The sequence below is a fragment of the Paenarthrobacter sp. AB444 genome (assembly GCF_028736865.1).
Classification (GTDB): Bacteria; Actinomycetota; Actinomycetes; order Actinomycetales; family Micrococcaceae; genus Arthrobacter; species Arthrobacter nicotinovorans_B.
The window spans coordinates 1-115,343 of sequence record NZ_JAQZBY010000008.1; the positions used below are offsets into that span (position 1 = coordinate 1).

Annotated in this window: 109 protein-coding genes, 1 tRNA gene, 2 pseudogenes and 1 riboswitch (1 of these 113 running past the window's edge); of the genes and pseudogenes, 62 read left to right on the top strand and 50 right to left on the bottom strand. The window is 63.6% G+C overall.

The genetic code is table 11. The features are described from left to right. Positions 1–120, top strand: a pseudogene (locus PQ627_RS11150) (IS110 family transposase); the annotation flags it as partial. A 76-nt stretch (positions 121–196) separates the two neighbouring features. Here PQ627_RS11150 and PQ627_RS11155 read toward each other — a convergent pair. From PQ627_RS11155 to PQ627_RS11165, 3 genes are read right to left on the bottom strand one after another with little or no spacing between them, the layout of a single operon-like run. After that, the gene (locus PQ627_RS11155) at positions 197–1,549 is read right to left on the bottom strand and encodes an MFS transporter (protein ID WP_274260981.1); all 1,353 of its coding nucleotides are present in this window, start codon (positions 1,547–1,549) and stop codon (positions 197–199) included. 40 nt (positions 1,550–1,589) lie between these two features. After that, positions 1,590–2,540 (bottom strand): N-acetylmuramic acid 6-phosphate etherase, encoded by a 951-nt coding sequence (gene murQ, locus PQ627_RS11160; protein WP_274260983.1) that lies wholly within the window; start codon positions 2,538–2,540, stop codon positions 1,590–1,592. Continuing rightward, a complete protein-coding gene (locus tag PQ627_RS11165; protein WP_274260985.1) occupies positions 2,515–3,462 on the bottom strand; it encodes an N-acetylglucosamine kinase in 948 nt (315 codons plus the stop codon). Before PQ627_RS11165 ends, murQ begins: the two co-directional genes overlap by 26 nt. Positions 3,463–3,698: 236 nt before the next feature. Between PQ627_RS11165 and PQ627_RS11170 the strand changes: the two genes are divergently transcribed. Continuing rightward, positions 3,699–4,628 (top strand): endonuclease domain-containing protein, encoded by a 930-nt coding sequence (locus PQ627_RS11170; protein WP_274260988.1) that lies wholly within the window; start codon positions 3,699–3,701, stop codon positions 4,626–4,628. Between the two features lie 207 nt (positions 4,629–4,835). Then, a complete protein-coding gene (purH, locus tag PQ627_RS11175; RefSeq protein ID WP_274260989.1) occupies positions 4,836–6,506 on the top strand; it encodes a bifunctional phosphoribosylaminoimidazolecarboxamide formyltransferase/IMP cyclohydrolase in 1,671 nt (556 codons plus the stop codon). Positions 6,507–6,583: 77 nt separating this feature from the next. Here purH and PQ627_RS11180 read toward each other — a convergent pair whose 3' ends face one another. Then, positions 6,584–7,585, bottom strand: coding sequence for a trypsin-like serine peptidase (locus tag PQ627_RS11180; protein WP_274260990.1), 1,002 nt, complete (start codon positions 7,583–7,585; stop codon positions 6,584–6,586). A 319-nt stretch (positions 7,586–7,904) separates the two neighbouring features. Here PQ627_RS11180 and PQ627_RS11185 point away from each other — a divergent pair, with 319 nt between their 5' ends. Next, positions 7,905–10,124: an NADP-dependent isocitrate dehydrogenase gene (locus tag PQ627_RS11185; protein WP_274260992.1), complete on the top strand. Its 2,220-nt coding sequence runs from the start codon at positions 7,905–7,907 to the stop codon at positions 10,122–10,124. 70 nt (positions 10,125–10,194) lie between these two features. Here the strand turns inward: PQ627_RS11185 and PQ627_RS11190 are convergent, their stop codons facing one another. The 5 genes from PQ627_RS11190 to PQ627_RS11210 form a co-directional block, all read right to left on the bottom strand. After that, positions 10,195–11,304 (bottom strand): FAD-dependent oxidoreductase, encoded by a 1,110-nt coding sequence (locus tag PQ627_RS11190; protein ID WP_274261276.1) that lies wholly within the window; start codon positions 11,302–11,304, stop codon positions 10,195–10,197. 140 nt (positions 11,305–11,444) lie between these two features. Beyond that, positions 11,445–12,299: a phosphonate ABC transporter, permease protein PhnE gene (phnE, locus tag PQ627_RS11195; RefSeq protein ID WP_274260994.1), complete on the bottom strand. Its 855-nt coding sequence runs from the start codon at positions 12,297–12,299 to the stop codon at positions 11,445–11,447. Beyond that, entirely contained in the window at positions 12,296–13,051 is a 756-nt protein-coding gene (locus tag PQ627_RS11200; RefSeq protein ID WP_274260996.1) for a phosphonate ABC transporter ATP-binding protein, read from the bottom strand. Before PQ627_RS11200 ends, phnE begins: the two co-directional genes overlap by 4 nt. Next, positions 13,051–13,968 carry a phosphate/phosphite/phosphonate ABC transporter substrate-binding protein gene (locus PQ627_RS11205; protein ID WP_274260998.1) on the bottom strand — a complete coding sequence of 306 codons (918 nt, stop codon included), beginning with the start codon at positions 13,966–13,968 and terminating at the stop codon, positions 13,051–13,053. Before PQ627_RS11205 ends, PQ627_RS11200 begins: the two co-directional genes overlap by 1 nt. Positions 13,969–13,992: 24 nt before the next feature. Continuing rightward, on the bottom strand, positions 13,993–15,198 hold the full coding sequence (locus PQ627_RS11210; RefSeq protein ID WP_274261000.1) for a TIGR03364 family FAD-dependent oxidoreductase: 1,206 nt from the start codon (positions 15,196–15,198) through the stop codon (positions 13,993–13,995). Positions 15,199–15,362: 164 nt separating this feature from the next. On the opposite strand from PQ627_RS11210, the gene PQ627_RS11215 reads away from it, so the two are divergent. Genes PQ627_RS11215 through PQ627_RS11225 form a run of 3 tightly spaced genes read left to right on the top strand, consistent with a single transcriptional unit; the run spans position 15,363 to position 17,350 of the window. Beyond that, positions 15,363–16,130: a GntR family transcriptional regulator gene (locus PQ627_RS11215; protein WP_274261002.1), complete on the top strand. Its 768-nt coding sequence runs from the start codon at positions 15,363–15,365 to the stop codon at positions 16,128–16,130. Then, positions 16,127–16,867, top strand: a complete 741-nt coding sequence (locus tag PQ627_RS11220) for a phosphonatase-like hydrolase (RefSeq protein WP_274261004.1) — start codon at positions 16,127–16,129, stop codon at positions 16,865–16,867. The genes PQ627_RS11215 and PQ627_RS11220 overlap by 4 nt, the downstream gene beginning before the upstream one ends. A 48-nt stretch (positions 16,868–16,915) precedes the next feature. Beyond that, a complete protein-coding gene (locus PQ627_RS11225) occupies positions 16,916–17,350 on the top strand; it encodes a DoxX family protein (protein WP_144662391.1) in 435 nt (144 codons plus the stop codon). Between the two features lie 21 nt (positions 17,351–17,371). Here PQ627_RS11225 and PQ627_RS11230 read toward each other — a convergent pair whose 3' ends face one another. Further along, a complete protein-coding gene (locus PQ627_RS11230) occupies positions 17,372–18,442 on the bottom strand; it encodes a Gfo/Idh/MocA family protein (protein WP_274261007.1) in 1,071 nt (356 codons plus the stop codon). A gap of 218 nt (positions 18,443–18,660) precedes the next feature. Here PQ627_RS11230 and PQ627_RS11235 point away from each other — a divergent pair, with 218 nt between their 5' ends. From PQ627_RS11235 to PQ627_RS11250, 4 genes are all read left to right on the top strand, one after another. Beyond that, entirely contained in the window at positions 18,661–18,900 is a 240-nt protein-coding gene (locus tag PQ627_RS11235) for a hypothetical protein (protein WP_274261008.1), read from the top strand. A 123-nt stretch (positions 18,901–19,023) separates the two neighbouring features. Continuing rightward, the gene (locus tag PQ627_RS11240; protein WP_274261010.1) at positions 19,024–20,124 is read left to right on the top strand and encodes a biotin/lipoyl-binding protein; all 1,101 of its coding nucleotides are present in this window, start codon (positions 19,024–19,026) and stop codon (positions 20,122–20,124) included. Positions 20,125–20,126: 2 nt separating this feature from the next. After that, positions 20,127–20,891 (top strand): ABC transporter ATP-binding protein, encoded by a 765-nt coding sequence (locus PQ627_RS11245; RefSeq protein WP_274261012.1) that lies wholly within the window; start codon positions 20,127–20,129, stop codon positions 20,889–20,891. Further along, entirely contained in the window at positions 20,888–22,069 is a 1,182-nt protein-coding gene (locus PQ627_RS11250) for an ABC transporter permease (RefSeq protein ID WP_274261014.1), read from the top strand. The genes PQ627_RS11245 and PQ627_RS11250 overlap by 4 nt, the downstream gene beginning before the upstream one ends. Here PQ627_RS11250 and PQ627_RS11255 read toward each other — a convergent pair. From PQ627_RS11255 to PQ627_RS11280, 6 genes are all read right to left on the bottom strand, one after another. Further along, positions 22,047–22,739 carry an ABC transporter ATP-binding protein gene (locus PQ627_RS11255; RefSeq protein WP_274261016.1) on the bottom strand — a complete coding sequence of 231 codons (693 nt, stop codon included), beginning with the start codon at positions 22,737–22,739 and terminating at the stop codon, positions 22,047–22,049. The two genes, PQ627_RS11250 and PQ627_RS11255, sit on opposite strands and share 23 nt — an antisense overlap. Before the next feature lie 2 nt (positions 22,740–22,741). Then, on the bottom strand, positions 22,742–24,181 hold the full coding sequence (locus tag PQ627_RS11260; RefSeq protein ID WP_274261018.1) for an ABC transporter permease: 1,440 nt from the start codon (positions 24,179–24,181) through the stop codon (positions 22,742–22,744). Between the two features lie 180 nt (positions 24,182–24,361). Continuing rightward, positions 24,362–25,462, bottom strand: coding sequence for a substrate-binding domain-containing protein (locus tag PQ627_RS11265; RefSeq protein ID WP_262277753.1), 1,101 nt, complete (start codon positions 25,460–25,462; stop codon positions 24,362–24,364). Between the two features lie 70 nt (positions 25,463–25,532). Next, positions 25,533–26,804 (bottom strand): multiple monosaccharide ABC transporter permease, encoded by a 1,272-nt coding sequence (gene mmsB / locus PQ627_RS11270; RefSeq protein WP_274261023.1) that lies wholly within the window; start codon positions 26,802–26,804, stop codon positions 25,533–25,535. Positions 26,805–26,849: 45 nt separating this feature from the next. Continuing rightward, positions 26,850–28,406: a multiple monosaccharide ABC transporter ATP-binding protein gene (gene mmsA / locus PQ627_RS11275; RefSeq protein WP_144662381.1), complete on the bottom strand. Its 1,557-nt coding sequence runs from the start codon at positions 28,404–28,406 to the stop codon at positions 26,850–26,852. A 130-nt stretch (positions 28,407–28,536) separates the two neighbouring features. Next, complete coding sequence (locus PQ627_RS11280) at positions 28,537–29,727, bottom strand: ROK family transcriptional regulator (RefSeq protein ID WP_144662380.1); 1,191 nt, start codon at positions 29,725–29,727, stop codon at positions 28,537–28,539. A gap of 304 nt (positions 29,728–30,031) precedes the next feature. Between PQ627_RS11280 and PQ627_RS11285 the strand changes: the two genes are divergently transcribed. After that, positions 30,032–30,871 (top strand): carbon-nitrogen hydrolase family protein, encoded by an 840-nt coding sequence (locus tag PQ627_RS11285; RefSeq protein WP_274261027.1) that lies wholly within the window; start codon positions 30,032–30,034, stop codon positions 30,869–30,871. Here PQ627_RS11285 and PQ627_RS11290 read toward each other — a convergent pair. From PQ627_RS11290 to alr, 3 genes are all read right to left on the bottom strand, one after another. After that, positions 30,868–31,146: a hypothetical protein gene (locus PQ627_RS11290; protein WP_274261029.1), complete on the bottom strand. Its 279-nt coding sequence runs from the start codon at positions 31,144–31,146 to the stop codon at positions 30,868–30,870. The genes PQ627_RS11285 and PQ627_RS11290 overlap by 4 nt on opposite strands. A gap of 165 nt (positions 31,147–31,311) precedes the next feature. Then, complete coding sequence (locus PQ627_RS11295) at positions 31,312–32,919, bottom strand: PucR family transcriptional regulator (protein WP_274261031.1); 1,608 nt, start codon at positions 32,917–32,919, stop codon at positions 31,312–31,314. After that, the gene (alr, locus tag PQ627_RS11300) at positions 32,909–34,141 is read right to left on the bottom strand and encodes an alanine racemase (protein WP_274261033.1); all 1,233 of its coding nucleotides are present in this window, start codon (positions 34,139–34,141) and stop codon (positions 32,909–32,911) included. The genes PQ627_RS11295 and alr overlap by 11 nt, the downstream gene beginning before the upstream one ends. Positions 34,142–34,251: 110 nt before the next feature. On the opposite strand from alr, the gene PQ627_RS11305 reads away from it, so the two are divergent. Both PQ627_RS11305 and PQ627_RS11310 read left to right on the top strand, forming a co-directional pair. Further along, entirely contained in the window at positions 34,252–35,766 is a 1,515-nt protein-coding gene (locus PQ627_RS11305) for an amino acid permease (protein ID WP_400420946.1), read from the top strand. Next, positions 35,763–37,472: a flavin monoamine oxidase family protein gene (locus PQ627_RS11310; RefSeq protein WP_274261036.1), complete on the top strand. Its 1,710-nt coding sequence runs from the start codon at positions 35,763–35,765 to the stop codon at positions 37,470–37,472. Before PQ627_RS11305 ends, PQ627_RS11310 begins: the two co-directional genes overlap by 4 nt. 75 nt (positions 37,473–37,547) lie before the next feature. On the opposite strand, the gene PQ627_RS11315 is transcribed toward PQ627_RS11310, so the two are convergent. After that, positions 37,548–38,069, bottom strand: coding sequence for a gamma carbonic anhydrase family protein (locus PQ627_RS11315; protein WP_274261038.1), 522 nt, complete (start codon positions 38,067–38,069; stop codon positions 37,548–37,550). A gap of 89 nt (positions 38,070–38,158) precedes the next feature. Beyond that, entirely contained in the window at positions 38,159–39,010 is an 852-nt protein-coding gene (purU, locus tag PQ627_RS11320) for a formyltetrahydrofolate deformylase (RefSeq protein WP_274261040.1), read from the bottom strand. A 35-nt stretch (positions 39,011–39,045) separates the two neighbouring features. Then, positions 39,046–39,131: riboswitch (ZMP/ZTP riboswitch) on the top strand. Between the two features lie 116 nt (positions 39,132–39,247). Between purU and glyA the strand changes: the two genes are divergently transcribed. Both glyA and PQ627_RS11330 read left to right on the top strand, forming a co-directional pair. After that, positions 39,248–40,543 (top strand): serine hydroxymethyltransferase, encoded by a 1,296-nt coding sequence (gene glyA, locus PQ627_RS11325; protein WP_274261042.1) that lies wholly within the window; start codon positions 39,248–39,250, stop codon positions 40,541–40,543. A gap of 134 nt (positions 40,544–40,677) precedes the next feature. Beyond that, positions 40,678–41,571, top strand: a complete 894-nt coding sequence (locus tag PQ627_RS11330; protein WP_274261043.1) for a bifunctional methylenetetrahydrofolate dehydrogenase/methenyltetrahydrofolate cyclohydrolase — start codon at positions 40,678–40,680, stop codon at positions 41,569–41,571. 82 nt (positions 41,572–41,653) lie between these two features. Here PQ627_RS11330 and aqpZ read toward each other — a convergent pair whose 3' ends face one another. Together aqpZ and PQ627_RS11340 are read right to left on the bottom strand one after the other, a co-directional pair. Next, entirely contained in the window at positions 41,654–42,433 is a 780-nt protein-coding gene (gene aqpZ / locus PQ627_RS11335; RefSeq protein WP_274261045.1) for an aquaporin Z, read from the bottom strand. A 47-nt stretch (positions 42,434–42,480) separates the two neighbouring features. Beyond that, complete coding sequence (locus PQ627_RS11340) at positions 42,481–42,690, bottom strand: antitoxin (RefSeq protein WP_274261047.1); 210 nt, start codon at positions 42,688–42,690, stop codon at positions 42,481–42,483. A 255-nt stretch (positions 42,691–42,945) separates the two neighbouring features. Here PQ627_RS11340 and PQ627_RS11345 point away from each other — a divergent pair, with 255 nt between their 5' ends. The 9 genes from PQ627_RS11345 (at position 42,946) to PQ627_RS11385 (ending at position 50,080) form a co-directional block, all read left to right on the top strand. After that, entirely contained in the window at positions 42,946–43,875 is a 930-nt protein-coding gene (locus PQ627_RS11345) for an ABC transporter ATP-binding protein (RefSeq protein WP_274261280.1), read from the top strand. A 7-nt stretch (positions 43,876–43,882) separates the two neighbouring features. Beyond that, a complete protein-coding gene (locus PQ627_RS11350) occupies positions 43,883–44,737 on the top strand; it encodes an ABC transporter permease (protein WP_274261049.1) in 855 nt (284 codons plus the stop codon). Then, a complete protein-coding gene (locus PQ627_RS11355) occupies positions 44,734–45,567 on the top strand; it encodes an ABC transporter permease (RefSeq protein WP_274261051.1) in 834 nt (277 codons plus the stop codon). The genes PQ627_RS11350 and PQ627_RS11355 overlap by 4 nt, the downstream gene beginning before the upstream one ends. A gap of 125 nt (positions 45,568–45,692) precedes the next feature. Next, the gene (locus PQ627_RS11360) at positions 45,693–46,259 is read left to right on the top strand and encodes a hypothetical protein (RefSeq protein WP_144662366.1); all 567 of its coding nucleotides are present in this window, start codon (positions 45,693–45,695) and stop codon (positions 46,257–46,259) included. Between the two features lie 10 nt (positions 46,260–46,269). Next, entirely contained in the window at positions 46,270–47,112 is an 843-nt protein-coding gene (locus tag PQ627_RS11365; RefSeq protein WP_144662365.1) for an exodeoxyribonuclease III, read from the top strand. A gap of 11 nt (positions 47,113–47,123) precedes the next feature. Further along, complete coding sequence (trpS, locus tag PQ627_RS11370; RefSeq protein ID WP_274261055.1) at positions 47,124–48,215, top strand: tryptophan--tRNA ligase; 1,092 nt, start codon at positions 47,124–47,126, stop codon at positions 48,213–48,215. Positions 48,216–48,219: 4 nt separating this feature from the next. Next, on the top strand, positions 48,220–48,897 hold the full coding sequence (locus PQ627_RS11375; RefSeq protein ID WP_274261057.1) for a 2'-5' RNA ligase family protein: 678 nt from the start codon (positions 48,220–48,222) through the stop codon (positions 48,895–48,897). Next, positions 48,824–49,909, top strand: a complete 1,086-nt coding sequence (locus PQ627_RS11380; RefSeq protein ID WP_274261059.1) for a YihY/virulence factor BrkB family protein — start codon at positions 48,824–48,826, stop codon at positions 49,907–49,909. Before PQ627_RS11375 ends, PQ627_RS11380 begins: the two co-directional genes overlap by 74 nt. Before the next feature lie 18 nt (positions 49,910–49,927). Further along, positions 49,928–50,080, top strand: a complete 153-nt coding sequence (locus PQ627_RS11385) for a hypothetical protein (protein ID WP_274261061.1) — start codon at positions 49,928–49,930, stop codon at positions 50,078–50,080. A 77-nt stretch (positions 50,081–50,157) separates the two neighbouring features. Here the strand turns inward: PQ627_RS11385 and PQ627_RS11390 are convergent, their stop codons facing one another. Then, entirely contained in the window at positions 50,158–52,338 is a 2,181-nt protein-coding gene (locus tag PQ627_RS11390) for a hypothetical protein (protein ID WP_443192757.1), read from the bottom strand. 105 nt (positions 52,339–52,443) lie between these two features. Next, positions 52,444–53,295 (bottom strand): annotated as a pseudogene (locus tag PQ627_RS20015) (glycoside hydrolase family 43 protein); the annotation flags it as partial. A gap of 67 nt (positions 53,296–53,362) precedes the next feature. Between PQ627_RS20015 and PQ627_RS11395 the strand changes: the two are divergent. Continuing rightward, positions 53,363–54,664: an ABC transporter substrate-binding protein gene (locus tag PQ627_RS11395; RefSeq protein ID WP_144662359.1), complete on the top strand. Its 1,302-nt coding sequence runs from the start codon at positions 53,363–53,365 to the stop codon at positions 54,662–54,664. Positions 54,665–54,745: 81 nt separating this feature from the next. On the opposite strand, the gene PQ627_RS11400 is transcribed toward PQ627_RS11395, so the two are convergent. From PQ627_RS11400 to sdhC, 5 genes are all read right to left on the bottom strand, one after another. Further along, a complete protein-coding gene (locus PQ627_RS11400; protein ID WP_274261066.1) occupies positions 54,746–55,522 on the bottom strand; it encodes an alpha/beta hydrolase in 777 nt (258 codons plus the stop codon). A gap of 114 nt (positions 55,523–55,636) precedes the next feature. Beyond that, positions 55,637–56,419 (bottom strand): succinate dehydrogenase iron-sulfur subunit, encoded by a 783-nt coding sequence (locus tag PQ627_RS11405; protein WP_144662357.1) that lies wholly within the window; start codon positions 56,417–56,419, stop codon positions 55,637–55,639. Next, positions 56,419–58,218: a succinate dehydrogenase flavoprotein subunit gene (sdhA, locus tag PQ627_RS11410; RefSeq protein WP_144662356.1), complete on the bottom strand. Its 1,800-nt coding sequence runs from the start codon at positions 58,216–58,218 to the stop codon at positions 56,419–56,421. Before sdhA ends, PQ627_RS11405 begins: the two co-directional genes overlap by 1 nt. Positions 58,219–58,318: 100 nt before the next feature. Further along, complete coding sequence (locus PQ627_RS11415; protein ID WP_274261068.1) at positions 58,319–58,780, bottom strand: succinate dehydrogenase hydrophobic membrane anchor subunit; 462 nt, start codon at positions 58,778–58,780, stop codon at positions 58,319–58,321. A gap of 3 nt (positions 58,781–58,783) precedes the next feature. After that, entirely contained in the window at positions 58,784–59,164 is a 381-nt protein-coding gene (gene sdhC, locus PQ627_RS11420) for a succinate dehydrogenase, cytochrome b556 subunit (protein ID WP_018777254.1), read from the bottom strand. A gap of 289 nt (positions 59,165–59,453) precedes the next feature. Between sdhC and PQ627_RS11425 the strand changes: the two genes are divergently transcribed. The 24 genes from PQ627_RS11425 (at position 59,454) to PQ627_RS11540 (ending at position 83,883) form a co-directional block, all read left to right on the top strand. After that, positions 59,454–60,551 carry a mannose-1-phosphate guanylyltransferase gene (locus PQ627_RS11425; RefSeq protein ID WP_373458752.1) on the top strand — a complete coding sequence of 366 codons (1,098 nt, stop codon included), beginning with the start codon at positions 59,454–59,456 and terminating at the stop codon, positions 60,549–60,551. A 108-nt stretch (positions 60,552–60,659) separates the two neighbouring features. Then, a complete protein-coding gene (locus PQ627_RS11430; RefSeq protein ID WP_144662353.1) occupies positions 60,660–61,865 on the top strand; it encodes an amidohydrolase in 1,206 nt (401 codons plus the stop codon). Between the two features lie 121 nt (positions 61,866–61,986). After that, positions 61,987–62,421: a MarR family winged helix-turn-helix transcriptional regulator gene (locus PQ627_RS11435; protein WP_274261080.1), complete on the top strand. Its 435-nt coding sequence runs from the start codon at positions 61,987–61,989 to the stop codon at positions 62,419–62,421. Between the two features lie 43 nt (positions 62,422–62,464). Further along, entirely contained in the window at positions 62,465–62,896 is a 432-nt protein-coding gene (locus PQ627_RS11440; protein ID WP_262277784.1) for an organic hydroperoxide resistance protein, read from the top strand. Further along, positions 62,893–63,915 (top strand): NADP-dependent oxidoreductase, encoded by a 1,023-nt coding sequence (locus PQ627_RS11445; protein WP_274261083.1) that lies wholly within the window; start codon positions 62,893–62,895, stop codon positions 63,913–63,915. The genes PQ627_RS11440 and PQ627_RS11445 overlap by 4 nt, the downstream gene beginning before the upstream one ends. A gap of 248 nt (positions 63,916–64,163) precedes the next feature. After that, entirely contained in the window at positions 64,164–65,270 is a 1,107-nt protein-coding gene (locus tag PQ627_RS11450; RefSeq protein WP_443192756.1) for a BMP family lipoprotein, read from the top strand. 133 nt (positions 65,271–65,403) lie between these two features. After that, a complete protein-coding gene (locus PQ627_RS11455) occupies positions 65,404–66,924 on the top strand; it encodes an ABC transporter ATP-binding protein (protein ID WP_274261085.1) in 1,521 nt (506 codons plus the stop codon). Next, positions 66,914–68,263 carry an ABC transporter permease gene (locus PQ627_RS11460; RefSeq protein ID WP_274261087.1) on the top strand — a complete coding sequence of 450 codons (1,350 nt, stop codon included), beginning with the start codon at positions 66,914–66,916 and terminating at the stop codon, positions 68,261–68,263. The genes PQ627_RS11455 and PQ627_RS11460 overlap by 11 nt, the downstream gene beginning before the upstream one ends. After that, complete coding sequence (locus tag PQ627_RS11465) at positions 68,260–69,549, top strand: ABC transporter permease (protein ID WP_274261089.1); 1,290 nt, start codon at positions 68,260–68,262, stop codon at positions 69,547–69,549. The genes PQ627_RS11460 and PQ627_RS11465 overlap by 4 nt, the downstream gene beginning before the upstream one ends. A 2-nt stretch (positions 69,550–69,551) precedes the next feature. Then, complete coding sequence (locus PQ627_RS11470; RefSeq protein ID WP_274261091.1) at positions 69,552–69,965, top strand: cytidine deaminase; 414 nt, start codon at positions 69,552–69,554, stop codon at positions 69,963–69,965. Further along, entirely contained in the window at positions 69,952–71,262 is a 1,311-nt protein-coding gene (locus PQ627_RS11475; RefSeq protein ID WP_144662345.1) for a thymidine phosphorylase, read from the top strand. Before PQ627_RS11470 ends, PQ627_RS11475 begins: the two co-directional genes overlap by 14 nt. Positions 71,263–71,348: 86 nt before the next feature. Continuing rightward, positions 71,349–71,999, top strand: a complete 651-nt coding sequence (locus PQ627_RS11480; protein ID WP_274261094.1) for a DedA family protein — start codon at positions 71,349–71,351, stop codon at positions 71,997–71,999. A gap of 192 nt (positions 72,000–72,191) precedes the next feature. After that, positions 72,192–72,875 (top strand): DedA family protein, encoded by a 684-nt coding sequence (locus PQ627_RS11485; RefSeq protein WP_274261283.1) that lies wholly within the window; start codon positions 72,192–72,194, stop codon positions 72,873–72,875. Positions 72,876–72,903: 28 nt separating this feature from the next. Further along, positions 72,904–74,046: an adenosine deaminase gene (locus tag PQ627_RS11490; protein WP_274261096.1), complete on the top strand. Its 1,143-nt coding sequence runs from the start codon at positions 72,904–72,906 to the stop codon at positions 74,044–74,046. Continuing rightward, complete coding sequence (locus tag PQ627_RS11495; RefSeq protein WP_274261098.1) at positions 74,024–74,701, top strand: MazG nucleotide pyrophosphohydrolase domain-containing protein; 678 nt, start codon at positions 74,024–74,026, stop codon at positions 74,699–74,701. Before PQ627_RS11490 ends, PQ627_RS11495 begins: the two co-directional genes overlap by 23 nt. Positions 74,702–74,817: 116 nt before the next feature. After that, entirely contained in the window at positions 74,818–76,098 is a 1,281-nt protein-coding gene (gene eno, locus PQ627_RS11500; protein WP_142939905.1) for a phosphopyruvate hydratase, read from the top strand. Between the two features lie 131 nt (positions 76,099–76,229). Further along, positions 76,230–76,946, top strand: coding sequence for an FtsB family cell division protein (locus tag PQ627_RS11505; protein ID WP_274261102.1), 717 nt, complete (start codon positions 76,230–76,232; stop codon positions 76,944–76,946). Positions 76,947–77,014: 68 nt separating this feature from the next. Beyond that, entirely contained in the window at positions 77,015–77,689 is a 675-nt protein-coding gene (locus tag PQ627_RS11510; RefSeq protein WP_274261104.1) for a DUF501 domain-containing protein, read from the top strand. Continuing rightward, positions 77,686–78,642, top strand: a complete 957-nt coding sequence (locus PQ627_RS11515) for a Ppx/GppA phosphatase family protein (protein ID WP_274261106.1) — start codon at positions 77,686–77,688, stop codon at positions 78,640–78,642. The genes PQ627_RS11510 and PQ627_RS11515 overlap by 4 nt, the downstream gene beginning before the upstream one ends. Continuing rightward, entirely contained in the window at positions 78,639–80,033 is a 1,395-nt protein-coding gene (locus tag PQ627_RS11520; RefSeq protein ID WP_274261108.1) for a S8 family serine peptidase, read from the top strand. Before PQ627_RS11515 ends, PQ627_RS11520 begins: the two co-directional genes overlap by 4 nt. Positions 80,034–80,067: 34 nt before the next feature. Beyond that, a complete protein-coding gene (locus PQ627_RS11525) occupies positions 80,068–81,522 on the top strand; it encodes an NAD(P)/FAD-dependent oxidoreductase (RefSeq protein ID WP_274261110.1) in 1,455 nt (484 codons plus the stop codon). Between the two features lie 108 nt (positions 81,523–81,630). Next, a complete protein-coding gene (locus PQ627_RS11530; RefSeq protein WP_274261112.1) occupies positions 81,631–82,206 on the top strand; it encodes a GNAT family N-acetyltransferase in 576 nt (191 codons plus the stop codon). 21 nt (positions 82,207–82,227) lie between these two features. Beyond that, positions 82,228–82,301 (top strand) — tRNA-Leu (locus PQ627_RS11535). A gap of 220 nt (positions 82,302–82,521) precedes the next feature. After that, on the top strand, positions 82,522–83,883 hold the full coding sequence (locus tag PQ627_RS11540) for an ABC transporter substrate-binding protein (RefSeq protein WP_144662335.1): 1,362 nt from the start codon (positions 82,522–82,524) through the stop codon (positions 83,881–83,883). A gap of 304 nt (positions 83,884–84,187) precedes the next feature. Here the strand turns inward: PQ627_RS11540 and PQ627_RS11545 are convergent, their stop codons facing one another. From PQ627_RS11545 to PQ627_RS11560, 4 genes are read right to left on the bottom strand one after another with little or no spacing between them, the layout of a single operon-like run. Further along, complete coding sequence (locus tag PQ627_RS11545; protein WP_144662334.1) at positions 84,188–84,958, bottom strand: ABC transporter ATP-binding protein; 771 nt, start codon at positions 84,956–84,958, stop codon at positions 84,188–84,190. Beyond that, on the bottom strand, positions 84,955–85,992 hold the full coding sequence (locus PQ627_RS11550; RefSeq protein ID WP_274261115.1) for an ABC transporter ATP-binding protein: 1,038 nt from the start codon (positions 85,990–85,992) through the stop codon (positions 84,955–84,957). Before PQ627_RS11550 ends, PQ627_RS11545 begins: the two co-directional genes overlap by 4 nt. Beyond that, the gene (locus PQ627_RS11555; RefSeq protein WP_144662332.1) at positions 85,989–86,957 is read right to left on the bottom strand and encodes a branched-chain amino acid ABC transporter permease; all 969 of its coding nucleotides are present in this window, start codon (positions 86,955–86,957) and stop codon (positions 85,989–85,991) included. Before PQ627_RS11555 ends, PQ627_RS11550 begins: the two co-directional genes overlap by 4 nt. A 9-nt stretch (positions 86,958–86,966) precedes the next feature. Further along, the gene (locus PQ627_RS11560) at positions 86,967–88,244 is read right to left on the bottom strand and encodes a branched-chain amino acid ABC transporter permease (protein ID WP_274261117.1); all 1,278 of its coding nucleotides are present in this window, start codon (positions 88,242–88,244) and stop codon (positions 86,967–86,969) included. A gap of 476 nt (positions 88,245–88,720) precedes the next feature. Here PQ627_RS11560 and PQ627_RS11565 point away from each other — a divergent pair, with 476 nt between their 5' ends. Then, positions 88,721–89,629 (top strand): Bax inhibitor-1/YccA family protein, encoded by a 909-nt coding sequence (locus PQ627_RS11565; protein WP_144662330.1) that lies wholly within the window; start codon positions 88,721–88,723, stop codon positions 89,627–89,629. Positions 89,630–89,688: 59 nt separating this feature from the next. On the opposite strand, the gene PQ627_RS11570 is transcribed toward PQ627_RS11565, so the two are convergent. The 3 genes from PQ627_RS11570 to galT are packed head-to-tail and all read right to left on the bottom strand — an operon-like array spanning position 89,689 to position 93,285. Beyond that, the gene (locus tag PQ627_RS11570; protein ID WP_274261120.1) at positions 89,689–90,927 is read right to left on the bottom strand and encodes an acetyl-CoA C-acetyltransferase; all 1,239 of its coding nucleotides are present in this window, start codon (positions 90,925–90,927) and stop codon (positions 89,689–89,691) included. Between the two features lie 52 nt (positions 90,928–90,979). Beyond that, a complete protein-coding gene (gene galK, locus PQ627_RS11575) occupies positions 90,980–92,140 on the bottom strand; it encodes a galactokinase (protein WP_144662328.1) in 1,161 nt (386 codons plus the stop codon). Then, a complete protein-coding gene (gene galT / locus PQ627_RS11580; protein ID WP_274261122.1) occupies positions 92,137–93,285 on the bottom strand; it encodes a galactose-1-phosphate uridylyltransferase in 1,149 nt (382 codons plus the stop codon). Before galT ends, galK begins: the two co-directional genes overlap by 4 nt. A gap of 122 nt (positions 93,286–93,407) precedes the next feature. Here galT and PQ627_RS11585 point away from each other — a divergent pair, with 122 nt between their 5' ends. From PQ627_RS11585 to PQ627_RS11600, 4 genes are read left to right on the top strand one after another with little or no spacing between them, the layout of a single operon-like run. After that, positions 93,408–94,358: an aldose 1-epimerase family protein gene (locus PQ627_RS11585; protein ID WP_274261124.1), complete on the top strand. Its 951-nt coding sequence runs from the start codon at positions 93,408–93,410 to the stop codon at positions 94,356–94,358. A 60-nt stretch (positions 94,359–94,418) separates the two neighbouring features. Further along, complete coding sequence (locus PQ627_RS11590) at positions 94,419–95,699, top strand: AI-2E family transporter (protein WP_144662325.1); 1,281 nt, start codon at positions 94,419–94,421, stop codon at positions 95,697–95,699. A 3-nt stretch (positions 95,700–95,702) separates the two neighbouring features. Continuing rightward, on the top strand, positions 95,703–96,941 hold the full coding sequence (gene ilvA / locus PQ627_RS11595) for a threonine ammonia-lyase (RefSeq protein WP_144662324.1): 1,239 nt from the start codon (positions 95,703–95,705) through the stop codon (positions 96,939–96,941). Between the two features lie 14 nt (positions 96,942–96,955). After that, positions 96,956–97,573 (top strand): rhomboid family intramembrane serine protease, encoded by a 618-nt coding sequence (locus PQ627_RS11600; protein ID WP_144662323.1) that lies wholly within the window; start codon positions 96,956–96,958, stop codon positions 97,571–97,573. A 144-nt stretch (positions 97,574–97,717) separates the two neighbouring features. Here the strand turns inward: PQ627_RS11600 and greA are convergent, their stop codons facing one another. Then, a complete protein-coding gene (gene greA, locus PQ627_RS11605; RefSeq protein WP_144661899.1) occupies positions 97,718–98,212 on the bottom strand; it encodes a transcription elongation factor GreA in 495 nt (164 codons plus the stop codon). A 152-nt stretch (positions 98,213–98,364) separates the two neighbouring features. Then, on the bottom strand, positions 98,365–98,823 hold the full coding sequence (locus tag PQ627_RS11610) for a DUF4307 domain-containing protein (protein ID WP_274261129.1): 459 nt from the start codon (positions 98,821–98,823) through the stop codon (positions 98,365–98,367). Between the two features lie 88 nt (positions 98,824–98,911). On the opposite strand from PQ627_RS11610, the gene mca reads away from it, so the two are divergent. Then, positions 98,912–99,817, top strand: a complete 906-nt coding sequence (gene mca / locus PQ627_RS11615; protein ID WP_144661901.1) for a mycothiol conjugate amidase Mca — start codon at positions 98,912–98,914, stop codon at positions 99,815–99,817. A 106-nt stretch (positions 99,818–99,923) separates the two neighbouring features. Further along, entirely contained in the window at positions 99,924–100,229 is a 306-nt protein-coding gene (locus PQ627_RS11620) for a hypothetical protein (protein ID WP_144661902.1), read from the top strand. A gap of 37 nt (positions 100,230–100,266) precedes the next feature. Here PQ627_RS11620 and trhA read toward each other — a convergent pair whose 3' ends face one another. Next, a complete protein-coding gene (gene trhA, locus PQ627_RS11625) occupies positions 100,267–100,908 on the bottom strand; it encodes a PAQR family membrane homeostasis protein TrhA (RefSeq protein ID WP_274261132.1) in 642 nt (213 codons plus the stop codon). 107 nt (positions 100,909–101,015) lie between these two features. Here trhA and PQ627_RS11630 point away from each other — a divergent pair, with 107 nt between their 5' ends. Continuing rightward, positions 101,016–101,819 (top strand): isoprenyl transferase, encoded by an 804-nt coding sequence (locus tag PQ627_RS11630; protein ID WP_144661904.1) that lies wholly within the window; start codon positions 101,016–101,018, stop codon positions 101,817–101,819. Between the two features lie 237 nt (positions 101,820–102,056). Beyond that, a complete protein-coding gene (locus tag PQ627_RS11635) occupies positions 102,057–103,451 on the top strand; it encodes a PhoH family protein (protein WP_144661905.1) in 1,395 nt (464 codons plus the stop codon). A 57-nt stretch (positions 103,452–103,508) separates the two neighbouring features. Here PQ627_RS11635 and PQ627_RS11640 read toward each other — a convergent pair whose 3' ends face one another. Both PQ627_RS11640 and PQ627_RS11645 read right to left on the bottom strand, forming a co-directional pair. Then, positions 103,509–104,153 (bottom strand): GNAT family N-acetyltransferase, encoded by a 645-nt coding sequence (locus tag PQ627_RS11640; protein WP_274261136.1) that lies wholly within the window; start codon positions 104,151–104,153, stop codon positions 103,509–103,511. Positions 104,154–104,186: 33 nt separating this feature from the next. Beyond that, entirely contained in the window at positions 104,187–104,948 is a 762-nt protein-coding gene (locus tag PQ627_RS11645) for a hypothetical protein (protein WP_274261138.1), read from the bottom strand. A 61-nt stretch (positions 104,949–105,009) separates the two neighbouring features. Here PQ627_RS11645 and PQ627_RS11650 point away from each other — a divergent pair, with 61 nt between their 5' ends. Beyond that, a complete protein-coding gene (locus PQ627_RS11650; protein WP_274261140.1) occupies positions 105,010–105,561 on the top strand; it encodes a prepilin peptidase in 552 nt (183 codons plus the stop codon). A 65-nt stretch (positions 105,562–105,626) separates the two neighbouring features. Next, on the top strand, positions 105,627–106,100 hold the full coding sequence (locus PQ627_RS11655) for an NUDIX hydrolase (protein WP_144661909.1): 474 nt from the start codon (positions 105,627–105,629) through the stop codon (positions 106,098–106,100). A gap of 19 nt (positions 106,101–106,119) precedes the next feature. On the opposite strand, the gene PQ627_RS11660 is transcribed toward PQ627_RS11655, so the two are convergent. The 5 genes from PQ627_RS11660 to PQ627_RS11680 all read right to left on the bottom strand — a co-directional run bounded on the left by PQ627_RS11660 (position 106,120) and on the right by PQ627_RS11680 (position 111,362). Further along, complete coding sequence (locus PQ627_RS11660; protein ID WP_274261142.1) at positions 106,120–107,715, bottom strand: MDR family MFS transporter; 1,596 nt, start codon at positions 107,713–107,715, stop codon at positions 106,120–106,122. Further along, complete coding sequence (locus tag PQ627_RS11665) at positions 107,712–108,398, bottom strand: TetR/AcrR family transcriptional regulator (protein ID WP_274261144.1); 687 nt, start codon at positions 108,396–108,398, stop codon at positions 107,712–107,714. The genes PQ627_RS11660 and PQ627_RS11665 overlap by 4 nt, the downstream gene beginning before the upstream one ends. Positions 108,399–108,515: 117 nt before the next feature. Next, positions 108,516–109,943, bottom strand: coding sequence for a class II fumarate hydratase (locus tag PQ627_RS11670; RefSeq protein ID WP_274261146.1), 1,428 nt, complete (start codon positions 109,941–109,943; stop codon positions 108,516–108,518). A gap of 87 nt (positions 109,944–110,030) precedes the next feature. Beyond that, positions 110,031–110,645, bottom strand: a complete 615-nt coding sequence (locus PQ627_RS11675) for a carbonic anhydrase (protein WP_144661913.1) — start codon at positions 110,643–110,645, stop codon at positions 110,031–110,033. A 9-nt stretch (positions 110,646–110,654) separates the two neighbouring features. Continuing rightward, a complete protein-coding gene (locus PQ627_RS11680; protein WP_274261149.1) occupies positions 110,655–111,362 on the bottom strand; it encodes a DUF4245 domain-containing protein in 708 nt (235 codons plus the stop codon). A gap of 201 nt (positions 111,363–111,563) precedes the next feature. Between PQ627_RS11680 and glpX the strand changes: the two genes are divergently transcribed. Beyond that, entirely contained in the window at positions 111,564–112,586 is a 1,023-nt protein-coding gene (gene glpX, locus PQ627_RS11685) for a class II fructose-bisphosphatase (RefSeq protein ID WP_186313628.1), read from the top strand. A gap of 376 nt (positions 112,587–112,962) precedes the next feature. Here the strand turns inward: glpX and PQ627_RS11690 are convergent, their stop codons facing one another. The 3 genes in view from PQ627_RS11690 to PQ627_RS11700 are tightly spaced (at most 41 nt apart) and all read right to left on the bottom strand, a layout consistent with a single transcriptional unit that may run on beyond the window. After that, a complete protein-coding gene (locus PQ627_RS11690) occupies positions 112,963–113,898 on the bottom strand; it encodes a lipid II:glycine glycyltransferase FemX (protein WP_144661915.1) in 936 nt (311 codons plus the stop codon). Between the two features lie 3 nt (positions 113,899–113,901). Next, positions 113,902–115,152, bottom strand: a complete 1,251-nt coding sequence (gene manA, locus PQ627_RS11695; protein ID WP_274261152.1) for a mannose-6-phosphate isomerase, class I — start codon at positions 115,150–115,152, stop codon at positions 113,902–113,904. Between the two features lie 41 nt (positions 115,153–115,193). Next, positions 115,194–115,343, bottom strand: partial view of an LCP family protein gene (locus PQ627_RS11700; RefSeq protein WP_274261154.1) — the end only. 1,491 nt of this gene lie beyond the right edge of the window; 150 of the gene's 1,641 nt are visible here — the last part of the coding sequence; its start codon lies off the right edge, out of view — the gene reads right to left on this strand; the stop codon is at positions 115,194–115,196.

Below are 115,343 nucleotides of genomic sequence, written 5' to 3' on the forward strand. Positions count from 1 at the left end.
CAGAAACGACGGGCCGAAGGTCGCACCGACAAAGAAATCCGCCGCTGCATCAAACGCTACATGGCCCGCCGCATCTACCGCACACTCAACGCCACAGCAACAGCAACCCAAACCCCTTGACAGACATAGAAGAGTCTAGGGGACAGCAAACGCTCCACTGACGCTTCATTGGGCCCGGATCTGTCCCCTGGTTCGGCTACGAGAGTTCGCGCTGCTTCGTTTCCGGGGCGAAGAAGGCCATCCACAGCACGGACAACAGCACGAGCCCACCTGCCAGGGCAAAGGACGTCGCCAGCCCGAACTCCGGCCAGAAGAACGAGGCAAACACCAGCGGTCCAAAGCCTGCGCCAATGCGGGAGAACGTCGACGCCCACCCGAAGCCCGAGCCACGGAGCTCGGTCGGATAGAGCTCAGACACGTAGGCGTACAGGACGGGAATTGCCACCTGCACCACGAAGCCGAACGTCAGAAGCCAGAACACGGCCGCGGAAGGCACGTCGACCACCAGGGCCACGATCACCAGCGTCGCCGCGGACAACGGACCGGTGATGGCCAGGATCCACTTGCGTCCCACGCGCTCCACCAGGACTGCTGCGACCACCACGCCCAAGAGGCCGACGGCGGCCATGCCGGCCGTCGTGACGAACGCCTTGTACTCCTCGAACCCTGCACCAATGAGAATGCGCGGCATCCACGTGAGGGACAGGTAGTAGACCAGGAGCACGGAGAAGAAGAGGGCCCAGGCCGCCGTGGTGATCTTCCAGTTGAACGTCCAAATGTTGCGGAGCTGGGCCCAGGCGCTGCCAGGGGACAGGCGGGGAGCAACTTGCGGATCGGGGAGGCTGTAGGCCCGCGGAGAGGCCCCGGTTGCTTCAACCAGTCCGTCAATCACGGCGGCAGCCTCGGCCCGGCGGCCCGCCCGGATCAGGAACAAGGGGGACTCGGGCACTGAACGTCGGACCCAGAAAACGAGGAGCGCCGGGATCACCATGACCAGCATGGTGAGCCGCCAATCCCCGTACAAAGCCACGAGCCCGGCGGAGACAAAGCCGCACAAAGCCGCGCCGACGGGCCACCAACCATCCATGGCCGTAAGCACTTTGCCGCGTTGCTTACGGGGCGTGAACTCGCCCACCAGGGCGTAGTCCACGGGGATGCAGCCACCCAAACCGAAGCCGGCCATGAAGCGGAAGATGCAGAACCACACGATGTCCGGCGAGAACGCACCCAGGACCGTGAAGATGCTGAAGATCAGCAGGGTGGCGGTGAAGGCCTTCTTGCGCCCGATGGTGTCCGCGATGGTGCCCCATGCGAACGCACCCACAGCCATGCCGATGAGGTTTGCCGTGCCGATCCACGCTGCGTCAGCCGGCTGCAGCGACCAGTGTTTGGACAGCAGCGGGATGAGGATGCCGTTGAGCGTGACATCCCAGGCATCGAACATGAACCCGAGCCCGCCGATCAGGAAAATCCTCCCTTGGACCTTCCAACGCCACGGCAGTTCCTGCACTACTTGCTCGCCGCTGGGTACGGCAGTGTATGTATTCATTGGGCCTCCTGCATGCAACTTTATGCGCTGCGGGGCAACGTTACTTCTGGTTCTCGATGGCCCGCCGCAGGAAACCGCCGGCTTCTTCGAGCGCACCCTTGGCCTGGGCGGCGTCGATACCCGTGAGAACCACCAAAATAGCTGCCTTCACCGATCCGCCCACCGAGTCCAGCGCCGCAGCGGCTTCCTCGGCGGAGACACCAGTCGCATGCTGCACGGTGCGTTGGGAGCGGGCCAACAGTTTCTCGTTGGTTGCCCGCAGATCCACCATGAGGTTGCCGTAGGTCTTGCCCAGTTTCACCATCACCAGCGTGCTGATCATGTTGAGGACAAGTTTCTGCGCAGTCCCCGAATTCAGCCTGGTTGAGCCTGCGATGAACTCCGGGCCCACCACCACCTCGATCGCCACATCCGCCAGATGGCTCACGGCCGAGCCCTTGTTGCACGCCAGCGACGCCGTAAACGCGCCCTTCTTTCGTGCTTCCTCCAGCGCGCCGATCACGTATGGCGTCCTGCCGGAGGCGGTAATACCCACGACGGCGTCCGCTTCCGTCACGTTGATATCGTGCAGGTCCCGCGCACCGGCGGTTGCGTTGTCCTCGGCATACTCAACGGGCTTCTGGATTGCCTGGGTGCCGCCCGCGATAAGACCGACGACGAGTCCCGGCGGGGTGCCGAAGGTCGGCGGGCACTCGCTGGCGTCGAGCACACCCAGCCGCCCGGCCGTCCCGGCTCCGACGTACAAAAGGCGACCCCCGCGCTGGAGTCGCTCCGCAACGGCGTCGACCGTTTTCACGATGGCGTCGCTGGCCGCTTCAACGGCCGCGTGTACTCCTGCACTGTGGGCAAGCATGGCGGAGACAAGTTCCTCGGTGCCCAGGATGTCCAGGTCCTTGAGGTTCTCGGCCGCGGCTTCGGTCTGCAGCCCGGCAAGCTCCGTACGGAGGTCCGCGAGTTTGTCCGCGTCAGTCGGGCCAGCTTGTTCCGTCACGGTGGATGTACCTTTCCTGGATGAGCCCGCGGCGCGTCGCAGCGAGGGCAGCGCCGTCCAAGCCATCGCCGAGCGGGGCCACCACCTCAATCCCAGCCGAAGCCAGGGACTTCCGCAAGAGCTCGGCGAAGAACTCTGAACTGACGACGCCTCCCAGCAGCGCAACGCGCGGTGAGGCGTCTTCGCCGCCGGATGCGAGCTGGACGGTGCGGGTCAGGATGCGGCATGCCTGCCCGATGATTTCATGCGCGACGGCGTCACCCGCTTCCGCTGCGTGCAGAACCAACGGGGCGAACCGGGCCATCGCCCTGTACGGGTTTTCCTGTTCCGCCAGCCATCCCGGCAGCTGCTCCGGCGACTCCACCAGAGCCCCGGCCGCAGCCGACAGCGACGTGGAGGGGCCGCCGTCGTGCGCTTCAAGAACTGCCTGCAAACCACGCTGGCCGATCCAGCGCCCGCTGCCTTGATCGCCAAGGTAGGGTCCCCAACCGTCGGCACGGTGCAGGACGCCGGCCTGGTCAAAACGGAACGCGACGGCGCCTGTTCCCACTATCAACGTAGTTCCGGGCGCGCCTTGGAGAGCACCGAGCTGCGCGGCCGTGGCATCGGAGAGAACAGCCGCCGGGACACCGAACCTCTGAGAGAGCATGGTGGCCAGCTCGCGGGACTTTTCGGCTGATGCTTCCACGCCCGCCACGGCCGCACCGATTCCCGTCAGGGTGCTGACCGGGAGCCCGGGCGGGAGCAGGCTGACTGTCTCCAGGAGGAGATCGAACGCTTGGGTGGGCCCGTTGTCCATGTGTACCCCGGGGAAGCCGTGTTGATCGGCGGCGCCCAGCAGCTCGTCACCTCTGCGCAGTTCCACGCGGCAGCGGCTCTTCCCTACATCGGCGACAAGAATGACCTCATTGGGGGATTCCATGGCTCAACCCTATGTTGCGGGGCCTGCTCTGCGTGCTTAGGAGTGGGTTTGCCGCGCAAAGCGGGCCTCGCAACGCGCGGCTCTCTCGTTGTGGGGCCTGCTCTGCGTGCTTAGGCGTGGGTTTGCCGCGCAAAGCGGGCCTCGCAACGTCTGTGGAGGAGAAGTCTCACCCCCTCATGGACGCGATTTCTGTGGATAACCGAATGCGGACCATCGTTTCCGGCGAGCATTGTTCAATGCGGAAACCCAACCCTTTGCCGGTAAACGTTGACCCCCGTGGCTTCCTGGTCGCTGAGGCCTATGCCGCTGGTGTGCCTCGGTGGCGGCTCCAAGCCAGCGGGCTCGTAACCCCCAGTCGTGGCCTTCGACTGGCCAAGGCAGACGAGCGCGATCTTGCCATGGTGGCTCAGCTGCACACGGCTGTCACTCCGAGATGCGCAGTCAGCCACATCACGGCAGCTCTGTTGTGGTCAATCCCGCTACCGATGTACCTGGAAGACGAGGGGGTAACAGGGCCGATCCACGTCACTCGCAGGCACGAGATCGGTCGGGTGAAGCGCCGCGGCGTCGTCGGACATCGGGCGCCGCTCCTGGCCAGGGATGTCCGGTTGGTCAATGGAGTCCAACTCACCTCGCCCGAATGGACTTGGGTGGACCTGGCGCGACATCTTGGGAGGTCATCTCTCGTAGCGGCCGGGGATGCACTGCTTAAGCGTAAGGAACCGCTCACCTCGATTGAAGCCATTCAAGAAGTCATTGATCGCCGTCCAAAGGTCAAAGGCATACGGATGGCGCGGGCTATCCTTCCTCTGCTACGAGCCGGTGTCGACTCGCCCCGGGAGTCACGCTTGCGCCTAAAGATTCTCGACGCCGGTTTCCCGGAGCCTGCCGTAACGCGGCCCGTCTTCGATGATCACGGAAACTACATTTCGACTCCTGACCTGCAATACAAGGAGTACAAGATCGCCCTCGAATACGAAGGCGATCACCACCGATCAGACCCGGTCCAATGGGGCAAGGACATTGAGCGTGACGACCGGCTGCGGGCGTTGGGCTGGACCGTGCTCCGATTCTCAGACGTCCAGATGAAGGGCGGCTGGGGCCATGCCGAAAAGAAGATCCAGGACGCTTTGCTGTCCCGCGGGTGGCGGCGCCTGCCTTCGTAAGTCGGGTTGCTTGAGCAGTGTGGGCCTCGCAAGGGTGGGGGGGGATTTGTGGGGCCTGGTTTACGTGGCAAGCGCAAGGAATGAAACGCAAAGCGGGCCTCGCAACGCAGGGTGCAAAGACGCAAAACCAGCCCCGCAGCGAAACACGATAAACTCTCCGTATCCCCACCAAACGCGACACCTACGCGAACTAAGACGGAGACTTTTGTGAGCTTGACGCAGCTTGACCGTGTTCCCATCCGCCGTGCACTGATCTCGGTTTACGACAAGACGGGACTGGAGGAGCTCGCGAAGGGCCTGCACGCAGCCGGCGTCGCCATTGTGTCCACCGGCTCCACCGCCAAGAAGATCGCCGCCGCAGGCATCCCGGTCAAGGAAGTCGAAGAAGTCACCGGCTCCCCGGAAATGCTCGATGGCCGCGTCAAGACCCTGCACCCGCGCGTCCACGGCGGAATCCTGGCCGACCGTCGCGTCCCGGCCCACATGGAAACCCTGGCCGGTATGGAGATCGAAACCTTCGACCTCGTGGTGGTCAACCTCTACCCCTTCGTGGAGACCGTGAAGTCCGGCGCTGCGCAGGACGACGTCGTCGAGCAGATCGACATCGGAGGCCCCGCCATGGTGCGCTCCGCCGCGAAGAACCACGCCGCCGTCGCCATTGTCACGGACCCCAACTTCTACGGCGCCGTCGTCGACGCCGCAGCACACGGCGGCTTCGACCTGAACACCCGCCGCCGCCTGGCTGCAAAGGCCTTCGCGCACACCGCCAGCTACGACAACGCCGTTGCCACCTGGACCGCGAGCCAGTTCCTGGACGAGGACGGCGACGGCGTCATCGACTGGCCCGCCTACGCAGGGCTTGCCCTGGAGCGCTCCGAGGTCCTCCGTTACGGCGAAAACCCGCACCAGCAGGCCGCGCTCTACGTTGACAAGGCTGCTCCGGCCGGCATCGCCCAGGCTGACCAGCTTCACGGCAAGGCCATGAGCTACAACAACTTCGTCGACGCCGATGCCGCCCTCCGCGCCGCTTTCGACTTCGCCGGACCGGCCGTTGCCATCATCAAGCATGCCAACCCGTGTGGTGTTGCTGTCGGTTCGGCCGACGCTGCCGATCCGATCGCCGACGCCCACGCCAAGGCACACGCCTGCGACCCCGTCTCCGCGTTCGGTGGCGTCATCGCAGCCAACCGCACCGTCACCGCAGGCATGGCCCGCACGGTGGCCGACATCTTCACCGAGGTTGTCATCGCGCCGGACTTCGAGCCGGAAGCCGTCGAGATCCTCTCCAAGAAGAAGAACATCCGCCTCCTCGCCCTGCCCGACGGCTACGGCCGCTACCCGTCCGAGATGCGCCAGGTTTCAGGTGGCGTCCTGGTCCAGATGAGCGACAAGGTGGACGCCGACGGCGACAACCCCGCCAACTGGACCCTCGCCGCCGGGGAAGCCGCTGACGAAAAGACCCTCGCGGACCTCGCCTTCGCCTGGACCGCTTGCCGCGCAGCGAAGTCCAACGCCATCCTCCTGGCCGACAACGGCGCAGCGGTAGGCATCGGCATGGGCCAGGTCAACCGCCTCGACTCCTGCAAACTGGCCGTCGAGCGCGCCAATACGCTCGGCGTCCAGGTGGAGTCCGACGTCGATGGCGCCGGCGGTGCCTCCAACGCCAGCGGTGCCAACGCCCCTGAGCGTGCACGCGGTGCCGTGGCAGCCTCGGATGCGTTCTTCCCGTTCGCTGACGGCCTGCAGATCCTGATCGACGCCGGTGTCCGCGCCGTGGTCCAGCCCGGTGGCTCGGTCCGCGACGAGGAAGTCATTGCCGCAGCGAACGCTGCCGGCATCACGATGTACTTCACCGGCGCACGCCACTTCTTCCACTAACAACAGCCCAACGCAACGGCGGCCGCCCCCACAAGGGGACGGCCGCCGTCGTAATTAACAGGGACTTGCCAAAAAAGTTACGAAGCCGCCGCGGTGTTGTAGGTGGACTGGATCACGGTGCCCCAGTAAGGGCCGTACATGGTGGTGGAGTTGCTGCCGTAGCCGTAGGAGTTGACGGAGTTCTGGTAGCCGCTGGAGGAGTTGCCGATGAACCACGGACCGCCCGAGGAACCACCGGTCATGTTGCACGGGATGCCCTGGGAGTTGAACTGCGGGTTGTAGGGGTCGTTGGTGGCGGTGCCGGAGCAGCTCTTGAGGGATTCGCCGTTGAAGGGAGCAGCTGCCGGGTAGCCGAAGGACTTGTAGCTCAGGCCGCGGGCGGCGTTGAACTGGACGCCGGAGGAGCCGACGACGTCGGCGAGCTTCTGGCCGTTGAGGGTGTTCATGACGGCGAATGCGGTGTCGTACTGCATGTTGCCGTTGGAGGCCCACTGGCTGGGGGAGTACAGCGCCTTTGCCGTCCACTTGCCGTAGGGTGCTGAACCGTTGAGATAGGCGGGCACGAAGACGAAGTTCGTTGCGTAGGCGCCCGGACCTTCATTGACGCAGTGGCCGGCGGTGGACACTGTGCTCTTGTTGGCCGCTGTCACGGAGTTGCCGGAGCAGACGTAGTTGGAGCCGCCCAGGGTGAAGAAGATCTTGCCGATGTGCTTGACCGGGGTTTCGCTCTGGTTGACCTTGCGGTCGATGGTGGTGGAGTCGGTGGCCGCGGACTGGCCGGGGATGCTGCTGATGGCGCCCGGGGCTTCAGTGACCGGGGCTTTGCCGGGGTTGAGCAACCGGCCGCGTTCCAGGGCTTTGGCGCCGAGGATGTCGCCGGACTTGGCGTTCTTCATGCGTTCCGGAGTCCAGTAATCTGCAGCGCCGGCGTCCGACACTGCATGGCTGCTGACCGCCGCGCCGGACGTGTCCGCGTCTTTCGACGGTGCTGCGTTGGCGCTGGTGGTTCCAACCAGGGCCAGGATTGCGGCAGCGGACAGACTCAGCAGGCTTGTGGCCAGGGTCTTGGTTTTTGTCACGTTGTTCCTACCTAATCGAGGGAGTGAGGCGGCCAGTGATGGCGACCGCCGACTGACGGAATCGAAGCTACCGGTCGTGTGACAAGTTTGTAAAGAGATGTTTCAGACTTTGTGATAATTTGCTGTCACTTGGTTGTCACGTCGGCGGGAGGGGAGTACGACGCCGGCAGTCGGCGGCGGTGCGCGGGTCGCCGTCGGGCGTTAATCACCGGAACCGGGTAACGAACACGTGATCCCGGACACGAAGAGCCGCCAAAACGGTCTACTCGGGTAAGTTAGGAGTGTTGAAATATGCAGACTTTCAGGGAGAACCCCGCCAATGGCCAAGATTATCTATACCCACACAGACGAAGCGCCGATGCTGGCAACCTACTCATTCCTGCCGATCGTGGAAGCGTACGCCTCCACCGCGGGAGTAGAGGTTGAGACCCGTGATATCTCGTTGGCGGGCCGCATCATTGCCGTCTTCGGCGACTTCCTGACTGAAGAGCAGCGCACGGGCAACGCCCTTGCCGAGCTTGGCGAACTGGCAAAGCGGCCGGAAGCCAACATCATCAAGCTGCCCAACATCAGCGCCTCCGTTCCGCAGCTCAAGGCCGCCATCGCCGAGCTCCAGGCCCAGGGCTACGCCCTCCCGGACTACCCGGACAACCCCTCTTCGGACACCGAGACGGACATCCGCTCGCGCTACGACAAGATCAAGGGCTCCGCAGTGAACCCGGTCCTGCGCGAAGGCAACTCCGACCGCCGCGCACCGCTGTCGGTCAAGAACTACGCCCGCCAGAACCCGCACTCCATGGGTGCCTGGTCCGCGGACTCCAAGACCAACGTGGCCACCATGGGCCAGAACGACTTCCGCTCCAACGAGAAGTCCGTTGTCGTCGAAGCCGACGACGCCCTGAGCATCCAGCTGGTCCGTGAAGACGGCACCACCAAGGTCCTCAAGAAGGACTTCCCTGTCCTCGCCGGCGAAGTTGTTGACGCAACCGTCCTTCGCGCCGACGCCCTGGACGAGTTCCTCAAAGCCCAGGTTGCCCGCGCCAAGGAAGAAGGCATCCTCTTCTCCGCGCACCTGAAGGCCACCATGATGAAGGTCTCCGACCCCATCATCTTCGGCCACGTCGTCAAGGCGTACTTCTCCGAGCTGTTCGACACCTACGGCAAGCAGCTCGCAGCCGCCGGCATCAGCCCGAACAACGGCCTCGCAGCCATCCTCAGCGGACTGGAAGACCTCCCGGAGGACGTCCGCGAAGGCGTCAAGGCGGCCATCTCCAAGGGCCTTGAGGACGGTCCGGCGCTGGCCATGGTTGATTCCGACAAGGGCATCACCAGCCTCCACGTTCCCTCGGACATCATCGTTGACGCCTCCATGCCGGCAATGATCCGTTCCTCGGGCCACATGTGGGGTCCGGATGGCAAGGAAGCCGACACCCTGGCAGTCATCCCGGACAGCTCCTACGCCGGCGTGTACCAGGTTGTGCTGGACGACTGCCGCGCCAACGGTGCGTTCGATCCCACCACCATGGGCACCGTCCCCAACGTGGGCCTTATGGCACAGGCAGCCGAGGAATACGGCAGCCACGACAAGACCTTCGAAATCCAGGCAGCCGGCACGGTCCAGCTCGTGGACAGCAAGGGCAACGTCCTCACCGAACACCAGGTCTTCCCGGGTGACATCTGGCGCGCCTGCCAGACCAAGGACATCCCGGTCCGCGACTGGGTGAAGCTGGCCGTGACCCGTGCACGCGCTTCGCAGACCCCGGCTGTCTTCTGGCTGGATGAGGGCCGCGCACACGACGCCAACCTCATCGCCAAGGTCAACGAGTACCTCAAGGACCACGACACCGAGGGCCTCGAGATCAAGATCCTCTCCCCGGTCGAGGCCACGGCCTTCACCTTGGAGCGCATCCGCAAGGGCCAGGACACCATCTCGGTTACGGGCAACGTCCTCCGCGACTACCTCACGGACCTGTTCCCGATCCTCGAGCTCGGCACCAGTGCCAAGATGCTCTCCATCGTTCCGCTGATCAACGGTGGCGGCCTGTTCGAGACCGGTGCCGGTGGATCCGCTCCCAAGCACGTCCAGCAGCTGGTCAAGGAAAACCACCTCCGCTGGGACAGCCTGGGTGAGTTCCTGGCTCTGGCAGTAAGCTTCGAACACCTGGCCACCACCACGGGCAACGCCCGCGCACAGGTTCTTGCCGACACGCTGGACCGCGCCACGGGCACGTTCCTGCTGGAGAACAAGTCCCCGCGCCGCAGTGTTGGCGAGCTGGACAACCGTGGAAGCCACTTCTACCTGGCCATGTACTGGGCCCAGGAACTGGCCAAGCAATCCTCCGACGCCGAGCTGGCAGCAGCCTTCGCCCCGGTCGCGGACGCCTTGACCTCCAACGAAGAGGCAATCGTCGGCGAGCTTGCCGCGGTCCAGGGCTCCGGCGTCGAACTGGGTGGTTACTACCGTCCGGATGCCGCCAAGGCCGCTGAGATCATGCGCCCGTCGGCTACGTTCAACAAGGTGCTCTCTACCCTGAAGTAGTCCATCCAACCGACCCGCAGTTGTGGTGTTTTGAGAGCTCAGAACAACCACAACTGCGGGTCAGTTGCGTTTAACGGTTGGCGCGGAACCGCTCTGGTGCCACCCCGCCGTCGACGATGTCCTTCAGTACCCGTCCGATGGCCGGGGTGAACTTGAACCCGTGCCCCGAGAAACCGGCGCCCACCACCAGCGGACCGAAACCGTCCAGCACGAAGTCCTCGTTGGGGGTGGTGGTGTAGGTGCAGCTGATGGGAACCGCGGTGGAAGGGTCGACGCCGGGAAGCCACTCTTCTGCGTACCGCACCAAGGCGTCGAGCTGCTGGGGGATGGGCTCGAACGTGCGCTCGTCGGGGTCCATGACGGGGCCGACGCCGTGCCAGCCTGCCTTGACGCCCTCGCCGGGAGTGAGCATTCCGTAGACGGGGCTGTACCAGTATTCGTAGAGTTCGTTGTTCGGGTCGGGATCGGGATTGTGGTTGAAGCTGGGCCACACCAGTGTGTTGTCAGTGGGGGTGAAGTGGGCCGGCTGCTCCTGCGTCACCACCATAGCTGGGAGCTTGACCAGGCCGTCGAGAACCTTCGGGGTCCACGCCCCAGCAGTGACCACTACCCGGTGTGCCTTGTATTCGGTTTCCTCCGTCACGACCACCACGGCCTCGGCGCCGTCGACGCGGATGTCGCGGACCGGCGTCGAGTACTTGAAAACGGCGCCGTGGGCTTCGGCTGATGTACGGAGTGCCACCAACGCGTCCGCCGAGCGGACGCGTCCCGAGCCCGGCACGAAGAGGACATCCGTGGCGAAGTTCATGCCCTGCCAGCGATCGGCCGCCTCGGAGGCGGAGATGAAGTAGCTTTCGATGCCGCGTTCCTGGTGCGCTTCCCGGACCAGTTCCAGCTTGGGGACGTTGCCGTGGTTCGCGAGCCCCACCAGGTCCAGCAGGGGTGCGCCGTGTTCTGCAGCGAGTTCGTCCCACAGGATTTTGGACTCGGCCAGAAGGTCCAGGTAGTCGGCCTCGGCGTAGGCGGTGTTGAAGTTGCGGGTGGCGCCGTGGGAAGCGCCGATGTGGTGGCCTGCTTCGAACTGTTCCAGCAGAACCACGGATTTGCCGGTGCGGGACAACTGCCATGCGGCCGCTGATCCCATCGCTCCGCCACCTACAACAACAACGTCCACCTGCATGCCCGCTCCATCCACAAAGTCCGCAGCTCCGACCAGAGCCACCTCTTATTCTGCCCCCACTCACCCAACCAGGGGACAGCACCTGCTCCAATGGGGGCTCAGTGCGACGTTTGCTGTCCCCTGGTTGGGTACACAGGGAGTCAGGCGGCCAGGCGGCGGCGCACCCAAGCGGAGAACTGGTCCACCACGATGATCAGCACCAGCACGATCAAAATGTGCGTGAGCATGGAATCGAAGCGGAACGACTTGATGGACTGGTTGATCAGGAGCCCGATGCCGCCGGCGCCCACCAAGCCAAGGACCAGTGACGAGCGCACGTTGACGTCGAACCTGTACAGCAGCAGGCCCACGAATTGGGGGATCACCATCGGCAGCGTGGCGTTGAATACCTGCTGGATCCGGTTGGCGCCCGCGGTCCGGAGCGCTTCCTGCGGCCCGTCGTCGATCTCCTCCATGGACTCAGCCCACAACTTCCCCATGACACCGGTGTTGTGGCAGATCAGGGCGAGGACACCGGCGAACGGGCCAAGCCCCACGGCAGTGACGAAGATCAGCGCGAACACGATGTCTGGCACGGCCCTGAAAAAGGACAGCACCGACCGCGCGGCTTGGTACACCATCGGGTGCGGGCTGGTGTTGCGGGCGGCCAACGCGGCCAGCAGTAACGCGGACGGCACCGAGAACGTGGTACCAAGCAGGCCAATCCACAAGGTCACCAGCGTCGCGTCGAGCCCGGGCTTCAGCGTCCGTTCCCAGCTCAGGTCCGGCGGAAACGCGTCGCCGATGAACGCCGCCATGCCTTTCCAGCCATCCACCAGCAGCTCAGGTTTGAAGCCCGTCCCGTGAACGGCCACAGCGTGAAGGCCGACGACGGCGGCAACCACTGCCGCCGTCGTCAACCACCGCAGCGGCTTCTTCGGGCGGATCAGTGCCACGCGGGTCCTGCCATTGGGGTGCTTTTGTGCAACAGCGGGGGTCAATGCCTGGGGTGTCATGCTGCAATGCTCCTGTCAGGGGCGTACAACGCGTTGAGGTGCGCGGCGGTGACCTCTGTGGAGGGAAGGTCAAAGCTCATGGATCCGTGAAGCAGCCCGATGGACCGGTCGGCGTAACGAAGGGCAAGATCCGGCTGATGCAGGACAGCCGCCACGGCCAGACCCTCGGAGTGGGCGAGTTCGCGCAGCAGGCCCATGACCTGTTCAGCCGCGTGCGGATCCAGTGCGGACACGGGCTCGTCGGCGAGTACGACGTCGGCCCGCTGGCAGAGTGCCCTGGCTACGGCAACGCGCTGCTGCTGTCCACCGGAAAGCCGGCCGACGCGGTCGAAGGCGCGGTCAGCGAGACCCACGCGGTCCAGGCAGTCCAAGGCTTCCTGTTGGACATCGGCAGGAAAAAGCAGCGGCGTCAGCGATCTGGCGGTGGGGATGCGTGCCAACGCTCCGGCACACACGTTGTCCAGGGCTGTGCGGCGGGGGACCAGGTGGATCTTCTGGAAGATCATGGCCATGCGCTGCCGCGCCTGCTGAAGGTCGCGTCCTTGGAGCTGGTCCAGCGACGAGCCGCCGATGCTGATGGTTCCGGCGTCGGCAGCGGCGATGCCCATGACGCACCGCAAGGTGGTGGATTTTCCCGATCCGTTCGCACCAAGGAAGGCGACGAGTTCCCCTGCAGCCACAGAGAAATCAAGGCCACGGAGGACGGTCTTGCCGCTGAAGGACTTACTCAGGCCACGGACGCACAGCGTCATCACAGATCCTTTTCCGTGAGGTTCATGGTTTTGGCGAGCTGGAACAGTGGCGTGTAGTTGTCCTTGGTGACCTCGAGAAGCGGTCCAGGAGGGGTGACGTCCAGGAACTCGCCAACCTTGGCAACGTCATCCGGAGAGAGCGAAAGGAAGGCATCCTTGACGGCCTTCTTGAAGGCCGGATCCGCGTCGCCCCGGACGGTGATGGGGTCATTGGGGATGGAGTCGGAGGTCCACACCTTGCGGTAGTCCTCTTGTTTGAAGGTGCCCGCTGCTATGGCCGTGGCAAGGGTCTGGGAGTTGATCTCGGCGGCGTCCACCTTGCCGTTGGTCAATGCCAGCAGGGCTTCGGGATGGCCGCCGGTGTAATCCATCCTGAGGTCTGCATCTGCGATACCGGCCTCGCGAAGACCGAAGCGGGGCAGGACGTCGCCGGAGGTGGAACCCACGCTGCCCAGGGCGAGGGACTTCCCATTGAGATCGCCGATGGACTGGATCGGGCTGTCCTTGGGGACCCAGATTCCCGCCGTGTAACTGCTGAGTTCCTTTTCGGCCGTGCCAAAAGACACCAATGGCTCGGCGCCGGCCTTCGAGTCGGCGAAGACGTAGCCGAGGGGACCGAACTGGCCCAGGTCCAGCTTGCCGTTGCGCATGGCCAGTACTTCGGCCGCGTAGTCCTCCACCACCTGGACCGTGACGGGACAGTCAAGCTTCTTGGACAGTGCATTGGCCAGTACGTCATAGGCGGGCTTGAGTTTGGCAGGGTCCTCGTACGGCTCGATGCCGAACGTAATGGCGCCGTTGGGGCAGGACACGGACGCGGGTGCGGAGGAGGCGGACTCGGCAGGGCCACCGCATGCCGTCAATGCCAAAGCTGACGCGAGGGCAAGCGCGGAACCGGTCAAGAGCGTGCTTTTCATGGGAATCCTTTTAAGTTGGGGGAGTCAGTACAGCCGTGAAATGTTGCGATGTGCCAAGCCGAAGGAGAGAGTCATGCCAACCCCTGAGGTCACGGACACCACTGTGACGCCGGGTTGGACGTCCCGGACCAAGAGGGGCGCGACGTCGGAGGATGCGTAGACGCCCTGCCATCTTTGGATGATTTCCAAGGGCGCACCCATCCGGGAGGAGATGTCGGAGTTGAGTGCGGTGGTCACGGACTCGTCCAGGAACGGATCCGCTGTGGGGTGGTAGTGGTGCGAATCGCCCAGGATGATGGTTCCGTCCGGGCGCTGGGTGAACATGACGTTGGCGCCGATGTCCAGCAGCCCGGGTTGGTTCGCCCGGACCTCCTCGCGCAGGGCTGCGGCAGCCGGCATGTCGGTAAAAGCGGGGTACCTGAGCATGGATGTCGCAGTCAGCACAGCCGGTGCAAACTCGACGCCGGAAGGTTTTGCCGCCAAGGACATCTGCAGGGCACAGCGCTGGATTCTGTGCTCGGCTGCGAGATCAGGAAAGAGATAGTCCACGTCATGGCCGACGCAGACGAACACCTGCTTGGCGTACAGCTCCCCACGGGAAGTCCGGACAGTGGTCACCTCGCCTTCGCGGCTGAAGTCGAGCGCCGCGGTGTTCCAGTGAAGTCCGACGCCGGGCTGGCGGCCAAGCCACTCGGCCAACCTGGCGACGGTGGTGCGGGGATCGACGCGCAGGTCGTCCCGGAGGAAAGCACCGCCGACCAAGCCGGGCCAGGCGCCCTGGTGAGTGCCGCCGTCGTGCATTGCTTCTGTCCCGGAATCCAGGTGCCCGCGCGTTTCCGCTGCCGAGAGCAGCTGGACCTGGCCCGGTTCCCGGACAGCGGACAGTTCGCGCAGGACGGCGAGCTCGGCGTCCGTCCGGGCCAGGACTACGGCGCCAGCCTCAGCGGCCCAGAAGCCCGCCCGCCCGGCGAACTCCAGCCAGTACTTCCTCGAGGTTTGCGCGAGTTCGTACAGCTCACCGGACTGCGCGGTGATGCAGCAGTGGCCGAAGTTGCGCACCGAGGCGCCAATGGCGTGATGGTCGCGCTCGACGATGGTGACAGTCAGGCCATTGGCGACCGCGTGGGCGGCATGGGCAAGGCCGATGATGCCAGCGCCAATAATGACGACGTCGGTGACTCGCCTTGCGCTGGCGGAGGTGGCCTTGGTGGGGGTGCTTGGGTTGTTCACACCATTGACCTTGGCGGTACCAGGAAGTCGAATCAAGCCAGAACGCGACTTGTATAGACAAGTTAATTCAAATTTAACCTCTGTTCACCTGACTTCGCCTGCTGTTCACCACTTTCTACCGATTTCCAGACTGATGCTTCGGTGTCAACTTGTATGATCAACTCGTGAGCAACCAGCAAAACACGCCCCTCCACATCCAACTCAGCGAGGAATTCATGCGTCGAATCGCTGACGGCGAGTGGCCTCCTGGCTTCCAGTTGCCCAGCGAAGCGGAGCTGTGCCGGGAGTTCGGAACATCGCGGGGGCCGATTCGCCAGGCGCTCGCCTTCCTGCGCTCGGAGGGCGCGGTGACAGGTGGGCGGGGACGACCCCCGATGGTGCGCTCATCCGTGCCGTCGCAGTCGTTCTCAACGTTCAATTCATTCACGGAGTGGGCCGTCGGTATCGGGCGAAAGCCGGGGCAGCGGACGCTGGAGGTAGCGCGCAGGGAGGCAAGTCCCGAAGCGGCCGAAGCCCTCGGCCTGACTCCCGGCACCGTGGTGGTGGAACTGCTGAGGGTTCGTTACTTGGACGAATCGCCGGCCATGATTGAACGCACCACCTTCATCCTGGAGGTGGGCCGGAAGCTGTTCGATTTCGATACGGATTCCGGTTCCATCTTCGCGTTCCTCAAGGGACAGGGCGTGGACCTGCACAGCGCGCGACACACCATCGACGCCGTTGCGGCCAGCGAGGAAGACGCCGAGCTTTTGGGACAACCCGAAGGAATCCCGCTGCTGCGCGAACGCCGGGTCACCCGTTCCGCCGACGGGCAACCCTTGGAATATTCCGAGGACCGCTACCTGCCCTCCCTCACCAACTTCACCATCGACAACACCGCGGAGCGCCGGGCAGCCCTGGTTCGCACCCCCACCGAAGGAGCCACACCATGATCAAGCTAGTTGCCTGCGATATGGCCGGAACAACCATCGATGAACACGGCGACGTTTATGTTGCCCTGGCCCGCTGCGTGGAAGAAACCGGTGTGTCCACAACTCCCGGGGCTGTGCAGGAGTGGATGGGAGCGGACAAAGTCGAGGCCATCACTGCCCTCATCCAAGCTGGGGGCGGAACGGTCGACCCCGCTACTGTCGGCGCTGCGTTCACACGCTTCAAGGAACTGCTCGCCGGGTTCTACGACGCAAATCCTCCCGTCGCGCTGGAGGGTGTGGAGGAGGCGTTTCGCGAACTCCGGCGCCGGGGCGTCAAAGTAGCGCTGACCACCGGCTTCTCGCGCGACGTCGCAGAGCCCCTCCTTGAGCGGCTGGGGTGGGGAGTCGGGCCCGAAGAGATGCTTGACGCCGTCGTGTGTTCGGACGAAGTAGCCGCCGGCCGTCCGGCACCCTTCATGATTCATCGCGCCATGGAACTGACGGGGGTGCAGGATGTCCGTGCGGTCATTGCAGCGGGGGACACGGTGAATGACCTCGCCGCTGCCAACAACGCGGGGGTCTCCGCCGTCGGAGTTCTGACCGGGAAGCTCGGCCGCGAAGCGCTGGCGGCGTATCCGCACCACCGCATCCTCGCCGGCGTGAAGGACATCCCCGCGCTGCTCCATTCACCCAACCAGGGGACAGCACGTGCTCCATTGGAGGCTCAGTGCGACGTTTGCTGTCCCTCAGTTGGGTAGCTGCGGTTGGGTTGGCGCGGCGACCATGGGCATGGAAGATTGGAACCCGTGAAATTCCTTCACCCCTCACCCCAGTCCTCTGCCCGCGGCATCACGATCCTGCGGGTGGTGTTCGGTGCCCTCGTCCTGGTCCACGGAATCCAGAAGCTCATGGCTGGCCACGCCGCATTCGCAGCGTCCGTCGCTGCCATGGGAGTACAGAAGCCGGAGATCGTGGCCTGGCTGGTCATCGCAGGGGAGGTTGGCCTGGGACTCCTCCTGGTCCTCGGGGCCTTGACCCGTGTCGCCGGATTCCTTGCCGCGATCATGTTCGCCGGGATCTGGTTCGTGACCGAAGCCGGAAAACCCCTGCTCACGGACAAAGCGGGCGTGACGGCGGAGCTGCTCATCATCTACTTCGCGGTGTCTGTTGCTTTCGTCTTCCTGGGATCCGGTGCCTTCTCGCTGGACCGCAAGCTCGCCAGGCAGCCGGCCCGTCGGTGAACTTAACCTGCATGCGTTAAATCAGCGGGCATCGTTGGGGTAGCGGACGCCCAATTGCGAACGAACGCCGTCGAAAAGACGCATCACATTGATGGAGTCCTCCAACGGCATCACGGGACTCTCAAGAAGCCCTTGCTGGACACAGCGGGTCACCTCGCGCAGTTCGTAGGTGTAGCCGACGCCCACGACGTCGAAACGCTCGGTCCGCGGCTCGTCCCACCCGACGCGGACGAGCAGCTCACGGGGATTGTTCACGGATCCCACTGTCTGGAGGAAGCCAAGGCCGCCCGCTACCGTGGCGGTCCTGGGCCCATGCGCCATCAGGGAGGACGTCAGCTGCGCCTGTGCTCCCGTGTCGTAGCCCAGGGTCAGGGCGTTTTGGGTATCCACTCCGTCCTCGTTCAACGAACCGATTGCGGTGACCGACTGCGGAAAACCGAGCGTGCCCAAAGCCCAGAGCAGGGGATACACGGTGATATCCAAGAGTGCCCCACCGCCGTCGTTCAGTGCCCAGATACGGGCCGACGGATCATACGGTGCCGGGAAGCCGAGGTCCGCGCTGACCCACTGGAGCTCACCAAGTTCCCCTGAAGCCGCGATCCCGAAGGCCCGCTGCATGCTGGGGAGGAACCGGCTCCACACGGCTTCCATGAAAAACACGTTCTGCTCGCGCGCAATCGCCGTCAGCTCCATGGCTTCACGGGCGTTGATGGTCAGGGCCTTCTCACACAGGACGTGCTTCCCGGCGCGCAATGCGGCTGAAGCAATCTGGAAGTGCTGGGCATGGGGCGTCGCCACATAGACCACGTCCACGGCAGGATCGTCGAACAGACGCTGGTAGCCGGGAACACCGGCGTCGTCCCCGTACGCCTTCGTGAAGCCCAACGCGTGGGCGAAGGCGTCGGCGGCCGCCTGGGTGCGGGAGCTGACGGCGTAGAGCTCGGCATCCTCGAGCAGCGACAGGTCCTTGGAAACACTGTTGGCGATGTTGCCCGTGGACACCACGCCCCATCGCAACCGCCGGCCTGTGGCTGCCCGGGGATCCTGGTTGGTCTGGGAGGAAAGCCACGGCACGGCGATGGGGAGAGTCATGAGTCTCATCCTCTCATTACCGAAAGCGCTCGGAGAAAGCTCTGATAGCGTCCATCGGGAAAACGCGGTCATTTTTTGGGGGAATTGTGGAAACGAATATTGGAAAGCCGTCGGCAGGCCCGCGAATTGCGTCAATAGTGCTCGCAGTGGTGGGGGCGGTGCTTTCGCTACCGCTGGCAGCGCTGATGGGATTTGCCCTCGGCTTTTACCCGAGCCGGATGGAATGTACTAACGAAACGCTGGGTTCGGGATGCTACGAAGGTGATCTGCTGAACGCTGCCATCCTGTTTGCGCTCGTTTTCCTGCCTTTTCTGCTGCCGACGATCATCATTGCACTGCTCCAACGCAAGACCCGAAAATCCTCTGACCTCATGCCTCTGATCGTGCTGTGCCTCGTGCCCGGAGTTGTGATTGTCCTCTGCGCAGTGATCGCTTTGGTGGCACCAGGCTCCCTCTGAAGCCCGACACAGTAAGTACTCTGTCCGTCCCGGGAATGCCCGCCACCGGTAACAACCTCGTTTAGGCTGAGGGCAATCATCCCTCGCAGAGGTTCTGTGGGGAGTTACCGAAATGGAGCAGGGATGGGTATTTTTCGGCGCGTCATTTTGCCGGTTGCCTGGTTGTTGGTTTTCGCGATAATCGCCGTGGCTTTGGTCAAGATCGCCTTTGTGGATGGTTTGAAATCGGCGGCTTCGGAGCCCGCACCGCTGGCCCAGGTGGATATTCCCACGGTCCCGGCAACCAGGGCCACCGTCACCAACACCGTCCAGATCAAGGGCACCGTCCAAAGTGACCCGGCCGAAGCCGTCCGCAGCACATCGGCGGGGAAAGTGGTGCAGGTTTTCGTTGACCAAGGCGCTACGGTCGCCAAGGGCGATGCCCTCTTCCAAGTCAAGGCCGAGCGCGCCGTCGCGGGGGCCCAGCCGTCGCCCCAGGACGGGCCCGCAACGGCCTCCAAACCCGTGTACGACTACTTCAACATCCTCGCCCCGCGTGCCGGCACGCTGCAGCAGCTCACCACGCTCGTGGACCAGCAGGTCAGCGTGGGGGAGTCCGTAGGAAAGATCGATCCCGGTACGTACACAGTGGCCGGCCCGGTTTCCGCCGCCCAACAGTATCGCCTGCTGGGCAAGCCCGGTCCAGCCGAGATCGCGCTGGTGGGTGGACCGGCTCCGTTCCAGTGCGCCCAGGTGGCCCTTAAGAACAACGCATCCGACGACGGCGGGGCCTCCTCGGGCGGTTTAGCCTCCGCTGGCGGGGGAGCCGGAATGGCAGTCGGCGGAGCCATTGCCGGACCCGGTGGAGGTTCCGGAACCCAACCGGACGGGGGCGGCAACCCGACGGGGACCATCAGCTGTGCGGTCCCGGCCAACCAGCAGGTCTTCGCCGGCCTGGGTGCCACCATGACGGTGAGCGCCGGCGTCGCGCCTGATGTGGTGACGGTTCCCCTCACCTCCGTCAAGGGCAGCGTCAAGGACGGCATTGTGTGGGTTGCCAGTAAGGCAGGCGCCGGTGCCCCGGAGCAGCGCACCGTGCAGCTCGGTTTGAACGATGGCAACGTGGTTGAAGTGACGTCGGGGCTTACCGAGGGCGAACAAGTCCTCGAGTTCGTTCCCGGCGCCCCCGCTGCCCCGGAGCCCATGATGGGGCCCGGACAAGGCACCTACATTCCGGCGGGCTAAGCATGGACGCCACTGCTACCAAAGAAACCCTGGTCAGCCTGCGATCTGTCACGCGGTCAGTCACACTGCCGGATGAGCAACAGCTGCACATTCTCCGCGGCGTCGACCTCGAGGTACTCAGCGGGGACCATACCGCGATCGTGGGTCGCTCCGGCTGCGGCAAATCAACGCTGCTCAACCTCCTCGGCCTGTTGGATGTCCCGACTTCCGGCGAGCTCGACTTCATGGGCCAACCAGCCCAACGGCTCAGCAGCAACGGCCGGGCCCGGCTTCGCGGCTCCACGGTAGGTTTCGTCTTCCAGCAGTTCAACCTGCTGCCGGGCCGAAGCGCCGTGGACAACGTCATTACTCCACTCTTCTATGCCCAGGACAGGGAATTCCGGCGCCGCCGCGAACTCGCCATGGACATGCTGGACAGGGTCGGGTTGTCCGCCCGGGCGAACACGATGCCCAACATGCTCTCAGGCGGTGAACAGCAGCGCGTTGCCATCGCACGTGCGCTGGTTCGCCGGCCGAGGCTCATCCTGGCCGATGAGCCAACCGGTGCGCTGGACGTGGAGACCGGCCAGGCCGTCATGGCATTGCTGGACACAGTTGCCACGGAAACGGCTGCCGCCTTGGTGACAATTACCCACGACACCAACGTCGCCGCACTGGCGCGTGCCTGCTACAGGCTCGACTCCGGGGTGCTGACTCCGCTGGCGCTCGCAGAACCGCCCGCAGAAGTGCCCGCAGAACCGCTCGCAGAGTCAGGAGCCCACGCATGACAGGCTTCATATCAACGCTGGTGGAAGCGTGGCAGGAACTTCGCATCAACAAAGTCCGCATCCTCTTGGCGCTGCTGGGGGTAGCCCTGTCCGTGGCGGCGCTGACGTCCGTGGTGGGCCTCGGAAACCTCGCCCGCGAAGGCATGAAGGTGCAATCCGAGCGCGACGGCGGCCGGGTGGCTACCTTGACATTGAGCGTCAACGGTCCGTCCTCTCCTGATGCGCAGGAACTGGACAAGGTCTACGAAGGTATCCAGCAGCGCTACGGAATCACCACCTCCACCCACGTGGGCCGCACCCAGGCAGGCTTCCAATTTCCCCGCGGCGTGACAGCCGTGAACATGACCATCGTTGACTCGGGCTACGGCATCATCCACCGTGTGCCGCTCACTCAAGGTAAATGGTTCGACGCCGATGACGACCAAAGGCTGGCCCCCGCCATCGTGGTCTCGGAAGCCTTTTACAACCGGGCCGGCAGGCCAAACCTCGCTACCAATCCCACAGTTCGCATCCCTGGTGACCTTCCGGCGACGGCGGTGATCATCGGCGTCGTACCTGACACCTGGCCTGACACCCCTCCGGCCGCCTTTATCCTTACCAAGGCCGCCGCCATGACGGGTATGAAGCCGGACATGTCCGAGTTCAAACTCTGGGTGGGGGAGGAACAGGCAGGCGCCCTGCAGTCCGCGATCACTGCAGACCTGCAGGGCCAGTTCCCGGGGTATTACGCCCAGGCCCAACGCGTCGACTACGCCGCCTATGGTGATCCGCTGGGGCCTGCCCAGTGGATCGTCGGCGGCGTAGCCGGACTGGTGCTTCTTCTTGGAGCCGTGGGAATGCTCAACATTTCCATGGTCACAGTGCGTTACCGGGTCCGCGAGATCGGCATCCGCCGCAGCTTTGGCGCCACTTCGGGCCGAATTTTCGTGGGGGTCATGATGGAGTCCGTAGTGGCCACCGCGGTAGCAGGGCTCGTGGGCGTCATGGCGGCGATCGCCGTGGTGAAGAACCCGTGGATTCAATCGAAGGTGGCCCCAGGCCTGACGGAGTACCCGCCGTTCCCCATCGATGCCGCGCTATTGGGCTTTGGAGCGGCGGTCCTTGTGGGCGCACTCGCCGGAGCCATTCCCGCGCTCGTGGCGGTGCGCGTCAAGGTCATCGACGCGATCCGCTTCTGACCTCCTCGGTCAGCCTGCCCTGTTGAAGACGGAAGCAGCGTTCCGTTTTCTGCGCGAGGCTGCGGTCGTGCGTGACCACCAGGATGGTGGTGTTGTGGTCGCGGCTCAGAGAGCTCAGGAGTTCGATGATGTGCTCGCCGGTCTGCTCATCCAGATTGCCGGTGGGCTCGTCGGCCAGGATCAGTTTGGGTTCGTTCGCCAGCGCCCGCGCGATCGCCACACGCTGCTGCTCTCCGCCGGACAGGCGGTTGGTACGGCGTGAGTGCTTCTCCGGATCCAGCTGCACCTGTTCCAGCAACTCCTTGGCGCGCTTCAGCCTGGACGCCTTGCGGATCCCGGCGAACTCCATGGGCAGCATGACGTTGTCCAGGGCACTGAGGTTGGGGATCAGGTTGAACTGCTGGAACACGAACCCGATGTCCCGACGCCGGTACTCCGTCAGTTTGCTGTCCGGCAGCCCTGCCAGGCTGACGCCATCGACGACGACGTCCCCTGAGGTGGGTTTGTCCAGCGCGCCCAGGAGGGACAACAGTGTGCTCTTGCCGCTGCCGCTCTTGCCCACGATCGATGACAGTGAGCCCCTTTCCAACTCGAAGCTCACACCGTTGACGGGCTTGATGGTCCGGTCCCCGGACTTGAACTGACGGACCAGGTCCTTGACTTCAATCACGGCTATTCTCCTCGGAGTACTTCGATGGGGCGGATACGGGCGGTCAGCAGTGCCGGAACGAGGGCACCGATGATTGCGACGGCGAACACGGCTGCGATGCCCGCCGCAAGGACGCCGGGGGAGACACTGGCGGTAACCGAGGTCAGCAGTTGGGAAGCGCCGCCGAACGCGCCGCCCCGGCCACCAAAGCCCCCGCCCCCTGGGACCGCGCCATTTGGCACGGCACCGGCGAGGCCGCCCGCACGTTGGGTGGGTGCCGCCGTCGTGCTGGTATTCGAACTGATCAACGCCGAAGCGATGCCGCCGCTGGCGAACGATGCGATGACTGCGCCCACCACGCTGCCCATGGCGACAAGAACCAGGGATTCCAGGACAAACTGCACGCCGATGGTGCGGTTGGGGGCGCCGATGGCTTTCAACACGCCGATTTCACGACGGCGCTCGCGGACCAGCATGACCATGATGAGCAGGATGATGATTCCGGCGGTCGCGAGAGCTGCGATGAAGGCGACCAGCGAGATGTTCTTGACGCTGTCCAGGGAGCTGACAGCGGTTTCCAGGTTCCGCTGGCCCTGCGTGACATCTGCTTTGTCCGTGCCGAGGGCATTTTGGACGGCGGTCTTGGTGCTGTCCACGTTCTCCATGCTGTTGACCGTGACAATCATGGTGGAGAGCTCATCGGGTGTGGCTGCCAGCGTCTGGGCTTCAGGAAGTGTCACGTAGACGGCGTTGTTGCCGAAAGTGGTTCCGGCGTCGAAAATTCCTGCCACGGTGAAGGTCTTGTCCTGGATAGTGAAGGTGGATCCAACGGCCAGACCGTTCTTTTCGGCCAATGACGTGCCCACCAGTGCCTTGTCCGACGCCGTGGTGTAGTCGCCCAGGCCGCTGCCGCTGGTGATGTTCAAGGCCTTGCCGGTGCTGTCCACCTCTGCGCCGATGCCGGTGGCCGTGATCGGAAGGGCGCGTGCCGGCTGTGTTCCCGTTGCACCGGTGGATCCGCTGGCGTTGTTCCGGTTGCCCAAGGTGCCGGCGTCGATGGCAGCAGTGAGGCTGGTGCTGACCGATGCCTGCTGTCCGCCGGGACCGAAGCCACCGGCTTGCCCGGACTGCTGGGTGGTGGCCGTGGATCCGCTTGTGGTGGTTTGCAGGCGCAACGCCTTCGTGCCAACCACCGACGTGACATTGGCGACGGACGCAGCCGTCTGGGCTTGCGCCGTCGTGAGTGGTTCGCCGCCGCCTTCGAAGCCCTGCCCGCCAGCGGGGTTCACCGTCAAGGTGGTGCCCACCGAAGCGTTGAGCTCCTGCACCTTTGCACCCACGGCCTGGTTGGCCACGAGCATGGCCAAAGCCAGGCCGATCGCTACGGCGAGGATGGCGACCACCGCCGCTGTTCTAATTTTGTTGCGGAAGGCGTTGCCTACGCTTCGGGCAAGGACGCTCACGTTTCTCCTTTGACCTGCAGGTTTGTGGGCCCACTGGTCGCGGGCTGCAGGTCCAACATTGCTCAGCGCTGCTGTGCGGCACACCAGCCAAAGCTATGCGTGGGCTGTGAAAGGTTGCCTGAAGACAGCAAAAAGCCCCGGCCCGCCTGCTGGCGGACCGGGGCTTCCCGTAGAGGGGTGTTACTTGGTGATCGGGCCAAGTACCGGATCGTCGACGTAAGCCGTCTTGACGTTCTCCTTGGTCACGATCTGCGGCGGGAGAAGGAAGGCCGGAACGGTCTTCACGCCGTTGTTGTAGGAGTCCTTGTCGTTGATCTCCAGCTGCTTGCCAGCCTGCAGGTCCTTCACCATGGTGATGGCGTGCTCAACGAGCTTGCGGGTGTCCTTGTTGATGGTGGAGTACTGCTCGCCAGCCATGATCGACTTGACGGACTCAACCTCGGAGTCCTGGCCGGTGACGACCGGAAGCGGCTTGCCTGCACTCCGGACGGAGGTCAGGATTGCACGAGCCAGGGTGTCGTTCGGGGACAGGACGCCGTCCAGGGCGGCGGTGCCGTAGCTGCCCGAAAGCAGTGAGTCCATGCGCTTCTGGGCATTTTCAGGCTTCCAGCCCTGGGTTACAGCCTGCTCGAACGAGGTCTGGCCGGAAACAACCTTGAGGGTGCCGTCGTCGATCTTCGGCTTCAGGACACTCATGGCGCCGTTGAAGAAGACCTTGGCGTTGGCATCGTCAGGGGAGCCGGCAAAGAGCTCGACGTTGTACGGGCCGGACGCCTTCTTGGCCTTCATTCCGTCCAGCAGGGCCTGGCCCTGGAGGACACCAACCTTGAAGTTGTCGTAGGCCACGTAGTAGTCCACGTTGTCAGTGTTCAGGAGAAGACGGTCGTAGGCGATGACTGTGGCGCCGGAGTCCTTGGCCTGCTGGAGCTGCGTACCAAGCTGGGCGCCGTCGATGGCTCCCACAATGATGACCTTGGCACCCTTGGTGACCATCGCGCTGATCTGGTTCTGCTGCTCGGACACGCCGCCGTTGGCGAACTGGACGTCGGCCTTGAAGCCGGCTCCGGTGAGGCCATCGTTGAACAGCTTCTCCGCCAGGACCCAGTTTTCACTGGTCTTCTGCGGAAGGGCGACGCCGATCAGCGAGTCCTTGGGGAACGCTTCCCCGCCTCCTGTGCTGCTGCTGCTTGAGCCGCTGTCAGTGCGGCCGCAGGCCGTCAGCGCCAGTGCCGCGATGGCAGCGACTGCTGCTGCCTTTCCTGCTTTACCAAACATTCGCATATCTTGGTTCACTTTCTGTGTGGGTGGGGTGGAGCGAGTCTTCTGGGTGGAGAAGTTTGTGGCGGAAAGCTCAGGCTTCCTTGGAGATGACCTCTTTGGTGGAGGTGACTTCGTCCGGCTTGAGCTCGTTGTTGTTGCGCTGGAAGTTCTTCAGCAACAGGCCAGTGATGGAACGCTTGCCCTGGGACTTGTTGTAGACATCGAAGGCAACGGCTGCCAGGAGCACCAGGCCCTTGATGATCTGGGTGAGGTCCGCACCGACGCCCAGGAGCTGGAGGCCGTTGTTGAGAACTGCCATGACCAGGCCACCGACGATTGAGCCGATCACGGTACCAACACCACCGGTAACGGCGGCGCCACCGATGAAGACGGCTGCGATGGCGTCAAGCTCCCAGCCGACACCGTCGAACGGGCCCGATGCCGTGGATCGGCCAACGAAGATCATGCCTGCCAGGCCTGCCAGCACGGACATGTTCATCATGACCATGAAGTTGACCTTCTTGGACTGGACACCGGACAGCTCAGCTGCGTGGCGGTTGCCACCCACGGCGTAGACGTGGCGGCCCAGGACGGTCTTGTCTGCGATGAAGCCGTAGATGAGTACCAAGACGGCCAAGATCAGGCCCGGGATGGGGAAGGACGTTCCGGGGCGGCCGGTGGCGAACAGGTACGTGGCGTAAAGGATCGCGCCGCAGATCAGGACCAGCTTGGTGACCTCGACCCAGAGCTCGGGAACGTCGGCGCCGAGGGCTTTGTTGGCGGCGCGGGTACGGAGGGACATGATGATGACGAACGCGGCGGCAACGATGCCAAGGAGCAGCGTGAGGTTGTTGAAGCCGGTGTTCGGTCCGATTTCAGGCAGGTAGCCTGAGCCAAGGAACTGGAAGTCCTTGGAAACGGGGATGGTGTTGGACTTGCCGACGAACTGGTTGAAACCGCGGAACAGGAGCATGCCCGCCAGTGTCACGATGAACGCGGGGATGCCCACGTAGGCTACCCAGAACCCTTGCCAGGCGCCGATCAGTGCACCCAGGAGCAGGCCGAAAATCACGCCGGCCCACCAGGGGAGTCCCCAGTCCCGCATTGCAAGGGCCACGAACACGCCCACGAATGCTGCCACGGAACCCACGGACAGGTCGATGTGCCCGGCGATGATCACCAGCACCATGCCGATGGCGAGGATAAGGATGTAGGAGTTGCCGTTGAACAGGTTGATCACGTTGCCGGGGGTCAACGTGCGGCCGTCCGTGAAGATCTGGAAGAAGACGATAAGTGCCACCAGGGCGAAGATCATGCCGAACTGGCGGGTATTGCCACCAAATAGCTTCTTGAGCGCGTTCATTGTTTTGGTCCTTGTGTCAGGAAGGGGCGGGGCTGGGCCAAAGGGTCAAGCTGCTTTGCGGGAGGAAGTCATCAGCTTCATGAGGCTTTCCTGGCTTGCTTCGTTCTTGTCGAGGACGCCTGTGATGGCGCCTTCGAAGATGGTGTAGATACGGTCGGACAGGCCCAGGAGTTCTGGAAGCTCCGAGGAAATGACAATCACTCCCTTGCCCTGGTTCGCCAGCCTCTGGATGATGCCGTAGATCTCGTACTTGGCGCCGACGTCGATGCCACGTGTGGGTTCATCCAGGATCAGGAGGTCGGGGTCGGTGAACATCCACTTGGCCAGCACTACTTTTTGCTGGTTGCCGCCTGAGAGTTTGGCGACGCCTTCCTCAACCGAGGGAGTCTTGGTCCGGAGAGACTTGCGGTACTCCTCGGCAACCTGGAACTCCTTGCGGTCATCCACTACGGAGTAGTTGCTGATCTTGTCCAGCGCAGCAGCGACCGTGGTGGTCTTGATGTCATCCAGCAGGTTCAAGCCCAGGGACTTGCGGTCTTCAGTCACGTAGCCGAGTCCGGCGTCGATGGCCTGGCGGACCGTGCGGATCTGGATCGGCTTGCCGTCCTTGTAGATCTGGCCCTTGATGAAACGGCCGTAGGAGTGGCCGAACACCGAGCGTGCCAGTTCTGTGCGGCCGGCGCCCATGAGGCCCGCGAAGCCGACGATTTCGCCTCGACGCACAAAGAAGTTCGAGCCCTTGCAGATGAGGCGGTCCTGGATCTGGGGGTGGCCCACGGTCCAGTCCTTGACCTCGAAGAAAACCTCGCCGATCTTCGGTTCGTGGTCCGGGAAGCGTGACTCGAGCGTCCGGCCGACCATGCCCTTGATGATGCGGTCCTCGTCCACGCCGTCGCGCTTGACGTTCAGGGTTTCAATCGACTTGCCGTCACGGATGATGGTGATCTCGTCCGCGATCTGCTCGATCTCGTTGAGCTTGTGGGAAATGATGATCGAGGTGATGCCGCGGCCCTTGAGGCCAAGGATCAGGTCCAGCAGGTGCTGGGAGTCCGATTCGTTCAGGGCTGCCGTGGGCTCGTCCAGGATCAGCAGCTTCACGGACTTGTTCAGCGCCTTGGCGATTTCCACCAGTTGCTGCTTGCCGACGCCGATCTCCTTGATGGGGGTGTCCGGGTCCTCCCGGAGGCCCACACGGGCCAGGAGTTCGAGGGAACGCTTACGGGCCTCGGCCCAGTCAATGACGCCCCACTTGGTGGGTTCGTTACCCAGGAAGATGTTTTCCATGATGGACAGTTCCGGGATCAGCGCCAGCTCCTGGTGGATGATCACAATGCCCGCTGCTTCACTGGCCCGGATGTCCTTGAACTGCTGCGTCTCGGCCTGGTACACGATGTCGCCGGTGTAGCTGCCGTAGGGGTAGACCCCGGACAGGACCTTCATCAGCGTGGATTTTCCTGCACCGTTCTCGCCACAAATTGCGTGGATCTCACCGGCCATAACGCGCAGGCTTACGTTCGACAAGGCTTTCACTCCAGGGAATTCCTTGGTGATGGAGCGCATCTCCAACAGGATGGGCTCGCCTTGCGTGTCGAGGGATGTCATCAGCCCTTACGCCTCCAATGCATGACTTCGTTGTCGGCTCCGCAAGCGGCGGAGCTGTCTGATGAAAAAGTAAACTGGATCACCTATCTTGTCGTCAAGACTTGAACGCATGATCCAGCTAACGATTTCGTTACCTACCGGTAATACCTGCGTGCTGGAACACCAATGCGGCCGCTCCGAGGGCCTCGGCGCGGGCTCCCAGTGAAGACATCGCGAGGTGTGTCGTCTCGCCAACGACGGGCACGGCGTGGCGTACCAGGCCTCTTCGGATGGGGTCCAGCAGAAGGTCTCCAAGCCCCGCCAAAGGGCCGCCAACGACGATCACTTCGGGGTTGATCAGGTTGGAGACGTTGCCCAGTGCCCGCCCGACCGCCAGGCCGGCGTCGTCAACTACGCGTTGGGTCGCCGAATCTCCGGCGAGGCAATTGCGGACGATGTCCAGCGGCGTCAACAGGGTGTCCTGGCCGCGCCCCAGCAACTCGATCATGGTGGTGGTGGACGCTATCGTTTCGAGGCAACCCCTGTTGCCGCAGCGGCACACCAGTCCATGCTCATGGATGGTCGCGTGGCCGATTTCCCCAGTGATGCCCACGTTGCCGTAGTACGGGAATCCGTTGAGGATCAGTCCGGCGCCGATGCCCGAACCGATCTTGAGGAACATCAGGTTGGAGACCCCGCTGTGGGGTCCCCACGTCACCTCGGACAACGCGCCGAGGTTGGCGTCGTTGTCAACAAAGACGGGGCAATTGAGGGCCTCTTCCAGGCGGTGGAGGATGTCGATGCCCACCCACTCCGGGAGGATGGCCCCCTGTGCCACCGTGCCCGATCTGCGGTCGATCGGACCAGGAATGCCCGCGCCGGCACCTACGACGGCGGTGCGGTCGATGCCGTTTTCGCGGAGCAGTTTTTCGAGCAGCCGGACTGCGGCGGCTATGCCTTCTTCTGCCTGGTGACCCAGCGGCAACTCGATGTAATCCTCGGCGATGACGTGATACCCCAAGGAAGCCAGGACCACGCGGAGGTGCCGGCGGCCAAAGTCGATTCCGACGGCGACAGCACCGTTGCTGTTCAGCCTCACGTTGGTTGCCCGGCGGCCGGAGCTGGTGGTCGGCTCGGTGGAGACCAAGCCGGCGTCCTGCATGATCTTGACGATGTTGGAGATCGTGGCCGTGGAGAGTCCGGTTTGCCGTGAAAGCTCAGCCTGCGTGGATGGCCCGCTCAGCAAGCACTCGATGATGCGCTGCTGGTTAAGGTGGCGGAGCGCCGACTGTGAGCCGGGTTTTCTTGGATGGCTCTTCGTTGAGCGCTGCGTTGCGGGCATGACAAGAAGATTGCCCCAGAAGGCATGTTGCAGTCAAGAAGTGAACGCAGCGAGTCCTGCTTCACTGACATACTCCAACGCAAAGCTGTCTGCTAAGTACCCCTTGCGTGGCCCAATATGCGCCCTAACTCCAACTTTTAAGGCGTAAAGCAGGCCTCGCAACAAGGGGTCGCGTGCAATGAGTCCCGCGTTCGGGGGCTCCAGGTCCAATTGCCCCGGAGCGCGCAGCGGAGCCGGGCCTAGGCTTGAAGCAAGAAGATGTTCCTGCCTGCGATCGGCAGGGATCAGGCGAAACAAGGTGGTAATGATGCTGCTAGCACTCCTGCAGGCGAACGCTTCCGTTTTGGACGTGGACGCCAACCTGCGCACTATCGAGGACGCAGCCAATCGTGCCTCCAACGCGGGGGCCGGCCTGCTCCTCACTCCGGAGCTCTTCCCTGTCGGTTATGCTCCATTGCGCCTGCATGCCGAGCTGGACCCCGCAACGCTCCCGGCGATCCGCGAACGCCTGGCCGCGATTGCCCGCACACGCGGGATTGGCTTGGTCTACAGCCTCCCTGCGCTGGCGCTGAAGCCGGAGAGGCACGACGACGCCGCGCAGCCACCGCACGCTGATGACGCTTGGCACATCACGGCTACTTTGCTGGACGCCGGAGGCAACGAGGTCCTCAACTATGCCAAGGTCCACCTCTTCGGTCCCGAAGAGCACAAGGCATTCGTCGGCGCTGAAGAACCTCCCGCCGTCGTGGATTTCAACGGAATCCGCGCGTCGATGCTGATCTGCTACGACGTCGAGTTCCCTGAAGCGGTGCGTGCCGCAGCCACCCGTGGCGCCGAACTCCTGCTGGTACCAACAGCACTGTCGGCAGGGTTCGACAACGTCCCCCAGGTACTCATTCGCGCCCGGGCACTGGAGAGCCAGTTGAACGTGGCCTATGCCAACCACTCAGGGCATGAAGACGTGTACAACTTCCTGGGTGGCAGCGTGGTGGCCGGTCCCGACGGCTCGCTGTTGGCTGCCGCGGGGGAGGGAGCAGCGCTGCTGTTCGCCGAGGTCGGCACGGATACGGTCAAAGCCGCCCGTGACGAAGTTCCGTACCTGCGTGAGCGCAGGCCGGAACTGTACAAGGAATGGGACCGCTAGGACCCGGTCTGGGTTCGCTTGCGGTGGACACGGATGAGGTTGACCAGAGAGGCGATAAACCCGACGGCCAGCAACATGCCTAGGATGGCACGGTTTGCGATGTCGAGTCCAAACCGGAAACCTCCGTCCACGGTGTTGTGCAGGTCAAGATGAGCTGCTTCGACGTTTCCATGGCCCGGGAGCGAGCCCGTCGCCAACCAAACGAGCAGGGCCACTCCAAACGCGACGACGATCGACACCCGCAGTTTGGGGGTGATTGTGGGCAGCTTGGTCACTGTGTTGCTCCTTGTGGATCGAACGCGGGTGGTGTTCCTGAAGCGTACGATCCACGAGGCTTCCCCTAGCCGCCAAATAGGCAAATTAGGTGCTGAGAACAGCAAAAATGAGTGGTGAAAGTGGCTCGCACAGACGGATTTGGCTTCATCTAGGTGGTGCCCAATCTAGGTGGTGCCCACAGGATCAGCCCCGACCAACTCGTCCACATACTGCAGTGCGAACCACAGCTCGGCCCTGACCTGCGCTTGGTTGAGGTCCATGTCCAGGAGTTCGCCCAGCACCCCTATCTGCCGCCGCACACTGTTGCGGTGGAGGCCGAGCAGCTTGGCGGAGCCGTCCCAGCTGCCGTTTTCGCTCAGCCATCCCCGCAGGACGCACAACAGTGGATCCCTCCGGTCAGGTTCCAGAGCCAGCACCGGTGCCAGCAGACGCCCTGCAAGCATGGTCCCTGCTTCCCGGCCCAACAGCCCGGTAACGGACCAGGTCACTTCATCCACCCGGGCACTCACACCACTGGAGACCACGCGGCTTCGCAGTGAGCTTGCACGTTGGTAGGCCGCCGAGAGGCCATGCAATTCGGTGGGTTCACCGATCACCAACCGCCAGCCGAGCTTTTCGACGTCGGCCAACAGGGAGTCGTCCACTTTCAGGCGGGTGATTGCCGCGAAGCCGTACTCGGTGATCTCCACGAGCTTTGTATCGAAGAGCCGGCGCCATTGGAGTACTTCGCGTACGGGACCATCATCCACCGTCCCTTCGACCCGCACCCCCTGTACCACCCTCATCTGGGCGGACCGGGTGGAGGACAGGCTCTGGGCCAGCAGATCCTTCAGGCCGTTGACGTGTTTCGTTCCGCCGGACACCAGCGACTCCGGATGCAGCAACATCGCGGTGGCCAGTTGACTGGGTGCAAGGGAGCCGCTTGTTCGCTGCCGTACGAGTAACTCCAGCAGACCCACGGCGGCCTGGACCACATTGTTCTGCGCAGGAGAGAGGGGAGCGTCCGAACCAAGGATCAACGCACCGAGGTTGGCGTCCTTGGTGCTGCGGAGCGGGTGCCCGAACACCAGCGCTGAACCCGGTTGTTCGAACCCGTCCATCTCCACGCGCGGACCGCTGCCGGACAGCAGTCGCTCGAGCATCGGTGCCAGCAATGAATGTTCGACGCCGGTGCTGCCGCCGGCATTGTGCCCACGGGCACGGACCCGCCCGTCGGCCCCCACCAGCAGTGCCCACACCGGCACGCGTTGGACGAGGGCGGCCAGCAATTCGTGTTCGGGCCTGGGGGAGAGGACCGCGCGCATGAGCTGGCGGTTGGTCTCGGCGAGCTGCCGGAAAACGCGGGCATTATCCGATTCCAGCAGCTGCGAGAATTCCAGGCCGATGGCCGCGAAAGGCACCGATTCCGGGACCTCGAACAAGGTGAGGTTGTGCGTGCGGCATGCCTCAATCAGCGCGGCGGGAACGGCGTCGAAATAGGGCCTGATCCCGAAGCCGAGCGCAGCAACCTTCGCATCCACCAGGCGCCGGACGTAGGCGTCCACCTTCGCCGCCGAGCCGCCCTTCCCAAGGAAAGGCAGCCCGGCGGTGAGGAGGAACTCGCCCTCCGGCAGGTAGGGCGTGGGGTCTTCCAGCTCACTGGGTTCCACCCACCTCAGCAACGAGGCGCCGCTGCCGCCGTCGTGAAGCATGGTCAACTCCGGCGGCAGCTGCTCAACGAACTGTTCGAGCGTGACGAAACTGAGGCGGGCGGTGGCGGGCTCAGGCGACATTGCCCTGCCCGGCGGGAGCCGGCTCCTGGTAGTCGGGGCATTCGTAAGCACTGGTGGAGTAGGCACGGGGGAGGCGTGGCGCTATCCGGTTGATGATTTCGTCGCCGTGGCTGCCGATGGCGGCGCCCCAGTCGTCGGCGCTCGCGGCCCCTGTGGAGGGATCGCCGAAAAGCACAGCGGTGTCACCGACGGCAATGCCGGAGGCGTCCGGCCCGAGATCCACCATGAACTGGTCCATGCAGACTTTGCCGATCACGGGGACACTGCGGCCTGCGATGTTCACTACGGAACGGCCGCTGATGCCCTTGGGAATGCCGTCGGCGTAGCCCAACGGGATGAGTCCGAGGTACCGGGGTTCGTAGGTGATGGCTTGGTGTTCGTAGCTCACGCCTGTGCCTGCGGGGACTTTTTTGACCATCACCAGCGGTGCCGTGACGCTCAGTGCGGGGCGCAGCCCGAAATCGGCCGGGTCCAGATGGTCGGCCGGAGCCAAGCCGTAAATTGCGAGTCCGGCGCGAACCATGTCGAAGTGGAATTCGGGCCGGTCCAGGATGTTCGCGGAGCTCGAAACGTGCCTGAGTTCCGGGGTCAGCCCGGCCTCACGGGCCTCGCGGACGGCGTCCTCGAACTCAGCCACAGCGGCGGCGTTGCCCGGGTGGGCGGGGACATCGGCCCAGGCCAAGTGGGTCCAAAGGCCCCGGACGCGCAGGGTGCCGTCAAGCTCCGCTTGCCGTGCTTGCGCTACGAGTTCGGGCCAGTCTTCCTTGCGTGCGCCGCCGCGGCTCAGGCCGCTGTCCAGTTCGAGATGCACGACGGCGGGACGGCCAAGGCGGGACGCGATGCCTGCCAGCACCTCCAGTTGGCCGACGCTGCCGAGGGAGACATCGATGTCGTTTTCCAGTGCTTCAAGGATGGTGGCGCTTGTCTGGGATGCCAGATAGAGCCAGGAAAGTATGGGCAGGGTGATCCCCGCCTTGCGGAGGGCGATTGCTTCCGTGAGCTGGGCGGTCCCCAGCCAGTCGGCCCCGGCTTCTGCTGCTGTACGGGCGACTTCCACCAGGCCATGCCCGTAGGCGTTGCCCTTGACGACGGCCATGAAAAATGGCGCTTCAGTGCGCTTTTTCAGGGCTTTGACATTGTCTGAAATAGCAGACAGATCAACGGTGACCTGCCCGGAGAGGACCGCCGTAGCGGGCTCTTGATAGTGTGCATTGCGTCTCATGGTTGAACACTATAGGTCATTTTGCACCATGGTGAGAGGTGGCTCACATGCCAGTCTTGTGGAGGGGAAATCGAAACTACTTGGAAGGGACGTCAAGGGTGACTGTGCCTGTGAACACCGAAAACACTGCGGCGGTGAGTGCTGCCAAGCTGGGCCTGGGAGCCCAGCTGTTGCGTCGTAAGCCCATTGGGCAAATGGTCAGCGAGTCAGGCAGCGGCGAAGGCGGCACGCCGCTGGTCCGCAGCTTCGGCGTGCTGCAACTGACCATGATCAGCGTCGGCGCCACCCTGGGCACCGGCATCCTCGTCATCCTCGGCGAATCCGTTCCACTGGCGGGTCCGGCGATCTGGATCTCCTTTGTCATCGCCGGGCTGGCAGCGCTCCTGTCCGCTGTCTCCTACGCCGAAATGGCCGGGCTTGTCCCCGTAGCCGGCTCCAGTTACTCCTACTCCTACGCCACCATGGGCGAAGGAATGGCGTGGATCTGTGGATGGTGCCTCGTCCTCGAATACGCGGTCTCCGTAGCAGCCGTTGCTGTCGGGGCCGGTCAATACGTCAACGAGACCCTGGCTGCGTTCGGGCAATTCCTTCCCGACGCGTTGTCACAGCCGCCGGGAGACGGGGGCCTGGTCAACGTACCTGCCGTGGTGATCGTGGTCTTCGCCATGATCCTCCTGGTCCGGGGAGCCCGTGAGAGCGCATGGATCAATACCGCGATCGTCATCATCAAGGTTGGCATCCTGGTCTTCTTCTGCGCAGTGGCCTTCACGGCGTTCAACGCAGGCAACTTCGAGCCTCTCCTGCCCATGGGGGCCGCCGGTGTTTCGGCCGCCGCCTCAAGCGTGTTCTTCTCCTACATCGGATTCGACGCCGCCTCCACCGCCGGTGAAGAGGCCAAGAACCCCAAGCGCGACCTGCCCCGGGCCATCATGCTCTCCATGGTGATCGTCACCAGCATCTACGTGCTGGTCTCAGTGGCGGCAATCGGTGCCCGTCCTTGGGGATGGTTCGACGGTACCGAAGCGGCCCTGGTGCAGATCCTGCATGAGATCACGGGCCAGCCCTGGATCGCCCTGGTCTTCTCCGTCGGCGCAGTGCTGGCGATCGCCAGCATTGTCCTGACGGTTCTCTACGGGCAAACCCGCATCATGATGTCCATGTCCCGCGATGGCATGGTGCCCAAAATCTTCGGCCGCGTCTCCCACCGAACCGGCACCCCGGTGGCCGGAACGCTCATCATTGGTACCGCCGTCGCCCTCACCGCCGGCTTGGTCCCGCTGGGTGCGCTCGCGGACGCCACCAGCATCGGCACCCTTTTTGCCTTCGCGTTGGTAAACATCGCGGTGATCTATCTTCGGCGGAACCGCCCGGACCTTGAGCGCAGCTTCCGCGTCCCGCTGTATCCGATCACGCCGATCCTGGGCGCCCTCATGTGTGCCTACCTGATGCTCAACCTTGGTGCCGACACCTGGATCACCTTCGGTGTCTGGATGGTGGTGGGCATCGCCATCTACTTCGGCTATGGACGCCGGAACTCCAAGGTAGCCACGCTCAGCGAGCAGGACTACCGTGAACTGACAACCAGGGCCATGGGCCCGGAACCTGTGAAAGCAGCAAAGCCATGACCATCGCTACCGAACTCCCACTCGCAGACGCCGCCGCCGAGGCAGGTGACCGCGGCGCCGGGGCTCCGATCACCATGCTGAACCCGGACTTCCCCTTCAGCTACGACCACTACCTGGCCAACCCGGCCGGACTCGGGGCAGTGCCGGAAGAAAAGTACGGAACCGAGGTGGCCGTCATCGGTGCCGGGCTCTCCGGACTCGTGACTGCCTACGAACTCATGAAGCTCGGCCTCAAGCCGGTGATTTACGAGGCAGACCAGATCGGCGGCCGCCTCCGCACCGCGAGTTTCCCTTCTGCTCCCGGCGTGGTGGCCGATCTCGGCGGCATGCGCTTCCCGGTGTCCGGCAAGGCTTTCTACCACTACGTGGACCTGCTGGGCCTGGACACCAACGATTTCCCGAACCCCATGGCGCCGGCAACGTCCAGCACCGTGATCGAACTGGCAGGCAAGAAGCACTACGCCACCACCGCGGATGAACTGCCAGAGTTCTTCCGCGAGGTCGCCGACGCCTGGAAAGCCGCAATCAACGACGGTGCCGCCTTCGCCCAGATGCAGGAAGCCATCAAAGCCCGCGACACCAAGCGCATCAAGGAACTGTGGAACGCGCTCCTTCCCGAGCTGGACGAGCAGACCTTCTATGGCTTCATCGCCGCCAGCAAGTCCTTCAAGGAAGCCGGGTTCGCCCACCGCGAGGCTTTCGGCCAGGTAGGTTTTGGCACGGGTGGCTGGGACACGGACTTCCCCAACTCCATCCTCGAGATCCTGCGCGTCGTGTACACCGACGCCGACGACCAGCACCGCTCCATCGTCGGTGGAGCGCAAAGGCTCCCTGAGGCACTGTGGAACCACGCGCCGTCGGGCATTAAGCACTGGCCGGAAGGCACGTCGCTGGCCTCGCTGCACTCCGGTTCGCCACGCGGGGCAGTGGACAACATCCGCCGCGCGGATAACGGTGACCTTGTTGTCCGGGAGAACTGGGGGCGCGAAGCCAACTACCAGGCCGTGGTGACCACCTGCCAGTCCTGGCTGCTGTCCACCCGCATCCACACCGAAGAAGCGCTCTTTCCGGCTGAGATGTGGACCGCCATTGAACGCTCGCACTACATGCAGTCGTCCAAGACCTTCGTGATGGTTGACCGCCCGTTCTGGAAAGACATCGACCCGGAGACCGGCCGCGAAGTGTTGTCCATGACCCTCACCGACCGCCTCAACCGGGCAACATACTTGCTCGACGACGGCCCGGACAAGCCCGCTGTCATCCTCCTGTCCTACACCTGGAACGACGATGCCCTGAAGTGGCTCGCGCTCACCGCGGAGGAGCGGGTGAAGCTGATGCTGCACTCGCTGGAGCAGATTTACCCGGGCGTGGATATTGCCAGCCACATTGTGGGCCAGCCCATTACGGTGTCCTGGGAAGCCGATCCGAACTTCATGGGTGCTTTCAAAGCGAACCTGCCCGGGCATTACCGTTACCAGCAGCGCCTGTTCACGCACTTCAAGCAGGACAAGCTGCCCCAGGACCAGCGCGGCATCTTCCTGGCCGGCGACGACGTGTCCTTCACGGCAGGATGGGCAGAAGGCGCCGTGACCACGGGCCTGAACGCGGTGTGGGGCGTCGTGAACCACCTGGGTGGATCTTCCGCTGCCGGGAACCCCGGTCCGGGTGACCTGCTGGACGAGCTCGGCCCGATTTCGCTGGACTAAACCCCTTACGTTGCGAGGCCCGCTCTGCGCACTAAATCCCTTGGATAGTGCGAGGAGCGGGCCTCGCATTCGGCGTTAAGAGGCGTGCATGTCCCGGTGGGCGGCGGCCAGTTCCTTGTAGTGGGCGGCGTTGTGCTTCACGCCCTCGAATTCCTCGTCCGTGAGCTCACGCCGGACCTTCGCCGGTACACCGGCTACAAGTGATCGCGGCGGGATGACCGTGCCCTCCAGGACCACGGCGCCGGCCGCGATGAGCGAACCCGTCCCGATCACTGCCCCGTTGAGAATGGTGGCACTCATGCCGATCAGGCAGTCGTCCTCCACAGTGCAACCATGGACTACTGCGCTGTGCCCCACAGAGACGCGCTCACCAACGGTGCAGGGGAAGCCGGGGTCCGCATGCAGGACAACGTTGTCCTGGAGATTGGATCCCGCGCCAACTTTGATGGCCGCGGTGTCGGCCCGGACGGAGACGCCGTAAAAGGCGCTGGAGTCCTGGGCCAGCGTGGCTTTTCCGATGATTGATGCCGTTGGTGCCACGAAGGCGGTTTCATGGATGGCCGGGGTATCCCCGGCGAACGTGTAAGAGGGAGCCATGTGCCCCAGCATATTCCCAACCAGGGGACAGCAAACGTCGCTATGAGGGGTCAGTGGAGCGTTTGCTGTCCCCTGGTTGGGTGGAGGGGTTAGTTGAACACCACGGTGCGGGTGCCATCCAGGAGCACCCGGTGTTCGGCGTGCCACTGGACGGCCTGTGCCAGGGTGTGGCCCTCGACGTCGCGGCCCATTTGGACGAACTGCGCTGCCGTGCGGGCGTGGTCCACCCGGATGACTTCCTGCTCGATGATCGGACCCTCGTCCAGGTCCGCGGTCACATAGTGTGCCGTGGCGCCGATGATCTTTACGCCGCGGGCGTGCGCCTGGTGGTACGGCTTGGCCCCCTTGAAGGAGGGGAGGAACGAGTGGTGGATGTTGATGGCCTTGCCGTTCAGCTCCGTGCAAAGTTCGTTGGAGAGGACCTGCATGTAGCGGGCCAGGACTGTGAGCTCAACGTCGTGCCCGGCAATGAGTTTCAGGAGCTCTGCCTCGGCCTGCGGCTTGGTGTCGGCAGTGACGGGGATGTGGTGGAACGGGATGCCGTAGAACTCGGCCAAGGGCTCGAGGTCGCGGTGGTTGGACACAATGGCCGGAACCTCGATCGGCAGGGTTCCGGCCCGCTGCTGGAACAACAGGTCATTCAGGCAGTGGGCATCCTTGGAACACAGAATGATGGTGCGCACCTTTTCGCCGACGGGGTTGATCTGCCACGTCATGCCGAAGGTTTCGGCCACAGGCTGCAGGGCCGCCGTCAGTTCCGCTTGGGTGCTCGACGTCGTTGCCTCCACGCGCATGAAGAAGTTGCCTGTAGTGGGGCTTCCGTATTGTTGCGAATCGGCGATGTTGCACCCCGCACCAAGGAGGGCGCCGGCAACAGCGTGGACGATGCCGGGACGGTCAGGGCAGGAAAGGGTCACAACAAAAGCGGTGGAGTCAGTCACACGAACAAGCCTACCGGTGCTGCCTTGTTGTACTGTTAACGGGTCGCAACTGGCGTTGGGTGGACTACCACCAGGGAGCGGCAATCACGAAGACCACGGATCGTACGCCTGGGCCGAGGGTCATGTCTTACCGTCGCACGCACGTGACCGATGCCTCCCGTCATCAACGGGACGCGGGAATGCTGCTGCCGGTAGCCTGACCTGTAGCACCACCCGTTGCCTAGCCAGGAGATCTCCGTGACTAACACCACTACTTCAGCGTCTGTCAGCAACCAGTCGCTCGCCGAACTCGACCCCGAGATCGCGGCAGTCCTTGATCAGGAGCTTGGCCGCCAGCGCGGCACCCTGGAAATGATTGCCTCTGAAAACTTCGCCCCCCGCGCCGTGATGGAAGCCCAGGGCTCTGTCCTGACCAACAAGTACGCCGAGGGTTACCCGGGCAAGCGCTACTACGGCGGCTGTGAATACGTCGACGTCGCTGAGCAGCTTGCCATCGACCGCGTCAAGGCACTGTTCGGCGCCGAGTACGCCAACGTCCAGCCGCACTCCGGCGCCCAGGCAAATGCCGCAGCACTGTCCGCCATGATCACCCCGGGCGACAAGATCCTTGGCCTGTCCCTGGCACACGGTGGGCACCTGACCCACGGCATGAAGCTGAACTTCTCCGGCAAGCTCTACAACGTAGCTGCCTACCAGGTGGAAGAAGACAACTTCCGCATCGACATGGACAAGCTCCGCGAGCAGGCCATCGCCGAGAAGCCGCAGGTCATCATCGCCGGCTGGTCCGCGTACCCCCGCCACCTCGACTTCGCTGCCTTCCGCTCCATCGCGGACGAAGTTGGCGCCCTGCTCTGGACGGACATGGCCCACTTCGCCGGCCTGGTGGCAGCAGGCCTGCACCCGAGCCCGGTGCCGCACTCCGACGTCGTCACCTCCACCGTGCACAAGACCCTCGCAGGCCCGCGTTCCGGCGTCATCCTGGCCAAGGAGCAGTACGGCAAGAAGATCAACTCCAACGTCTTCCCGGGCCAGCAGGGCGGCCCGCTCATGCACGTCATCGCGGCCAAGGCTGTTGCCTTCAAGATCGCCGGCGGCGAAGAGTTCAAGGAGCGCCAGGAGCGCGTCCTTGAGGGTGCCAAGATCATCGCCGACCGCCTGAACCAGTCCGACGTCGCAGAAGCCGGCGTCTCGGTCCTCACCGGTGGCACCGACGTCCACCTGGTCCTGGTTGACCTGCGCAACTCGCAGCTGGACGGCCAGCAGGCCGAAGACCTCCTGCACTCTGTGGGAATCACCGTGAACCGCAACGCTGTTCCGTTCGACCCCCGCCCGCCGATGGTCACCTCGGGCCTGCGCATCGGTACGCCGGCCCTGGCTACCCGCGGGTTCGGTGCCACGGAGTTCACCGAGGTTGCCGAGATCATTGCCACCGCACTGAAGTCCGGCTCCGCCGCCGACGTCGAAAGCCTCCAGGCCCGCGTCGACAAGCTGGCCGCCGACTTCCCGCTGTACCCGCAGCACGAGCAGTGGTAAACGGCCTTCCCAAGGCCGAAACAGCACTACCCGGGCATTGAACCGGAGCCGACGGGATCCGCCGCCACACTTGAGGCGGCGGATCCCGTTGGCATGAGCCTCCCACAGTTCACCCACCAGAAAGAGCAGCTGGAATGACACAGTCCACCGCACAGATCCTTGACGGCAAGGCCACCGCCGCAGCCATCAAGGCAGAACTGACCGAACGCGTTTCCATCCTGGCCGGCAAAGGCATCGTCCCGGGCCTGGGTACCATCCTGGTGGGTTCGGACCCCGGCAGCACCTGGTACGTCGGCGGCAAGCACAAGGACTGCGCCGAGGTCGGCATCCAGTCCATCCGTCGCGACCTGCCTGAGGACATCACCCAGGAAGAACTGCTCAAGGTTGTCCAGGAGCTCAACGAAAACCCTGAATGCACGGGCTACATCGTCCAGCTTCCGCTGCCCAAGCACATCGACCAGGACGTCATCCTTGAAGCCATGGACCCGGACAAGGACGCCGACGGCCTTCACCCCATGAACCTTGGCCGCCTCGTGGCCAACGTGAACGGCGAGATGAAGTCCCCGCTGCCCTGCACCCCCAAGGGCTGTGTGGAGCTGCTTCGCCGCCACAACATTGAACTCCAGGGCAAGCGCGTCCTGGTGGTCGGCCGAGGCGTCACCATCGGCCGCCCGATCGGCTTGCTCCTGACCCGCAAGGAAGTCAACGCCACCGTGATCCTGGCTCACACCGGAACCGTGGACCTGCCCGCGGAACTGAAGCAGGCCGACGTCGTAATCGCTGCTGCCGGAGTGCCGCACATGATCAAGGCAGAGGACCTCAAGCCGGGTGCCATTGTGCTCGACGTCGGTGTCAGCCGCGTTGACGACGGCAACGGCAAGGCTGTGGTCACCGGTGACGTTGACCCGGCTGCTGCCGACGTTGCCGCCTGGCTGTCCCCGAATCCGGGCGGCGTGGGTCCGATGACCCGCGCGATGCTGCTCGCCAACGTGGTGGAGAGCGCCGAGCGCCGGGCCGGCATCGCCTGAGATTCCCAAACAGTGCAGGGCGCCTGCTCCCCATGGAGCAGGTGCCCTGCACTTTTAAGCCGTAAGTCCTGACGGTCCGGAATCAATCCGTTGTGGCTGCAAACACGCCGCGGTAGAGCGCTGCTGCTGCAACGGCGCCGGCGGTCGGGGCAACAATGAACACCCAGAGTTGGCCGAACGCCCAGCCCTCGCCGTAGAGGGCCGTCGCGATGGAACGTGCCGGGTTCACCGAAGTGTTTGTCACCGGGATGCTGACCAGGTGGATCAGCGTGAGGCTGAGACCAATGGCAAGGGCGGCGAACCCTGGCGTTGCCCGCCGGTCCGTAACGCCGAGGATGACCAGGACGAAGACTGCGGTCAGCACGAACTCGATCACCAAGGCCGGGACGAGGCCAAAGCCTCCGGGGGAGTGATCGCCGAAACCATTGGAGGCGAAGCCACTGGCCCGGGCGGAAGTGAAGAAGCCGTTGGGGCCGCCGGCGGCGATGGCGGCCAGGACGCTGGAAGCTACCGCACCGCCCACAACCTGGGCCACAATGTACGCCGCGATGTCCTTGGCGGGAAACCGCCCGGCAACTGCCAGTCCGATAGTGACGGCCGGGTTGAAGTGCCCACCCGAGACGTGGCCGAACGCGTAAGCGCCTGCAACGACGGTCAGACCGAACGCCAGTGATACGCCGAGAAGCCCCACGCCCAAGGTGTTGGCTGGATCCGGGAAGTTCGCTGCGAACAGGGCTGTCCCCACGCCACCAAAGACCAGGATGAAAGTACCAAGGGCTTCGGCTCCCAGCCTGGAAATCAAGGTCGGGCTGGTATCAGGAACGGTGGGACGCGGAGCGGTGCGGGTATTACGGCTGACCATGCTGGGCCTTTCACATGCTGGGTAAGGAGACGGGGATGTTTCAACGGCTACTGGTCCGAAGCCTCGCCGTCATCACCCTTGACCTTTGCTACATAGTCCGACGCAGCACCCTGAACGAGATCAACCTGGTTGGCGAACTTGCCGTCGGTCTTTTCATCGAAGATGTCGCCGGCCTTTTCGATGCCATCCTGAATGGCCTCTTCGTTGCCTTCGATGAGGTCCTTTGCTTTGCCCTGCAGATCATCGAAAAGTCCCATGGGGGTTCTCCTAGCCATACGTTGAGATTGCCGCGGAGGCGATTTGCTCCACATATGGACGGTCTGCCGGAAGGCAGGTTCGTGACGCGGTTCAGCCCATCTTTTCCGGAACACGCGGCGCTCGCGGGGGCGACTATATTCAATAAATTTGCGGAATAGATCTTTCACATCTTCCCCGGCGCTACTAGTCTGCTGAGGGTGCACAATGAAGCAATCCGCTCTGCCTCGCCGGAATCACCACAAGCCAGCTTCGACATGAACCCACCCACAGTCATCAGCGCACACAACCTCACCAAGACCTACGGTGAGCTCACCGCTGTCGACAACATCTCCTTCGACGTGCCGGCAGGGGAGTCTTTCGGACTGCTGGGGCCCAACGGCGCCGGGAAATCGACCACCATGAAAATGATCGGCGGCGTCTCCCAACGTACGTCCGGCTCGCTGAACATCATGGGCCTGGACCCCGAGACGCATGGCCCCGAGGTCCGCGCGCACCTGGGTGTGGTTCCCCAGCAGGACAACCTGGACGAAGAGCTCAAGGTTCGGGAAAACCTCATTGTCTATGGCCGGTACTTCGGGCTGCCCCTAAGCTACCTGCGGCCCAAAGCCGATGAGCTCCTGGAATTCGCCCAGCTCACGGACAAAGCCAACTCAAAGGTTGATGCGCTCTCCGGCGGCATGAAGCGACGGCTCACCATCGCCCGTTCGCTCATCAATGAACCTCGCATCCTGCTCCTGGACGAGCCCACCACCGGCCTGGATCCGCAGGCGCGCCACATTCTCTGGGACCGGCTGTTCAGGCTCAAGGAAAGCGGGGTCACGCTCATCCTCACTACGCACTACATGGACGAGGCCGAGCAGCTGTGCGACCGGCTCATCGTGGTGGACAAGGGCCGGATCATGGCCGAAGGCTCGCCGGCGGCATTGATCCGCGAGCATTCGTCGCGCGAAGTACTCGAGCTCAGGTTCGGTTCCGAGCGGAACGCGACAATCGGCGTCGAACTTCAAGCCATCGGCGAGCGGCTCGAGACGTTGCCTGACCGCGTGCTGATCTACGCACACGATGGCGAGGCCGCGCTGGAACAGGTCACCGCCCGCGGACTGAGGCCGCTGACATCGCTGGTGCGGCGCTCCTCACTGGAGGACGTGTTCCTCCGGCTGACGGGCAGGAGCCTCGTTGACTAGGGGACCGTTGACTGACAAACCAGGCACGACGGCGGCGCCCCCTTTGCGGGCGCACGCACCTGAGGTTTCGGCTGCCCGGGCGCGCCGTTGGGGTTCCTTCTTCTACGCCGAGCAAGTCCTGAGGGTCATGCGCAATTACGGCTGGTCCGTGATCCTGTACAGCGTGGGGCAGCCCGTGGCGTATCTGTTCGCCATGGGAGTTGGCCTGGCCAGTTTGGTGGACGCCAACAGTGTGTCGGCCTTCGGCGGGGTGAGTTACCTGGAGTTCGTGGCGCCGGCCCTGCTGGTATCCGCTGCGGTGATGACGGCGTCGGGAGAGTTTTCCTATCCTGTCACGGATGGATTCAAGTGGCGCCGCGTGTTTTACGGGCCGCATGCCTCGCCGTTGACACCGCAGCAGATCGCCAGCGGACACATCATGGCCAGCACGCTGAGGTTCCTGCTGCAGTCGGTGGTCTACTTCGCGGTAGTGGCCATGTTCGGTGCATCGCCGGGTCCGTGGGGTTGGGTCTCTGCGATCGTCGCGACTGTTGCGGCACTTTCCTTCGGGTTGCCGCTTATGGCCTATGCTGCGAGCATCACGCAGGATAAAGGGCAGTTCGCGTTGGTTCAGCGGTTCATCGTTATGCCACTGTTCCTCTTCTCCGGGACGTTCTTCCCCTTGGACACCTTGCCGATGGCCGTGCGCTGGATCGGCTGGCTCTCCCCGGTCTGGCACGGGACGGAGCTGGGCCGGGTGTTCACCTACGGGATGGACGAAAACCCTTTGCTGACCATCACTCATGCGGTGTTCCTGCTGGCGTCGGCCGTGGTGGGCTGGGTTCTGGTCCGCCGCCAATTCGTGAAAAGGATGGGCTCATGAGCGTCCTGACGGGTGGGCACAGCGCCACCGATGTTGCCAGGCAACGCAAGTTCGGTTCCCTGTACTCCCGCAACGCCCGGGCCGTGGTGGGGCGTGGCCTGATGGCCGCGAAATCCAGCACTTGGCTGGTCCTGGTGTCCGGGTTTTTCGAGCCCGTGCTCTTCCTGCTGGCCATGGGGGTGGGTATGGGCTCGATCGTGGGTACCGTGCAAGGGCCGGGAGGTGCGGAGATCAGCTATGCCGCTTACATCGCCCCTGCACTCCTGGCGGTTTCTGCGATGAACGGTGCCATCTACGACTCCACGTGGAACGTCTTCTTCAAGATGAACTTTGCCAAGCTGTATCAGGGGATGCTCTACACCTCCCTTGGCCCGTTGGACGTTGCCATCGGGGAAATTTTCCTGGCGTTGCTGCGCGGTCTTCTCTATGCCACAGGGTTCACGGCGGTCATGGGTGTGATGGGGCTGCTCACCAGTTGGTGGGCCATCCTGGTGATTCCAGCGTCGGTGTTGATCGCTTTCGGCTTCGCCAGCTTCGGCATGGGGATCACCAGCTTCATGAAGACCTTCCAGCAGATGGACTGGATCAACTTCTTCCTCCTGCCCATGTTCCTGTTCAGCGCCACGTTCTATCCGCTGAGTGTCTACCCGCAGCCGATCCAGTGGTTCATCCAGGCCATGCCCCTGTGGCACGGAGTGGAGCTTCTGCGGCAGATCAGTGTGGGTGTCTTCACCCCTGCCACCGCCATCCACGTGGGCTATTACCTGGTGATGATCGCCCTGGGAATCATGCTCACCACAGGAAGGCTCCGCCGACTCTTCCTCAAGTGATGGAGTTTTTGTACAGCTGACGCGCCTACGGGGGTCTTTCAGGCGCATCAGGTATACAAAAACCCGCGTGTTCGCCGTCCGTGGAAGCGTCCGGGGCACCTTCGTGCGTTTGAGAGAATGGGTTCATGCAATCTCTCGGTGACCCACACCCGTCCACGTCCGCCGCCGGCAAAGGCATGTTCAAGGGCTTCCGCATCGGTGGCTTGGGGATGACGGTCGTCATCATCGCCTTCCTGGTAGCCGTCATCTTTGCGGCCAACCAGAACGACGTCGTCGGTTGGGTCGTGGCTGTGGTGGCCTTCGGTTGGCTGGCTTTGGCCACCTTCGTGGTCCTGAGTATCCGCAGGGCAGCCCAGCGGGCAGGAGCAAAGCTGACTGAAGCGCACAATGCGTTCAACGCAGCAGCCGGCCGCGCGCCGTCGTCGAACGTTGCTGACAACGGCGGCACCCGTGTGGTCGCCGAGCGCAGCCAGGCGGACGAGGTCCGGGACCTCAAGCTTGACCACTCCTTCAAGATCGTTCAGGTCCAGGTCCGGGTAGTCGACGAGGAACGCGCCAAGGGTGCCGCCGCGAACCAGGACACCATCAACCGCGCCCTGGAAACCATCGCCATTACGGCCACCAATGCCAGGGACATGATCAAGTCTTCCGGCGGCTCGGACGAGCCCGTGGCCGGCACCATCATCGACTAGAGTAGAGCGGGTGAGTACGGCATTGAAGAAGGACTTCCTTCGCATCGCATCAGTCAACGTCAACGGCCTCAGGGCTGCCTACAAAAACGGCATGGCGGAATGGCTGGAGCCGCGCGAGGTCGACATTCTTTGCCTGCAGGAAGTCCGCGCACCTGACGACATCGTCAGGAAGCTGATCGGCGAAGGCTGGCACATCCTCCACACCGAAGCTGAAGCAAAGGGCCGCGCAGGCGTGGCCATTGCTTCCCGTGAGGAACCTACGGCAACCCGCGTGGGCATCGGCGACTCCTACTTCGATACCTCAGGACGCTGGGTTGAAGCCGACTTCAACGTCAAGAACGCGGCGGGGGAGTCCTCCACGCTGTCCGTTGTCAGCGCCTACGTGCACTCCGGCGAAGTCGGCACCCCGAAGCAGGATGACAAGTTCCGCTTCCTCGATGCCATGATCACCCGGCTTCCTGAGCTCGCCAAACACAGCGACCACGCTTTGGTAGTTGGCGATCTCAATGTCGGGCACACGGAACTCGATATCAAGAACTGGAAGGGCAACGTCAAGCGTGCCGGCTTCCTCCCGGAGGAGCGGGCTTATTTTGACCGCTTCCTCGGCGAAGAAATCGGATGGAGGGATGTCCACAGGGGCCTGGCAGGAAATGTCGCCGGCCCCTACACCTGGTGGTCCCAGCGCGGTAAGGCCTTTGACACTGACACTGGCTGGCGCATCGACTACCACCTGGCCACCCCGGACCTCGCGGCAGCTGCTTTCTCCGCTGTGGTTGACCGGGCGCCTTCGTGGGACACCCGCTTTTCCGACCACGCACCGCTGGTAGTCGACTACCGGCTCCAAGTTCCCTAAGGTATTCCTCCATGACAAGCTCCACCACTGAAACCGCCACGGCTGCCGGCACGTCCACCAAGCTGGCCGTAGGCGCCAAGCACAGGGTGCTCTCCGGCATGCAGCCCTCTGCTGACTCGCTGCACCTCGGCAACTACCTCGGCGCCCTGGTCAACTGGGTCCGTATGCAGGACGAGTACGACGCCGTCTTCTTCATCCCGGACCTGCACGCCATCACGGTGCCGCAGGATCCCGCGGAGCTCGCCCGGCGTACCAGGGTCACCGCCGCCCAGTACATCGCTGGTGGCGTTGACGTGGAAAAGTGCACCTTGTTCGTCCAGTCCCAGGTGCCGGAGCACGCCCAGCTGGCGTGGGTCCTGAACTGCATCACCGGCATGGGCGAGGCCGCCCGCATGACCCAGTTCAAGGACAAGGCCCAGAAGCAGGGTTCAGACCACGCCAGCGTTGGCCTGTTCACCTATCCCATCCTGCAGGCCGCGGACATCCTGCTGTACCAGCCGCACGGTGTACCGGTGGGCGAGGACCAGCGGCAGCACGTGGAGCTGAGCCGGGACCTGGCCAACCGCTTCAACAGCCGGTTCGGGGAGACCTTCCAGGTACCTGAGGCCTTCATCCAGAAGGAATCGGCCAAGATCTACGACCTCCAGAACCCCACAGCCAAGATGTCCAAGTCCGCCGAATCACCGGCCGGCCTCATCAACCTGTTGGACGACCCCAAGACCGTGGCCAAGCGCATCAAGTCAGCCGTCACGGACACCGAAACCGAGATCCGCTACGACCGTGAGAACAAGCCAGGCGTATCCAACCTGCTGACCATCTACGCGGCCATCAGTGGTACTCCGGTGGAGAAGATTGTGGCGGACTACCAGGGCAAGATGTACGGACACCTGAAGGTGGACCTGGCCGAGCTCGTCTCCGGGCACCTGGCACCTATCCGTGAACGGGCCAACGAACTCCTGGCCGACCCTGCGGAACTGGACCGGCTCCTGGCACACGGTGCGGACAAGGCACGGGAAATCGCCTCTGCCACCCTCGCTGACGTCTACTCCAAGGTTGGCTTCCTGCCCTACCGCGGGGCCCTCGGGAACCAGGGAGCCCTCTAAGTCCATGTGCGCCGCTGGCCAGCTCAACGTCAAGACCGACACCCGCAAGGGTGTGGGTCCTGACGACTCCCGCCAGCCCGCTGTCACCGGCGCTGATTGCGGCGCCGGTGAGGCCATGTGCGTGGGAGTGATCCTGGGCTTCCCGCCGGAGGTGGCCCGCGAACTTCAGGAATGGCGGGCTTCCTTCGGAGACCCGATGGCTGATGTCATTCCCGCCCACATCACGTTGATCACCACCACCCCCACCCAGGACTGGGCGGCTACCCGTGAACACGTGAGGGAAGTAGCCCGCAACCAGGAGCCCTTCCACATCACGATCTCCGGCACGGGATCCTTCCGGCCCGTCTCGCCCGTGGTGTTCGTAAATGTCGAAGAAGGCTTTGAGGAATGCGTGCAATTGCACGAGAAACTCCAGAGCGGCCCCCTCGAACGGACACTTCCTTTTCCCTACCATCCGCACGTGACCGTGGCGCACGACGTCGCCCAGGAAAATCTTGATGAGGCCGAAACGGTCCTCAGAGATTACCGAGCCACCTTCCCTGTGGTTAGCATGGGACTTTACGAGCACGACACCAACGGAATTTGGCAGCTACGGGAAGAGCTCGACTTTGGCGGCGATACTGACGAAGAACAGCAAGCGGATTCAGGCCGCGGAGGCAGACGCTCCTCCACTGCCAACTGAACTGGCGAAACTCAAGCTTGAGCTGCTCCGGAAGCGGCAGGACTGGGGTCATGCCAAGCGCGCCGGGGAAGGTCCGCTGAAGAAAGCCGGTGCCTTCTTCGCGCTTTTCATGGCTCGACTGAACACCAACCGGGCCATGCGCTCGTTCCAGCACTACACGCGCCAACACGGGCCCCTCTTGAGTGCCGGCATCGGTTTCAACATGTTCTTCTCTGTAACAGGTCTTCTCACCACGGGCTTCGCCATCGCCGGCATTGTCTTGGGCGGCAACCCGGTACTGGAGGACGCGGTTATCCGAAGCGTGGCCTCCGCGGCGCCGGGCTTGCTGCAGGTCAACGGCGGCGAGGGCCTGGTGGATCCCCAGTCGCTGCTCAATCCCTCGGGCCTGGGCTGGACCGCGGTCATCGCTGCCGCCGTCACCATCTTCACCTCCCTCGGCTGGATCGCGAGCGTCAGGGAAGGCTTGCGTGGCGTCATGAACGACGGCCCCTTGGTGCGTAATGCCATCCTTCAGAAGCTTATCGATGCCGGCACCCTGCTGCTTCTCGGTGTGATCCTGGTGGTCAGTGCCGGCGCCTCCCTGATTTTTGGAACAGCGGCGGATTGGTTCTTCCAGCTGCTGCGCCTTGATGAGAATGTCGCCGCCCCGATTGCCGCGGTCGTGAAAATTGTGGTTCCGCTGTTGCTGAACTGCGCGACGGCGGCGGTACTGTTCCGCGTCGCCGGTGGCCTCTCTTTAACCCGGCGCGCGTTCCTCGAAGGAGTAGTGCTGGCAGGTGTAGGAACCACCGTTCTGCAGTTTTTCAGTACTGAACTTCTTGCCCGTTCCGGCAACAACCCCGTTTTGGCGTCGTTCGCCATCATCATTGGCCTGCTGATCTGGTTCAACCTGGTGAGCCAGGTGTACTTGGTTTCGGCATCGTGGTCGGCTGTTCGTGAGGCGGATACGGAGTCGGGGGAGAATCCACGGAAGAAGGTCCTCGGTTCGCGTCGCGTAGTGCCGCGTACCTGACCAGCAATTGGAGGCAGAATGAACAATCAGCTGTGGATTTCCTGCCTGCTGGGTGCTGCCGTGGGGCTGATTGTCGGGCAGTTGATCTTCAACTCTCCCTTCCTGGGGATCCTTGTGGGCATTGGTCTTGGCGCTCTCGTGGGAGCCGCAGCAGGCCCCCGCCCCCGTTAACAAGTGCAACGCGGGGTCACTTATGGCCCATGATCCACCCTTTGATGGGCCATAAGTGACCCCGCGTTGCTTGGAAACTAGGGGGATTGCACCAGTCCTTCCCACCTCACAGTCCACTCCGGCGGGAAACCCGGGGCCTGACGATCCGGTCCGTTGTCCCAGCCCGCCGCCATCAGGGCCGCCGCGGCCAGCAGCCCACCATTGCCGGGCAGGTACAACGGCAGAGAGTCGGTTTGGCGGTTGTGGCCGTTGGGAAGCACCGTGTTCTTGCCGGCGTCCAGCAGGAGCGCGTCCACAGCGGCCCCAGGATCGCCCAGGCGTGCGGCGGTCATGGCCATGACGGGGTAATCCCAACCCCACGTGCTGCCCCAGTCCCAGTCCGCCAGGACGTCCTTCAACGTAGCGCGCATGACGTCCGGGTCGATCACCGCAGTCTGCGGGAGGACCCCCAGTGCGCACAGCATGGACGGGTGGTCCGTGCGGATGGTGAAGGGCTCCACATCGATGGCGGCATACACGCCGTCCACCACCCGCGGACGGACCATGCCGTCGGCCACCTCCGACCATGCAGGCACAGGCTCCAGTCCCAGCCGTTCCCGCCAGGTGGCCGCTGTTTGGAGCCCCCACTGCCAATACGCCAGCTCAAATGTGGGGTTTGTGACCGTCGATCTGATCGCGCCATAACTCTCCTGCGCCGGAATCAGGGGCGGCCCCAACTCAAACCCCCTCGGCGTGGGATGGGCGAAACTGGCCATGAAAGCCGCCGATTCGAACACGATCTCCGCGAACTCCTCCAGCACCTCCCGCGTGGGATCGGCCCGGTACACCAGCTCGGCCAGGTAAATGGGATGCGGTTGTTGCCAGATGAGGAAAGTGCCGATGGTGCTGGGGCTCTCCCGACCATCCGGTCCCACCTGTTTGGGCCAGCGGACACCGTCAAAACCCTGCTGCTTGGCGGTCTGCCTCGCTGCATCCAAAACCGTTGAATACCACCGCAGGGACGGCAGCAGGAGCTCCACCCGGTTCCAGTGCGCGAAATGGGCCGCGTGCCACCAGTGCATTTCCAGGTGGAAGCGGCCACGCCAGGAATTGCACACGAGCCCCGTCTCCTGCGGCGGCAGCGATCCTGAACAGTTGATTGTCGTCAGATATTGGGACAGGACAATCCGTCGTTCCAATTCCTTGGCCCGGGGATCGGTGGTCGAGTCCAGTTCAATCGCGCCGCCGGAGCACCAGAACCGCGGCCACCAGTCGGCCGAGGCTGCCGCGACGCAGCTGCCGGCTTCCAGTTCCGGAGAACGCACGACGCCGGCCCCTGGCTTCGCCTGCTGGCTCGCCACAGTGGTTGCTTGGCCTTCTTTGCTGCCACGCGGGATGCAATCCCCGTCGCCGGCTGAAACAAAGGCGATGGAGAGGTCCAGGTCGTCCCGCTTGGCGCTGATCCGCACGGAGTGCTCGCCCGCCTGCTCAAGGTCCAGGCCGTTCCCAGTGACCACGACGTCATACCGGGAGTTATCCAGTTCGCGGTGCACTACCCAACTCGTGGCGTCGTGAACTGCGGCTTCGGCAGGCAGGTCCAGCATCGTGGTGTGGGCCTCGGGCTTCGTCCAGTCGGCGGCGTCGTGCCAGGCTTCGGACCCGTACGGGAAGTCGATGCCGATCAGCAGTCCGTGCCCCAAGGCGGGAGACTCCACACGCAAGCCGAGCCGGTCGACGTCGGGATGGCACGCCGTCGTGACCTTGACGGGGTGACCTGCCAGCATGAAGCGGCTGGTCACCGTGCCGGTCCACAGGTCCAGAGTCTGTTCGGTTGCCGTGACATCTGACGGTGTCAGGGCGCGTTCCTGACCGTCCTCGATCAGCCGGAAACCGATCCGGCCGAGGTCCAGTCGATGCGGGTTGGCTCTCAGCCACGTCTCGGCGGCGGAGGTATCCGTCTCCCGGTCGTTGACGATCTCGCCCACCATGTCCACGTACGGGACGGGTCCGCGGGGTGAATCGTAGAGGACGGTGGAATCGGCCAGAGTGTAGGGCCCGGCGGGCGGAACTGAGTGCCAAGCCCACTGCGCTTGGGTCCCAAGGAGTGTTCCGGGCGGGAGTCCGTCCCTTGCCCCGACGGGGTACAGGCCGGGAAATGTCTGGAGGCCCGTGAGGTCCATGGTGAACGCAAATTCGCCGTTGCCCACAGAGACCGGGCTTCGCGGGTCCAGGGCCCGCTGGTGTACGTTGTGCCGGCGGACAAGGGCTTCCCGGTCGATGGCTTTCCTGTCACCGGAACCGGCTGCGGGCTCGAGTACTACCGTGTCGTCGAGTTCGCGCAGGGGAAAGAACGCAGCGCGCTCATCAGGACTTTTGTTGGGCTGGTGCAAGGTAAGGAACAGGCCGCCGTCCAAGTGACGGGCGATCATGCCGTGCCCGCCGTCCTTGCTCCACAACGCCACGGGTTCCTGGGCCCATGGGCCCAGCACGGTCCCCGACTCGCTGCGGGCAACACCCATGGCGTAGCCCTCCTCACCGAAGCTGGACCAGAGCATGATCAGCTTGCCGCTGGAGAGCCTGTGCAGGAACGGGCCATCGGTGACGTGCGGGGGTGCGCCGCTGTGGGACGGTCTGTCCAAGGGGCGGGACCAAGGGGCCTCGGAAGCCGTGAACAGCACACGCGGTTCGCCTTGTGCGCTCCGGAGGTCGGGACTGAGCCGTTGGGCGACCACGGCGCCGTCGTCGATTTGCTTCCACTCGTGGCAGAACACCAGCCACGGCACCCCCTCCTGGTCCACGTGCAGCGTTCCGTCAAGGCACTCCCATTCGGAGGGAGTGACAGGTCCGTTGCTCCAGGGCTCATACGGGCCTTCAGGCTCCACGGCAGAGAGTATCTGGGTTCCACGGGAGTGGCCGGGGGCGGTGAAGGTCGCAAACATGTAATAGCGGCCGCGGTACTGGTGGACTTCGGGCGCCCAGTATTGTTCCTTGCTCCAGAAACCGGGAGCGGGACGGAAAGCGGGGAACGGCCCCTCCCATGCCACGAGGTCTTTGCTCCTGTAGCAGTCGAAGCCCGTGGCCGGACCGGACCAGATGTTTTCGTCAGTGCTGCCAAAGAGCAGGTACTCCTTGGAGCCGGGGAGCGTCAGGACGTAGGGGTCCCGGATCTGGATCTGTTCCAAGCGTTGGGGCATGGCGGACTCCTCGCGGAATGAATAGTTCATGGCCTGAACCATTGACGAATATACACCCTTTTGATACGTTTCAGGAACCGTTTTCTCAAGGCTGAAAGAAGCTTACCCAATGACGCGTAAATCTCTCCGAAAAATTCGCAAATCCCTGGCGTTCCTTACTGCCGTGGGCATGCTGGGACTCACCGCAGCATGTTCCAGTCCATCCTCCAACCAAGCTGAAGACGGGCCAGTGGAAATCCGTTTCTCATGGTGGGGAAACGCCTCCCGTGCCGAGCTGACCAACAAAGCCATCAAGGAGTTCGAAGCCGCCAATCCCAACATCAAGGTCAAGCCCGAGTACGGCGACATCGGTGGCTACTTCGACAAACTGGCCACCCAGGTGGCAGCCAACGATGCCCCGGATGTCATCACCATGGGCGGGGCCTACCCTGCCGAATACGCCAACCGCGGCGCACTTCTGGACCTCTCCAAGGTGCAGGGCTCACTGGATCTGTCAAAGCTGGATCAGGGTGCTGTGGAAAACGGCCAGGTGAAAGGGAAGCAATATGGTGTCTCCACCGGGGCCAACGCACTGGCGATCGTGGTGAACCCTGCTGTCTTCCAGGCGGCAGGAGTTGCCCTTCCGGATGACAGCAAGTGGTCGTGGGATGACTTCGCCAAGGTGGCCGCGGACATTACGGCCAAGAGCCCCAAGGGGACCTACGGTACGGCGACGGTTCTAACCCATGACTCCCTGGATGCCTTCGCCCGCCAGCGCGGGAAGTCCCTGTACACCCAGGACGGTCAGCTGGGCCTGGACAAGGACACTGTGCAGGACTACTTCGACTTCTCGTTGAAGCTCAGCGAATCAGGTGCGGCCCCCAGCGCCTCCGAGACGGTCGAGAAGCTCAATGCCAGCACGGAGCAGACGCTCATGGGCATGGGGCAAGCCGGCATGATGCTCACCTGGAGCAACTCCCTCACTGCGCTCAGCAAGGCATCGGGGGCCGACCTGAAATTGCTCAAGCTCCCCGGCGAGACGCCCACCCCGGGCATCTGGCTTCAGTCCTCGCAGTTCTACACCATTTCCGCCCGCAGCAAGCACACGGATGCCGCTGCCAAACTGGTGAGCTTCCTGGTGAACAACGAGGCCGCGGCCAAGATCATCCAGAGCGACCGTGGCGTACCCAGCAATGCGGGAATGCGCACGGCCGTCCAGGACCTGCTGACGCCCCAGGGCAAGGTTGAGGCCGCCTACATCGACCAGATCGGCAAGATGGACTTCGCCCCAACGTACATCGGACCTACCGGTTCCACTGCCGTTTCCGAGATCACGGCCCGCATCAACACCGAGGTCCTGTTCAAGCGGCTGACCCCGGAGAAGGCAGCCGAGCAGTGGCTCAGTGAAAGCAAGGCCGCCATCGGCAAGTAGCTACCCAACTAAGGGACAGCAGATGCTCTGCTGACGCCTCAGTGGAGCGTTTGCTGTCCCCTACTTGGGTGGGCAGGGCCGTCAGGTGGCGTCGCGGATCTCCAGATACGGGTCGGCCCAGGCGCCGATGATGCGGGCCACCCGGGCGGCCTGGCCCTTCCCCGTCAGGAGATGTTCGCTGCCTTCAAGGGAGATGAAGCTTCGCGGATGCCGGGCAGTGCGGAAGATTTCACTCGCGTTGTCGATGCCCACGGTGTTGTCGGTGGGGGAGTGCATCACCATTAGGGGCTTGTGGAGCGTCCGGATGCAGTCGCGCAGGTCAGCCCGCTCTACGTCCTCCACGAAGTGCCGGCGGATCTCCATGGGACGTCCGCCCAGGTCCACCACGGCGCTGCCGTCGCGCAAAATGGATTCGATTTCGGCGTCGAACATGTGCTCGACATGCTTGGGTTCATACGGCGCACCGACAGTCACCACGGCGTTCAGCCCCGGAATGTCACGGGCAGCGGCCAGCACAGCCGCCCCGCCGAACGAGTGTCCTACCAGCAAAGAGATCTCCCGGCCTGTGAGCCGCATGAAGTCTGCCGCCAGGATGGTGTCGGCCACCTTGACGCTGAACGATCCAGCCGACCATTCGCCTTCGGACCCGCCGAGGCCCAGGTTGTCGAACCGGAGCATGCCAACACCCTGCTCGGCCAGGCCCTTGCAGATACGCGACGCCGCAGGGCTGTCCTTGCCCAGCGTCAGCCCGTGCGAGTACACGCCCCAGCCCCGCACGGGACCTTCGGGTACGTCCACAATTCCGGCCAGCGTATCGCCGGTGCTTCCCGTGAAGCTGATCTTCTCAGAGCGTGACACGCTGGTCTCCTTGCGTTGCGTTGTGGGTTGCGGCAGTTGATTAACGACGACGGCGCCCCTCACCTGCGCAGGTGAGCGGCGCCGTCGTCGTGCTGTTCTTGAGGGAACGGCTGACTAGATCTTGCGGGCCAGGATGGCTTGCTTGACCTCGGCGATTGCCTTGGTCACCTGGATGCCACGGGGGCATGCTTCCGAGCAGTTGAAGGTGGTGCGGCAGCGCCACACGCCTTCCTTGTCGTTGAGGATCTCAAGGCGCATGTCGCCGGCGTCATCACGGGAATCGAAGATGAAGCGGTGTGCGTTGACGATCGCTGCCGGGCCGAAGTACTGGCCGTCGGTCCAGAAGACCGGGCAGGACGAGGTGCAAGCTGCGCACAGGATGCACTTGGTGGTGTCGTCAAAGCGCTCACGGTCCTCGACGGACTGCAGGCGTTCCTTGGTGGGCTCGTGGCCCTTGTTGATCAGGAACGGCATCACTTCGCGGAAGGACTGGAAGAACGGTTCCATGTCCACGATCAGGTCCTTCTCCACGGGGAGGCCCTTGATCGGCTCGACGGTGATGGGCTTGGACGTGTCCAGGTCCTTCAGCAGCGTCTTGCAGGCGAGGCGGTTGCGGCCGTTGATGCGCATCGCATCGGAGCCACAGACACCGTGGGCGCAGGAGCGGCGGAACGAAACCGTGCCGTCGATCTCCCACTTGACCTTGTGCAGGGCGTCCAGCACACGGTCCGTGCCGTACATGGTCAGCTTGTAGTCGTCCCAGCGCGCTTCTTCCGAGATCTCCGGATCGTAGCGGCGCACGCGGAGCGTGATGTGGAACGTGGGAATTTCACCGTCGCCGGCAACACTCGCCGGGAGCTCGATCTTGGATGCGGGCTCTGCCATTTCGGTCGTCATTAGTACTTACGCTCCATCGGCTCGTAACGGGTGAAGATTACGGGCTTCGTCTCCAGACGGATGCCCGCAACGGATTCCGCCGAGGAGGCGGCAGTGACAGAGTTGTCCAGGTAAGCCATGGAGTGCTTCATGAACTTCTCGTCGTCGCGGTCCGGGAAGTCCTCGCGGTAGTGGCCACCACGGGACTCCTCGCGGTGCAGGGCACCGACGGTCATGACCTTGGCCATGTCCAGCAGGAAGCCCAGCTCCACGGCTTCCAGGAGGTCCAGGTTGAAGCGCTTGCCCTTGTCCTGGACGGTAACGTGCTTGTACCGCTCTTCGAAGGATGCGATGTCGCGGAGAACCTGCTCCAGGGATTCCTTGGTGCGGAAAACCTGCATGTTGGCATCCATGGTGTCCTGCAGTTCCTTGCGGATCTGCGCGACGCGCTCGGTGCCGTTGCCGCTGAGCAGGCCATCAAGGATGCCGCGGGTCATTGCCTCGGGGTTCTCCGGCAGCTCGACGAAGTCGGCGGTCTTGGAGTACTCCGCTGCGGCGATGCCGGCACGCTTGCCGAAGACGTTGATGTCCAGGAGCGAGTTGGTGCCCAGACGGTTCGAGCCGTGGACGGAGACACAGGCAACTTCACCGGCTGCGTACAGGCCGGGAACGATCGTGTCGTTGTCCTGGAGCACCTCGGTGGAGATGTTGGTGGGGATGCCGCCCATGGCGTAGTGCGCCGTCGGGAACACCGGGACGGGATCGGTGAACGGTTCCACACCAAGGTAGGTGCGGGCGAACTCCGTGATGTCCGGAAGCTTGGCCTCGATGTGTGCAGGCTCAAGGTGGGTTAGGTCCAGGAGGACGTAGTCCTTGTTCGGGCCACAACCGCGTCCCTCACGAACTTCGTTGGCCATGGCGCGGGCCACGATGTCACGGGGTGCGAGGTCCTTGATGGTGGGGGCGTAGCGCTCCATGAAGCGCTCACCTTCGGAGTTACGCAGGATGGCACCTTCACCACGTGCACCCTCGGTCAGGAGGATGCCCAGGCCGGCGAGGCCTGTCGGGTGGAACTGGAAGAACTCCATGTCTTCCAGGGGGATGCCGCGGCGGAAGGCGATGCCCATGCCGTCACCGGTCAGGGTGTGGGCGTTGGAGGTGGTCTTGAAGACCTTGCCGGCGCCGCCGGAGGCGAAGACGACGGACTTGGCCTGGAAGACGTGCAGTTCGCCGGAAGCGAGGTCATAGGAGACGACGCCGGCAACACGCTTCTGCTTGTACGGCGTACCGTCCTCGCGTACGGCGTCTTCCTCGACGATCAGGAGGTCAAGGACGTAGTACTCGTTGTAGAACTCAACGTTGTGCTTGACACAGTTTTGGTACAGGGTCTGGAGGATCATGTGACCGGTGCGGTCTGCTGCATAGCAGGCGCGACGGACGGGAGCCTTGCCGTGGTCACGGGTGTGGCCACCGAAGCGTCGCTGGTCGATCCGGCCCTCGGGGGTGCGGTTGAACGGCAGACCCATCTTTTCCAGGTCCAGCACGGCGTCGATGGCTTCCTTCGCCATGACCTCGGCTGCGTCCTGGTCAACCAGGTAGTCGCCACCCTTGATGGTGTCAAAGGTGTGCCATTCCCAGTTGTCTTCCTCGACGTTGGCCAGTGCTGCACACATGCCACCCTGCGCTGCACCGGTGTGCGAGCGGGTGGGGTAGAGCTTGGTCAGTACCGCTGTGCGTGCGCGCTGACCGGACTCGATCGCGGCGCGCATGCCGGCGCCACCTGCACCGACAATGACGACGTCGTACTTATGGACCTGCATACCAGATGCTCTCTCTTTCAAAAATTCAGATGGTCGGCGGAGGCTGCTCCGCTACTTCAGGCGGACCGGCAAGCCGGCCACGCCGATGCGGCACGGGCCGCTACGGTGCCGGGCAGAATCCGCCGGGAAGCTGGACGCCGTCGACGACGGGGCACGGGTTGAACGTGAAGATCACCAGGGTGCCCAGGATGATGATGACCAGCGTGGCCGCGTAGAGGACCATCTTGAGCCAGAAGCGCGTGGAATCCTTCTCGGCGTAGTCATTGATGATGGTGCGGACACCGTTGGTGCCGTGCAGCATGGCAAGCCACAGCATGGCCAGGTCCCAGAACTGCCAGAACGGATCGGCCCACTTGCCGGCGACGAAACCGAAGTCGATGGCGTGGATGCCTTCGCCGACCAGGAGGTTCACGAAGAGGTGGCCGAAGATCAGCACCACCAGCACGATGCCGGACAGGCGCATGAAGAGCCAGGCGATCATCTCGAAGTTGCCGCGGCTGGAGCCATTGCGGTTGTACTTCGGGGCGATCTTCCCGGTGCGTGGTGTTTCGATGGTTGTCATGGCTTAGTGGCCTCCCAGCGCGAGGGAAAGGTGGCGGATGGCGAAGCCGGCGAACGTGACCAGCCACAGTGCAAGCACGACCCACAGCATCTGGCGCTGGTACTTCGCGCCCTTCTTCCAGAAGTCGATCGCGATCACGCGCAGGCCGTTGAAGGCGTGGAAGATGATCGCAGCGACCAGGCCCGTTTCACCCAGGGCCATGAGGGGGTTCTTGTAGGCACCAATGACGGCCGTGTAGGCCTCAGGGGACACGCGCACCAATGAGGTGTCCAGCACATGGACCAACAAGAAGAAAAAGATCACTACACCGGTAATACGGTGTCCAACCCAGGACCACATGCCTTCACGGCCGCGGTACAAGGTGCCAGCTGGTTTTGTCGGCACTGATTAAACCTTCCTGCAACACAGCGGCGCTGGCATGGGATCCATGCGGGGGGAACGCCTGCTGCGAGAGCACTCGTAGCTCACGCCTAAATCTAGGCTTCGCTCACAGCATATTCAATTTAGGCCCGGCTTCTCTGCTTGTTAATTCCATGTTTCCTGCCCGGATTCAGGCGATTTTGGGCACTGTCTGAGACGAACGCCACATCCGTGGCGTTCTGCGGAGCTTCCCGGTTGCGTCGGATAAAGTGTTGCGGTGAGTACAGAAGACGCGAAATACCCGGAATCGCCCATGAACCGCTTCCATGCGGTCATTCCGGCGGGCGGTGTGGGGACCCGGCTATGGCCACTCTCGCGTGCCGCTGCGCCTAAATTCCTGCACGACCTCACCGGCTCGGGCAGCACCTTGTTGAGGGCTACCTACGACCGCTTGGAGCCGCTGGCCGGCGAACGCGTTCTGGTCGTAACAGGCGAAGCCCACCGCGCAGCAGTCTGCCGCCAGCTCCCCGAAGTGGGCGACGACGAGCTCGTCCTTGAGAGTGAGCCCAAGGACTCCGGCGCCGCCATCGGCCTTGCCGCGGCCATCCTTTACCGCCGCGATCCTGACACCATCATGGGCTCCTTCGCCGCGGACCAGGTGATCAGCCCCGACGACCTCTTCCAGGAGACGGTCCGCGAAGCGATCTACACCGCGGCCGAAGGCAAGATCGTCACCATCGGCATCAAGCCCACGCACCCGTCCACGGGCTTCGGCTACATCCGCTCCGGCGCCGCGCTCAACATTGAGGGTGCGCCGAATGCCCTGGCCGTTGCGGAGTTCGTTGAGAAGCCCAGCCAGGAAGTAGCCGACAAGTACGTCGAGGCAGGCGATTACGTGTGGAACGCCGGCATGTTCGTCGCTCCCGTGGCGCTGATGCTCAAGCACCTCCAAGCCAACCAGCCCGAGCTCTTCGCAGGCCTCCAGGAGATTGCCGCGGCATGGGACACTCCGCAGCGTGCCGAAGTAACGGCCCGGGTGTGGCCCACCCTGCCCAAGATTGCCATTGACTACGCCGTCGCCGAGCCCGCAGCGGCAGCCGGCGATGTCGCCGTCGTGCCCGGCACCTTCCGCTGGGACGACGTCGGCGACTTTGCGGCGATCGGTCGCCTGAACAACGCCGGCGACGTCGATGAAGTGACGGTTCTCGGCGAGGGCGCACGCGTGTTCGCGGAGAACGCCAGTGGCGTGGTGGTTTCCGATACCAAGCGCGTCATCGCCCTCATCGGCATCAAGGACGTCGTGATCGTGGATACCCCGGACGCGCTGCTGGTTACCACCAAGGAACATGCCCAGTTGGTGAAGGGCACCGTGGATGCGCTGAAAGCCAGCGGAGACACGGACGTCCTGTAGCGCCGTCTTATACCGTGAGCCACCTCTTTGGTTGTCCTGCGTCTGAACGCGGCGTAACCAAGAGGTGGCTTTCGTTCTTCCTGTGCCGTGGATGGCTAGAGTTGTGACGTGCGCAATTACACAACTGAAACTGAGCCCACTCCTGTCGTTGGCCCCTGGGTTGATGAACTGTTGCCAGGACTCATCGAATTCCGGCGCGACCTCCATGCGCACCCGGAGCTGTCCTTCAAGGAGTTCCGGACCACGGACAAGCTCGTAGAACGACTGGAAGCGGCCGGGCTGAATCCTCGTCGGCTCGAAGGCACCGGCCTGACGGTCGATGTGGGGGAGGGGCCCATCGCGACAGCCCTTCGCGGTGATATTGATGCCTTGCCGATCATCGAGGAAACCGGCCTGCCGTTCGCCTCCAAGAACCACGGTGTCACCCACGCCTGCGGGCACGACATCCACACCACCACCATGCTGGGCATCGCCTTGGTTCTCCAGCGCATGCACAAGAACAATCCGTTGGGCGGCACGGTCCGGATCATCTTCCAGCCGGCCGAGGAAACTATGCCTGGCGGGGCGTTGTCCTGCATCGAACAGGGTGTTCTGGAAGGTGTTCCGCGCATCCTGGCCCTGCACTGCGATCCGCGCATCAACGTTGGCCAGATCGGTACCCGCATCGGCGCCATCACTTCTGCCTCCGACACCATAAAGATCGAACTGTCCGGGCGCGGTGGGCACACGTCCCGTCCGCATCTGACCGAAGACCTGGTCTTCGCGCTGGCGCAGATCGCCGTCAACGTGCCCGCTGTCCTTTCCCGGCGGGTCGATGTCCGCAGTGGTGTGTCCGTGGTGTGGGGGCAGATCTCCGCGGGGTCGGCTCCCAACGCGATTCCCGGCAGCGGATACATGGCGGGCACGATGCGCTGCCTGGACCGCGACGCCTGGCATGACGCTGGTGAGTTGCTGGACGACGTCGTGAAGCAGGTCGCCGCGCCCTACGGCGTGGACGTGCACCTGGAGCACACCCGTGGCGTCCCTCCGGTGGTGAACTCGGAGCACGAAACAGCGCTTATCGAGGCCTCCGCCCGCGCTGAGCTGGGGGAGAACGCCGTGGTCCTGACTCCCCAGTCCATGGGCGGGGAGGATTTCGCGTGGTTCCTGGCGGATCTCCCCGGTGCCATGATGCGCCTGGGCACCCACACTCCGGGCGGCGAAGAATATGACCTGCACCGCGGAGACTTCATCGTGGACGAGCGTGCTCTGGGGTACGCCATCCGGGTCCTCACGGGTGCCGCCCTCCGCACCATCCGGGACCTCGAGCAGTAGCCCAACTGAGGGACAGCACATGCTCTATTGAGCGCTCAGTGGAGCACGTGCTGTCCCTCAGTTGGGTAGTTTGGGCGGGAATGAGTTGTGCGCAATTGAATTGTGCACTATCGTTTTGTCCATGAGTGATGCACCCCGCCTCCGCCACCAGGTCTGCTTCGCGCTGTACTCGGCCTCCAAGGCCGCAACGGCGGTCTACCGCCCCGTGTTGGACGAACTCGGCCTGACGTACCCGCAGTACCTGGTGATGCTGGTGTTGTGGGAGCAGGAGCCGCGAAGTGTCCGTGAACTTGGTGCCGAACTGGGCCTCGATTCCGGAACGTTGTCACCCTTGCTGAAACGCCTTGAGGGCCTGGGGCTCGTGGAGCGCAAGCGCTCCGCCGCCGACGAACGCCGCGTGGACGTCGTGCTGACCGACGCCGGAACAGCCCTCAGTGCCCGGGCCCAGGCAGTGCCGCAACGCCTGGCCGACGCCGCAGGGCTCGACGCCGCCGAGATCCACCAGCTGCACACGACCCTCGGCAAGCTCACGGCCGCGCTGAACAGCTCACTCTGACATTTTTCACGCGATCCAATTCCCGAAGAGAACGGAAAACACCTTGAAGACTCTCTACACAGCCGAGGCACTTGCCTCCGGCGAAGGCCGCGACGGCAACGCCCGCACCAAGGACGGCAAACTGGACGTGGCCCTGGCCAGCCCGGTGGAACTGGGTGGCAACGGCCAGGGAACCAACCCCGAGCAGCTTTTCGCCGCCGGTTACGCTGCGTGCTTCCACTCCGCCCTGAGGCTTGTCGGTCGGAAGGAACGCGCGGATGTCAGCGATTCCGCTGTAGCCGCCAAGATCCACTTCGGCGCATTGACCGACAGCGAAGGCTACGGCCTTGCCGCTGAGCTGGAGATCGCCCTGCCTGCCCTGGACCGCGAAACCGCCGAAGCCTTGATGGCCAAGGCGCACCAGATCTGCCCCTACTCCAACGCCACCCGCGGCAACATGGCCGTTGACCTCAAGCTCGTGGAGTTCGCAGCATGAGCGCCGCCGCCAGCACACCGGTGGAAACCCGTGAAATCCAGCTCGCTTCACGTCCGGTAGGCCGTCCCGCCCCGGAGAACTTCCGCTTGGCGCAGGCCGTGCTGCCCGAGCTCGCTGAAGGCCAGATTCTGGTGAAGAACCACTTCATGTCCGTGGATCCCTACATGCGCGGCCGCATGAACGACGTCAAGTCGTACTCGGCGCCGTTCCGCCTGGATGCAGCGCTCGACGGCGGTGCCGTAGGTGAGGTGATCGCGTCCCGTTCGGACGCGCACAAGGTGGGTGACGTCGTCGTGCATCAACTGGGGTGGCGTGAACACGCGGTGGTGGACGCGGCAGCAACCACGCCGGTGCCGGGCGGGCTTGCTCCGACCTCGGCTTTCCTGGGCGCGCTGGGCATGACCGGCCTGACCGCCTACGCCGGCCTGCTGAAGGTGGCCGAGTTCAAAGAGGGCGACGTCGTCTTCGTCTCCGGTGCGGCCGGCGCAGTTGGTTCCATGGTGGGCCAGATCGCCAAGGCCATGGGTGCCTCCAACGTCATCGGCAGTGCCGGTTCGGCGGAGAAGGTTGCCCGCCTTGAGGAACTCGGATTTGATGCCGCGTTCAACTACAACGACGGCCCTGTCCTCGAGCAGCTCCGGGAAGCTGCGGGGGAGCGCGGGATCGACGTGTACTTCGACAACGTCGGCGGGGAACACCTTGAGGCCGCATTGGCCACCCTCACCGTCGGTGGCCGGGTGGCAATGTGTGGCGCCATCGCCCAGTACAACTCAACCGAGCCGCCGGCCGCCCCACGAAACCTGGCCGTGGCCATCGGCAAGCAGTTGACCCTCCGCGGTTTCCTGGTGGGCGGACAGCGCCAGCACGCTGCCGAGTTTGCCGGGAAAATGGCCGGGTGGCTTGCAGATGGAACCATCAGCTACGACGAGACGATCGTTGACGGCTTGGAAAACGCACCGCAGGCCTTCATTGATCTGCTGGACGGAGCCAACACCGGAAAGATGCTCGTCCGGTTGTAGTCGCGGGTAGCCGGGTGTGACTTGCACACCCGGCTACTGCTTGGTAACAAAAAGTCAACAATCTGTCCGGGAGGGCGGCTTTGTGCTACTCCGGTGTGTTCCAGGCCACTAGGGTTGTTGCTATAAGTGCGCCTCGGCGCAGTGCTGCGAAGCCTCAGTGAAAACAGAATTTCTGCCCCGAAGTTTTTGGAAACGGACACTCATTGACCATCCGTCGTAGCGCCAATCACTTTCTTCCTGGAGGAAAATTGAAGAAACCACTGCGTGCCACCCTGAAGCGCGGTTCAATGGCCGGTGTCGCAACCGTCGGCGCAGCAGCGCTCCTGCTGACCGGCTGTGGCCAGGCCCCCGATGCCGGATCCGGCACCGCTACCAAGAGCGATTTCCTCGGATGCATCGTTTCCGACTCCGGCGGATTCGACGACCAGTCCTTCAACCAGTCCTCGTACGAGGGACTGAAGAAGACTGAGAAGGACCTTGGCATCCAGACCAAGTCGGCCGAGTCCAAGGCCAACAGCGACTTCGAAACCAACCTCAACGGCATGGTTTCCGCAGGCTGCAACCTGACCATCACTGTGGGCTTCCTCCTGGGCGATGCCACCAAGGCTGCAGCCGAGAAGAACACTGACAAGCACTTCGCCATCATCGACTTCGCGTATGACACCCCTGTAGCCAACGTCAAGCCGGTTGTCTACGACACCGCGCAGGCTGCCTACCTGGCGGGCTACGCCGCAGCAGCAACGTCCAAAACCGGCAAGGTGGGCACCTTCGGCGGCATCAAGATCCCGACCGTGACAATCTTCATGGACGGCTTCTACGACGGCGTCCAGGCCTACAACAAGGCCAAGGGCAAGAACGTCCAGGTTGTTGGCTGGGACAAGAACACCCAGGACGGCTCCTTCACCGGTGACTTCGAGAAGCAGGACACCGGCAAGCAGGTCACCATCAACCTGCTGGACCAGGGCGCGGACATCGTCATGCCCGTGGCAGGTCCGGTCGGCAAGGGTGCAGGCGCAGCCCTCAAGGAAGCCAAAGCTGCCGGCAAGGACGTCAAGCTCATCTGGGTTGACTCCGACGGCTACCTGACCGCTCCCGAGTACAAGGACCTCATGCTGACCTCCGTGGTCAAGCAGATGGGCGAGGCCGTTGAAACCGTGGTGAAGGACGACAAGGACGGCAAGTTCAGCAACGAAGCGTACGTTGGCACACTCGCCAACGACGGCGTGGCCATCGCCCCGTTCCACGACCTCGATTCCGCTGTTTCTTCCGAAACCAAGTCCGAACTCGACGCCATCAAGGCGGACATTGTTTCCGGCAAGCTCGTTGTCGAATCGAAGGCAAGCCCCAAGAAGTAAGCAATTCCTGGACGCGCCGCCAGTACCGTGCCCCGGTACTGGCGGCGCGTTTTTGCCCTGACTAGGCTGATCCCAAAGCTCGTGGCTTTGGAGCTGTTCAGCCGTCCCTCGGACTCAAAGAACGGTGGGAGTTGTGAAACTCGAATTGAAGGGGATCTCGAAAGCGTTCGGGACCTTCTATGCCAACCAAGACATCGACCTCGTGGTCGAATCCGGCCAGATCCATTGCCTCCTCGGCGAAAACGGTGCCGGCAAATCAACCCTCATGAACGTGCTCTACGGGCTGTATGAGCCCACTGCCGGCCAGATCCTGGTGGACGACCAGCCGGTGAACTTCCGCGGCCCGGGCGACGCCATGGCTGCCGGCATCGGCATGGTGCACCAGCACTTCATGCTTGTCCCTGTGTTTACGGTGGCCGAAAATGTCGCGCTCGGTGCCGAACCGACGTCGTTTGGCGGTGTCCTCAGCATCGACGAGACCCGGAAAAAGATCCGGGAAATTTCCGACAAGTACGGTTTCGACGTCGATCCCGACGCCCTGGTGGAAGACCTCCCGGTGGGCGTCCAACAGCGCGTCGAAATCATCAAGGCCCTGGTCCGGGAAGCCAAGGTCCTCATCCTGGACGAGCCCACAGCCGTGCTCACCCCGCAGGAAACCGACGAACTGCTGGACATCATGCGCCAGCTCAAAGCCGGCGGGACGTCCATCGTCTTCATCTCGCACAAACTGCGCGAAGTAAAGGCCGTCTCCGACGTGATCACAGTGGTCCGCCGCGGCAAAGTCGTTGGCGACGCACCCCCCACTGCCTCACCCACGGAGCTCGCCGCCATGATGGTGGGCCGCCCGGTCAGCCTGAGCCTGAACAAGGCCGCCGCCCAGCCCAAGGAAACCACGTTCGTCGTCGAAAACCTGACGGTCCGGGCCGCCAACGGAACCAACGTGGTGGACGGGATCAGCTTCGACATCGCGCAGGGAGAGATCCTGGCGATCGCGGGTGTACAGGGCAATGGTCAAACTGAACTGACCGAAGCCATCCTCGGAGTCCAGGAACACGTGACAGGCTCGGTGGTCCTGGACGGGAAGCAACTCCTGGGACTCCCCGTCAAGGACGTGCTGCGCTCCGGCGTCGGCTTTGTTCCCGAAGACCGTACCGTCGACGGCTTGGTGGGTCCTTTCTCCGTCGCCGAGAATCTGGTGCTTGACCTGTACGACCAGGCCCCGTTTGCCAGCGGTATCAGCATGAAGCCCGCCAAGGTGGCCGAACACGCCAAGGCTAAGATCGAGGAATTCGATATCCGCACGCCCTCTGCCGGTTCGGCTGCGGGAACCTTGTCCGGTGGCAACCAGCAAAAAGTGGTCATGGCCCGGGAGCTCTCCCGGCCGCTTCGGTTGTTCATCGCAAGCCAACCAACCCGTGGTGTGGACGTCGGCTCCATCGAATTCCTGCACAAGCGCATTGTTGCCGAGCGGGATGTCGGAACACCGGTGATGATCGTTTCCACGGAGCTGGATGAAGTCATCGAACTCGCAGACAGGATCGCAGTGCTCTACAAGGGCAAACTCGTGGGAATCGTCCCGGCGGGAACACCCCGCGACACGCTCGGCTTGATGATGGCCGGCGTCGGCCCGGAAGGAGGCTCCGATGACCACTAGCAGCGACGGGTCCACCAAGGACCAAACCCCTGGGGAGTCCACAGCGGAAGTACGGGCAGCAGACGTTGCCTTGGATACCGCCGGAGGGACCCTTGAGCCGTCCATTGTCCCGGTTTCGTCCCAGAGTGGAGATCCCGGACACGAACAGGGCAACCTGATGCGTCGCATTGTCATGGGCAATGGCTTCGTGTCTGTTTTGGCCGTCATTGTTGCGCTGTTCCTCGGTGGCTTGCTGATTGCCAGCACCGATTCCCAGGTAGCCAAGACCGCGGGCTATCTCTTCGCCCGTCCCAGCGATTTCCTGACCGCCCTCTGGGCAGCCATGACGGACAGCTACGTGGCGCTCTTCCAGGGCTCGGTCTTCAGCCCCCGGCAGGGCTTCAAGCCGCTCCTGGAAACGATGACGGTTGCCACGCCCCTGATCTGTGCCGGCCTGGGCGTTGCCCTGGCCTTCCGTGCGGGCCTTTTCAACATCGGTGCGCAGGGGCAGATCATCATCAGCGCCACCCTTGCCGCCTACGTCGGGTTCACCTGGCACCTGCCCTTCGGCCTGCACCTGCTTCTCGTTATCATCATGGGTGTCCTCGGCGGCGCCGCATGGGGCGCGATCGTCGGTATCCTCAAGGCCCGGACCGGCGCGCACGAGGTCATCGTGACCATCATGCTGAACTATGTGGCCTTGTTCCTGCTGGACTTCCTCCTGAACACCGCAGCGTTCCGGCGGCCGGGGGACAACAGCCCCATCTCGCCGCGTTTGGATGAATCCGCAACCTACCCGGTGCTCATTCCGGGATCCCGGCTCCACCTTGGCTTCCTTGTGGCCATCGCGCTGACCTACGGCGTGTGGTGGATGTTGAACCGGTCCACCGTCGGCTTTGAATTCCGCGCCGTTGGTGCGAATCCCATCGCTGCCCGCACGGCCGGCGTCAAGGTACCCCGGGCCACCATCCTCGTGATGGCACTGGCCGGTGCCTTGGCCGCATTCGGTGGCGTCGCGCAGGTCGCCGGCACCGAAAAGGTGCTGACCGGCGGTGTGGCGGCCCAGATCGGATTCGACTCCATCACTGTTGCCTTGCTCGGCCGCAGCACGCCGTGGGGGACCTTCTTCGCGGGACTGTTGTTCGGTGCCTTCCGCGCCGGTGCCGTGCAGATGCAGATCCAAACCGGAACACCCATCGACATCGTGCTGGTGGTCCAGTCCCTGATCGTCCTGTTCATCGCTGCTCCGCCACTGATCCGATCGATCTTCCGGCTGGAAGGCAAGAAAAAGAAGAAGGACAAGACACCGAAGGCGGCCCCTGAAGCTGCCCTTGCCAACGCCACCGGAGGTGCCAAATGAGCGCGACAACCACTGCCCCCAAGTCGGGTTCCACGGCCCTGCCGGGGTTCCGACCGTCCTTGAAAGTTCCCGTTTCACTGGGCGTCCTGGCCCTTGTTGCACTGGTCTTCTTTGGCTTCCTCGGCTCGGACAAGACAGCGGAGATGAAGATCAGCGATACCGGCGACGCGGTAGCCGTCCCGGCGCTGATGATTCCCGGCCAAGTGGGTGGCATCGTGCTCGGCATCCTGTTGCTGGCTATGGCTGCCTACTCGATCTACCTCTGGACAAAGGGAGAAAAGTCGCCAAAGTGGCTTCCCATAGCGTTCGCCGTGGTCTTCGTTTTCGCCCTGTTGGTGTGGATTGTGGCCGGTGCCCGTCAGCCGTCCATTTCCCTGGCAGGCCTGGTGGCCGGTTCGGTGACCCTCGCGGTTCCGTTGGTCTTCGGCTCGCTTTCGGGCGTCCTGTGTGAGCGTGTCGGCGTGGTCAACATCGCCATCGAAGGCCAGCTCCTGGGAGGCGCTTTCACCGCGGCCCTGGTGGCGACCATGACCGGAAGCCCGTACATCGGCCTGATCGCCGCGGCCGCTGCCGGTGCGGTCGTCTCCATGGTCCTCGCGGTGTTCAGCATCAAGTACCTCGTGAACCAGATCATCGTCGGTGTTGTGCTCAACGTCCTGGTGTCCGGCCTGACGGGCTTCCTGTACGGCACGCTCATGGTCCCCAACAAGGAACAGTTCAACACTCCGGGCCGTCTGGATATCCTGCCCATCCCGCTGCTCTCGGACATCCCCATCATTGGGCCCATCCTGTTCGAACAGTCCATCGCCGGCTACCTCATGTACATCGCTGTGGCCGTCGTCTGGTTCGGCTTGTTCAAGACCCGCTGGGGCCTGCGCGTCCGCGCCGTCGGTGAGCACCCGCAGGCTGCGGACACCTTGGGCATCAACGTCAACGCAACGCGTTTCTGGAACGTCACCCTGGGCGGTGCTATCGCCGGCATCGGTGGCGCGGTGTTCACCCTGGTGACCATCGACTCCTTCACCAAGGACATCTCCGGTGGCCGCGGCTTCATTGCGCTGGCTGCCCTGATCTTTGGCCGATGGAACCCGATCGGGGCGTTCCTGGCGTCGCTGCTGTTCGGTTTTGCGTACAACCTGCAGTCCATTCTGGGCATCATCGGAACGCCCGTTCCCAGCCAGTTCATGGCCATGCTGCCGTACCTGGTGACCATCTTCGCCGTCGCCGGCCTGGTGGGTAAGTCGCGGCCACCGGCCGCAAGCGGCATACCGTACGTGAAGGGTTGACGATGCCAGCGGATGACGTCGACTGGCAGGCCCTGGAAGCTGCCGCGGTCCAGGCCATGGCCAATGCCTATGCTCCCTACTCGAAGTTCCCGGTGGGGGCTGCGGCCCTCACCGAGGACGGCAGGATCGTCAGCGGCTGCAATGTGGAGAACGCCAGCTACGGACTGACTCTCTGCGCCGAGTGCGCCCTGGTTGGCCAACTCCACATGAGCGGCGGCGGCAGGATCGCCGCTTTCTATTGCGTGGACGGCCAGGGCAATGTGCTCATGCCATGCGGACGCTGCCGCCAGCTGCTCTACGAATTCCGGGCACCCGGGATGCAGCTCATGACTACCCAAGGCATCAAAACCATGGACCAGGTGCTTCCTGACGCTTTTGGTCCTGAACATCTGGAGGAGACCCTTGACCAGCACTGAAGCCTTCGACGCTGTCCAGATCATCACCATCAAACGTGACAAGGGCACGCTCACCCCGGAACAGATCGACTGGACCATCGACGCCTATACGCGCGGCGTCATCGCTGAGGAACAGATGGCGGCCCTGAACATGGCCATCCTGCTCAACGGCATGGACCGCCAGGAGATTTCGCGCTGGACTTCCGCGATGATCGCCTCGGGTGAGCGGATGGACTTTTCGTCGCTGACAACGCCCGACGGCGGCCGGAAAGCCACCAGCGACAAGCACTCCACCGGTGGGGTAGGGGACAAGATCACCTTGCCGCTGGCCCCGTTGGTGGCTGTTTTCGGCGTCGCTGTACCGCAGTTGTCCGGCCGCGGCCTTGGCCACACCGGGGGAACCCTGGACAAGCTCGAGGCGATTCCCGGGTGGCGCGCCAACCTCAGCAACGACGAGATCATGGCCCAGCTGCAGGACGTGGGTGCTGTGATCTGTGCTGCCGGATCGGGTCTGGCTCCCGCGGACAAGAAGCTGTACGCCTTGCGCGATGTCACCGGGACGGTGGAGGCGATTCCGCTGATTGCGTCCTCAATCATGAGCAAAAAGATCGCCGAAGGCACGGGCTCGTTGGTCCTGGACGTCAAAGTGGGCTCCGGAGCGTTCATGAAGGACGAAGCCAAGGCCCGGGAGCTTGCCGAAACGATGGTGGCACTGGGCAAGGATGCAGGCGTACACACCGTTGCCTTGCTTACCGACATGTCGACGCCGTTGGGACTCACAGCAGGCAACGCCATCGAAGTGGAAGAGTCAGTGGAGGTCCTCGCGGGAGGCGGTCCGGAAGACGTCGTCGAACTTACCGTCCGCTTGGCCGAGGAGATGCTGGCCGGTGCCGGTATCCACGACGCCGATCCGGCGGCCGCGCTCAAGGACGGCCGCGCGATGGACGTCTGGAACCGGATGATCGAGGCCCAAGGCGGCGATCCCCGGGCGGCGTTGCCGGTAGCCAAGGAGTCGGAGGTGGTTTACGCCCCCGCCGACGGTGTCCTGGTCGAGCTGGACGCACTGTCCGTGGGCGTCGCAGCTTGGCGGCTCGGCGCCGGCAGGGCCCGCAAGGAGGACAAAGTGCAGGCCGGGGCAGGCGTCCGGATGCACGCCAAGCCCGGAGCCCTGGTGCGCGCGGGCGAGCCGTTGATGACGCTCCTGACGGACACCCCGGAGAAGTTCGACCGGGCCAAGGAAGCTCTCCGCGACGCGGTGGTCATTGCCCCGGAGGGTTCGCGGCCGGGCAGTCAGCTGATTATCAGCAGAATCGCCTAGGCTTAATTGTTCCGGGCCATCCAGCGGGTGGCCCGGAACATTTGTCACCCGGCGCCTGTGGGGGAGCCGCCTACCTTAAGGAAACCGTGCAGGGCATCAACGATTTCATCCTGGCCGCGGCGGGACAGCCGTGGGTGCTGTTCCTGGTGTTGGCGTGCTGCCTGATTGACGGCTTCTTTCCTCCCATACCCAGCGAGTCCGTGGTGGTGGGCCTCAGCGCTGTATCCGGCAGCAGCGGTGTGCCGAACATCTGGCTGCTGGGCCTCATGGCGGCCTTTGGCGCCTTCGCCGGGGACAACATCGCGTACATCATCGGCAGCCGGATCGGTACGCAGCGATGGCGCTGGATGCGCAGGCAACGGATGCAGGGTGCTTTCCGCTGGGCGGGCAAGGAACTCCGACGCCGGGCCGCCTCGCTCATCATGGTGGCCAGGTTCATTCCCATCGGCCGGGTGGCAGTCAACCTCACCGCCGGAGCAACGCACTTCAACCATCGCCGCTTTGTGGCTCTGACTGCGCTTTCGGCGATTCTGTGGGCCAGCTACTCCGTGGTCCTGGGGTACTTCTTTGGCGTGTGGTTCGAGCACAACCATCTGCTGGGGGCCGTCATCGCGATTGTGGTGGCAGTAATCCTTGGCGTCATTATTGACCGCATCATCAGCAAGGTCCGCGGTGCCGCGCCCCTGGACGGCAAGAACATCGCCGAACAGGATGCCCCGCCTCCACCCACGGTATGACGCCCGTGGCCTCCCAAGATCAGTCCGCCGGTTGACGCCGCAGCAAGGCCCGGCCGATAGCGTTAAGCGTGTGATTCCACGGCTGGGGCGTAGCGAACGACGTCCCGGCCATGGGACACTAAGAGCGACTTCGATCACACTGTCAAGTCATATTCATCTAGGAGCTACCGCCGCGTGGAGTTTTTGAACCAAATGCTCGAGCATGCAGCCGGGCAGCCCTGGATATATCCCGTACTTCTCGTCTTCTTCTTCATTGACGGATTTGCCACCATCCTCCCCAGCGAAACAGCCATTGTTGGTCTCTCGGCGCTGTCCCTTCACAGCGGAGAACCGAATCTTTGGATCCTGGGCGCAACGGCCCTGGTGGGAGCCATGGCCGGCGACAACATGGCGTACATGCTGGGGCGCAAAATTGGCCTGACCCGCTGGAAGTGGATGCGCCGCCCCAAGGTACAAAAAATGTTCGCATGGGCCCAGTACGAACTCGACAAGCGCGGCGCTGTGCTGATCTTCACGGCCCGCTACATTCCGTGGGGCCGCGTTGCCGTGAACTACGTCGCGGGACAGACCGGCTTCCGGCACCGGACCTTCTTCTGGCTAGACGCCTTCGCGTGCATCACGTGGGTGGCATACTCCATCGGCATCGGCCTGCTTGCCGGTCAATGGGTGCACCACAATCCGCTCCTGGGCGTTGGTATCGCCGTTGCCTTCGCTGTGGTGCTGGGTATCATCGTGGATCACACGCTCCGCTGGTGGCACAAATACCTTGAGAAAAGGGACCACTCCAAGGAGGCCGCCGCAGCCGCGCAGGCTCCGTCGATGGATGAGTCCCACAAGGCCGTGGTGGGCGTCGACCGTTCCAAGCCCGCTGGCTAAGGTCCGGCCGTCCCCCTAGTCTTAGTACGTGACTGAGCCCATACTTGACGCTGCCCCTGCCCTCGACTTCGATCTGAAGAGCCTGCCCAAGGTTTCCCTTCATGACCACCTGGATGGTGGCCTCCGCCCCGCCACCATCATTGAACTCGCCCAGGCTGTGGGCCACACGCTTCCCTCCACCGACCCTGTGGCCCTCGGCCAATGGTTCCGTGACTCCGCCGATTCCGGTTCCTTGGTCCGGTACCTCGAGACGTTCGACCACACCATCGCCGTGATGCAGACCAAGGAAGGCCTGTTCCGGGTTGCCAAGGAGTTCGTCGAGGACCTGGCTGAAGACGGCGTGGTGTACGGCGAAGTCCGTTGGGCGCCGGAGCAGCACCTCCAGAAGGGCTTGACCCTTGATGAAGTGGTGGATGCCGTCCAGGCTGGCCTTGAGGCGGGCGTGGATGCCGCCGAGGAGCGTGGCCAGCAGATCCAGGTGGGCCAGCTGATCACTGCCATGCGCCATGCTGACCGTGGCCAGGAGATCGCCGAACTCGCGGTCCGCCACCGGACCAACGGAGCCGTTGGTTTCGACATTGCCGGCGCTGAGGACGGCTTCCTGCCATCGCGCTTCAAGGACGCCTTCACCTACTTGGCGGAGAACAACTTCCCCGCCACTATTCACGCTGGAGAAGCCGCCGGGCTGGAAAGCATCCAGTCCGCACTTGTTGATGGCAGGGCCTTGCGCCTGGGCCACGGCGTGCGGATTGCCGAGGACATTTCGGTCGAGTTCGAGGACAACCCGGACGACGACGGCGAGGGCACCGTTGGCATGGTGACCATCGGCAACGTTGCCGGCTGGGTCCGCGACCGTGGAATCGCCCTGGAGATCTGCCCGTCCTCGAACCTGCAAACCGGAGCAATTTCCGGTTTCGGCGAGGGCATCGAGAGCCACCCGGTGGACATGCTCTTCCAACTGGGCTTCAACGTGACCATCAACACCGATAACCGCCTGATGAGCGGGGTCACCCTGACGGACGAGTTCGAGCTCCTGGTGGAAACCTTCGACTACGACCTCGATGACCTGCTGGAACTGACCCTCAACGCAGCTGAGGCAGCCTTCCTCCCGCTGGATGAGCGCGAAGCTTTGGTCGAGTACATCAACGATGCCTACGCCAACCTCGGCTGACAAAACCAGCCTCGACGAGCTGCTGGGAACGGTTGCCGCCCTGCGTGAGCACTGCCCCTGGATGGGGGCGCTCACGCACGAGTCGCTGGTTGAGTACCTGATCGAGGAAGCCTATGAAGTGGTGGACTCGATCGAAGCCGGCGCTGTTGACGATGAGCTCCGCGGCGAGCTGGGTGATGTGCTGCTCCAGGTAGTGCTTCATGCCCGGCTCGCCGAGGAGCGCGGCAGTTTCGATTTCGCAGCCGTGGCCCAGGGCATCAACGCGAAGATGGTCCGGCGCAACGGGCACGTTTTCAAGGCCGACGGTTCCCTCCGGGAGACTTTCCCGGCGAGCGTCGAGGAGATCATCGTCAAGTGGGACGCTGCCAAACGCGCGGAAAAACCGGAACGCAAGGATCCCTTCGAGGGCATTCCGCCGCACCTTCCCGCGTTGGCGGCCGCGCAAAAGTCCCTTGACCGGGCTGAGCGTGCGGGACTCGGCACCCAAGGCGAGGCGTCCGCTGTCGAAATTCCTGTCATCCCGGACTCTGAAGAGGCCCTCGGTGAGTTGCTCCTGGGGATCGTCGCCGGAGCCCGGGATCAGGGATTAGACGCCGAACGGGCTCTCCGTGCCGCTGTTCGATCGTTTCAGAACCGCCAGGCCCGGCCTTCATGACGTGAAAGGTTGGAATTCGTTCCGTAACCTGAGCCACTCTGGACTACGCTAGTAGCGACGAGGACGTTGAGAATTTCCCTCCTCATTCCTGTAATTTGCCCATAAGGAGCACATCCATGGCGCTTATCGATGCCATCCACGCACGCGAGATCCTTGATTCCCGCGGAAACCCGACCGTAGAAGTTGAGGTTCTGCTCTCCGACGGCCAGATCGGCCGCGCAGCAGTTCCCTCCGGTGCTTCCACCGGCGAGCACGAAGCTGTCGAACTCCGCGACGGCGACAAGGGCCGTTACCTCGGCAAGGGTGTCCAGAAGGCCGTCGACGCCGTCATCGACGAGATCTCCCCGGCACTCATTGGCTTCGACGCCACTGACCAGCGCAGCATCGACCAGGCCATGATCGACCTCGACGGCACCCCGAACAAGGGCAAGCTGGGCGCCAACGCCATCCTGGGAGTCTCCCTGGCCGTGGCCAACGCCGCCGCAGCCTCGGCCGACCTGCCGCTCTACAAGTACCTGGGCGGCCCGAACGCCCACGTGCTGCCCGTTCCGCTGATGAACATCCTCAACGGTGGCTCGCACGCCGACTCCGACGTCGACATCCAGGAATTCATGATCGCCCCGATCGGCGCCGAGACCTTCTCCGAGGGCCTGCGCTGGGGCGTTGAGGTCTACCACAACCTCAAGGCCGTCCTCCAGGAGAAGGGCCTCTCCACGGGCCTCGGCGACGAAGGTGGTTTCGCTCCCAACCTGCCGTCCAACCGTGCAGCACTGGACCTGATCACCGAAGCCATCAAGAACGCCGGCTACACCCCGGGCACGGACATCGCCCTGGCACTGGACGTTGCCTCCTCCGAGTTCTACAAGGACGGCGCTTACCAGTTCGAAGGCAAGGCACTTTCGGCCACCGAGATGAGCGCCTACTACGCCGAACTCGTTGCCGACTACCCGCTGGTTTCCATCGAGGACCCGCTGGACGAGAACGACTGGGAAGGCTGGAAGACCCTCACCGACACCATCGGTGACAAGGTCCAGCTGGTGGGCGATGACCTCTTCGTCACCAACCCGGTCCGCCTGCAGCAGGGCATCGACGCCGCAACGGCAAACTCCCTGCTGGTCAAGGTCAACCAGATCGGCTCCCTGACCGAAACCCTGGACGCCGTTTCCCTGGCCCAGCGTTCGGGCTACACCACCATCACCTCGCACCGCTCCGGCGAAACCGAGGACACCACGATTGCTGACATCGCCGTTGCCACCAACGCCGGTCAGATCAAGACCGGTGCCCCGGCCCGTTCCGAGCGAGTTGCCAAGTACAACCAGCTGCTGCGCATCGAAGAAGAACTCGACGACGCCGCACGCTACGCCGGCCGCAGCGCGTTCCCGCGTTTCAAGGGCTAGCCTTCAGCGAAAACAGCTGACCGGTGGCTATGGTGGAAAGACCATGGCCACCGGTTCTGTTTAAGGCTGGCCAGGTTCGAAAGCAAGCGCTGCAACCCCGCCAGGCAAGCACCGGGCATTACAGGAGTGTCATGGCCACCCGTCGACCAAAAGTACCCAGGGCCGACGCCCTTGGCCGCCCTGCCGGCTCTGCACGCCCTGCCGGGGCATCCGCTTCCGGCCGTCCCGCCTCCCAGGCTTCCGACGACGCCGACGTCATTTCCTTGGGTGCCTCGCGCACCACTGACAAAACCTCGACGACGACAAAATCGTCGACGGCGACAGGCACCAAGTCGACCGGAAAGTCGGCCCCTGCTGGTGCAAAGGCAAAGAGCGGCAGCACCGGTGATGCGCACAAGCGTACGGACAAAGGGCACTCCAAGGATGGGGCGGGCAGAGGCTCAGAACAGCTTGATCCCGTGCCGGCAAAGGCTTTTTCCGGCAGGATGCTGGCCTTGGCCGTGGTGATGATCGCCATCACTATCCTGTTGGCTCCTACGGTGAAGATTTTCCTCGAGAAGCGCTCCGAAATCTCGGCCTTGGAAGCCGAGATTGCCAGCCGGAAAGCCGAGCAGACTGAACTGAACAAGCAGATCTCCCGGTGGCAGGATCCCAACTATGTGAAACAGCAGGCCCGCGACCGCATTAACATGGTTATGCCGGGTGAAACAGGTTACTGGGTGTTTGGCGGGGAAGATGCCGCCGGCACGCCAGGTGGCCGCACCGGCTCCGGATCAACTGCAAACCCGGAGAATCTGCCGTGGGTGGATGCTCTCTGGGAGTCCATCAGACGATCGGCAACTGACTAGACGCGGCGCCCACCGCCGTCGTGTCCGCATGGGACACGGCAAAAAGGGAAGGAAGGTTGGCAGCGCAAGTGGAAGAGAACACGGCAGCCGTGCCGCAGGAATCCCGCCAGCCATCAGCACACGATCTCGAGGTGCTCAGCCGACAGCTCGGCAGGCCGGTCCGGGATGTCGTTGAGATCCCCGCACGCTGTGTCTGCGGCAACCCGTTGGTAGCGGCAACTGCTCCACGGCTCAGCAACGGAACTCCGTTCCCCACCACTTTCTACCTGACGCATCCCGTCATCACGTCCGCGGTGTCCCGGCTTGAAGCGGGCGGGCTCATGAACGGGATGAACGATCGCCTGGCCGGGGACCAGGAGCTGGCGGGCGCCTACAGGGATGCCCACGAAGCCTACTTGCAGGCCCGCAACGACATTGCTGACCGCTCGGGCACCGGCGCCGTTCCTGAAATCGATGGGATCTCCGCCGGCGGCATGCCCTCCCGCGTGAAGTGCCTGCATGTCCTGGTGGGCCACTCGCTGGCTGCCGGTCCCGGAGTAAACCCGCTGGGGGACGAGGCTTTGGAAGCCATTGCCGAGTGGTGGACCAAGGACCGCTGCTATTGCGACGGCGCCTGGGACACTGCGGGCGAGGCACCTTCGAGGGACTTGAGCCGCCATGGACCGCAAGGCCTTCCGGACATCGTGGGCCGTCCCGCGCCGGTGCGGAAGTCAAAGTCTTCGGCCGACGAGGAAACAGCATGAGCCGTGTCGCCGCCATCGATTGCGGCACCAACTCCATCCGCCTGCTCATCGCCGACGCCTCGGCGAGCGGGGCACCTGGGCCGCTTATCGACGTCGTGCGTGAAATGCGCGTGGTCCGGCTGGGGCAAGGCGTGGACGCTACGGGGGAGCTTGCTCCCGAGGCCCTGGAGCGGACCTTCGCGGCCGCCCGTGACTATGCGGAACTGATCAACGAGCACGGCGCGGAGCGGGTCCGTTTCGCGGCCACCTCCGCTACCCGCGATGCCCGCAACCGCGATGTCTTCGTGGACGGCATCCGGGACCTTCTGGGTGTGGAGCCCGAAGTCATCAGTGGCGACGAGGAAGCTGCGTTGTCCTTCGCCGGGGCCAGCAGCGCCTTGCCGGCGATGGGGGAGAAGGCTGTCCTGGTGGTGGATCTTGGCGGCGGAAGCACGGAGTTCGTCCTGGGCGACTCGGCGGGCGTCATCGCGGCGCGCTCGGTGGACATCGGCTGCGTGCGGCTCACGGAACGCCACCTTCGCAATGATCCTCCTACGGCTGCGCAGATCGCCGCGGCAGAGGCCGACGTCGACGCCGCGCTTGACCTCGCTGCGGAAACTGTGCCCCTGGATCGCGCCACCGCGGTAGTCGGTGTGGCGGGTTCCATCACCACCATCACAGCCCACGCTCTTGGCCTGAGCGAGTACCAGCCCGAGCGGATCCACGGTGCTTCCCTGGACCTTGCCACCATCAGCGATGCGTGCACCAGCCTGCTTGAGATGACGCGGGCCGAACGTGCTGCCCTTCCCTACATGCACCCCGGCCGTGTCGACGTCATAGGCGCTGGCGCGTTGGTGTGGCGTCGTATTCTGGCGCGCCTGGCGGAGGTCAGCAATGGCAGCATCCGTACAGCCGTATCCAGTGAGCACGACATCCTGGACGGCATCGCGCTCAGTATCCGGGACGCCGTATGACGGTGCCTCACCGGCGCACCATCTCCGCAGCGCTAGCTGCCGTGATGGCTGGCGGCGCCCTGCTTGGCGCTCTTGTGACGGCGCCCGCCGCTGCTGCGGATGCCTGGCGGGACAAGGAATTCTGGCTCAAGGATTCCGGTGTCACCAACGCCTGGCAGGTCTCCAAGGGCGCAGGGGTCAAGGTTGCTGTCATCGACAGTGGCGTCGATGGAAACCACCCCGACCTCAAGGGCGCCGTGGTGGGCGGAACGGATGTCTCCGGAGCCGGGGCGCCCAATGGGCAGAAAAGCATCGGAGCCAAGACCGAGCACGGGACGCTCGTGGCCACCATGTTGGCCGGCCGCGGCCACACGACCCCGACGCCGCCGCCGTCGGCTTCCGCATCGGCATCCCCGGCACCTGTGCCCACCACCCCTCCGGCAGGGGGACCGGACGGGACCATAGGCGTGGCACCTGAGGCGGAGATCCTCTCGGTCTCCACGTGGCTAGGCTCGCCCAACCCTGGCGGCAAGACCGACCAGGAACAGATTCCCGATGCCGTTCGCTGGGCCGTCGACAACGGCGCGAAGGTCATCAACATTTCCCTCGGCAGCACTTCGCCGGACTGGCCGCAGAGCTGGGACGCCGCGTTCCTCTATGCCGAGCAGAAGGACGTGGTGATCGTTGCTGCCGCCGGTAACAGGGTGGGTGGCAACATCCAGGTTGGTGCCCCTGCCACCATCCCGGGCGTCCTCACCGTGGCCGGTCTCGACGGCGAAGGCCGCGCCAGCGTCGACTCTTCCTCCCAGGGCATCAGCATCGGAGTGGCGGCTCCGGCCGAGAACCTCGTCGGCGGTATCCCGGGAGGCGGCTACGCCGAGTGGGCGGGAACGTCCGGAGCCGCGCCGATCGTGTCCGGCGTGGCGGCCCTCATCCGCTCAAAATGGCCGGAAATGAGTGCCAGCCAGGTCATCAACAGGATTGTCAGTACGGCCAAGGACGCCGGAGCGCCAGGAAAGGACCCGCTCTACGGCTACGGCATCCTCGACGCGGAGGCCGCCCTCAAGGGCGACGTCCCCACTACCAGCAGCAACCCCTTGGGCTCCATCGCGGATTGGATCCGGGTGCATCGGCGCGGCGTCCTCAGCGAACCTTCGCAAGCGCCGGTGGCCAGTCCCACCAGCGCCGCGCCCACATTGGCCGATCCCACGGTTCCTGCAGCGAAGACGCCGGCGACAGTCGACGAGGCCTTGCCCGCCGCCGTCGTGCTTGGATTCGGCGCCCTTTTCATCGCCTTGGTGACCGGGGCCGCGATCCAGCTGCGGCGTGTTTCCAAGAACCCTCCAGCGGTGCCCGAAGAGGCAGAGACGGGAACCCTGGAGGCGGTGGATCCGCCCACCAAACGTAGCTAGTGAAGATTTTCACAAAGTACGGTACTCTGGATGCATGGCAACCACCCCAGAGCTCATTGACCGTCCCCGGGTTCTCGTCGTCGGCGGCGGCTACGTCGGCCTGTACGTAGCACTCAAACTGCAGAAGAAGATCGCGAATGCAGGTGGCATCGTCACCGTCGTCGATCCGCTGCCCTACATGACTTACCAGCCGTTCCTCCCCGAGGTGGCCGGTGGCAACATCGAGGCACGCCACGCCGTCGTCTCCCACCGCCAGCACCTGAAGCAGACTGAGCTCATCCAGGGCCGCGTCACCAGCATCGACCACGCCAACCGCACCGCAGTGGTGGCTCCGTCCGATGGTGGCGAACCGTTCGAGATCCCGTACTTCGACGTCGTCATCGCAGCTGGTGCCATCACCCGTACCTTCCCCATCAAGGGCCTCGCGGACAAGGGCATCGGCCTGAAGACCATCGAGGAAGCCGTTGCGCTGCGCAACAAGGTCCTGGAGCGCATCGAAGCCGCTTCGACCATGACCGACCCCGCAGAACGCGCCAAGGCACTGACCTTCGTGGTTGTTGGTGGCGGCTTTGCCGGCATCGAATGCCTCACCGAAATGGAAGATCTCGCCCGTGCAGCGGTCCGCAACAACCCGCGCATCCGCCAGGAAGAGGTCCGCTTCATCCTGGTCGAAGCCATGGGCCGCATCATGCCCGAGGTCACCGCTTCCCAGGCCGAATGGGTTGTGGAGCACCTCCGCAGCCGGGGTATTGAGGTTCTCCTCAACACGTCCCTGGACAGCGCCGAGGACAACCTCAAGCTGATCAACCTGCCGGACAAGACGTCCGCCGGTGAAGTCGAAGCCGACACCCTGGTGTGGGCTGCCGGTGTGCAGGCCAACCCGATGATCCGCTCCACCGACTTCCCGCTGGAACCGCGCGGCCGCGTCCGCGTGCTCCCGGACCTGCGCATCGCAGGCGACGAGGGCATCATCGAGAACGCCTGGGCAGCCGGCGACATCGCCGCTGTTCCGGACCTCACGGGCAAGGGCCTGCCGGACGGCACCTGCGTCCCGAACGCCCAGCACGCACTTCGCCAGGCCAAGAAGCTCGCCAAGAACCTCTGGGCTTCCCGCTGGGACAAGCCGCTGCACGACTACAAGCACAAGAACCTTGGTGCTGTTGCTGGCTTCGGCGAGTGGAAGGGTGTTGCCAACATCAACCTGCTGGGCCGCATCGGCCTCAAGGGTGGCCTCGCCTGGCTCGCACACCGTGGCTACCACGGCATGGCGATGCCCACGGTTGAGCGCAAGTTCCGCGTCGTGTTCGGCTGGATCCTGTCCTTCTTCGCCGGCCGCGACACCACGCAGCTGATCGACCTCGACAACCCGCGCGGTGCTTTCGTTGCCGCAGCAACCCCGGCTCCCAAGCCGGCCGCTGCGCCGGCACCGGCTCCTGCGCCTGGGAAGTCTGCCGAGGACAAGACCCCGGTCACCGCTGACGCCAAGTAGTTCACGCCCGACGGCGGCTGCTCCCGGAAGGGGAGTGGCCGCCGTCGGCGTTTACCCGCGTATGACGACGACGCCGCTGGCGGTTCCGGTGGCCCTAGACTGATTGCCATGGCTGGCGAAACAGACATGGAGACACCCTTGGAGTCCTTGAATCCCGTGCTCCGGAGCGAGCAGCCCCAAGACCGCGCGAAGATCCTTGAGCTGACGTCCAAGGCCTTTGCCATCTCGCCGGTCACCGGTGGACCGGTGGGCGGCACCCCCATTGAGGTTGGCCTGCTGCGGGAGTTGTTCGAGAGCGAGGAATATATCCCCGAGCTCAGCATCGTGGCGGAGATCGGCGGGGACATCGTGGGCCACGTCATCACTACCCGCGGTTGGGTGGGGGATGAGCCCTTCCTTGGCCTGGGTCCCGTCGGCGTGGCTCCTGCACTGCAGCGGCGGGGGATCGGTGCAGCCCTGTTGCAGGAAACCGCCACCCGTGCCGCGGCCGCCGGTGAACCGGGCATCGCCTTGTTGGGCAGCCCCGCCTACTATCCGCGGTTCGGTTACGTTCCCGGTGTCTCGGTGGGCGTCAAGCCGCCTGAAGCCCGCTGGGGCGACCACTTCCAAGTGCTGCCACTTCCCGGCTGGCACGACGGCGTCCGCGGCACCTTCCGCTTTGCGACGCCCTTCGAACGGCTGTAGCTGGGATACCATGGTCCGGGCGCCCCAGTAGCCCAATTGGCAGAGGCATCAGACTTAAAATCTGCGTGTTGTGGGTTCGAGTCCCACCTGGGGCACTGCGGGAAGGGGAGCGTGTGCTCCCCTTCCTTTTTTCGTTTTCTTTTCGGAGAATCTTCCCAGCAGGCTCGTAGATTCCCCACAGGCAACGAGTGTTATAGGGATGTGACCTGAATCACTTATGTTCCCGGATCAATTGCACTAGTTTGAGTCCTAATCAGGAACACCTGAGTAATCGCATCAAAGGCAGTTCGCACCTTTCGATCGAGGAGACAACGAATGTTTGATCTTTCCCAAGCGGCGCCCCGGGCCGCCAAGCTGACAGCGCTTGGCATTGGGGTGGCTCTTCTCGCCACGGCTTGTGGTGGGTCCTCCACGCCGAGCCAGACCGGCTCCGGCTCCAGTTCCGCAGCCTCGGCGGGGATTTCCTGCCCGGCTCCCAGCGCGGGGGCAGGTGCCGGCAACAGCCAGGCCGCCACCAACTCTGGACCTGTACCTCCTTCGACCACCACGACGTCCACGCCGCTGAAGATTGGATCGCTCCTGCCGACAACGGGGTCGCTGGCGTTCCTTGGCCCACCGGAAATCGCCGGCGTGAACCTCGGCATCAAGGAAGTCAACGACGCCGGTGGTGTCCTGGGTGCTCCAGTGTCCGTGGTCCACCGCGACTCCGGTGACACCAAGACCGACATCGCCACGCAGTCCACCACGGCACTGCTCGGACAAGGCGTCAGCGCCATCATCGGTGCAGCGTCCTCGGGTGTTTCCAAGACGGTCATCAACCAGATCACCGGTGCCGGCGTCATCCAGTTCTCGCCTGCGAACACGTCGCCCGACTTCACCACCTGGGACGACAAGGGGCTGTATTGGCGTACTGCACCGTCCGATGTCCTGCAGGGCAAGGTGCTCGGCAACTACATGGCTACCTGTGGCGCCCAGACCGTTGGCATGATCGTATTGAACGACGCTTACGGAACCGGTCTCCAGAAGAACGTAAAGGAAGCCTTCGAAGCAGCCGGTGGCAAGGTCGTGGCCGAGGAACTGTTCAACGAGGGTGACTCCCAGTTCAGCAGCCAGGTGGACAAGGTCCTGGCCGCCAAGCCGGACGCCATCGCGCTGATCACCTTTGACCAGGCCAAGAGCATCGTCCCGTTGATCACCGGCAAGGGCATCAAGCCCACGCAGCTGTTCATGGTGGACGGCAACACCTCCGACTACAGCAAGGACTTCCAGGCGGGCACATTGAAGGGTGCCCAGGGCACCATCCCGGGTACCTTCGCCAAGGACGACTTCAAGAAGAAGCTCCTGGCCATCGACCCCGCCCTGAAGGACTACAGCTACGCAGGTGAGTCCTACGACGCCGTGAACCTGATCTCACTGGCTGCTGAAGCTGCCAAGAGCACCAAGGGCACGGACATCGCAGCCAAGCTGAAGGAAGTCTCTGAGGGTGGCGAGAAGTGCAACAGCTACGCCGCTTGCGTAACGCTCCTCCGCCAGGGCAAGGACATCGACTACGACGGCCAGTCCGGTCCGGTCACGTTCTCCGACGCCGGTGACCCCACCGAGGCCTACATCGGTATCTACGAGTACCAGGACGACAACACCTACAAGCCGGTCCGTGAAGAGTTCGGCAAGCTCTAAGCAGCCCGCTCTCCACTAAGCCCGAACAGGTCCCCTTCCGCAGGAAGGGGACCTGTTCCGTTTAAGGCAACGCGGGGTCACTTATGGCCCCTTCAGAGGCCAAACATGGGCCATAAGTGACCCCGCGTTGCCTTGTGGAGTGGGTGGGAGGTTCGACGGCGGCGCTTGGGTGAGTGCCGCCGTCGTCGGTTTGTCATGGGGGCGGCAGGTGGGTCGTGACGGCCTCGTGGGCCCCGACAAGCAAAAAGGGCGGGTCCGGGATCATGAACCTGATCCCGGACCCGCCCTTTGGCTGGTGCGGTTGCTAGACCTCGTCGGCGAGTGTGCCGAGGTAGAGCTGGATGACCTTGGGGTCCTTCATCAGTTCGCGGCCAGTGCCCGTGTACGCGTCCTTGCCCTGGTCCAGGACATAGCCGCGGTCGCAGATCTGAAGGCAACGGCGTGCGTTTTGTTCCACCATGATCACCGAGACGCCGGCGCGGTTGATTTCGTGGACCCGGAGGAACGTCTCGTCCTGCTTGACGGGGGAGAGGCCCGCGGAGGGCTCATCCAGGAGCAGCACCGCAGGATCCATCATGAGGGCCCTGCCCATGGCCACCATCTGGCGCTCACCACCGGAGAGCGAACCGGCCCGCTGTGCGCGCCGCTTCGCCAGTTCAGGGAACAGGCTGGCGACGAAGTCAAAGCGTTCGGCGAACACCTTGGGCCGCTGGAACATCCCCATCTGCAGGTTCTCTTCAATGGTCAACGTGGCGAACACGTTGTTGGTTTGCGGGACGAAGCCCACACCCTGGGTGACCAGCTTGTTCGCCTTCAGCCCTGTAAGGTCCTGCCCGCGCACCACAACCGTGCCCGAGTGGACCTTGACCAGGCCGAACATGGCTTTCAGCAGTGTCGATTTGCCGGCGCCGTTGGGTCCAATGATGCCGATAAGCTCGCCCTTGCGGGCTTCGATGCTGCAACCGTTCAGGATGTTGACGCCCGGGATGTAGCCTGCGACAAGGTTCGTGACCTTGACTACGGCCTCGTCTGTGGGGGCGGCGGCTGGAACCGGCATGGCACTGGTGCTGCTCATTTGCCCTCCTCGTTCCTGTGGTCGGTTGTCGTCGGCTCAGCTGTCGTCGGGGAGGTCGTCGTGGATTCAGGGATGTCCGACAGGATTCCGGCATCTTCGGTTCCGACGACGGACTCGTCGTCCGCCTCGAGTTCTGCCTCAAGTTCCTTGATGCCTTCGGCGTCGCCGAGGTCGACGTCGTGGTGGGCACCAAGGTAGGCGTCGATGACGGCAGGATTCTTCATGACTTCTCCCGGAGGTCCTTCGGCAACAACCTTGCCCTCTGCCATGACCACCACCCAGTCGGCGATGTGGCGGACCATGTTCATGTCGTGCTCAACGAACAAGACAGTCATGCCTTCGGCTTTGAGGTTCTTGATGTGGTCCAGCAGTGATTGTGTCAGGGCGGGGTTGACGCCTGCCATCGGCTCATCGAGCATGACGAGCTTGGGCTTCACCATCAACGAGCGTGCCATTTCCAGGAGCTTCCGCTGGCCGCCCGAGAGGGACGCCGCGTAGTCGTCCTTCTTGGCATCCAGCTTGAACTTTTCCAGCAGGATGTTGGCTTGGTCGGTGATTTCCTTTTCGCGGCCACCCCAGATGCCTTTGAAGAGGGCCTTGGAGAGGCGCTCGCCGGGCTGGTTGGCCGCGCCGAGCCGCATATTCTCCATGACGGTGAGCTTGCCCATCACCTTGGTCAGCTGGAAGGTCCGGACCATGCCCATGCGTGCCACCTTGTAGGAGGACACGCCAGCCAGGCTGTTGCCTTCGAACTGCCACTTGCCGGTGTTGGGGGTATCGAATCCTGTCAGCAGGTTGAAGAGCGTGGTCTTGCCCGCACCGTTGGGCCCGATCAGCGCCGTGATCTTGTGGCGGGGAATTTCCAGGTATTCCACGTCGACGGCGTTGATGCCGCCAAAGGAACGCGTGACGTCCTCTGCCACCACGATCGGATCGCGCTTCTTGCAGCCGGGAGTGTTTTCCCCGACGGCGATGGGGCGGGAGTCCGTCATGTAGTCGATGTTTTCGGTGTTACGTTCGTTGGTCTCACTCATGCGAAAGCAAGCTCCTTCTTATTGCCGAACACGCCCTGCGGGCGGAAGATCATCAGGAGCATCAGAGCCACGCCCACCAGGATGTAGCGCAGCTGGCCGGCCTGCACTGTAGTCAGCCAGGTGATGACTCCCGATTCGATGAGGCCATAGAGCAGGCTTTGGGTCAGCGAGAGGACAACCCAGAAGATCATTGCTCCAATGACCGGCCCCAGTACTGTGGCCATGCCGCCGAGCAGGAGGCAGGTCCAGAGGAAGAACGTCAGTTCCGTGCCGTAGTTGGACGGTTGGACTGCGCCGCGGGGGAGGGTGAAGATCATGCCGGCCAAAGCACCGAGGACGCCGCCGATCACAAGAGCCTGCATCTTGTAGGAGTACACATTCTTGCCGAGCGAGCGCACGGCATTCTCGTCTTCCCGGATACCCTTCAGCACACGTCCCCACGGGCTGCGCATCAGAAGCCAGACCAACAGGCAGCACACGACCACCAAGGCCCAGCCGACAACGCGGATAAAGAAGTCCCTGTTGTTCATGCCCATGTAGGAACCCTCGGGGAAGGGGTTCATGGCGTAGAAGTCGCCCTCGAACGCGGCCAGGCCGTTTGCCGAACCGGTGACGCTGGTCAGCTGGTTGGTGGTCACGACGTACCGGACGATCTCTGCCGCGGCGATGGTGACGATGGCGAGGTAATCGGCCCGCAGCCGCAGGGTGGGAATACCCAGGATGAAGGCGAAGATCACGGAGCACAGGACTGCGATCAGCAAGCCGATGAAGAACGGTGCCTTGAAGGTCAGCGTCGAGATGGCAAAGCCGTAGGCGCCTACCGCCATGAAGCCTGCCTGGCCGAAGTTCAGCAGGCCCGAGTAGCCGAAGTGAACGGCAAGGCCCAAAGCGGCAAGCGCGTAGGCCGCCGTCGTCGGACTGAAAAGTTCACCAAGGGCGCTGGAAAGAATGAATCCGAAGTCCATGGCCCGCTCCTAACCCACACGCTCACGCCGGCCGAGGATACCCTGCGGTCGGAACAAAAGGACAACGATCATGATGAAGAGGGCTCCGACGTACTTGAGGTCGGCGGGAAGGCCGAAAACAGTCGTCAGTTCCACGAAGATGCCTACGACGATCGAACCGATCAGGGCACCGAATACCGTGCCCAAGCCACCGAGCGTCACGCCTGCGAAGATCAGTAACAGGATTTGGGAGCCCATGTCGAAGGTGACGCCGGGCCGGTAGTAGGCCCACAGGATACCGCCGAGCGAAGCCAGGACACCGCCTACGATCCACACGATCCGGATGACCGTGTCGACGTCGATGCCGGAGGCCGCCGCCAGTGCCGGGTTGTCGGCCACAGCGCGGGTTGCCTTGCCCAGGCGGGTCTTCAACAGGATGAATCCGATCAAGGCGATCACGACGGCGCTGATGATCAGCGACCACAGGTTGTTGGGCGAGATGGAGACAGGGCCGATCTGGATCTCTGCGCTCTGGGCCCCTGGCAGCTGTTGTGTGGCGCCGCCGAAGAAGAACTGGATGACGTACCGGATGGCCAACGCAAGACCGATGCTGACGATCATCATGGGGACCAGGCCGGAACCGCGCCGCCTCAGGGGCCGCCACAGACCTGCGTCCTGGACATACCCGAAGAGTCCGCCACCGACCAGGGCCAGCAGGATTGCGAGCCAGAAGGGGAAACCGAACCCGTTGAACATGAAAACGAGTACGGCACCGAGGGTGACCATCTCACCGTGGGCGAAGTTGGTCAGGCCCGTGGTTCCGAAGATCAGGGAGAGTCCCACGGCGGCCAGGGCGAGGAGGAGGCCGAAGCTCAAACCCGCGACCAGGCGGTTCAGGAGATTCTGCCCGAAGTCCTGTTGCTGGACCACGATGCCTTTACCGAAGGCGAAGATGACCGACAGGTTGGACGTCTGGCTGAACGTCACGTTGCGTGGATTCTCCTGGCCGTCGGCGAGCTTGATGCCATCAGGCAGCGTTGAGGTATCAAGCTCCACCTTGTAGGTGCCCTGAACAGGGACACCGATGCTCCACGCGCCGTTGGATCCGGAGGTGGCTTCACCTTCGAATCCGTTGCCGGAAGCCTTGATCTTGACGCCGGATATCGGGGCGCGGGCATCGTCACGGAGGAAGCCGCTGATGCTGTTCTGGAAATTGGTGGCGGATGGCGAAGGCGAGGGGGTGGTTGCCTCCGCCGCGGGGGCGGCGATCAGCAGAACAGCAAGGAGGGATGCAAACAGCGCCCCCATTGCTCTCCGCAGTCCCTTGGACCGTCTGATGGACGGGTCGCGCAGTGTGCTTCTCAAAATGGAAACCTCCACAGTGGGGGTGGTCCCGGCTGCGCCATTGCAACCGGTGCGAACGGGTCATGGGGCTTAAGAACAGTACTTGCCTGGCTGCCTCAATTGTGATCTAAGTCACCCATGTGTGGCCTATGTTACCGCTCGTGGAGACGAATGAATGCCCAGTTCGGGGGTGCAAAGGTAGCGATCAGATAACAACTGTGAAGCTATAGGCAACTAATAATGTAGGAGTCCTTAAGAAAATATTTGCCGTATGCCGACGTGCCTAAAGTTTCCCGCTGGGAAGCGTGACGCCCCGCGGATTCCTCCCAGGATCACGGTTGAGTTTCGTCTGGGTGAACGGGGGAACTTTCCCTGCCTTACGAGCGTGGTAATTGGTACCGTGAACTATCACTTAGCCCTTTCTCAGGAGGACACCCGTAATGGCACTTGGCGGCAACCCAGTCTTCAACGGAAAGAATTTCCGTGGAGCAAAGCAGGCCCCGCCTGTACCGCACAATCCGTACGGCCAGCAATTCAACCCTGCTGGCCGCGCCCCCGGCCAGGTCTTGGACGGCCAGGCCGCGTGGTCTGCCCAGCAGCAGAGCATGACCAACGAGCAGCTGCAGCAGATGTACAACCAGCCGGCGGCAGGCCCCGCTGACACCGGCCGGATGACGTACGACGACGTCATCATGAAGACCGTCGCCTGCCTGGTGGCCGTCGTGGTCGGCGCCGGCGTGACGCTCCTTGTTGCGCCTGGCTTGTCCAGCCTGTTGATGATTGTCGGTGCACTGGGCGGCTTCGTCCTTGCCCTGGTCAACACGTTCAAGAAGCAGCCTTCGCCGGCGCTGATCCTGGCGTATGCCGGACTCGAAGGCCTCTTCCTTGGTGGCCTGACCCGCATTCTGGACGGCATGTACCCCGGCGTCGGCCTGCAGGCCGTCATCGGCACGCTTGCCGTCTTCGGCGTCACCTTGGTGTTGTTCAAGAGCGGCAAGGTGCGCGCAACGCCCAAGCTGATGCGGTTCTTCATGATCGCGACCATCGGCTACGCAGTCTTCGCACTGATCAACCTCGTCATGATGTGGACCGGTGCCGTGCAGGAACCCTTCGGCCTCCGTACGAGCATCACCATTGCGGGTATCCCGCTGGGTGTCTTCATCGGAATCCTGGCCATCGGCCTGGCCGCTTTCTCGCTCATCATGGACTTCACCAGCATTGAAGAAGGCGTCCGTGCAGGCGCCCCGGAACGCTACTCCTGGGTTGCCGCGTTCGGCCTGACGGTGACGCTGGTTTGGCTGTATGTGGAAATCATCCGCCTGCTGGCCATCCTGCGAGGCGACGACTAGCCGCCAAAGCTCCACATGAAGAATGCCCCCGAAGCAATTCGGGGGCATTCTTCGTCGGACTACCTCAAACGTTCGAAAACGACCGCCATGCCCTGGCCGCCTCCGACGCAGAGCGTAGCCAGCCCCAGTGATCCGTCGCGCTCCACCAGCCCGTTGAGCAGCGTGCTGGTCATCCGTGCACCGGTCATCCCAAAAGGATGCCCCAGCGCTATGGCCCCGCCGTGGACATTGAGCTTGTCGGGATCGATCCCCAGTTCGCGGGCACTCGCCACCACCTGAACGGCAAAGGCCTCGTTGAGCTCCACCAGGTCAATGTCATCAATGGTCAGTCCGGCCAGGGCGAGAGCGCGGCGCGTGGACTCCACCGGGCCCATGCCCATCAGCTCCGGAGAGAGTGCACTGACGCCGGTAGATACCACCCGCGCCTGGGGTTCCAATCCGAGCTCGCGGGCCCGGGCGTCGCTCATGACCACCACGGCCGCCGCGCCATCGTTGAGTGGACAGGCATTGCCGGCGGTGACGGTACCCTCCGGGCGGAAGACGGGCTGCAGCGCGGAGACCGCCTCCAGTGTCACCCCTGCCCTGGGAGAGTCATCGCGGTCTACCACCACTCCGTCCTTGCGGGTGTACGGCGTGATGTCCCGGGCGTAGAAGCCGGAGGCGATGGCTGCCTCCGCCCGGTTCTGGCTCAATACACCCCACTGGTCCTGCTCGGCGCGGCTGATGCCGTAGCTGGTGGCAACGTTTTCGGCCGTCTGGCCCATGGAGATGTAGATATCAGGGAGGCGGCCGCCAAGCCGGGGATCGGTCCATGGAATGTTGGAGGCGGCCCGGGAGGCAGTGCGCTGGGCGGCGGCTGCGAAGGCTGGGTTGTGGTTGGCGGTATCGGTCTCGCCGGCGCCCGCCCAGTGTTGATAGCGGGAGACGCTCTCCACTCCGGCGGAGACGATCGCCTGGGCTTCTCCGGACTTGATGGCGTGGAAGGCCATCCTCAGGGTCTGCAGGCTCGAGGCGCAGAAGCGGTTGATGGTCGCCCCAGGCACCCTGTCCAACCCTGCCAGGACCGCGACCACCCGAGCCATGTTGGATCCCGCCTCACCGCTGGGTTCGGCGCAGCCCAAGAGGATGTCGTCCAGCCCCCGCCCGTCCTCGGCTCCGGGTTCGAAGCCCGGGATCTTGACCAAGGCGGCCTCCACCATGGCCGTGGCGAGGTCGTCGGGGCGTTCATCCTTGAGGGAGCCTTTGAAGGCGCGGCCTATGGGGCTTCTGGCAGTGGAAACAATGACGGCCTCAGTCATGGCCCCAGCTTACGCCCGGCATCCGCTGCTGGTCCGGGCGCAGGCTGTGAGGTCACACAAGACGCAGGGCGCCTGCTGCCGGGGTCACGGTGAAAATGTCCGGTGTGGTGTAGCCCGCTTCCGCGAAGGAACGCACGACGGCGTCCCTCACCTGCTGCTCCCGGCCCACGGGAGTCAGCGCTATGGCCGAGCCACCGAAACCGCCGCCGGTCATCCGTGCGCCGATGCTGCCGTTTGCCCTGGCAGTGTCCACGGCTAGATCAAGCTCCGGGCAGGAGATCTCAAAGTCGTCCCGCATGGAAACATGGCTGGCATCAAGCAGGGCCCCGATGCTCGCAGGCCCCTGTGTCCCGAGGACTTCCACTGTCTGGAGCACGCGATCGTTCTCCGTCACGACGTGGCGCACCCGCTTCAGCGTGGTCTCATCCAGCAGTCCGGACGCTTCCTCCAAACGTTCCACGCCGACGTCGCGCAGTGCTTTGACGCCAAGGATCTCGGCACCCAACTCGCAGGACGCGCGCCTGGAGGCGTAACCGCCGTCGGCGTGTGAGTGCGAGACCTTGGTGTCCATTACCAGCAGGACCAAATCCGAGGCCTCGGCATCGAACGGGACCAGTTCAACGTGCTGGTCCCGGCAATCGAGGAAAACTGCGTGGCCTTTCGCGCCGCGCAACGATGCAGACTGGTCCATGATTCCCGTGGGTGCCCCCACAAAGATGTTTTCCGCGCGCTGGGTGGCGAGCACGAGCTCCTCAGCAGCCAGGCCCGCGCCGGTGAGTTCATTGAGGGCTGAGATGACTGCGCACTCGATGGCATGGGACGAGGACAGTCCTGCGCCCAGGGGGACGTCGGAGTCCAACAGGAGATCGAAACCGGGGACGGCGATGCCGTGTTCCTGCAAAGCCCAGGCGACGCCCAGCGGGTAGCGGGACCAGCCATCGCCCGAGCCGGGTTCCAGGCCCTCCAGATCGGCCTCCACCATGCCATGGCCGCCGAAAGTGGACAGCATGCGCACGGTTGAATCGTCGCGGACGCGCAAAGCCACCTTCGCTGTCCTGTCGATGGCGAAGGGGAGGACGAACCCCTCGTTGTAGTCCGTGTGCTCGCCGATCAGGTTGACGCGTCCCGGTGCCTGCCACACGCCGTCGGGAGCGGCGCCAAAGGTTTCCAGGAAGCGGTCGGTGAGGGCGGTGGCGTCCGCGGTGGTGGTCATGCTCGGCTGCCTTCCATGGATTTGCCGGACGGTGCTGCAGCGACGCTACGCAGGCGCTCCGCCACGGCTTCGGGTGTGGTGTCGTTGATGAATGCACCCATGGCCGCTTCTGATCCGGCCAGGTACTTGAGCTTATCGGCTGCACGCCGGGGCGAGGTCAGCTGCAGGTGCAGCTGACCCGCGGGCCGGAGTACGGGGTCAAGGGGTGCCTGGTGCCATGCCGAGATGTAGGGCATGGGAGTGGGGTACAGGGAGTCGAGCCGCTTCAGCAGGTCAAGGTAGACATGCGAGAGTTCGCCGCGTTCCTCGCCGGTCAGGGCAGCGAGGTCAGGGACGCTGCGGTGGGGGACCAGATGGATCTCCAGCGGCCAGCGGGCAGCGAAGGGGACGTACGCGCTGAAGTGCTTGGCCTCGAGCACCATGCGGCTGCCGTCGTTGCGTTCGGCCCTGAGCAGGGATGCCGCGAGCGTTTCTTTCGCGTCGACGTCGTCGTAATACTTCCGGGCCACAGCGCCGAGCTGTGCTGCGCGCGGCGTCACGTAGGGGTAGGCGTAGATCTGGCCGTGCGGATGGTGCAGCGTGACGCCGATGTCGGCACCCCGGTTTTCAAAGGGGAACACCTGCTTGATGCCAGGCAGTGCGCTCAGCGCTTCGGTCCGCTGGGCCCATGCCTCGATCACAGTGCGGGCGCGGGTTTCGCCCAGCTCCGCAAAAGAACCTGTGTGCTGTGGCGTGAAGGCCACTACCTCGCAGCGGCCGAAGGCCGGGCCGGTGAGGCCGTGGCCGTTGTGTCCCGGCGCGGGCGCCGTGGGAATGTCGCCCAGAGCCGGTCCCAAGGAGGGGAAACGGTTCTCGAACACCACGACGTCGTAGTCAGGTGCCGGAATTTCGGAGGGGTTCGCCGGTGTCGTGGGGCAGATGGGGCACTGATCCGCCGGGGGCAGGTGTGTTCGGCTTTGCCGGTGCGCGGCGATGGCCACCCAGTCTCCGGACAAGGCGTCGTACCTGACGTCACCGGGCTCTCCGCGGGCGGGAAGCCGACGGTGATCCACCAGCGATTCCGGTGTCCTCTCCGGCGTTCCGGGATCGTCAAAGTAGATCAGCTCTCGGCTGTCCGCAAGGCGGGTGGTGGTGATGCGACTCATGAAATCATCATTCCACAAGTAACCAAAAACGCATAGTTTCTAACAAAATCAAACATATCTTGTTGCGGGCTTGGTGCCGGATCCGTAGCTGCCGCGATCGAAGAATGCAGTACCGTAATCCCATGCCTGCCTCTTCGTTGCCAGCCGACCCTGCCCATCAGACCGAGCCGCGCCGTTTCGCTACCGGACGGCAGTTCGAACTGCGCCGCGGGGACGCCGTCGCCGTGGTCACGGAACTGGCCGCAGGGCTTCGGCTATACGCCCGCGGTGGTGTCCAGCTGACGGAGACGTACGGCGACGACGAGATATCTCCCGGCGCCACAGGCATCACCCTGGCTCCCTGGGCCAATCGGGTGGAAGACGGGGTCTGGTACCTCGACGGCAAGAAGCAGCAACTGGACATCACAGAGGTTTCCCGGAACAACGCCAGCCATGGGCTGCTGCGCAATGCCGGCTACGCGTTGGTGGATGAATCCGAATTCTCTGTAACACTCGAAGCCACGGTCTTTCCCCAGCATGGCTATCCGTTCCTGGTCCAGCACCGGGTGCGCTACGAGCTCGACGACGCTCTGGACCTCCGCGTGTCGCAAACCCTGGTCAACCAGTCGCAAAGCGCGGCACCTTTCGTCTTGGGCGCCCATCCCTACCTCCGGCTCGGCGACACCGCCCCCGAAGACCTGGTCCTCACTGTCAAGGCGCGCACCCGGCTGGTAGCCGATGATCGGTTGATCCCACGCAGCACTGCCCCCGCGGATGGCCCCTACGACTTTTCGTCCGGTACCGCAGTGGGTCCAGCCCTTGTGGACGTCGCGCTGACCGACTTAACGTTCGACGGCGGCGTGGCCCGCCATACGCTTGCCGCCCCGGATGGCCGCAGTGTCAGTTTGGAGCAGGACGGGAACTGCCAGTACGTGCATATCTTCATCACCGACACCTTCCCGGGACGATCCAAGGCGGTGGCGATCGAACCCATGACAGGGCCGGCGAACGCCTTCAACAGCGGCGATGGCCTTCGGTGGTTGGCGCCGGGCGGGGATTTCACCATGAACTGGGGCATTGCCGCATCCCTCTAGCCCCTGCCACCGCCTGCGGGTCGGTTTCCCATACGGGGCGGGCTACGGAATTATGGTTTTATGACGCCTACGCCGGACGCCAAGCCCCGTTCTGACCGCCAAATCGCCGAGGACATCCCTTACGGGGTGCGCATAGCTGCCGCCTGGTCCTGGCGGGCAGGGCTGATCCTGCTTATGGTCGGTGCCCTGGTGTGGCTGCTGGGCAAGGTCAGTTTCCTCATTATTCCGGTGATGGTCGCGGCCCTGCTCGCGGGACTGCTCTATCCGGTGGTGGCCTGGCTGCGCAACCGCAAGGTTCCCAACGGCGCCGCGGTTGCCATCACGGTCCTTGGCTTCATCGGCGTGATTGCCGGCGCCCTGGCCTTGGTAGGGCGGCAGCTCGTCTCCGGGTTCGGCGAGCTCTGGCAGGAAGCCCTCACCGGAGTCCAGCAAGTTCAAGCCTGGCTGGCCGATGGCCCGCTGCACCTGACCGCGGACCAGATCGACAAGTACATCGCCGATGGTGCCAACGCCCTGCAGAACAACAGCAGCAGCATTCTCAGTGGCGCCCTTTCCTTCGGCAGCACCGCGGGCCACTTTGCCGCGGGCCTGGTCCTGGCATTGTTCATCCTGATCTTCTTCCTGTTGGAAGGAAGCCGGATTTGGGGTTTCCTGGTGCGCCTCCTGCCGAAAGCGGCGCGGCGTGCCACAGACGGCGCAGGCCGGAGGGGCTGGACCTCCATGGTCAGTTACGTCCGGATCCAGATGTTCGTAGCCTTCGTGGATGCAGTCGGCATTGGCGTTGGCGCCGCGATCATCCAGGTTCCTTTGGCGCTGCCCCTGGCGGTCCTGGTCTTCATCGGCTCCTTCATCCCCGTGGTGGGTGCACTGGTCACCGGCGCCATCGCCGTGCTGCTGGCCCTCGTCGCCAACGGCCCCATCAACGCCCTGATCATGTTGGCCATCGTCCTGCTGGTTCAGCAGCTTGAAAGCCACATCCTGCAGCCTCTGGTCATGGGCAAGGCCGTGGCCCTTCACCCGGTGGCAGTGATCCTCACCGTAGCGGCCGGCTCCTATCTGGCAGGCATCCCGGGAGCCCTGTTCGCTGTTCCGCTGCTCGCCGTAGTAAACACGGCAGTTCGCTACATTGCGGGCCGGACGTGGGAACATGATGAAGGGTTGGGCGGCGTCGAACTCCAAGGGGCGGCCGGCTCGGCCGGTCAGGACAATGACGCCAACTTCAAGGAAGCACACCTTCCCCGGCCCGAATCCCGTCCTGCAAAGGATGGCACCGGCAAGACCAAGGCCGCAGGCAGTAGCTCTGTTGAGAGAACTGTGGCCGACACCAATAAAGGAGAATAGTCAGTGAATACCCTCGATACCCTGCCCGTCACTCTGGACGATGTCCTCAAGGCGCAGGAGCTGCTCGGGGGCATTATTACCAAGACTCCTGTGGAGTCGTCGCGGGCGCTGGGCCACCTTGTGGGCGGGAACGTCTTTTTCAAGTGTGAGAACCTGCAACGTGCCGGCTCGTTCAAGGTTCGTGGTGCCTATGTGCGCATGGCCCGGCTGACAGCCGAAGAGAAGAAGCGCGGCGTCGTAGCGGCATCGGCAGGCAACCACGCCCAGGGTGTGGCAGTGGCTGCCAAGAGCCTGGGCATCAACGCCCGGATCTACATGCCCCTGGGCGTAGCCCTTCCCAAGCTGGCCGCCACACGCAGCCATGGGGCAGAGGTCGTCCTCCACGGCCACAATGTAGACGAAGCCCTCGCCGAAGCGCAGCGCTACGCCAACGAAACCGGGGCCGTCTTCGTGCACCCCTTCGACAACGTTGACGTCGTGGCAGGCCAAGGCACCATCGGTTTGGAGATCCTGGACCAGGTCCCCAACGTCGACACCATTCTCATGGGGGTTGGTGGTGGCGGGCTGCTGGCCGGCGTCGCAGTTGCCATCAAGGCCCGAGCCAAGGAGCTGGGCCGTGAGATCAGGGTCATCGGCGTCCAGGCAGAAAATGCCGCGGCCTACCCGCCGTCATTGGCCGCCGATGCGCTGGTGCCGCTCAAGAAAGTTTCCACCATGGCCGACGGCATCGCCGTCGGACGGCCCGGACAACTGCCGTTCAGCATCATCCGCGAGCTTGTGGACGACGTCGTAACCGTCAGCGAAGACTCGTTGGCCCGCGCCCTGATCTTCCTGCTGGAACGGGCCAAGATGGTGGTTGAACCCGCCGGTGCCGTGGGAGTAGCCGCCCTCATGGACGGCAAGATCGAAAACCCGGGGAACACCGCCGTCGTGCTTTCCGGCGGCAACATCGACCCCATGCTGATGCTCAAAGTCATCCAGCGCGGTTTGTCCGCCGCAGGCCGGTTCATGACAGTACGCATGATGCTCGATGACCGGCCCGGTTCGCTGGCCACCATCGCCCGCATCATCGCCGAAAATGATGCCAACGTCACCGGCCTGGACCACACCCGCTTGGGTGGATCCATCAGCATGGGCGATGTTTCCATCACCATCAACCTGGAAACGAAGGGCCACGAACACGGCGAGCAGGTCCTCGGCGCCTTGCGGGCCGAAGGCTTCCAGCCCATCGTGGTGCACTGACGGGAGGGGCGGCCATGGTGCTGGGAACACCTGAGGGACCAAAGGCCGACGCCGAGGAATCGCTGGCGGGCCGGGCAAAGGGCGGGCTGCTCTTCATGGGCGGTTTCGTGATCCTGCTCTATGTCATCGAAATCCTGAACACGCTGATGCGGCATGCCCTTAATGCCACCTTCGGGCTGCGACCCCGTTCCATGGACGGCTTCCTGGATATCCTGACCTTTCCGTTGCTGCACGCGAACTTCAACCACCTGATTTCCAACACGTTGCCGTTGATCATTTTCGGCTTCCTGGTGTTCCTGTCCGGAATCCGTGTCTTCATCACGGCTCTGGCGTTCAGCTGGCTGGGCTCGGGACTGACGGTGTGGCTCATCGGCGGGGGAGGGGTAACCGTGGGAGCCTCCGGCCTGGTATTCGGTTTCTTCGCGTTCCTGCTGGTCCGGGGCTTCTTCAACAGGAGCTGGTGGCAGATCCTGCTCTCCGTGGTGCTGTTCATGGCTTACGGCAGCATCCTGTTCGGCGTGCTGCCTACGGTGATGGGCTACATTTCCTGGCAGGCCCATCTCGGCGGAGCAGTGGGCGGCATCATCGCTGCGATACTGCTCCGCCCCAAACCGGCAACCGCCATCCCCTGACCCAACCAGGGGACAGCAGATGCTCCACTGAGCCCGCATAGCGACGTTTGCTGTCCCCCAGTTGGGTAGCCGGGCAACGCAAAACGCCGGCCCCCTCCGCGAAGGAGGGGGCCGGCGTCGTCGTTTTATGGCGCTGTGTAAGCGTTAGCCGGAGTACGGCTTGGCGGAGACGATCTCCACCGCGATTTCCTTGCCGTTCGGAGCGACGTAGCTGAGGCTGTCGCCTTCCTTGTGGCCGATGATGGCTGCGCCGAGGGGCGACTTCTCGCTGAACACGTCGAGGTCGGAATCTCCGGCAATTTCGCGCGAACCCAGCAGGAAGGTCTCTTCGTCGCCGGCGATACGGGCAACAACCAGCATGCCGGGTTCGACAATTCCGTCGTCGGCCGGTGCTTCGCCAACGTGGGCGTCGCGAAGAAGGACGGTCAGCTGACGGATGCGGGCTTCAATCTTGCCCTGCTCTTCCTTGGCTGCGTGGTATCCGCCGTTTTCCTTGAGGTCGCCTTCCTGGCGGGCAGCTTCGATCTTCTGGACGATTTCCGCCCGGCCAGCGCCGGAAAGGTGGTCCAGCTCAGCCTTCAAGCGGTCGAAAGCTTCCTGGGTAAGCCAAGCCGCAGTGGCGCTGTTGGTGGTAGACACGGATTTCTCCTCTGGATCTGACAATGCAAAAGACCCCGCCTCGCTGGCCACTCGTACAACTCAGTAACCAACTTAACGGGGTGAAGGTTTCATCCATTGTAGTAAATCCTCTGGACGAACCCAAACCGGTTGAGCCGTGGGTCACACAGTTGTTATTTCCCGCTGTCCACTATCCAGCAGTTGTCCACCACGCCCGAGACCGCCGGGGACTCGGTCCGCAGGGTTGTCCGCTGGATGGTGGTCCGCCCGCCATCCGGGGTGTTCTCGGGCTGGTTTGCGCCGATTTCCACCACTTCCCAGCCCACCACGGCGAACTTGGAGTCCAAGGCCTTGATGGCACACTTTGCGGTGGCACCGGGGGATTTGCTGACCTGGTAGTCCACTTCGGCCTGGGTGTCGTCCACGGTGCTGTAGCCAATGTCTTTGAACGTCACGGGAGCCTGCGCGGACCCGGTTGCAACATAAGCGGCCAGTCCGATGGCAACCACCAGGGCGGCGATGACGATGTTCCGCTTGGTTTTGCGTGTCATGGCGCGCTTTTGGCCGCCGTAGCGATTGGCTAGGCTGGTGCTTGCCGGTACGTGGGTGGCCGAAGGGTCCTCTGAAGTCACCCATCCAGTTTAGTGCCGAACCGGGTGGCTCCTTGCCGCCGCACGAGCCACACCCCTGAGACCAGATCCATGAAAGAGGAGCCGTCACGTGAGTGCGTCCAGCAGTTCCGACCAGCAGCTGCGGCTGCTCGCCGTCCACGCCCACCCGGACGATGAGTCCAGCAAGGGTGCAGCAACCATGGCGATGTATGCTTCCGCCGGTGTGGAGGTCATGGTCGCCACGTGCACGGATGGATCCCGTGGAGACATCCAGAATCCCGCCATGGAGGATGCCCCGCATCCCAAGCGTGACATGGCAGGCGCGCGCCGCCTGGAGATGGCCAATGCGGCAGCTGTCCTGGGCATCCAGCAGCGTTGGCTCGGCTTCGTGGACTCCGGACTGCCTGAGGGTGATCCGCTTCCGCCGCTGCCGCCAGGATGCTTCGCGCTGCAGCCGCTTGAGCGGGCAACTGCTCCGCTGGTGCGCCTGGTCCGGCAATTCAAGCCCCACGTCATCCTCAGCTATGACGAAAACGGAGGATACCCGCACCCGGACCACATCATGGCCCATAAGGTGGCTGTCGAGGCTTTCGAGGCCGCAGGTGATCCTGAGCGTTATCCCGGCATGGGCGAACCGTGGACGCCGGCCAAGCTGTATTACGACCGCGCCTTCAGCCCTGCACGTTTCCGTGCCCTGCACTTTGCCCTGGAGGAGGCCGGCCTGCAGTCTCCGTATGCTGAGCGGTTGGCGGCATGGTTGGAGGCCGATGCCGAGGGGCACACGCCGCCCACCGGCGGTCATGAGACCACTACCCAGATCGACTGCGGCGACTTCTTTGAGGTCCGCGACGACGCCCTGCGGGCCCATCGGACCCAGATCGACCCCGTGGGCTTCTTCTTCGCCGTTTCGCCCGAGCTGCAGCGGACCGTCTGGCCATGGGAGGACTACACCCTGATCAAGTCCCGGGTGGGCTCCGAGCTGCCGGAAAAGGACCTGTTCGCAGGGATAAGATAGGAACACCAGTAGTTTCTATCGTTCGTAGAAATTGCTGTATGGCCCTCCAGCATCCCGGTTCCGGTTCGCCGGCCGGCACGCACCAGCTCCCATAGAAGGTTTGACCGTGCACCACTTGATTCTCGCCCTGACCGTCACTCCGTCGCCCGATCCCACGGGCACGCTGCGGCCTGGCCTGTCCGAGGATCAGGTGACGCCGGGTACTTGGGGCTTTGTCCTCACGGCCTTCATCGTGATCCTCACGACCTTCCTGATCGTGGACATGGTCCGCAGGATCCGGCGCGTTCGCTACCGTGCACAGGTGGAGGAGGCCCGCCTGGCGGCTGAGGCCGGTGGATCTTCCGAGGACGGTAACCCGGGTGGGGCGGGCGGCCCCGCCGACGGGAACGACGACGGCGGCCAGGCTCGCTGAAGGCGGCGCGGGACAGTCCTGGGCCGAGCGCCCGGGACTAGCTCAGTACCGCCATCATGATGGCGATGAAGTGTGCCGCGAAGGCAAAGACTGTAAACGCGTGGAACAGCTCATGGAAGCCGAAATGCTGCACGCTGAAGTTTGGCCTTTTGAGGGCATAGAACACGGCGCCGGCAATGTATAAGGCTCCGCCGACGCAAATGAGGACCGCTGCAGGGGCGTTGGCGGCGAAGAACTGCGGCAGGTAGAACAACGCGCCGCACCCGAGGGCGATGTACACCGGCACGTAGAGCCAGCGCGGGGCGTGGGTCCACAACACGCGGAACAACACCCCGATGATTGCTCCGGACCACACCAACCAGAGCAACGTGGTGGCTTCAGGGCGTTCCAGCAGGGACCAGGCCAGCGGTGTGTAGCTGCCGGCGATCACCAGCATGATGTTGGTGTGGTCCAGGCGCTTGAGCAGCATGCGGACCTTGGGGGACCAGTTTCCACGGTGGTACACGGCGGAAACGCCGAACAGCAGGAAGCCGGTCAGCGCGTAGATGGCAGAGGTGATTTTGCGGTCCGGGCTCGGGGCAACTGTCACGAGGACGATCCCTGCTGCAAGGGCGAAGGGGGCGGCCACCGCGTGGATCCACCCGCGCCAGCGGGGCTTGGTTTCGAGGAGCTCGGCCATGTTTCAAGAGTAACCTACGTTTCGGTAGGTTACTTCTGGGTAACAAGCGCCAAGCGGTTTTTGACTGCCTGCTGCACCGGCTCACCATGTTGGGAAGGTAGCCTTGGATGTGCGTCGTCGTACAAGCAAGGAAGTCAGGTGAGTGTCCGGTGGAGCTGCCCGGTTTCCTCTATGGCTTCTATGAGCGCAAACTCCTGCGTTCCCTCCAGCAGGACCAGATCCCACGCCACATCGGCGTGATGGTGGACGGCAACCGCCGCTGGGCGCGCCAGTTCAATGCCCCGACCAGCCAAGGACACCAGGCTGGGGCCGACAAAATCCATGAGTTCCTGGGCTGGTGCCAGGAACTGGGCGTCAAGGTCGTCACGCTCTACATGCTCTCCACCGACAACATGAACCGGTCCGGTGAAGAGCTGGACCTGCTCATGGGCATCATCGCCAACACCATGGACCGCCTGGACGAAGACGAGGACGTGTCCGTCCACGCCATGGGCGCCCCGGAACTGCTCCCGGACTATCTCGCCGAGCGACTGAATAAACTCACGTCCCGCACGCCGGTCCATGAAAAGATCCACGTCAACGTCGCCGTCGGCTACGGTGGCCGTCGCGAAATCGTCGACGCCGTCAGGGAACTTCTGCACGACGCCGCCTCCAAGGGGCGGACCATGACAGAAGTTGCAGATGAACTTTCGGTGGACGACATCTCCCGCTTCCTCTACACCCGCGGCCAGCCGGATCCGGACCTCGTCATCCGCACGTCCGGTGAGCAGCGGCTCTCCGGCTTCCTGATGTGGCAAAGCGCCTACAGCGAGTTCTATTTTTGCGAAGCGTTGTGGCCTGCTTTCCGCAAGGTCGATTTCCTGCGGGCCTTGAGGGATTACGCGGGCCGGCAACGCCGCTTCGGAACCTGATCACGCGCCGGTTCACCGAAAATTAACGAGCCCGACACGCGACTTGCCGGGAACGGATTGCGGAAATGAATGTGTCGGGGATTACGTTAATCCCATCAGCAGGCAAAACCGCCCGCTGATCGGGGAGGCCAGTATATGGAGCGGAACATCGCACCAGTTACATGGGAGGCCACGCCCGGCCTTCCGGCCGAGCCGCTTCACCATTAGGCCGGGCGACCGCCCGGGGCTGGAGTCGATGTGGCTATTTCTGAGCAACTGCCCGCAATGGTTTCCGACGGGGAAAGTGCAGCTACCTCTCGCGCCAAGCGGGTCCCACAAAAAGCGCGGGCGGCAACGTCCGCCACGGGCCGCAGCTATGTGATCGATACCTCCGTCCTGCTTTCCGATCCCCACGCATTGTTGCGGTTCGCCGAGCACGAGGTCATCGTTCCCATCGTGGTTATCAGCGAGCTCGAAGGAAAGCGCCACGATCCCGAATTGGGCTATTTCGCCCGGAAGGCCTTGCGCCTCCTGGACGACCTCCGCATCGAACACGGAGGACTGGACCGGGCCATACCGCTGGGCAACGATGGCGGCCTCCTCCGGGTGGAAATGAACCACATCTCACCGGACGTCCTTCCCGCCGGTTTCCGCGGGGGCGACAACGACAGCAGGATCCTGGCTGTGGCCAAGAACCTCGCCAACGAGGGCCACAACGTCACAGTGGTGTCCAAGGACCTCCCCATGCGGGTCAAGGCCTCGGCCATGGGTCTGCAAGCAGATGAGTACCGCAATGAACTCGTCAAGGACTCCGGGTGGACCGGCATGGCTGAGATCGAAGCCAACGACGACGAAATCACCACGCTCTACGGGCACGAACCGGTCTTCATACCGGCGGCGGCCGAACTTCCCGTCAACACCGGACTGGTCCTTCTCTCCAACCGGGGCTCCGCTTTGGGCCGCGTTGGGGCGGATAAGCAGGTCCGTCTGGTCAAGGGCGATCGGGACGTCTTCGGTCTCCACGGGCGCTCAGCCGAGCAACGGCTGGCCATCGACATGCTGATGGATCCTTCGGTGGGCATCGTGTCCATCGGCGGACGGGCAGGCACTGGAAAGTCTGCGCTTGCCCTCTGTGCGGGCCTGGAAGCCGTGCTGGAACGCCGGGAGCACCGCAAGGTGGTGGTCTTCCGGCCGCTCTACGCTGTGGGCGGCCAGGAGCTGGGCTACCTGCCGGGATCCGAGTCGGAAAAGATGAACCCGTGGGCGCAGGCCGTGTTCGACACCCTCGGCGCCCTGGTCAGCCAGGAAGTCGTGGAAGAAGTCATGGACCGCGGCATGCTTGAGGTCCTTCCGCTGACCCACATCCGCGGGCGTTCGCTGCATGACGCTTTCGTCATCGTGGATGAGGCACAGTCGCTGGAGAAGAACGTCCTCCTGACCGTCATGAGCCGCATCGGGCAAAACTCCAAGATCGTCCTTACCCACGATGTCGCCCAGCGCGACAACCTCCGGGTGGGGCGGCACGATGGCGTGGCTGCCGTGGTGGAGACCCTCAAGGGACACCCGCTTTTCGGCCACATCACGCTGACCCGGTCCGAACGGTCGCCGATCGCGGCCCTCGTGACGGAGCTTCTGGAAGGGGCCGAAATCTAAGCTGTTGTTGCCGGCTTGTGGCCGTGGTCCGGTTCGCCGGACCGCGGCCTTTCGGTTTCAAAGCCCCAGGTAGGCTTTCAGTTCTTCGTGGCCCTTTACCTGGAGGGTCCAGTCGGGGCGTTTGAAGGTGGCCGGGGTGAGACGGACCCTTTGGACTTCCTCCACCTTGTCGCCCCAGCCATCGCGGAAGACGCCGTTGGGTTCATAGCCAAGGCTTGCGGAGACACCCAGTGATTTCCCGTTCCAGACGGCTGCGTCGGATTCGGCCACTTCCGCGTCCAGATAGTCGAACGCAAAGCTCACGACGGCGGCACGCATCTCCTTGCCGAAGCCCCGGCCCTGCGCGGACTGCTTGAGCCAGGAGCCGGTACTGACGGTCCTGAGGGTCTTGAAGTTCTTGGCCCCAAGGTCCTGGACGCCCAGGAATTCGTCATCGTGCCAGACCGCGAGGAGGAGGGTCCAATCATCCTTGGTGAAGTTGCCGCGGCAACGCCAGTACCACTGGGCCATGTTGGGCGCCAGCTCGGCATCGGGCATTTCGGCCCATGGCATGCTGAACGGGCTCTTTCCGGGTTCGTGTATTCCGGAGCGGGCCGCGTCAACTGCGGCGGGGATGTCGTCGTCGAGAATCGGACGGACAGTCAACCTCGGGGTGGTGAGGATGAGTCCGAACGGGGGCCATATGTCTGCCAGCGATGTCATCGCCGTAGCCTAACCCGAAAAGCCGGAGCGCCCTCAGGCGGCGGGCCCTATGTCCCAGGGAATGTGGCGGCGGACATCCGTCAGGTTCATGGATTCGGCCAGGAACAGGTCGTCCAGCATGTACTCGTCCACCCCCAGGATCTTCAGCCAATGGCCCACGCCGGACGTATCTCCGTCCAGGCTTTGACTGGCAACGCAGACCCCGGTTCCGGCGTCGATCCTGATCAATGTCCTTCCGGGGTGGACCAGGGGGTGGGCGGGATCCGAGGGTACATAGGTCCTGCTGGGAGTGACGATGGTTTCCAAGGCTGGACGGCCTTCGTGGTCCACTGAGCGGGGCTCTTCGAAGAAGACGCGGTTGGTGTCGGGGAACTCGAGGGGAACGGGAGAATTTCCGGCCAGCTCAACGGGATCCAAGGCTGCGGCGAGGCGACCATTACCGAAGGAAGGTTCTCCGTAGAGAGCCTCGGGACGGCGTCGGACCAAGCCGGCGTCGTCATAGACAGGCGTCACCAAGTGCGCGGGAAGCAGCCAGGAGCGCCGTGTGGCGCTGACGTACATGTCATCCCGGGAGTCGTTGATGCCGGTGGTGCTGTGCAGTAACTGCCCATCGCTTGTCTCCAGGCGGAGGGCTCCAGGGCGACGAAGCCAGGCTCTGACAATGTCGGCTCCGGTTCCAGGCCGCTCAAGGTACTCAAACCGCAGGGTTGTCCACTTCCATGGCGAAGAGCGGCATAGATTCCGGAATGTGGAGGACAAGTCAAAACCCGGTACATCTGCACTGTAGCGCCCCATATCCACAGTGTACCCAGACGTTCAAGCGGGCTGGACGGGCAAATCGGGGTAGCATCCGAGGGTGATCCGCCGACTATCCGAACTCTGGCCAGGCAGCCCTTTGGCGTTCTGGCTGCTGGCGGCTGCGTGCCTTTACTTCGTGGTGATGGCGGTCAGGCTCACCGTCATCGACATCAGAAGCCACCTGCTGCCGAACCGTATCGTGCTTCCGTCCTACGGCGTGGCGGGAGTGTTGTTGCTGGCCGCTGCTGTGTCGGAGGCCGTCCCGGATGCGGGAGAGGGACACCCGGCCACGGCGGCACTGTTCGGAGTGCCGGGCCTGGCAGCACTGGCCGGCGGCGCGGTTCTGTGGTTCTTCTATTTCGTGCTGCGGTTCATTCATCCGCCTGGGATGGGCTTTGGCGACGTGAAGCTGGCCGGAGTGCTGGGGCTTTACCTTGGTTACCTCGGCTGGAGCCACGTCTTCGCGGGCACTTTCGCGGCGTTCCTCCTGGGCGGGCTGTGGAGCCTGGCAGTCCTGGCCACGCGCCGGGGGACACTTCGCTCAGCAATCCCCTTCGGCCCCTTCATGCTCGCCGGAGCGGTCGCGGCAATGGTGCTGCTGCCCGCATGAGACTAGCCTGTCAGCAAGGCTGCAACAGCGGCAGGATCGATCTTTCTTGTGAGGAACGCTGACTCATGGGTGCACCGGATTTCGTGCTGAAACTGCGGGAGAAGATTGGACATGACCCTCTATGGCTCCCGGCCGTGAGAGGAGTGGTGTTCGACGACGCCGGCAGGGTGCTGTTGGGCCAACGAGCCGACAACGGACACTGGGCCCTCATCACGGGGATGCTTGAACCCGGCGAGCATCCGGCGCCGGGGCTCGTGCGTGAAATCTTCGAGGAAACAGCAGTAGTTGCAGAGACCGAGCGGATCGTCGGCGTCGGCGTTGTTGGTCCGGTGACGTTTCCCAATGGTGACGTCTGCGACTTCCTGGACATCATCTTCCGCTGCAGGTATGTCTCCGGGGACGCCAGGGTCAACGACGACGAGTCCCTTGCGGTGGGATGGTTTGCTCTGGACGAGCTTCCCGACATGAGCGCCGGGAACCTTGAAGCCATCCGGCTTGCCACAGAGCCCGAGGGCCCCGTGGCGTACCAGACTGAGTAGCGCGGGCTCAGCAACCTGCCTAGCGGCGGGCCGCTTCGAGCTCTTCGGCTTCGGCACCGCCGATGGCTTCGCCACGGGCCACCATGCCCGCAGTATCGGAGAGTGGAATCTGCTTCAACGTGATCGCCAGGATCAGCGCAATGGCGATGAACGGAACCAAGTACCAGAACACCGGCGCCAAGGAGTCGGCATAGGCGTTCACGATCGCGTCCCGCAACTGCCCCGGCAGTTGTGCCAGTGCCTGCGGGTCCAGGGTGCTGGTGGACTGGGATGCTTGCTCGGCTGATGCCCCTGCGCCCGTGAAGGCTTTGGTGAGCGATTCGGCCAGGCGGTTGGTGAAGATGGAGCCAAAGACAGCGACGCCCAGGGAGGCACCTACTTCGCGGAAGTAGTTGTTGGTGCTCGTTGCCGTGCCGATCTGGTCAGCCGGTACGGAATTTTGCACCACCAACACGATCACCTGCATGATCAGGCCCAGCCCGGCACCAAAGATGAACAGCTGCACGCAGATCATCCAGATAGGTGTCTCGGCGGTCAAAGTGGTCAACCAAAGCATGGCCAGGATGGTCAAGGCCGCACCCATGATCGGGTACAGCTTGTACTTGCCCGTCTTGGAGATCCGGATACCCGAGAAGATTGAGGTACCCATAAGGCCCACCATCATCGGGAGCATCAGGAGGCCTGACTCGGCGGCGGAGGTCCCGGAGGACATCTGCAGGAACGTGGGAACGAAGGCGATGGCTGCGAACATGCCCAGGCCCAGCGTGAAGCCGATGGCCGTGGCGTTGATGAAAATGGGGTTCTTGAACAGGCTCAGCGGAATGATGGGGTCCTCGGCACGGCGCTCAGCCATGACGAAGGCGAACGCGGCGAGGACCATGCCGGCGCCAAAGGCCCACGTCAGGGGTGAATCCCAGCCTTCGTCCTTTTTGCCGCCGAAGTCTGTGAAGAAGATCAGGCAGGTGGTGGCTGCGGAGAGGAAGATGACCCCCAGGATGTCGATCTTCTTTTCGGCTTTCTTGTTCGGCAGGGTCAGGGTGAACCAGGCCGTGATGAACGCGGCGATGCCGATGGGGATGTTGATGTAGAACGCCCATTCCCAGGTGAGGTGGTCAACGAAGAAGCCGCCCAGCAGGGGACCGGCTACAGCCGAGAGACCGAAGATGGCGCCCAGCGGGCCCATGTACTTGCCGCGTTCCTTGGCCGGAACGATGTCGGCGATGATGGCCTGCGAAAGGATCATGAGGCCGCCGCCGCCCAGTCCTTGGATGGCACGGAAGATCACGAAGCCCCAGAAATCGGTGGCAAAAGCACAACCGACGGATGCCAGTGTGAACAGTGCGATGGCCACGAGGAACAGGTTCCGCCGGCCAAGGATGTCGCCGAACTTGCCGTAGATGGGCATCACGATGGTGGTGGCCAACAGGTAGGCAGTGGTGATCCAGGCCTGGTGTTCCACACCGCCAAGCTTTCCGACGATGGTCGGCATCGCCGTGGAGACGATGGTCTGGTCCAGGCTGGACAGCAGCATGCCTGCGATCAGCGCGGAGAAGATGATCCAGATTCGTTTCTGGGTCAGCAGCAAGGGTTCTGCTGCCTTCGAGAGTGTACTCATGCGGGGTCCTTCGGGGTTTCAAGGGGGTTGTTGCCCAGTTGGTGGTTCGTGGCCAGCGGCTGGGCAAAGAGTTTCCGCGCGGCATTGAGGTTTTGTTCGAGGATCCTGCGGTAACTGCGCGTGTTGTCCTCCGAGAAGAACTGCTGGGCCGTCTTCTTGGAAACCGCACCGAACAGCACTGTTGCTGTCATGACCTCGGGGTGTTCGGGGTTCAGGCCTTCGCGGGCGGCCACCAGTGCGGCAAATTGCCGTTCCCGGGCCTCCCCTTCGACCGTGAGCCGTGCAAGGAGTTGAGGTTCGGCCGTAACGGCGGCAATGAACTGCTGGACTTCCGTGCGGCTGATGGACGAACGCTCCATGAGCGTCACGGTAAGGACGTGCAGTGCTGCCAGGAGAGTGCCCGAGATGCTGCCGGGTGTGCGGGACGGGTTCTCGTTGAAGGCCTCCAGCACGTCCTCGGGAAGTTCATCCGAGAACGAACCGATCACGGCGTCTTCCTTGGTGTGAAAGTAGTTGAAGAAGGTCCGGCGCGAGATCCCGGCTTCTTCGCAGACTTCCTCCACGGTGAAACCGTTCAGGCCACGGGCGGCCGTAAAAGAACGCGCGACGGCGGTGATCGCCGTCCGCGTCGCGGCCCGCTTGCGCTCGCGCAGGCCCCCGTCAATATTTGCACTATTGCTCACAAAGTAAAGTTTTGCACCCTAGCACCGAAAGTGCAAAGACTCCGGGTACGACGACGGCCGGTACCTTCCGTGCGGAAGGTACCGGCCGTCGTCGTGCTTTGGGTCTTGCTCCGGCGGTTACGCCTTGTGGGCCGGGGACGTCATGGTGGTGACGTCGAGGGCCTTGTCGAGGTCGGCCTCGGACACCTTGCCTTCGCCCTCGCCGACGAAGCCGAGCTTCTCGGTAGCCTGGCGGATGGTCAGGCCCTCCTTGACGGCGATCTTGGCGATCTTCGCGGCGTTTTCGTAGCCGATGTATTTGTTCAGCGGCGTCACGATGGACGGCGAAGCCTCGGCCAGGAAGCGGGCACGCTCGACGTTGGCGGTGATGCCGTCGATCATCTTGTCGGCCATGACGCGGCTGGTGTTGGCCAGCAGGCGGATGGACTCGAGCAGGTTGGCGGCCATGACGGGGATGCCGACGTTGAGCTCGAAGGCGCCGTTGGTGCCGGACCAAGCGATGGCGGTGTCGTTGCCGATGACCTGGGCGCAGACCATGATGGACGCTTCGCAGATGACCGGGTTGACCTTGCCCGGCATGATCGAGGAGCCCGGCTGAAGGTCGGGGATGGCGATTTCGCCAAGACCGGTGTTGGGGCCCGAACCCATCCAGCGGAGGTCGTTGTTGATCTTCATGAAGGAGATCGCGATGTTGCGCAGCTGGCTGGAGCCTTCGATGAGGCCATCGCGGTTGGCCTGGGCCTCGAAGTGGTCGCGGGCTTCGGTCAGCGGCAGGCCGGTGTCGGCTGCGAGCAGTTCGATGACGCGCTCCGGGAAACCAGCGGGGGTGTTGATGCCGGTACCGACGGCGGTGCCACCAAGGGGAACTTCGGCAACGCGGGGGAGGGCTGCGTTGATGCGCTCGATGCCGTAGCGCACTTGTGCCGCGTAGCCACCGAATTCCTGGCCGAGGGTGACGGGCGTGGCATCCATGAGGTGGGTACGGCCGGACTTGACGACGTCCTTGAACTCCGCGGCCTTGCGGTCCAGGGAAGCGGCCAGGTACTCGAGCGCCGGGATCAGGTCGTTGATCAGGGCCGAGGTGGCGGCGACGTGGACGGATGTCGGGAAGACGTCGTTGGAGGACTGCGAAGCGTTGACGTGGTCGTTGGGGTGGACCACCTTGTCGCTGCCTGCGGCGGAGAGGGCGCGGGAGGCCAACTCGGCGATGACCTCGTTGGTGTTCATGTTGGAGGACGTGCCCGAGCCGGTCTGGAAGACGTCAATCGGGAAGTCGCCGTCGTACTTGCCGGTTGCCACCTCATCGGCTGCTGCGGCGATGGCCTCGGCGAGCTCGCCGTCGAGCACCCCCAGTTCAGCGTTCGCCAGTGCGGCTGCCTTCTTCACCCGGGCAAGGGCTTCAATGTGGGTGCGCTCGAGCGTCTTGCCGGAGATGGGGAAGTTCTCCACAGCACGCTGCGTCTGGGCGCGGTACAGGGCGTTCACGGGGACGCGAACTTCGCCCATCGTGTCATGTTCAATACGGAACTCAGTGGTGGAAGTCATGGGGCTAGCTTATGGCGATTGGACGCTTCACAGAAAACCCGCAGGGGAGTGCTACGTGCCCCGGCCAGGTGGCCGGGGCACGGCTTCCTAGAGCTCGCCGATCGCGGAAACAAGGGCCGCTTGGCCCTCGCCGAGTTTGTAGGAAAGGCCGATGACGGCCACACGGCCATCCTCAATGGCGTCCGAAATCACACGCGAGCTGTCCGCCAGCCGTTCAGCGGTCTGCTTGACGTGTTCCACCACCATGTCGTTGACGTCTTCCTGGCCGTTGCGCTTGGCCGTGAGGACCGAGGGGGTGATGCGTTCGACGAGGTCGCGGATGAAGCCCGGCGGCATTTCACCCGTTTCCACCGCGCCCTTGGTGGCGGTCACGGCGCCGCAGCTGTCGTGGCCGAGGATGGCGATCAGGGGAACCTTGAGTTCGCTGATGCTGTACTCGAGCGAACCCAGGACGGCGTCGTCGATCACCTGTCCGGCTGTGCGCACCACGAAGGCATCGCCCAGGCCGAGGTCGAAGATGATCTCTGCGGCCAGGCGTGAATCCGCGCAACCGAAGATCACGGCGAAGGGGTTCTGGCCCTCGAGCAGGGACGAGCGGCGGGAAGCATCCTGGTTGGGATGCCGGGATTCGCCGGAAACAAATCGTTCATTGCCCTCGCGGAGGCGTTGCCAGGCCAGGGCTGGAGTCAGTTTAGTAGGCACCTTATTACTTTACGGTGCAGGTGTTGCGGGCTGTGAAACTGTTGCGCTGCTTTGAGCGGACGATGACGCGGTTGCCGTGCCCTGGTCAGCGGACTTCACGACGGCGTCGGCCAGTTTGGCGAATTCCTCAAGGCTCGCCGTGCCGCTCAGGATGATGGTGGTCCCCTTGTACTCGAGGACCATGCTGCGCTTTTCCTTGCCGGAGTCACGCAGTTCCCAATCCTGCCCGCCGGCATTGCGGGTTCCGGTCACCGGCAGGTTGCCGGTCTGCTGAAGGGTCCACGTGGGGTTGGCTTTGTTGGTCTGGGTGAGGCCGATGAAAGCTTCCTTGGGAGTGAGGAAACCAACCTCCCAAGTGGGGACGCCCGTTCCGCTTCCGGACTCCCAGCGGGCGTAGTTCGGGCGGAATGTGTCGCCGGTATCCGGTGTCACGGGTGTGAATCCCGCCACACCTTCGGCGTTTTTGGCGATGGAAGCTACGTCAATGGCGGGCCTGAAGCCCTCTCCCTTGGGAGCCGGATTCATCAACACGATGGGCAGGAAAGCCAGTACGCAGACCAGAAGGGCGATGACCATGCCAATGACGGAGGCGTTGGCCCGTTTGGCGGCTTTCGCCGCGATGACGGGCTTGAAGGGCGCTTCCTGGGCATTGATGGGGTCGGCCGCCGCGGCTTCAGGTTGATTGCCGGCAGCGGACTTGTCCTGCGTTTCACTCACCACTCAATGATCCCTTATCGGGGCGGGGAACACACATCGGGCAACCTCACCACCGGTATTGCGGCCGGTGGTCATCCAACCACCCTCAGTGGACGTGGCGACTATGATCGTTGGTAGAGGAACCCCGGGTTGCCTTTGTGCAACCTTGCCCGGTCCCGTGAATCGTCACTCGAAGAAGAGGTTCAAGTGTCTCCTGCACCAATGACCCAGCAGTATTCCACGATTTCGCCGTCGCTCGCCGTCGGCATCGACGAACCCGACCGCAACCTTGCGCTTGAACTCGTCCGAGTCACCGAAGCCGCGGCTATTGCCGGTGGCCACTGGGTAGGCTTCGGCGACAAGAACAAAGCTGACGGCGCCGCCGTCGACGCCATGCGTTCATTCCTTCACACCGTCCACTTCAACGGCGTCGTGGTGATTGGTGAAGGCGAAAAGGACGAAGCCCCCATGCTGTTCAATGGCGAACAGGTTGGCGATGGCACTGGTCCCGAGTGTGACGTTGCAGTCGACCCCATCGATGGAACCCGCCTCACCGCGCTGGGCATCAACAACGCCCTGGCAGTGCTGGCAGTTGCCGAGCGCGGCTCAATGTTCGACCCCTCGGCCGTCTTCTACATGGAGAAGCTCGTCACGGGTCCCGAAGCTGCCGACATGGTGGACCTTCGCCTGCCCGTCAAGCAGAACCTGCACCTGATCGCCAAAGCCAAGGGCGTCAAGGTCAACCAGCTCAACGTCATGATCCTTGACCGTGACCGCCACCGTCCGCTGGTCGAAGAGATCCGCGAAGCCGGTGCGCGCACCAAGTTCATCATGGACGGCGACGTCGCAGGTGCCATCGCCGCTGCACGTTCGGGCACCGGCGTCGACGCCCTTATGGGCATCGGCGGCACGCCTGAAGGCATTGTTGCAGCGTGCGCCATCAAGTCCCTCGGCGGCGTTATCCAGGGCCGCCTCTGGCCGACGTCGGACGAAGAGAAGCAGAAGGCGATCGACGCCGGACACGACCTCGACCGTGTTCTGTCCACCAACGACCTCGTTACCTCGGACAACTGCTACTTCGCAGCCACCGGCATCACCGACGGCGACCTCCTGCGCGGCGTCCGCTACCAGAAGGACCGTGTCCTGACGCAGTCCATCGTGATGCGTTCAAAGTCCGGCACTGTGCGCTTCGTCGATGCTGAGCACCACGCATCCAAGTGGGAGACGTACGCGCGCAAGGCGTAGTACCTCGGACTTACCGCGCCCTTGGCGCGAAAGGCGCCCCATCGCTCTGCGGCTATCTCCTCGTACCTCGTCGATTTGATGCCGCTGACGCGATGAGGCGCCTTTCGCCATCCGGGTGCGTTGGTGCCGTGCCCCCAGTCCTCGCGCGTTTTGGGTTGTGCCGCCACAACCTACTTTGCCGCCGTCGAAAGCTCGACGGCGGCACCCGGGTGAGTGCCCGACGTCGGCCTTCCCGGGAGCGCGGCGCCGGATGTGCCGTCGCCATCTGCTTTGAAGCCGTGGGCAGCCTGACACGCCGCCACCAGCGGCGTGTCCCGACCCGAGAGCCCGCAAAGTGGGTCGCAGCGGCACGCCACTACACCAATGCCGGGCGCCTTTAGCGGAGCTTGTCGCGGACCTTCCGGGCCAGCTGGTAGGCGCCGTAGCGGAGTTTGTTGACCGGGAGGTCCCAGGTGCCGGGGTAGGAGACTTCGCGGCCGCCAAAGGACTTCTTGAAGGCCGTGAAGCCGGCCCACTTGTGGTCGGGTTGGTCCTCGGGTGCTACGCCCCAGAGATCCACGTGCTTAAGGCCTTTTTCCTTGGCGTCGGCTATCAGCGTGACCAGGAGCGGGATGCCGGCACTGAGTTTGCGGTGCGTGTCATCCAGGGCGGCGTGGGCATAGACCCGGGTGTCTGCGGAGTCGTAGGCGAAAGCGGCGGCGATGGGCTCGCCCTCAAGCTCGGCAATGAACAGGGTTCCGGCGCCTGAGGGCAACAACGACGCCGCGACCTGGGTCAGGTATTCGTCGCTTTGCGGCTTGAAGCCATTGCGCGCCGCCGTCAGGTGGAGGAAGTGCAGCAGGATCGAGATATCAGACGGGTCCTGGGAAGCGCGGAACGTCACGCCCTTTTTGTGGATGTTCCGGTACAGGTTGCGGTTGGTCGGCTTCATGCCGGCCAGGACATCCTTGAAATCTCCCTCCAGATCCACCACCCAGCTGAGTTCGGGCTGCTGGTTGACCGGCGCCGGCCGCAGGCCGCGGGCGCGAAGGAGGGGACCGGCGTCGTCCGCTGTGAAACCTGCCGCGGCCGGTTCCATGCGGACGAACACTGCGTGCTCCGCCTTGGCCAAAGCCACAAGCGCTGCCGTGGCGGCGTCAAAGGCTTCCACCGAATCTGCCACCGGTCCGTAGGGGGCATAGATGACTTTGCCCGCCGGGTTCTTTTCCTCGATGGCGAGGAAGCTCCAGCCGGGACCGGATTGTTCGTGGACGCGGCGACCCAGGGAACGCTGGACTGCCGCCCACGCGGGCGTTTGAAGAAAGAATTCCATGCGTCAGTTCCCCAAGCCCGTGGTCACGGCGAAGGCAATGCTGGTTTCGGTGGCACCCTGGACGGGGTGGACGTTGACCGGAGCCTCGATGTCGGGGATGAAAGCGGCGGCGCCGCGACCAAGCTGGAGATCGCTCTTGGGCGAGTCGAGCAGCACGGAACCGGAAACAACGACGACGACGGCCGGCCCCGTCTGCGCCAGCGGCACCGGGGCGGCGTCGGGGGCGAGCTCGATGCGCTGGAGCTGGAACTCCTTGAAGGGCGGGCAGTACAGTTCCTGCCCGAATTCCGTCCCACTGGCCTCGACACGCGGAACTCCGAGAGCCTCGAAACGCACAGTCTTCAGCAGCTCGGGAACATCCACATGCTTGGGGGTGAGGCCGCCGCGGAGGACATTGTCCGAGGACGCCATGACTTCGACGCCCAGCCCGTGCAGGTAGGCATGGACGTTGCCCGCCGGCAGGTAGACAACCTCGCCGGGTTCCAGGGACAAGTGGTTCAGGAGCAGGGAAATGAGGACCCCGGGGTCGCCGGGGAAGGCTTGGTTGATATCGAGCATCGCCGTCAAGGCCTGGCGGTGGGGCTCCAGCGGCGCCCCCGCGGCCAGGACCGCGACGACCTCGTCGATGGCATCGGAGACCGCGCTGCCGCCCTCGATCAGGCGGCTGAAGGCAGCCTTCAGTGCCGTCGCCGGTTCGGCTTGGCCGAGGTCGGAGACGACGTCGGTGATCACCTGCGGAACGTCGACTGCAGCGGAGTCCAGGACATGGGCCAGGTGCTCGAAGATGCCGCGGGAATCAGCAGGGGAGCGGAAGCCGCACAGCGCCTTGAAGGGCGTGAGGGCAAAAATCATTTCCGGCTTGTGGTTGTCATCGCGGTAGTTGCGGTCTGCGGCGTCGGGGGCGACCCCGGCGGCATTCTCCCGCGCAAATCCTTCGCGTGCTTGTTCGAGGCTCGGATGGACCTGCAGGGACAGCGGTTGTTCTGCCGCCAGGAGCTTGGTGAGGAACGGCAGGCGGGGACCGAACTCGGCGAGGCTTTCCGATCCGAGGTTACGCTGTGGGTCGGAGGCGATCAGGGCGTCCAGGGGCTGGGTGACGCCATTGGGGTGGATGGCCGTGGAGGGGGAGTCCGGGTGGGCTCCGATCCACATTTCTGCCTCGGGACCGCCTGACGCCTGCCGCCCCAGCAGCTCGGCGATCGCCGTCGTCGAACCCCACGCGTAGGGTCGCAAAACATTCTCAATCTGGTACACGAAAGAAAGTCCTTATCGTTGCGCTGAACGTGGGGTGGAACTTACAGGGGTGCGCACTGGCCGTTGGTGGCCACGAGGTCGCGGATGCCCTGTTCATCGCCTTGGGCCTTGAGGCCGTTCAACAATTCGATGGTGATCGGCGTGCCGTCCGGGGTGGTGGTCACAGGAGTGAAGTCCGCCGACGGTGAAGG

Coding starts and splice junctions, on each gene's coding strand:
- PQ627_RS11245 (WP_274261012.1), top strand. CDS start 20,127: ATGGACGCCACTGCTACCAAAGAAACCCTGGTCAGCCTGCGATCTGTC.
- PQ627_RS11600 (WP_144662323.1), top strand. CDS start 96,956: ATGGTGCTGGGAACACCTGAGGGACCAAAGGCCGACGCCGAGGAATCG.
- PQ627_RS11385 (WP_274261061.1), top strand. CDS start 49,928: ATGAACAATCAGCTGTGGATTTCCTGCCTGCTGGGTGCTGCCGTGGGG.
- PQ627_RS11690 (WP_144661915.1), bottom strand. CDS start 113,898: ATGGAATTCTTTCTTCAAACGCCCGCGTGGGCGGCAGTCCAGCGTTCC.
- PQ627_RS11155 (WP_274260981.1), bottom strand. CDS start 1,549: ATGAATACATACACTGCCGTACCCAGCGGCGAGCAAGTAGTGCAGGAA.
- PQ627_RS11415 (WP_274261068.1), bottom strand. CDS start 58,780: ATGACAACCATCGAAACACCACGCACCGGGAAGATCGCCCCGAAGTAC.
- PQ627_RS11200 (WP_274260996.1), bottom strand. CDS start 13,051: ATGACGCTGTGCGTCCGTGGCCTGAGTAAGTCCTTCAGCGGCAAGACC.
- PQ627_RS11170 (WP_274260988.1), top strand. CDS start 3,699: ATGCGGAAACCCAACCCTTTGCCGGTAAACGTTGACCCCCGTGGCTTC.
- alr (WP_274261033.1), bottom strand. CDS start 34,141: ATGAGACGCAATGCACACTATCAAGAGCCCGCTACGGCGGTCCTCTCC.
- PQ627_RS11285 (WP_274261027.1), top strand. CDS start 30,032: ATGATGCTGCTAGCACTCCTGCAGGCGAACGCTTCCGTTTTGGACGTG.
- PQ627_RS11330 (WP_274261043.1), top strand. CDS start 40,678: ATGACACAGTCCACCGCACAGATCCTTGACGGCAAGGCCACCGCCGCA.
- PQ627_RS11360 (WP_144662366.1), top strand. CDS start 45,693: ATGCAATCTCTCGGTGACCCACACCCGTCCACGTCCGCCGCCGGCAAA.
- PQ627_RS11570 (WP_274261120.1), bottom strand. CDS start 90,927: ATGACTGAGGCCGTCATTGTTTCCACTGCCAGAAGCCCCATAGGCCGC.
- PQ627_RS11295 (WP_274261031.1), bottom strand. CDS start 32,919: ATGTCGCCTGAGCCCGCCACCGCCCGCCTCAGTTTCGTCACGCTCGAA.
- mmsA (WP_144662381.1), bottom strand. CDS start 28,406: ATGACATCCCTCGACACGCAAGGCGAGCCCATCCTGTTGGAGATGCGC.
- aqpZ (WP_274261045.1), bottom strand. CDS start 42,433: ATGGTCAGCCGTAATACCCGCACCGCTCCGCGTCCCACCGTTCCTGAT.
- PQ627_RS11630 (WP_144661904.1), top strand. CDS start 101,016: ATGTGCGTCGTCGTACAAGCAAGGAAGTCAGGTGAGTGTCCGGTGGAG.
- PQ627_RS11190 (WP_274261276.1), bottom strand. CDS start 11,304: ATGCAGGTGGACGTTGTTGTTGTAGGTGGCGGAGCGATGGGATCAGCG.
- PQ627_RS11425 (WP_373458752.1), top strand. CDS start 59,454: ATGAACCGCTTCCATGCGGTCATTCCGGCGGGCGGTGTGGGGACCCGG.
- PQ627_RS11525 (WP_274261110.1), top strand. CDS start 80,068: ATGGCAACCACCCCAGAGCTCATTGACCGTCCCCGGGTTCTCGTCGTC.
- PQ627_RS11565 (WP_144662330.1), top strand. CDS start 88,721: ATGGCACTTGGCGGCAACCCAGTCTTCAACGGAAAGAATTTCCGTGGA.
- PQ627_RS11395 (WP_144662359.1), top strand. CDS start 53,363: ATGACGCGTAAATCTCTCCGAAAAATTCGCAAATCCCTGGCGTTCCTT.
- PQ627_RS11460 (WP_274261087.1), top strand. CDS start 66,914: ATGACCACTAGCAGCGACGGGTCCACCAAGGACCAAACCCCTGGGGAG.
- PQ627_RS11310 (WP_274261036.1), top strand. CDS start 35,763: ATGACCATCGCTACCGAACTCCCACTCGCAGACGCCGCCGCCGAGGCA.
- trpS (WP_274261055.1), top strand. CDS start 47,124: ATGACAAGCTCCACCACTGAAACCGCCACGGCTGCCGGCACGTCCACC.
- PQ627_RS11235 (WP_274261008.1), top strand. CDS start 18,661: ATGGAATGTACTAACGAAACGCTGGGTTCGGGATGCTACGAAGGTGAT.
- PQ627_RS11240 (WP_274261010.1), top strand. CDS start 19,024: ATGGGTATTTTTCGGCGCGTCATTTTGCCGGTTGCCTGGTTGTTGGTT.
- PQ627_RS11375 (WP_274261057.1), top strand. CDS start 48,220: ATGTGCGCCGCTGGCCAGCTCAACGTCAAGACCGACACCCGCAAGGGT.
- galT (WP_274261122.1), bottom strand. CDS start 93,285: ATGAGTCGCATCACCACCACCCGCCTTGCGGACAGCCGAGAGCTGATC.
- PQ627_RS11515 (WP_274261106.1), top strand. CDS start 77,686: ATGAGCCGTGTCGCCGCCATCGATTGCGGCACCAACTCCATCCGCCTG.
- PQ627_RS11655 (WP_144661909.1), top strand. CDS start 105,627: ATGGGTGCACCGGATTTCGTGCTGAAACTGCGGGAGAAGATTGGACAT.
- PQ627_RS11670 (WP_274261146.1), bottom strand. CDS start 109,943: ATGACTTCCACCACTGAGTTCCGTATTGAACATGACACGATGGGCGAA.
- PQ627_RS11540 (WP_144662335.1), top strand. CDS start 82,522: ATGTTTGATCTTTCCCAAGCGGCGCCCCGGGCCGCCAAGCTGACAGCG.
- PQ627_RS11495 (WP_274261098.1), top strand. CDS start 74,024: ATGCCTACGCCAACCTCGGCTGACAAAACCAGCCTCGACGAGCTGCTG.
- PQ627_RS11550 (WP_274261115.1), bottom strand. CDS start 85,992: ATGAGTGAGACCAACGAACGTAACACCGAAAACATCGACTACATGACG.
- PQ627_RS11405 (WP_144662357.1), bottom strand. CDS start 56,419: ATGACGACCGAAATGGCAGAGCCCGCATCCAAGATCGAGCTCCCGGCG.
- PQ627_RS11250 (WP_274261014.1), top strand. CDS start 20,888: ATGACAGGCTTCATATCAACGCTGGTGGAAGCGTGGCAGGAACTTCGC.
- PQ627_RS11230 (WP_274261007.1), bottom strand. CDS start 18,442: ATGACTCTCCCCATCGCCGTGCCGTGGCTTTCCTCCCAGACCAACCAG.
- PQ627_RS11355 (WP_274261051.1), top strand. CDS start 44,734: ATGAGCGTCCTGACGGGTGGGCACAGCGCCACCGATGTTGCCAGGCAA.
- PQ627_RS11340 (WP_274261047.1), bottom strand. CDS start 42,690: ATGGGACTTTTCGATGATCTGCAGGGCAAAGCAAAGGACCTCATCGAA.
- trhA (WP_274261132.1), bottom strand. CDS start 100,908: ATGGCCGAGCTCCTCGAAACCAAGCCCCGCTGGCGCGGGTGGATCCAC.
- PQ627_RS11165 (WP_274260985.1), bottom strand. CDS start 3,462: ATGGAATCCCCCAATGAGGTCATTCTTGTCGCCGATGTAGGGAAGAGC.
- PQ627_RS11520 (WP_274261108.1), top strand. CDS start 78,639: ATGACGGTGCCTCACCGGCGCACCATCTCCGCAGCGCTAGCTGCCGTG.
- eno (WP_142939905.1), top strand. CDS start 74,818: ATGGCGCTTATCGATGCCATCCACGCACGCGAGATCCTTGATTCCCGC.
- PQ627_RS11590 (WP_144662325.1), top strand. CDS start 94,419: ATGACGCCTACGCCGGACGCCAAGCCCCGTTCTGACCGCCAAATCGCC.
- PQ627_RS11640 (WP_274261136.1), bottom strand. CDS start 104,153: ATGACATCGCTGGCAGACATATGGCCCCCGTTCGGACTCATCCTCACC.
- galK (WP_144662328.1), bottom strand. CDS start 92,140: ATGACCACCACCGCGGACGCCACCGCCCTCACCGACCGCTTCCTGGAA.
- PQ627_RS11435 (WP_274261080.1), top strand. CDS start 61,987: ATGAGTGATGCACCCCGCCTCCGCCACCAGGTCTGCTTCGCGCTGTAC.
- PQ627_RS11560 (WP_274261117.1), bottom strand. CDS start 88,244: ATGGGGGCGCTGTTTGCATCCCTCCTTGCTGTTCTGCTGATCGCCGCC.
- PQ627_RS11345 (WP_274261280.1), top strand. CDS start 42,946: ATGAACCCACCCACAGTCATCAGCGCACACAACCTCACCAAGACCTAC.
- PQ627_RS11585 (WP_274261124.1), top strand. CDS start 93,408: ATGCCTGCCTCTTCGTTGCCAGCCGACCCTGCCCATCAGACCGAGCCG.
- phnE (WP_274260994.1), bottom strand. CDS start 12,299: ATGACACCCCAGGCATTGACCCCCGCTGTTGCACAAAAGCACCCCAAT.
- PQ627_RS11205 (WP_274260998.1), bottom strand. CDS start 13,968: ATGAAAAGCACGCTCTTGACCGGTTCCGCGCTTGCCCTCGCGTCAGCT.
- glpX (WP_186313628.1), top strand. CDS start 111,564: ATGACCCAGCAGTATTCCACGATTTCGCCGTCGCTCGCCGTCGGCATC.
- PQ627_RS11185 (WP_274260992.1), top strand. CDS start 7,905: ATGGCCAAGATTATCTATACCCACACAGACGAAGCGCCGATGCTGGCA.
- PQ627_RS11485 (WP_274261283.1), top strand. CDS start 72,192: ATGCTCGAGCATGCAGCCGGGCAGCCCTGGATATATCCCGTACTTCTC.
- PQ627_RS11465 (WP_274261089.1), top strand. CDS start 68,260: ATGAGCGCGACAACCACTGCCCCCAAGTCGGGTTCCACGGCCCTGCCG.
- PQ627_RS11470 (WP_274261091.1), top strand. CDS start 69,552: ATGCCAGCGGATGACGTCGACTGGCAGGCCCTGGAAGCTGCCGCGGTC.
- PQ627_RS11315 (WP_274261038.1), bottom strand. CDS start 38,069: ATGGCTCCCTCTTACACGTTCGCCGGGGATACCCCGGCCATCCATGAA.
- PQ627_RS11445 (WP_274261083.1), top strand. CDS start 62,893: ATGAGCGCCGCCGCCAGCACACCGGTGGAAACCCGTGAAATCCAGCTC.
- PQ627_RS11645 (WP_274261138.1), bottom strand. CDS start 104,948: ATGGGGCGCTACAGTGCAGATGTACCGGGTTTTGACTTGTCCTCCACA.
- PQ627_RS11555 (WP_144662332.1), bottom strand. CDS start 86,957: ATGGACTTCGGATTCATTCTTTCCAGCGCCCTTGGTGAACTTTTCAGT.
- PQ627_RS11220 (WP_274261004.1), top strand. CDS start 16,127: ATGATCAAGCTAGTTGCCTGCGATATGGCCGGAACAACCATCGATGAA.
- PQ627_RS11505 (WP_274261102.1), top strand. CDS start 76,230: ATGGCCACCCGTCGACCAAAAGTACCCAGGGCCGACGCCCTTGGCCGC.
- PQ627_RS11530 (WP_274261112.1), top strand. CDS start 81,631: ATGGCTGGCGAAACAGACATGGAGACACCCTTGGAGTCCTTGAATCCC.
- PQ627_RS11265 (WP_262277753.1), bottom strand. CDS start 25,462: ATGCGAATGTTTGGTAAAGCAGGAAAGGCAGCAGCAGTCGCTGCCATC.
- mmsB (WP_274261023.1), bottom strand. CDS start 26,804: ATGAACGCGCTCAAGAAGCTATTTGGTGGCAATACCCGCCAGTTCGGC.
- PQ627_RS11545 (WP_144662334.1), bottom strand. CDS start 84,958: ATGAGCAGCACCAGTGCCATGCCGGTTCCAGCCGCCGCCCCCACAGAC.
- PQ627_RS11660 (WP_274261142.1), bottom strand. CDS start 107,715: ATGAGTACACTCTCGAAGGCAGCAGAACCCTTGCTGCTGACCCAGAAA.
- PQ627_RS11280 (WP_144662380.1), bottom strand. CDS start 29,727: ATGCCCGCAACGCAGCGCTCAACGAAGAGCCATCCAAGAAAACCCGGC.
- sdhA (WP_144662356.1), bottom strand. CDS start 58,218: ATGCAGGTCCATAAGTACGACGTCGTCATTGTCGGTGCAGGTGGCGCC.